The 114628-nt window shown below is 52.6% G+C and carries 107 protein-coding genes (2 of these 107 cut by a window edge); 43 read left to right on the top strand and 64 right to left on the bottom strand.

Translation table 11 applies throughout. The annotated features are described in order from the left end of the window. The 3 genes from wrbA to ACQ0MK_RS12175 all read left to right on the top strand — a co-directional run. Window positions 1–242 carry the 3' end of an NAD(P)H:quinone oxidoreductase gene (gene wrbA, locus ACQ0MK_RS12185; protein ID WP_430472837.1) on the top strand. 361 nt of this gene lie to the left of the window's left edge, so 242 of the gene's 603 nt are visible here — the last part of the coding sequence; the start codon falls outside the window, past its left edge; it ends in the stop codon at window positions 240–242. Window positions 243–428: 186 nt separating this feature from the next. Continuing rightward, window positions 429–1292: a pirin family protein gene (locus tag ACQ0MK_RS12180; RefSeq protein ID WP_430472836.1), complete on the top strand. Its 864-nt coding sequence runs from the start codon at window positions 429–431 to the stop codon at window positions 1290–1292. A 246-nt stretch (window positions 1293–1538) separates the two neighbouring features. Beyond that, window positions 1539–2237 carry a substrate-binding periplasmic protein gene (locus ACQ0MK_RS12175; RefSeq protein ID WP_430472835.1) on the top strand — a complete coding sequence of 233 codons (699 nt, stop codon included), beginning with the start codon at window positions 1539–1541 and terminating at the stop codon, window positions 2235–2237. 114 nt (window positions 2238–2351) lie between these two features. On the opposite strand, the gene ACQ0MK_RS12170 is transcribed toward ACQ0MK_RS12175, so the two are convergent. From ACQ0MK_RS12170 to ACQ0MK_RS12160, 3 genes are all read right to left on the bottom strand, one after another. Further along, window positions 2352–3338, bottom strand: a complete 987-nt coding sequence (locus ACQ0MK_RS12170; protein WP_430472834.1) for a hypothetical protein — start codon at window positions 3336–3338, stop codon at window positions 2352–2354. A 106-nt stretch (window positions 3339–3444) separates the two neighbouring features. Then, entirely contained in the window at window positions 3445–4230 is a 786-nt protein-coding gene (locus ACQ0MK_RS12165) for a hypothetical protein (RefSeq protein WP_430472833.1), read from the bottom strand. Next, complete coding sequence (locus ACQ0MK_RS12160; protein ID WP_430472832.1) at window positions 4227–4766, bottom strand: sigma-70 family RNA polymerase sigma factor; 540 nt, start codon at window positions 4764–4766, stop codon at window positions 4227–4229. Before ACQ0MK_RS12160 ends, ACQ0MK_RS12165 begins: the two co-directional genes overlap by 4 nt. A gap of 170 nt (window positions 4767–4936) precedes the next feature. Here ACQ0MK_RS12160 and ACQ0MK_RS12155 point away from each other — a divergent pair, with 170 nt between their 5' ends. After that, the gene (locus ACQ0MK_RS12155; RefSeq protein WP_430472831.1) at window positions 4937–5728 is read left to right on the top strand and encodes a hypothetical protein; all 792 of its coding nucleotides are present in this window, start codon (window positions 4937–4939) and stop codon (window positions 5726–5728) included. Window positions 5729–5932: 204 nt separating this feature from the next. On the opposite strand, the gene ACQ0MK_RS12150 is transcribed toward ACQ0MK_RS12155, so the two are convergent. Next, window positions 5933–7147 carry an NADP-dependent isocitrate dehydrogenase gene (locus tag ACQ0MK_RS12150; protein WP_430472830.1) on the bottom strand — a complete coding sequence of 405 codons (1215 nt, stop codon included), beginning with the start codon at window positions 7145–7147 and terminating at the stop codon, window positions 5933–5935. Window positions 7148–7572: 425 nt separating this feature from the next. Here ACQ0MK_RS12150 and ACQ0MK_RS12145 point away from each other — a divergent pair, with 425 nt between their 5' ends. Beyond that, on the top strand, window positions 7573–7737 hold the full coding sequence (locus ACQ0MK_RS12145; protein ID WP_430472829.1) for a hypothetical protein: 165 nt from the start codon (window positions 7573–7575) through the stop codon (window positions 7735–7737). Window positions 7738–7816: 79 nt separating this feature from the next. On the opposite strand, the gene ACQ0MK_RS12140 is transcribed toward ACQ0MK_RS12145, so the two are convergent. Beyond that, entirely contained in the window at window positions 7817–8458 is a 642-nt protein-coding gene (locus ACQ0MK_RS12140; protein ID WP_430472828.1) for a TetR/AcrR family transcriptional regulator, read from the bottom strand. Window positions 8459–8554: 96 nt separating this feature from the next. Between ACQ0MK_RS12140 and ACQ0MK_RS12135 the strand changes: the two genes are divergently transcribed. The 3 genes from ACQ0MK_RS12135 to ACQ0MK_RS12125 all read left to right on the top strand — a co-directional run bounded on the left by ACQ0MK_RS12135 (window position 8555) and on the right by ACQ0MK_RS12125 (window position 11776). Further along, a complete protein-coding gene (locus ACQ0MK_RS12135; protein WP_430472827.1) occupies window positions 8555–9658 on the top strand; it encodes an HlyD family secretion protein in 1104 nt (367 codons plus the stop codon). Continuing rightward, on the top strand, window positions 9658–11259 hold the full coding sequence (locus ACQ0MK_RS12130; protein ID WP_430472826.1) for a DHA2 family efflux MFS transporter permease subunit: 1602 nt from the start codon (window positions 9658–9660) through the stop codon (window positions 11257–11259). The genes ACQ0MK_RS12135 and ACQ0MK_RS12130 overlap by 1 nt, the downstream gene beginning before the upstream one ends. 235 nt (window positions 11260–11494) lie before the next feature. Continuing rightward, window positions 11495–11776, top strand: a complete 282-nt coding sequence (locus ACQ0MK_RS12125) for a hypothetical protein (protein ID WP_430472825.1) — start codon at window positions 11495–11497, stop codon at window positions 11774–11776. 90 nt (window positions 11777–11866) lie between these two features. On the opposite strand, the gene ACQ0MK_RS12120 is transcribed toward ACQ0MK_RS12125, so the two are convergent. From ACQ0MK_RS12120 to ACQ0MK_RS12110, 3 genes are all read right to left on the bottom strand, one after another. After that, a complete protein-coding gene (locus ACQ0MK_RS12120; protein WP_430472824.1) occupies window positions 11867–12826 on the bottom strand; it encodes an EamA family transporter in 960 nt (319 codons plus the stop codon). 208 nt (window positions 12827–13034) lie between these two features. Continuing rightward, complete coding sequence (locus tag ACQ0MK_RS12115; protein WP_430472823.1) at window positions 13035–15560, bottom strand: CoA transferase; 2526 nt, start codon at window positions 15558–15560, stop codon at window positions 13035–13037. Window positions 15561–15592: 32 nt separating this feature from the next. Then, window positions 15593–17260, bottom strand: a complete 1668-nt coding sequence (locus ACQ0MK_RS12110; RefSeq protein ID WP_430472822.1) for a GMC family oxidoreductase — start codon at window positions 17258–17260, stop codon at window positions 15593–15595. A 209-nt stretch (window positions 17261–17469) separates the two neighbouring features. On the opposite strand from ACQ0MK_RS12110, the gene ACQ0MK_RS12105 reads away from it, so the two are divergent. Then, entirely contained in the window at window positions 17470–18381 is a 912-nt protein-coding gene (locus ACQ0MK_RS12105; RefSeq protein WP_430472821.1) for a LysR family transcriptional regulator, read from the top strand. Between the two features lie 71 nt (window positions 18382–18452). Here ACQ0MK_RS12105 and ACQ0MK_RS12100 read toward each other — a convergent pair whose 3' ends face one another. The 7 genes from ACQ0MK_RS12100 to ACQ0MK_RS12070 all read right to left on the bottom strand — a co-directional run bounded on the left by ACQ0MK_RS12100 (window position 18453) and on the right by ACQ0MK_RS12070 (window position 25631). Beyond that, window positions 18453–19301 carry a carbohydrate ABC transporter permease gene (locus ACQ0MK_RS12100; RefSeq protein WP_430472820.1) on the bottom strand — a complete coding sequence of 283 codons (849 nt, stop codon included), beginning with the start codon at window positions 19299–19301 and terminating at the stop codon, window positions 18453–18455. Next, the gene (locus ACQ0MK_RS12095; RefSeq protein WP_430472819.1) at window positions 19298–20191 is read right to left on the bottom strand and encodes a carbohydrate ABC transporter permease; all 894 of its coding nucleotides are present in this window, start codon (window positions 20189–20191) and stop codon (window positions 19298–19300) included. Before ACQ0MK_RS12095 ends, ACQ0MK_RS12100 begins: the two co-directional genes overlap by 4 nt. 102 nt (window positions 20192–20293) lie before the next feature. Further along, window positions 20294–21559 carry an ABC transporter substrate-binding protein gene (locus ACQ0MK_RS12090; protein ID WP_430472818.1) on the bottom strand — a complete coding sequence of 422 codons (1266 nt, stop codon included), beginning with the start codon at window positions 21557–21559 and terminating at the stop codon, window positions 20294–20296. A 16-nt stretch (window positions 21560–21575) separates the two neighbouring features. Next, on the bottom strand, window positions 21576–22700 hold the full coding sequence (locus tag ACQ0MK_RS12085; RefSeq protein WP_430472817.1) for an ABC transporter ATP-binding protein: 1125 nt from the start codon (window positions 22698–22700) through the stop codon (window positions 21576–21578). Then, the gene (locus ACQ0MK_RS12080; RefSeq protein ID WP_430472816.1) at window positions 22697–23482 is read right to left on the bottom strand and encodes a DeoR/GlpR family DNA-binding transcription regulator; all 786 of its coding nucleotides are present in this window, start codon (window positions 23480–23482) and stop codon (window positions 22697–22699) included. The genes ACQ0MK_RS12085 and ACQ0MK_RS12080 overlap by 4 nt, the downstream gene beginning before the upstream one ends. 248 nt (window positions 23483–23730) lie before the next feature. Next, entirely contained in the window at window positions 23731–24684 is a 954-nt protein-coding gene (locus ACQ0MK_RS12075) for an NAD(P)/FAD-dependent oxidoreductase (protein WP_430472815.1), read from the bottom strand. Window positions 24685–25046: 362 nt separating this feature from the next. Further along, a complete protein-coding gene (locus tag ACQ0MK_RS12070; protein WP_350042083.1) occupies window positions 25047–25631 on the bottom strand; it encodes a TIGR00730 family Rossman fold protein in 585 nt (194 codons plus the stop codon). A 340-nt stretch (window positions 25632–25971) separates the two neighbouring features. Here ACQ0MK_RS12070 and ACQ0MK_RS12065 point away from each other — a divergent pair, with 340 nt between their 5' ends. The 4 genes from ACQ0MK_RS12065 to pssA all read left to right on the top strand — a co-directional run bounded on the left by ACQ0MK_RS12065 (window position 25972) and on the right by pssA (window position 30052). Then, window positions 25972–26961, top strand: a complete 990-nt coding sequence (locus ACQ0MK_RS12065; RefSeq protein WP_430472814.1) for a hypothetical protein — start codon at window positions 25972–25974, stop codon at window positions 26959–26961. Between the two features lie 234 nt (window positions 26962–27195). Continuing rightward, a complete protein-coding gene (locus ACQ0MK_RS12060; protein WP_430472813.1) occupies window positions 27196–28314 on the top strand; it encodes an Ig-like domain-containing protein in 1119 nt (372 codons plus the stop codon). Between the two features lie 179 nt (window positions 28315–28493). Next, the gene (locus tag ACQ0MK_RS12055) at window positions 28494–29192 is read left to right on the top strand and encodes a phosphatidylserine decarboxylase (protein ID WP_430476026.1); all 699 of its coding nucleotides are present in this window, start codon (window positions 28494–28496) and stop codon (window positions 29190–29192) included. Next, window positions 29192–30052: a CDP-diacylglycerol--serine O-phosphatidyltransferase gene (pssA, locus tag ACQ0MK_RS12050; RefSeq protein WP_430472812.1), complete on the top strand. Its 861-nt coding sequence runs from the start codon at window positions 29192–29194 to the stop codon at window positions 30050–30052. Before ACQ0MK_RS12055 ends, pssA begins: the two co-directional genes overlap by 1 nt. A gap of 98 nt (window positions 30053–30150) precedes the next feature. On the opposite strand, the gene ACQ0MK_RS12045 is transcribed toward pssA, so the two are convergent. Together ACQ0MK_RS12045 and ACQ0MK_RS12040 are read right to left on the bottom strand one after the other, a co-directional pair. Beyond that, entirely contained in the window at window positions 30151–31080 is a 930-nt protein-coding gene (locus tag ACQ0MK_RS12045) for a hypothetical protein (protein WP_430472811.1), read from the bottom strand. Window positions 31081–31164: 84 nt separating this feature from the next. Continuing rightward, entirely contained in the window at window positions 31165–32082 is a 918-nt protein-coding gene (locus ACQ0MK_RS12040; protein WP_430472810.1) for a TIGR02285 family protein, read from the bottom strand. Window positions 32083–32395: 313 nt separating this feature from the next. Between ACQ0MK_RS12040 and ACQ0MK_RS12035 the strand changes: the two genes are divergently transcribed. Beyond that, a complete protein-coding gene (locus ACQ0MK_RS12035; RefSeq protein WP_430472809.1) occupies window positions 32396–33067 on the top strand; it encodes a substrate-binding periplasmic protein in 672 nt (223 codons plus the stop codon). A 99-nt stretch (window positions 33068–33166) separates the two neighbouring features. Here ACQ0MK_RS12035 and ACQ0MK_RS12030 read toward each other — a convergent pair whose 3' ends face one another. The 3 genes from ACQ0MK_RS12030 to ACQ0MK_RS12020 form a co-directional block, all read right to left on the bottom strand. Next, window positions 33167–36361 carry an efflux RND transporter permease subunit gene (locus tag ACQ0MK_RS12030; RefSeq protein ID WP_430472808.1) on the bottom strand — a complete coding sequence of 1065 codons (3195 nt, stop codon included), beginning with the start codon at window positions 36359–36361 and terminating at the stop codon, window positions 33167–33169. Between the two features lie 26 nt (window positions 36362–36387). Then, window positions 36388–37551 carry an efflux RND transporter periplasmic adaptor subunit gene (locus ACQ0MK_RS12025; protein WP_430472807.1) on the bottom strand — a complete coding sequence of 388 codons (1164 nt, stop codon included), beginning with the start codon at window positions 37549–37551 and terminating at the stop codon, window positions 36388–36390. A gap of 104 nt (window positions 37552–37655) precedes the next feature. Further along, complete coding sequence (locus tag ACQ0MK_RS12020; RefSeq protein WP_430472806.1) at window positions 37656–38240, bottom strand: PadR family transcriptional regulator; 585 nt, start codon at window positions 38238–38240, stop codon at window positions 37656–37658. A 338-nt stretch (window positions 38241–38578) separates the two neighbouring features. On the opposite strand from ACQ0MK_RS12020, the gene ACQ0MK_RS12015 reads away from it, so the two are divergent. Both ACQ0MK_RS12015 and ACQ0MK_RS12010 read left to right on the top strand, forming a co-directional pair. Next, window positions 38579–39895, top strand: a complete 1317-nt coding sequence (locus ACQ0MK_RS12015) for a helix-turn-helix domain-containing protein (protein ID WP_430472805.1) — start codon at window positions 38579–38581, stop codon at window positions 39893–39895. A 42-nt stretch (window positions 39896–39937) separates the two neighbouring features. After that, on the top strand, window positions 39938–40621 hold the full coding sequence (locus ACQ0MK_RS12010) for a methyltransferase family protein (protein WP_430472804.1): 684 nt from the start codon (window positions 39938–39940) through the stop codon (window positions 40619–40621). Window positions 40622–40750: 129 nt separating this feature from the next. On the opposite strand, the gene ACQ0MK_RS12005 is transcribed toward ACQ0MK_RS12010, so the two are convergent. The 6 genes from ACQ0MK_RS12005 to queC form a co-directional block, all read right to left on the bottom strand. Then, window positions 40751–41080: a hypothetical protein gene (locus ACQ0MK_RS12005; protein ID WP_430472803.1), complete on the bottom strand. Its 330-nt coding sequence runs from the start codon at window positions 41078–41080 to the stop codon at window positions 40751–40753. A gap of 292 nt (window positions 41081–41372) precedes the next feature. Further along, complete coding sequence (locus ACQ0MK_RS12000; protein WP_430472802.1) at window positions 41373–41657, bottom strand: hypothetical protein; 285 nt, start codon at window positions 41655–41657, stop codon at window positions 41373–41375. Window positions 41658–41772: 115 nt separating this feature from the next. Then, the gene (locus ACQ0MK_RS11995; RefSeq protein ID WP_430472801.1) at window positions 41773–41928 is read right to left on the bottom strand and encodes a hypothetical protein; all 156 of its coding nucleotides are present in this window, start codon (window positions 41926–41928) and stop codon (window positions 41773–41775) included. Between the two features lie 225 nt (window positions 41929–42153). Continuing rightward, a complete protein-coding gene (queE, locus tag ACQ0MK_RS11990) occupies window positions 42154–42945 on the bottom strand; it encodes a 7-carboxy-7-deazaguanine synthase QueE (protein WP_430472800.1) in 792 nt (263 codons plus the stop codon). Beyond that, a complete protein-coding gene (queD, locus tag ACQ0MK_RS11985) occupies window positions 42942–43298 on the bottom strand; it encodes a 6-carboxytetrahydropterin synthase QueD (protein WP_350042068.1) in 357 nt (118 codons plus the stop codon). Before queD ends, queE begins: the two co-directional genes overlap by 4 nt. Window positions 43299–43468: 170 nt before the next feature. After that, complete coding sequence (queC, locus tag ACQ0MK_RS11980; protein ID WP_430472799.1) at window positions 43469–44221, bottom strand: 7-cyano-7-deazaguanine synthase QueC; 753 nt, start codon at window positions 44219–44221, stop codon at window positions 43469–43471. 408 nt (window positions 44222–44629) lie between these two features. Between queC and ACQ0MK_RS11975 the strand changes: the two genes are divergently transcribed. Then, a complete protein-coding gene (locus ACQ0MK_RS11975) occupies window positions 44630–45010 on the top strand; it encodes a hypothetical protein (protein ID WP_430472798.1) in 381 nt (126 codons plus the stop codon). A 45-nt stretch (window positions 45011–45055) separates the two neighbouring features. Here ACQ0MK_RS11975 and ACQ0MK_RS11970 read toward each other — a convergent pair whose 3' ends face one another. From ACQ0MK_RS11970 to ACQ0MK_RS11955, 4 genes are all read right to left on the bottom strand, one after another. After that, the gene (locus ACQ0MK_RS11970) at window positions 45056–45934 is read right to left on the bottom strand and encodes a class I SAM-dependent methyltransferase (protein WP_430472797.1); all 879 of its coding nucleotides are present in this window, start codon (window positions 45932–45934) and stop codon (window positions 45056–45058) included. A 123-nt stretch (window positions 45935–46057) separates the two neighbouring features. Continuing rightward, window positions 46058–46429: a response regulator gene (locus ACQ0MK_RS11965; RefSeq protein ID WP_430472796.1), complete on the bottom strand. Its 372-nt coding sequence runs from the start codon at window positions 46427–46429 to the stop codon at window positions 46058–46060. 81 nt (window positions 46430–46510) lie between these two features. After that, the gene (locus tag ACQ0MK_RS11960; RefSeq protein ID WP_430472795.1) at window positions 46511–47416 is read right to left on the bottom strand and encodes a GGDEF domain-containing response regulator; all 906 of its coding nucleotides are present in this window, start codon (window positions 47414–47416) and stop codon (window positions 46511–46513) included. A gap of 9 nt (window positions 47417–47425) precedes the next feature. After that, a complete protein-coding gene (locus ACQ0MK_RS11955) occupies window positions 47426–50677 on the bottom strand; it encodes a response regulator (protein WP_430472794.1) in 3252 nt (1083 codons plus the stop codon). A 486-nt stretch (window positions 50678–51163) separates the two neighbouring features. Here ACQ0MK_RS11955 and ACQ0MK_RS11950 point away from each other — a divergent pair, with 486 nt between their 5' ends. The 4 genes from ACQ0MK_RS11950 (at window position 51164) to ACQ0MK_RS11935 (ending at window position 56595) form a co-directional block, all read left to right on the top strand. Further along, complete coding sequence (locus ACQ0MK_RS11950; RefSeq protein WP_430472793.1) at window positions 51164–52675, top strand: hypothetical protein; 1512 nt, start codon at window positions 51164–51166, stop codon at window positions 52673–52675. Window positions 52676–52997: 322 nt separating this feature from the next. Continuing rightward, window positions 52998–54191, top strand: coding sequence for an ABC-three component system protein (locus tag ACQ0MK_RS11945; protein ID WP_430472792.1), 1194 nt, complete (start codon window positions 52998–53000; stop codon window positions 54189–54191). Next, the gene (locus ACQ0MK_RS11940) at window positions 54191–54697 is read left to right on the top strand and encodes an ABC-three component system middle component 5 (RefSeq protein ID WP_430472791.1); all 507 of its coding nucleotides are present in this window, start codon (window positions 54191–54193) and stop codon (window positions 54695–54697) included. Before ACQ0MK_RS11945 ends, ACQ0MK_RS11940 begins: the two co-directional genes overlap by 1 nt. Continuing rightward, window positions 54694–56595 carry an AAA family ATPase gene (locus ACQ0MK_RS11935; protein ID WP_430472790.1) on the top strand — a complete coding sequence of 634 codons (1902 nt, stop codon included), beginning with the start codon at window positions 54694–54696 and terminating at the stop codon, window positions 56593–56595. The genes ACQ0MK_RS11940 and ACQ0MK_RS11935 overlap by 4 nt, the downstream gene beginning before the upstream one ends. Before the next feature lie 88 nt (window positions 56596–56683). On the opposite strand, the gene ACQ0MK_RS11930 is transcribed toward ACQ0MK_RS11935, so the two are convergent. After that, entirely contained in the window at window positions 56684–57355 is a 672-nt protein-coding gene (locus tag ACQ0MK_RS11930) for a DUF5610 domain-containing protein (protein ID WP_430472789.1), read from the bottom strand. Between the two features lie 552 nt (window positions 57356–57907). Between ACQ0MK_RS11930 and ACQ0MK_RS11925 the strand changes: the two genes are divergently transcribed. Continuing rightward, entirely contained in the window at window positions 57908–60910 is a 3003-nt protein-coding gene (locus tag ACQ0MK_RS11925) for a leucine--tRNA ligase (RefSeq protein ID WP_430472788.1), read from the top strand. 136 nt (window positions 60911–61046) lie between these two features. Beyond that, entirely contained in the window at window positions 61047–62336 is a 1290-nt protein-coding gene (locus tag ACQ0MK_RS11920; RefSeq protein ID WP_430472787.1) for a nucleotide sugar dehydrogenase, read from the top strand. A gap of 23 nt (window positions 62337–62359) precedes the next feature. On the opposite strand, the gene ACQ0MK_RS11915 is transcribed toward ACQ0MK_RS11920, so the two are convergent. The 6 genes from ACQ0MK_RS11915 to ACQ0MK_RS11890 are packed head-to-tail and all read right to left on the bottom strand — an operon-like array spanning window position 62360 to window position 67615. Further along, window positions 62360–62725 carry an MmcQ/YjbR family DNA-binding protein gene (locus ACQ0MK_RS11915; RefSeq protein ID WP_430472786.1) on the bottom strand — a complete coding sequence of 122 codons (366 nt, stop codon included), beginning with the start codon at window positions 62723–62725 and terminating at the stop codon, window positions 62360–62362. Then, window positions 62715–63908, bottom strand: coding sequence for a glycosyltransferase family 4 protein (locus ACQ0MK_RS11910; RefSeq protein WP_430472785.1), 1194 nt, complete (start codon window positions 63906–63908; stop codon window positions 62715–62717). Before ACQ0MK_RS11910 ends, ACQ0MK_RS11915 begins: the two co-directional genes overlap by 11 nt. Then, window positions 63905–64657: a glycosyltransferase family A protein gene (locus ACQ0MK_RS11905; RefSeq protein ID WP_430472784.1), complete on the bottom strand. Its 753-nt coding sequence runs from the start codon at window positions 64655–64657 to the stop codon at window positions 63905–63907. Before ACQ0MK_RS11905 ends, ACQ0MK_RS11910 begins: the two co-directional genes overlap by 4 nt. Continuing rightward, the gene (locus tag ACQ0MK_RS11900) at window positions 64654–66162 is read right to left on the bottom strand and encodes a hypothetical protein (RefSeq protein ID WP_430472783.1); all 1509 of its coding nucleotides are present in this window, start codon (window positions 66160–66162) and stop codon (window positions 64654–64656) included. The genes ACQ0MK_RS11905 and ACQ0MK_RS11900 overlap by 4 nt, the downstream gene beginning before the upstream one ends. Then, on the bottom strand, window positions 66147–66890 hold the full coding sequence (locus ACQ0MK_RS11895; protein WP_430472782.1) for a hypothetical protein: 744 nt from the start codon (window positions 66888–66890) through the stop codon (window positions 66147–66149). Before ACQ0MK_RS11895 ends, ACQ0MK_RS11900 begins: the two co-directional genes overlap by 16 nt. Continuing rightward, window positions 66887–67615, bottom strand: coding sequence for a hypothetical protein (locus tag ACQ0MK_RS11890; protein ID WP_430472781.1), 729 nt, complete (start codon window positions 67613–67615; stop codon window positions 66887–66889). The genes ACQ0MK_RS11895 and ACQ0MK_RS11890 overlap by 4 nt, the downstream gene beginning before the upstream one ends. A 124-nt stretch (window positions 67616–67739) precedes the next feature. Here ACQ0MK_RS11890 and ACQ0MK_RS11885 point away from each other — a divergent pair, with 124 nt between their 5' ends. Further along, window positions 67740–68003 (top strand): hypothetical protein, encoded by a 264-nt coding sequence (locus ACQ0MK_RS11885; RefSeq protein ID WP_430472780.1) that lies wholly within the window; start codon window positions 67740–67742, stop codon window positions 68001–68003. Window positions 68004–68030: 27 nt separating this feature from the next. On the opposite strand, the gene ACQ0MK_RS11880 is transcribed toward ACQ0MK_RS11885, so the two are convergent. Both ACQ0MK_RS11880 and ACQ0MK_RS11875 read right to left on the bottom strand, forming a co-directional pair. Then, window positions 68031–69242: a glycosyltransferase family 4 protein gene (locus tag ACQ0MK_RS11880; protein ID WP_430472779.1), complete on the bottom strand. Its 1212-nt coding sequence runs from the start codon at window positions 69240–69242 to the stop codon at window positions 68031–68033. Beyond that, on the bottom strand, window positions 69233–70252 hold the full coding sequence (locus tag ACQ0MK_RS11875; RefSeq protein ID WP_430472778.1) for a glycosyltransferase family 4 protein: 1020 nt from the start codon (window positions 70250–70252) through the stop codon (window positions 69233–69235). The genes ACQ0MK_RS11880 and ACQ0MK_RS11875 overlap by 10 nt, the downstream gene beginning before the upstream one ends. Window positions 70253–70522: 270 nt before the next feature. Here ACQ0MK_RS11875 and ACQ0MK_RS11870 point away from each other — a divergent pair, with 270 nt between their 5' ends. Further along, window positions 70523–71995 carry a WecB/TagA/CpsF family glycosyltransferase gene (locus ACQ0MK_RS11870; protein ID WP_430472777.1) on the top strand — a complete coding sequence of 491 codons (1473 nt, stop codon included), beginning with the start codon at window positions 70523–70525 and terminating at the stop codon, window positions 71993–71995. Continuing rightward, on the top strand, window positions 71992–74127 hold the full coding sequence (locus tag ACQ0MK_RS11865) for a GumC family protein (protein ID WP_430472776.1): 2136 nt from the start codon (window positions 71992–71994) through the stop codon (window positions 74125–74127). The genes ACQ0MK_RS11870 and ACQ0MK_RS11865 overlap by 4 nt, the downstream gene beginning before the upstream one ends. Window positions 74128–74418: 291 nt before the next feature. On the opposite strand, the gene ACQ0MK_RS11860 is transcribed toward ACQ0MK_RS11865, so the two are convergent. Next, window positions 74419–75714, bottom strand: a complete 1296-nt coding sequence (locus ACQ0MK_RS11860; RefSeq protein ID WP_430472775.1) for an O-antigen ligase family protein — start codon at window positions 75712–75714, stop codon at window positions 74419–74421. Window positions 75715–75848: 134 nt separating this feature from the next. Here ACQ0MK_RS11860 and ACQ0MK_RS11855 point away from each other — a divergent pair, with 134 nt between their 5' ends. The 6 genes from ACQ0MK_RS11855 (at window position 75849) to ACQ0MK_RS11830 (ending at window position 82237) form a co-directional block, all read left to right on the top strand. After that, complete coding sequence (locus ACQ0MK_RS11855; RefSeq protein WP_430472774.1) at window positions 75849–76940, top strand: O-antigen ligase family protein; 1092 nt, start codon at window positions 75849–75851, stop codon at window positions 76938–76940. Continuing rightward, on the top strand, window positions 76933–78255 hold the full coding sequence (locus tag ACQ0MK_RS11850) for a prenyltransferase/squalene oxidase repeat-containing protein (RefSeq protein ID WP_430472773.1): 1323 nt from the start codon (window positions 76933–76935) through the stop codon (window positions 78253–78255). Before ACQ0MK_RS11855 ends, ACQ0MK_RS11850 begins: the two co-directional genes overlap by 8 nt. A gap of 86 nt (window positions 78256–78341) precedes the next feature. Then, complete coding sequence (locus ACQ0MK_RS11845; RefSeq protein WP_430472772.1) at window positions 78342–78584, top strand: type II toxin-antitoxin system Phd/YefM family antitoxin; 243 nt, start codon at window positions 78342–78344, stop codon at window positions 78582–78584. Next, the gene (locus tag ACQ0MK_RS11840; protein ID WP_430472771.1) at window positions 78584–78970 is read left to right on the top strand and encodes a type II toxin-antitoxin system VapC family toxin; all 387 of its coding nucleotides are present in this window, start codon (window positions 78584–78586) and stop codon (window positions 78968–78970) included. The genes ACQ0MK_RS11845 and ACQ0MK_RS11840 overlap by 1 nt, the downstream gene beginning before the upstream one ends. A 14-nt stretch (window positions 78971–78984) precedes the next feature. Then, on the top strand, window positions 78985–81498 hold the full coding sequence (hrpB, locus tag ACQ0MK_RS11835; RefSeq protein WP_430472770.1) for an ATP-dependent helicase HrpB: 2514 nt from the start codon (window positions 78985–78987) through the stop codon (window positions 81496–81498). A gap of 43 nt (window positions 81499–81541) precedes the next feature. Continuing rightward, the gene (locus ACQ0MK_RS11830) at window positions 81542–82237 is read left to right on the top strand and encodes a VIT1/CCC1 transporter family protein (RefSeq protein WP_430472769.1); all 696 of its coding nucleotides are present in this window, start codon (window positions 81542–81544) and stop codon (window positions 82235–82237) included. Window positions 82238–82254: 17 nt separating this feature from the next. Here ACQ0MK_RS11830 and ACQ0MK_RS11825 read toward each other — a convergent pair whose 3' ends face one another. The 7 genes from ACQ0MK_RS11825 to ACQ0MK_RS11795 form a co-directional block, all read right to left on the bottom strand. After that, entirely contained in the window at window positions 82255–82878 is a 624-nt protein-coding gene (locus ACQ0MK_RS11825) for a class I SAM-dependent DNA methyltransferase (protein WP_430472768.1), read from the bottom strand. 57 nt (window positions 82879–82935) lie between these two features. Beyond that, complete coding sequence (gene greB, locus ACQ0MK_RS11820; RefSeq protein ID WP_430472767.1) at window positions 82936–83430, bottom strand: transcription elongation factor GreB; 495 nt, start codon at window positions 83428–83430, stop codon at window positions 82936–82938. Window positions 83431–83525: 95 nt separating this feature from the next. After that, a complete protein-coding gene (locus ACQ0MK_RS11815; RefSeq protein ID WP_430472766.1) occupies window positions 83526–84140 on the bottom strand; it encodes a pyridoxamine 5'-phosphate oxidase family protein in 615 nt (204 codons plus the stop codon). A 244-nt stretch (window positions 84141–84384) separates the two neighbouring features. Then, the gene (locus ACQ0MK_RS11810; protein ID WP_430472765.1) at window positions 84385–85674 is read right to left on the bottom strand and encodes an MFS transporter; all 1290 of its coding nucleotides are present in this window, start codon (window positions 85672–85674) and stop codon (window positions 84385–84387) included. Between the two features lie 78 nt (window positions 85675–85752). Further along, window positions 85753–86700 (bottom strand): LysR family transcriptional regulator, encoded by a 948-nt coding sequence (locus ACQ0MK_RS11805; protein ID WP_430472764.1) that lies wholly within the window; start codon window positions 86698–86700, stop codon window positions 85753–85755. A 120-nt stretch (window positions 86701–86820) separates the two neighbouring features. Continuing rightward, entirely contained in the window at window positions 86821–87978 is a 1158-nt protein-coding gene (locus ACQ0MK_RS11800) for a DUF3095 domain-containing protein (protein WP_430472763.1), read from the bottom strand. Window positions 87979–88034: 56 nt separating this feature from the next. Continuing rightward, a complete protein-coding gene (locus tag ACQ0MK_RS11795; protein ID WP_430472762.1) occupies window positions 88035–88253 on the bottom strand; it encodes a SlyX family protein in 219 nt (72 codons plus the stop codon). 98 nt (window positions 88254–88351) lie between these two features. Here ACQ0MK_RS11795 and ACQ0MK_RS11790 point away from each other — a divergent pair, with 98 nt between their 5' ends. After that, complete coding sequence (locus ACQ0MK_RS11790; protein WP_430472761.1) at window positions 88352–88888, top strand: class I SAM-dependent methyltransferase; 537 nt, start codon at window positions 88352–88354, stop codon at window positions 88886–88888. Here the strand turns inward: ACQ0MK_RS11790 and ACQ0MK_RS11785 are convergent. The 3 genes from ACQ0MK_RS11785 to ACQ0MK_RS11775 all read right to left on the bottom strand — a co-directional run bounded on the left by ACQ0MK_RS11785 (window position 88885) and on the right by ACQ0MK_RS11775 (window position 90722). After that, window positions 88885–89124 carry a GDCCVxC domain-containing (seleno)protein gene (locus tag ACQ0MK_RS11785; protein ID WP_430472760.1) on the bottom strand — a complete coding sequence of 80 codons (240 nt, stop codon included), beginning with the start codon at window positions 89122–89124 and terminating at the stop codon, window positions 88885–88887. The two genes, ACQ0MK_RS11790 and ACQ0MK_RS11785, sit on opposite strands and share 4 nt — an antisense overlap. Further along, window positions 89111–90025 (bottom strand): NAD(P)-dependent oxidoreductase, encoded by a 915-nt coding sequence (locus ACQ0MK_RS11780; RefSeq protein ID WP_430476025.1) that lies wholly within the window; start codon window positions 90023–90025, stop codon window positions 89111–89113. Before ACQ0MK_RS11780 ends, ACQ0MK_RS11785 begins: the two co-directional genes overlap by 14 nt. A gap of 283 nt (window positions 90026–90308) precedes the next feature. Then, window positions 90309–90722, bottom strand: coding sequence for a tellurite resistance TerB family protein (locus ACQ0MK_RS11775; RefSeq protein ID WP_430472759.1), 414 nt, complete (start codon window positions 90720–90722; stop codon window positions 90309–90311). Window positions 90723–91086: 364 nt separating this feature from the next. Between ACQ0MK_RS11775 and ACQ0MK_RS11770 the strand changes: the two genes are divergently transcribed. Further along, window positions 91087–94221, top strand: a complete 3135-nt coding sequence (locus ACQ0MK_RS11770; protein WP_430472758.1) for a sensor domain-containing protein — start codon at window positions 91087–91089, stop codon at window positions 94219–94221. A 91-nt stretch (window positions 94222–94312) separates the two neighbouring features. On the opposite strand, the gene ACQ0MK_RS11765 is transcribed toward ACQ0MK_RS11770, so the two are convergent. The 3 genes from ACQ0MK_RS11765 to ACQ0MK_RS11755 form a co-directional block, all read right to left on the bottom strand. Beyond that, window positions 94313–94957 (bottom strand): Crp/Fnr family transcriptional regulator, encoded by a 645-nt coding sequence (locus tag ACQ0MK_RS11765; protein ID WP_430472757.1) that lies wholly within the window; start codon window positions 94955–94957, stop codon window positions 94313–94315. 191 nt (window positions 94958–95148) lie between these two features. Next, window positions 95149–95595 (bottom strand): DUF2946 family protein, encoded by a 447-nt coding sequence (locus ACQ0MK_RS11760; protein ID WP_430472756.1) that lies wholly within the window; start codon window positions 95593–95595, stop codon window positions 95149–95151. 150 nt (window positions 95596–95745) lie between these two features. Continuing rightward, a complete protein-coding gene (locus ACQ0MK_RS11755) occupies window positions 95746–96636 on the bottom strand; it encodes a DMT family transporter (protein WP_430472755.1) in 891 nt (296 codons plus the stop codon). A gap of 77 nt (window positions 96637–96713) precedes the next feature. Between ACQ0MK_RS11755 and ACQ0MK_RS11750 the strand changes: the two genes are divergently transcribed. From ACQ0MK_RS11750 to ACQ0MK_RS11740, 3 genes are all read left to right on the top strand, one after another. Further along, window positions 96714–97637, top strand: coding sequence for a LysR substrate-binding domain-containing protein (locus ACQ0MK_RS11750; RefSeq protein WP_430472754.1), 924 nt, complete (start codon window positions 96714–96716; stop codon window positions 97635–97637). A gap of 91 nt (window positions 97638–97728) precedes the next feature. Continuing rightward, a complete protein-coding gene (locus ACQ0MK_RS11745; protein WP_430472753.1) occupies window positions 97729–98298 on the top strand; it encodes an HdeD family acid-resistance protein in 570 nt (189 codons plus the stop codon). A 115-nt stretch (window positions 98299–98413) separates the two neighbouring features. Then, entirely contained in the window at window positions 98414–98686 is a 273-nt protein-coding gene (locus ACQ0MK_RS11740; RefSeq protein WP_430472752.1) for a hypothetical protein, read from the top strand. Window positions 98687–98846: 160 nt separating this feature from the next. On the opposite strand, the gene ACQ0MK_RS11735 is transcribed toward ACQ0MK_RS11740, so the two are convergent. Together ACQ0MK_RS11735 and ACQ0MK_RS11730 are read right to left on the bottom strand one after the other, a co-directional pair. Continuing rightward, on the bottom strand, window positions 98847–99755 hold the full coding sequence (locus ACQ0MK_RS11735) for an MBL fold metallo-hydrolase (RefSeq protein WP_430472751.1): 909 nt from the start codon (window positions 99753–99755) through the stop codon (window positions 98847–98849). 56 nt (window positions 99756–99811) lie between these two features. Beyond that, window positions 99812–100450 (bottom strand): DsbA family protein, encoded by a 639-nt coding sequence (locus ACQ0MK_RS11730; protein WP_430472750.1) that lies wholly within the window; start codon window positions 100448–100450, stop codon window positions 99812–99814. Window position 100451: 1 nt separating this feature from the next. Here ACQ0MK_RS11730 and ACQ0MK_RS11725 point away from each other — a divergent pair, with 1 nt between their 5' ends. Continuing rightward, window positions 100452–101462 (top strand): LysR family transcriptional regulator, encoded by a 1011-nt coding sequence (locus tag ACQ0MK_RS11725; protein WP_430472749.1) that lies wholly within the window; start codon window positions 100452–100454, stop codon window positions 101460–101462. 42 nt (window positions 101463–101504) lie between these two features. Here the strand turns inward: ACQ0MK_RS11725 and ACQ0MK_RS11720 are convergent, their stop codons facing one another. After that, window positions 101505–104291 (bottom strand): ATP-dependent DNA helicase, encoded by a 2787-nt coding sequence (locus tag ACQ0MK_RS11720; RefSeq protein WP_430476024.1) that lies wholly within the window; start codon window positions 104289–104291, stop codon window positions 101505–101507. Between the two features lie 315 nt (window positions 104292–104606). Between ACQ0MK_RS11720 and ACQ0MK_RS11715 the strand changes: the two genes are divergently transcribed. Beyond that, entirely contained in the window at window positions 104607–105968 is a 1362-nt protein-coding gene (locus ACQ0MK_RS11715) for an MATE family efflux transporter (RefSeq protein WP_430472748.1), read from the top strand. Between the two features lie 93 nt (window positions 105969–106061). Then, window positions 106062–106907: an AraC family transcriptional regulator gene (locus ACQ0MK_RS11710; RefSeq protein ID WP_430472747.1), complete on the top strand. Its 846-nt coding sequence runs from the start codon at window positions 106062–106064 to the stop codon at window positions 106905–106907. Window positions 106908–106997: 90 nt separating this feature from the next. On the opposite strand, the gene ACQ0MK_RS11705 is transcribed toward ACQ0MK_RS11710, so the two are convergent. The 3 genes from ACQ0MK_RS11705 to ACQ0MK_RS11695 all read right to left on the bottom strand — a co-directional run bounded on the left by ACQ0MK_RS11705 (window position 106998) and on the right by ACQ0MK_RS11695 (window position 108799). Beyond that, on the bottom strand, window positions 106998–107606 hold the full coding sequence (locus ACQ0MK_RS11705) for a LysE family translocator (protein WP_430472746.1): 609 nt from the start codon (window positions 107604–107606) through the stop codon (window positions 106998–107000). A 177-nt stretch (window positions 107607–107783) separates the two neighbouring features. Next, window positions 107784–108152: a hypothetical protein gene (locus ACQ0MK_RS11700; protein ID WP_430472745.1), complete on the bottom strand. Its 369-nt coding sequence runs from the start codon at window positions 108150–108152 to the stop codon at window positions 107784–107786. A 191-nt stretch (window positions 108153–108343) separates the two neighbouring features. After that, window positions 108344–108799: a YqaA family protein gene (locus ACQ0MK_RS11695; protein WP_430472744.1), complete on the bottom strand. Its 456-nt coding sequence runs from the start codon at window positions 108797–108799 to the stop codon at window positions 108344–108346. 111 nt (window positions 108800–108910) lie between these two features. Between ACQ0MK_RS11695 and ACQ0MK_RS11690 the strand changes: the two genes are divergently transcribed. Then, window positions 108911–110521, top strand: a complete 1611-nt coding sequence (locus ACQ0MK_RS11690; RefSeq protein WP_430472743.1) for a phospholipase D-like domain-containing protein — start codon at window positions 108911–108913, stop codon at window positions 110519–110521. A gap of 42 nt (window positions 110522–110563) precedes the next feature. Beyond that, entirely contained in the window at window positions 110564–110986 is a 423-nt protein-coding gene (locus ACQ0MK_RS11685) for a hypothetical protein (protein WP_350160007.1), read from the top strand. Window positions 110987–111031: 45 nt separating this feature from the next. On the opposite strand, the gene ACQ0MK_RS11680 is transcribed toward ACQ0MK_RS11685, so the two are convergent. The 3 genes from ACQ0MK_RS11680 to ACQ0MK_RS11670 all read right to left on the bottom strand — a co-directional run bounded on the left by ACQ0MK_RS11680 (window position 111032) and on the right by ACQ0MK_RS11670 (window position 113411). Continuing rightward, on the bottom strand, window positions 111032–111328 hold the full coding sequence (locus tag ACQ0MK_RS11680; protein ID WP_350160009.1) for a putative quinol monooxygenase: 297 nt from the start codon (window positions 111326–111328) through the stop codon (window positions 111032–111034). 229 nt (window positions 111329–111557) lie between these two features. Continuing rightward, complete coding sequence (locus tag ACQ0MK_RS11675; protein ID WP_350046497.1) at window positions 111558–111983, bottom strand: organic hydroperoxide resistance protein; 426 nt, start codon at window positions 111981–111983, stop codon at window positions 111558–111560. 396 nt (window positions 111984–112379) lie between these two features. After that, entirely contained in the window at window positions 112380–113411 is a 1032-nt protein-coding gene (locus tag ACQ0MK_RS11670; RefSeq protein WP_430472742.1) for an alpha/beta hydrolase, read from the bottom strand. A 289-nt stretch (window positions 113412–113700) separates the two neighbouring features. On the opposite strand from ACQ0MK_RS11670, the gene ACQ0MK_RS11665 reads away from it, so the two are divergent. Continuing rightward, window positions 113701–114159 (top strand): MarR family winged helix-turn-helix transcriptional regulator, encoded by a 459-nt coding sequence (locus tag ACQ0MK_RS11665; RefSeq protein WP_430472741.1) that lies wholly within the window; start codon window positions 113701–113703, stop codon window positions 114157–114159. Between the two features lie 10 nt (window positions 114160–114169). Here ACQ0MK_RS11665 and ACQ0MK_RS11660 read toward each other — a convergent pair whose 3' ends face one another. Continuing rightward, entirely contained in the window at window positions 114170–114523 is a 354-nt protein-coding gene (locus ACQ0MK_RS11660; RefSeq protein WP_430472740.1) for a DUF1801 domain-containing protein, read from the bottom strand. 68 nt (window positions 114524–114591) lie between these two features. Beyond that, window positions 114592–114628, bottom strand: the end of a protein-coding gene (locus ACQ0MK_RS11655; RefSeq protein WP_430472739.1) for an MAPEG family protein. 377 nt of this gene lie beyond the right edge of the window; only the last 37 of its 414 coding nucleotides appear in the window; its start codon lies beyond the right edge, outside the window; it ends in the stop codon at window positions 114592–114594.

Here is a 114628-nt window from a genome sequence, read left to right as displayed (position 1 = left end):
GTCAGGAAACCACGATTACCTCAACTCATACCACCTTGCTTCATCATGGCATGGTGATTGTTGGCGTACCTTATAGCTGTGCCGGCCTGACCAATATGGATGAAATCACGGGCGGGTCGCCTTATGGCGCCTCAACCCTTGCTGGGGCTGATGGTTCGCGCCAGCCGTCCGAGAACGAACTTGATATCGCCAAGTTCCAAGGCAAGCATGTTGCTGAACTTGCAGCAAAGCTGGCTGGATAAACGTTCAAATATCATTCTGAAAAAGAAGGGCAGTTCCGCAAACGGGACTGCCTTTTTTGTATATTTCCGTACATATGGAAACAATCCGATGCCTGACTGCGTCTTGTTTGGCGACAGTTTTGTGCGAAATTGGGGCAATGAAATTGTATCTGGTGCGCAGCACCGGTGAGCTCAGGAGATTTTAAAATGTCGGATGCCGATACAAAAGCACGCGGTGTGAAACGGGTTTTGCGGGCCATGGATACCTCGGACGGGGCAGGCGTATCGCTGAAACGGTCTATTGGCTCGCCTCAGCTTGATATGCTTGATCCGTTCCTGATGCTTGATTCAATCTCGACCGACAACGCCGATGATTACATTGCCGGTTTCCCGGAACATCCCCATCGTGGCTTTGAAACCGTGACCTATATGGTCGAAGGCGCAATGGGCCATAAAGACAGCATTGGCTCAGAAGGTGTTTTGCGATCAGGTGGTGTGCAATGGATGACAGCCGGAAGCGGCATCATTCATTCAGAAACACCAAAGCAGGAAAACGGCCTTTTGCAGGGGTTCCAACTGTGGATCAACTTGCCTGCAAAGGATAAGATGATCGATCCGCGCTATCAGAATATCGAAGCACCGGATGTGCCTGAAATTGCTGTAAGCGACGGGGTTGATCTGCGCCTTGTCGCGGGCGAGATGTTTGGCAAAACCGGCCCGATCAACGGGATTTCGACTGATCCGGTATTTGTTGATGTCAAACTTGATGCCGGTGCAGAAATTTCCATCCCGATTCCAGAAGGCCATGCCGGGGTTGTCTATGTTTTCATTGGCGATGCGGTGATTGCCGGTAAAGACGTTCCGACGCACCATTTGGCGGTTCTGCGCAACGGGAACAGTGTGACGCTCAAAGGGGGCGAAGACGGCGGACGGATGTTGGTGATTGCAGCCCGTCCGTTACATGAACAGGTCGTACGCTATGGCCCGTTCGTCATGAGCAGCAAACAGGAACTCATGCAGGCCTTTGACGATTTCCAGAATGGCAGGTTTGTGCGCAAGGCTGTATCGTAAAACGCTAAACATCCTGCGCGCAGTATGCGTTTGACACGAAAGTCCCGGTCATTTTTGATCGGGGCTTTTTTGTTGTGCAGATTTAAAGTTGCTTCTGGGACCGTTCCGGGCTTGAAAGAAGCGCAATATTTTCTAACCTATAGAAAGCATAAAACAAAAGGCGATTACAGCGCGATGGTTACAATAGCGCGGCGCATTTTTTATACGGTCTTGATCTTGGCGGGCTTTGTAACCGCATCGCCTGTAATGGCAGATGAACTTCGCCAAGAAATCAGATTGGTCACCGGTGATGCCTTTCCCCCCTTCGCAGATCGAAAGTTTGATGGCGGCGGCATCATTACCCAAGTTGTTCGCCGAAGTTTTGACATTGCCGGTTATCCCCAGGTGACCGTGATCTGGCGTTCCTGGCTTAAAGGGTATGAAATGACGCTTGAAGGGAAAGTGGATGGTACTTACCCTTATGCCCAAACGCCTGAACGGACGCGATCAATGCTGTTTTCTGAGCCGATAGCAAATCTGTCTGCCTATGGCTGGTTTTCCACAAAACGCGCACCTTACAACGATAATATTGATCTGGTCGGCAAAACGATTTGTCTGCCATTGGGGCATGGGGAACTTGGCCAGACCGGACAGTTGCTTGGATCAGGACAGGCAAATCGCGTTTCGCCACCTGATATGAAAACCTGTTTCAAATTGCTTGCTGCCGGGCGGGTCGATAGCGTTGTCTCCCCCGTGCCAGAAGCTCTTGCCGCAATAACCGATGGTGGGTTTTCCGAAGATGATTTTGGCCATATCGATGAAAGCCTTTCGGATATGCCCTTACATTTCATTATCGGCCCAAAACACCCCAGAGCCCAGACAATCATGAATGATTTCAATCAGGGCCTGAAGAAATTGCGTGATAGTGGCGAACTTGACCAGATCCTTGGGCAGGCGCAGTACTAGATCCCTTGTGACCAACCATGGTTGGTCACGTCCATGGAAGTTAGGACACTCTTCCATCGGGATATGGGCCGTTCCAAAAGGGGTGATGCGACAATGATCCGACTGATGGCTTGACTAACTCGCCTTGTCGGCAACCTCGTCTTCGATAACCCACCCGTCATCGGTGCGACAGGCGGTTTTGATCTGTTCGCTGGTTCGGCTGCGCGCACTGAGTTCTTGGCGATATGTGCGACACCAAACCCCCTTGTCCGTTTGTACTGTCTTAAGGGGGGTAATTGCGATGGTCAGGGAAGACTGGGTTGCGCGTTTGGTATCACCGGAATTGATATTCTCGAGTGCGACTTGAACGGTTTTTGACACGCGTTCGCGCTGTTTTGGTGGGATTTTGGCCGGTGCGGGACCGTAGGTCAGAAGGCTTTCTTCATCTTCCTCATCTGAATTCCATTTGCGATACCGCTTTACGTAAAAGCCGACGTCGGGCGCGTACCACCATTTGGTCGTTTGCATCCACCATTGTTTGTAATACCGCGCACATTCAATGACGAAACTGTCAAAGGTGCCGGCTGGAACTTCGACCGTTTCGGTGGTCGGAACTTTGCAGGTCAGCCATTGGTCGAAACTGTTGGTGTCGCCGGTATCGGGATCAATATTTTCCGATTTCGTCGATACCCGGACAAACTTCGCAACCGAAAGTGGCCAGATGCTTTCTGAGCCTTCCTTGATCGTCGCACTGCCGGTCCTTTTGCGGTCTTCCTGATCTGTATAGGACCAATCAAGATTGGGACCGGTGAAATCCGCCGTGGTTTCAAACCGGTAATCGCCGCCGCCATTCCATTCAACGCGATCGCCATTCAGGCTGCTAACGTAGATGGCCCGCCCACTGTCAAAGACAAATGCGTCGCCAACACCAAAGCTTGGCAAGGATGCAGGGGCAAGTTCCGGTCCGGAATTCGGGGTTTCTTTTGCGTAGGCTCCAAGCCCGTCATTGAGATCGTTCAGGGATTGGGAAAAGTCATCCATCGTTTGACAACTGCCAAGTACGACAAGGGCGAAAACGCAAAAAAGCGCCGTTACCGGGCTCGTAAGACTGCGGGGGGGCATTGGTTCGATCCTGCTCATTCTTTTTATTTGGGGCTTTTCATCTTGGTCGTCAAGTCACACTCATCAGGCAGCAACCGGTGGACACCCGATTGCTGCCTGAGTGTGTTTAGAGTTTCTGTTTCGGTGCCATGGGATCTTCGATCTCGGGCAGGTCAGCGCCCGGGATCAAGCGATAAACCGTTTCCCATTGACCATCGCCAGTACGGCATGCGCGGCCATAAAAACTGTCAGGACCATTGGCAAAGGTACTGGTCGGGAACGTTACCTGATATTCACGGCAAAAACGCCCGGACTGACGGAAGGTGCGCAGCGGTTCGATCAAGGTTTCCGCATTATCAGAATTCCCTTGATCAAGGGCAACATGGCGGATCGCACCGCTTAGCGTCTTTTCCAGTGTCAGACTGATTTCCTGATCAAGTACCGGATTGCTAACCGGCGAATAGGTCACAAGTTGCGCATTACCGTCCGATAGGCTTGCAACGTCGGTTGCCGTTATATTCTGACTAAACCAATTGCCACCGACAAAGGCGATCAGAACGGCGGCTGCCGCGCCAATGCCGGTCCAGATCGCAGTGTTGCCATTTGCCGCGTGCGGTGGTGTGACTGATGTCTTGCCACTGTCTGTATAGGTCCGGACACGCGACGGGATTGGCTTGCTATCGAGAATATCTTCGATGTTTTTCGAAAGTTTCGGATAAAGCGCATCAGGCAGAAGCCGTTCGGACTGGTTGCGCAGGACGATGGATTGACCAGCCATAATGTTGAATTGGCGGGTCAATACCGGGCAATTGGCAATCCGGTCTTCAAGCTTGCGGCTTTCAGTCGGTGCGAGTTCGCCGTCGATATAAGCCGACAGCAAAATAAAGTCCTGATCCGTTAATGCTGTGGTCATGGCGATCCTCGTTGAATATCGGTGTTATCTGTTGTCTGGCTGTCATCGTCATAAAGGGCCGCAAGGGCCTTTCGGGCACGGGCGACGCGGCTCATGACGGTGCCATCGGGCACTTGAAGAATATCGCCGGCCTCGCGGTAACTATATCCTTCAATCAAAACCAATGTGATGGCAGAACGTTGTTCTTCCCCCAGTGCGGCCAAGGCAGATTGCAGGAACATTCTGTCTACGCCGCCATGGTTTTGGCCCGGTGCGCTGTTGTCGCGTGCATCTTCGAACGAAATAACATTGCCGCGGCGCTGGTCCCGACGTTTTTCGTCAATCCAGCTGGTCTGAATAATCCGGTACATCCAGCTATCAAGCCGGGTCCCGGTTTCGTATTGATGGATCCGCTCGACGGCTTTGGCATAGGCGGTTTGCACCAAGTCCTCAGCCGCGATTGGATCACGTGTCAACGACCGCGCAAACCGTAAAGCGCGCGGTAACAGATCTGTTAGTTCTGTTTTAAGTGCGGTGTCCAAACCGGGGTGTCCCATACTGGTTTTGTGGATCCTATTGTGTAGATAACGTCTACGTTGGTCTGTTTCTTCCGTCACATTTAAAAAAAATCCAGAAAAATTTACGACGGCTGGGAAGAAAGCTACAAGCCGGGGCGTTGTCCTTGCAAATCAACACGAAATTCCCAGCACTGGATTGGAGAAGACCAATGACACGCTACGAAACAAAAAGTCTGCGCACAAAGATTGCGACGGCAAGCATTCTGGGCTTTGGTGCCTTTGCATTGATTGCAACACCAGTGTCGTTCGATATCAGCCACTATAAAGTGACCGACAATGCTGCATTTGCCCAAGGCAATGGAAACGGCAATGGCGGTGGCAATGGTAACGGTGGCGGCAACGGCAATAGCGGTGGTAACGGCAATAGCGGCGGTAACGGAAACGGCAATAGCGGCGGTAACGGAAACGGCAATGGTGCCGATGGTCCGGGCAATAGCGGCGGTTCCGGTAACAGCAATGCTGGTGGCAACGGAAATGCCGGTGGCAATGGTGGCGGCAATGGGAATAGTGCAGATGGTGCCAAAGGGCAGGGCAACAGTGCTGCTGCACGTTCCAGCGCGCAGGGGCTTGGTCTTCAGTCGAAATCTGCATCGGCAGAAGAAGGTGAAGAAGAAGGCGTTGCAGATCGCAGCATGCCGCCCGGCATTGCAAACGCGCCGGGGCTTGCCGGTGCATTGCCACCGGGTATCCAGCGGGTATTTGGCGCACCAGCCGGGCCTGACGTTGACCCGGATGTCGAGCAGGACATCATTACCAAAGGCTGGAAAGAGCTGACCCGTCCAGACGCAGATGATGGCGAAACCCCTGATGATGGCGAGCCGGACGTCGGTGACACGGGGGATGCCGGTGATACGGGTGACACAGGCGATACAGATGACACTGACGATACCGCTGATACCGGCGTCACAGGTGAAACTGACGATACAGGCGATAACGCTTAAGGACGAACCACAAAGCAGTTGATTCTGCTTCAAACATCGTGGTCGTACCCAAGTCCACGGTGATACTCAAGGCCCCGTCTGGTCCCCCCCCCGACGGGGCTTTTTTTTGACAAAAAATTGGGGGCGAGCACGAAAAAGCCCCCGCCGAATAATTGGCGGGGGCTTCTGAATTTGGCGAAACTGCCAGCGTGATCAGATCACTGATCAGGCCATTGCAGCTTTCAGGCCTTCGTCGAGTTTGTCGAGGAACTGGGTGGTGGTCAGCCATTTTTGGTTCGGGCCGACCAAGAGTGCCAGATCCTTGGTCATAAAGCCGGCTTCGACGACATCAACGCAGACTTTTTCAAGGGTTTCGGCAAATTTGACGACTTCCGGGGTACCATCGAATTCACCACGGTATTTAAGGCCCTGCGACCAAGCAAAGATCGACGCAATCGGGTTGGTCGAGGTTTCTTTGCCCTGCTGGTGCTGACGGTAGTGGCGGGTCACGGTGCCGTGGGCCGCTTCTGCTTCGACGGTCTGCCCATCCGGGGTCATCAGAACAGAGGTCATCAAACCGAGCGAGCCAAAGCCCTGTGCCACGGTGTCAGACTGAACGTCGCCGTCATAGTTCTTACAAGCCCAAACAAAACCACCGTTCCATTTCATGGCACAAGCAACCATGTCATCGATCAGACGGTGTTCATAGGTGATGCCCGCTGCTTTAAACTTGTCAGCGAATTCTTCCTGATAGACTTCTTCGAACAGATCCTTGAAGCGGCCGTCATAGGCTTTCATGATCGTGTTCTTCGTCGATAGGTAAACCGGCCAGCCAAGATTGAGGCCATAGTTCAGGCTGGCACGTGCAAAGCCCTTGATGCTGTCATCAAGGTTGTACATCGACATGGCAACGCCCGAAGACGGGAAGTCAAAGACTTCGTGTTCGATGGGCTCGCCACCGTCTGCCGGCTGGAATTTGATCGTCAGTTTACCTGCGCCCGGAACTTTGAAGTCGGTCGCACGGTACTGGTCACCAAATGCGTGACGGCCAATAACGATCGGCTGGGTCCAGCTCGGCACAAGACGCGGAATGTTCGAGCAAATGATCGGCTGACGGAAAACAGTCCCGCCGATGATGTTACGGATGGTGCCGTTCGGCGACTTCCACATTTTTTTCAGGCCGAATTCCTTTACACGGTCTTCGTCCGGGGTAATGGTCGCACATTTAACACCAACGCGGTGTTCCTTGATGGCGTTTGCCGCATCAATGGTGATCTGATCGTCAGTTTCGTCACGTTTCTCAACCGAAAGATCATAGTATTTCAGGTCAACGTCGAGATACGGCAGGATCAGTTTGTTTTTAATGAAATCCCAGATGATCCGGGTCATTTCATCGCCATCAAGCTCGACGATTGGATTCTTAACTTGAATCTTGCTCATAGAATACTCCCTTGCTGACCGCGGCCGGAATACAGCGCGGCTGCCATTCAAGATGGTTAAATCTCTGTCTTCCGGCGCGCGAGGGAGCGCCCTGGCCACGTCGGGAGAGCGCAACATACAGGAAGCCATCAGAAAATCAAAGAGGGCGACGCAACAACAACAACATCATCGGGGAATTCGATAGGTTCGGCCTTGTTTGACAGGGGCTTCGACGAGGTTTTTCTACCCAAAAAGGGTAATTCTACCCGTGATTTACCTCGATTTATCGAAAAGCGGGGCCTGGCTTGGCGTAGCGGTAAAATTGCGAAGTGATGTGACACGGATCAAAGAAACCCGGGTCAGAAAAACAGTAAAATGATGATGTTGAGCGAAACAGACGAAGACTCCGAAAGGCGTTTCTCGTCAAAATGGGGAATACCAAGAACATGACGACCGAGAACACCGTGATCCTTGTCGTATGCGTGATCGGATTTTGTCTTTTGGGGTTTGGGTTTAACAACCGGGATCGCAATTGGGGTGTTGCATTGATGTGGGTTGGCGTCATCACCATGATGGGGCCGATTGCCTATCGATTGCTGACCTTGTTTTAGATCAGCCGCCGAAATCACATCAAAACGGGGTCGGGGGACCATAGTTTGGTGTGATGGCGTAAGCGCCAGTCGGACAGGCCTATTCTGGCGCGGTTTCGGGACCAATCCCGTAACCGCGCAGGAACATATCAACTGCGGCCGTTACGTGACCGTGCAGGTCTTTTGCCTGGGGTTCCCAATCGATATAGGACATCTGGCGGATGTCATAGTCGGCTTTGACCAGGCTGGCAAAAAACACAGCAGCTTGTTGGGCATCGCCCTTGGGGAAGGTGCCCTCGGCCATCTGGCGCTCGAAATAGGCGGCGATGAACCGGCGGCCCGTCATTAATCCACTTTCATAAAAGACTTTTCCAAGTTTCGGGAAACGGGGCACCTCGGCCAGAAACAGCCGCATATAGCGAATGGTATCTGGCATGGTCAAAAGCGTCATCAGCGTTTCGCCATAATGAATAAGGGCTTCGCGTAACGGCAAATCGGTCATTTCAAGACCGCTCATGGCCGATGTGACGCGACCGGTGCAATCGCGAATCACCGCTTCAAACACACCATCCTTATTGCCAAACAGTTCATAGATCGTGCGGCGTGATCCGCCGGCCTCGGCCGTGATCATTTCCAAAGTCGTGCCCGCAAGGCCGTGTTGGCAGAACAATTCACGCGCGGCCTCAACCATGGCTTCGCGGCGTTTGAGCGTTCTGGGATCGATCTTTTTAGTCTCTGACAAAGGATTTGTTCCAATTCGGCACTTGACGTTTGGTACTGATTGGTACCATAAAGGTGCAAATGGTACTAATCAATACCAAAAGGAATTTGCAAAGCCATGAGTGTGAAGAAAGTCATTCTGCCCCTGATCGCAGTGGCGATTATCGGTGGCGGTGGATATTTCGGGTTTCATTGGATGACCGAGGGTCAGTACTTTGAAGAGACTGACAATGCCTATCTACAGGCAGACGAGGTCGCCATTTCTCCCAAGGTATCGGGGTATGTCGGTGATCTGGCGGTTGCCGAAAACCAGTCGGTGCGCAAAGGCGATCTTTTGCTGTCGATCAAGGACGAGGATTACCGTCTTGAAGTCGCCCAGACCGATGCGACGCTTGCAGCACGCCGTTCTGCTGTGACCACCATGGATCAGCAGATCACGTTGCAAGAAGCCGCCATCAAACAGGCCGAGGCAAATGTCCGCATCGCCAAGGTCGAGCTTGATCGTACCAGCGAAGATTTCCAGCGCTATGACGACTTGGTCAAAAAGGGCGCTGCAAGCCGTCAGAAATTTGACTATGCCAAGGCCGACCGCCAGAAAGCACAGGCAGAGGTGGCTGCCGCCAACGCCACCCTTGGTGTTGAACAGGGTCGTCTTGGTGTCTTGCGCGCACAGAAAATCGAGGCCGAACGTGCTGTTGCACAGGCCCAGGCCGCACGTGATCTTGCGCTGCAGGCCCTTTCTGATACCAAAATTTATGCACCATTTGACGGTGTGATTGGTAATCGATCGGTTCAGACAGGGGCGCTGGTGCAGCCGGGCGAGCAGCTTTTGGTTCTCGTACCATTGCCCGGTGTTTATGTGGTCGCCAATTTCAAGGAAACCCAGATCGAACATATGGCCCACGGCCAGAAAGTCCGGGTTGAAATTGATGCCTTCCCCAATGCCGATATTACCGGCCATGTCGAAAGCTTTGCCCCGGCAACCGGTGCGCAGTTCAGCTTGCTTCCGCCGGAAAATGCGACCGGCAACTTTACCAAAATCACCCAGCGCGTTCCAATCCGCATTTCGCTTGATAACAGCAAATGGGTGGCGGCATTGCGTCCGGGCCTGTCGGTTGTTGTCGATGTCGATACCCGCGATGCCGATGGCACACGCCATGTTGCCGGTTCAGGTTTGGCGCAAAGCGTCCTTCCGGCCACGGAAGTCTCGGAGCTTAACTGATGAGCAGCACGGCTGACAGTTCATCCGCACCAACTCCTGCCATAAGTCCCGCACAAGGCGCGCCGGTTGATCGCGTCCAGTTTATTGGCTGGATCGCGATGGTTGTCGGTATGTTTCTGGCGATCCTTGATATTCAGATCGTCGCAAGCTCGCTTGAAAATATTCAGGCAGGCCTGTCGGCAAGTCCCGATGAAATTGGCTGGGTGCAAACCAGTTATCTGATTGCCGAAGTGGTGATGATCCCGCTTTCGGGGTTCTTATCGCGCCTGATATCAACCCGCTGGCTGTTTGTGATTTCGGCCATCGGTTTCACCATCATGTCGATTGCCTGTGCGTTTGCCTGGTCAATTGAAAGCATGATCTGGTTCCGGGCCATGCAGGGTTTCCTGGGTGGTGCGATGATCCCGACGGTGTTTGCCACCACCTACATCATTTTCCCGCCGGAAAAACGCAATACTGCGACGGTCATGATTGGTCTGATCGCCACCATGGCACCAACAGTCGGGCCAACATTAGGCGGGTTCCTGACCCAGTCGTTGTCCTGGCATTGGTTGTTTTTGGTGAATGTGCTGCCAGGTTTTTTGATTGCACTTGTGGTGGGGATGACGCTTCGTATCGACAAAGGTGATCGTTCGCTGTTGAAGGGGTTTGATCTAAAAGGTTTGGTCGCGATGGCTGTGTTTCTTGGCAGTCTGGAATATGTGCTTGATGAAGGCCCGAAAGATGACTGGTTTGATGAACGGGCGATTGTTTATGGCGCGATTGTTTGCGTGCTGGCGGGCATCTATTTCTTCTGGCGGATGTTTAGCTATGACAAACCGATTGTTGATCTGAAATCGTTTGCTGATCGTAACTTTACCATGGGGTGCGTGTTTAGCTTTACCCTTGGCATCGGCCTGTATGGCAGTGTCTATATCATGCCGCTGATGCTGAGCCGTATTCGGGGCTATGACAGTCTTGAAATCGGCATTGTCATGGCGGTCACCGGGGTTGCACAATTCCTGTCCGCCCCGATTGCCGGGAAGATGGCGGCCAAATATCCACCGCGTGTTGTTCTTGGCTTTGGGCTTTTGCTGTTTGCTGTCGGGCTTGCGATGCATGGTTTTAACACCAGCGAAGTGTCGTTTGACGAGCTGATCTTGCCGCAGATCGTCCGTGGTGCCGCCCTAATGTTTTGCATGTTGCCCATCACCAATCTCGCCCTTGGCACCTTGCCACCAGAAAAGATCAAAAATGCCAGCGGTCTTTATAACCTGATGCGCAACCTTGGCGGGGCGATTGGCATGGCGGGGATCAATACGTTGCTTGATAAACGCATTGATTATCATTTCTCGCTGTTATCGGACCATATCAATCCGGCAAGTACGGCGTTTAAGAACTATCTGGCGACGATCATGGCGCGCTATTCGGAAATGGGCATTCCTGATCCACATGCGGCGGCAATGAAATTCATCGTCAATCTGGTAACACGCGAAGCATCGATGATTTCGTTTAACGATGTCTATCTTGCTTTGGCGGCGACCTTCTTTATCGCCTTTTTGCTGCTACCTCTGGCCAAGCCGCCGCGTGCCAATGCCGGTGGTGGAGGCGGCGGGCACTAACGCCCCAAAATGCAACATGCTTTAGCGTCGAAAATTGCGAATGGGTTCGTCGCAAATCAAACAGGCCGCACACAGTTCCCCCGACCCCGCGAGCTTTTTTGCTCGAGTGCGGCTTGGCCGGTCCCCGTTCCCCCGGGGACCGGCATTTTTGTTCACGACAGAAATATGATCAGGGGGTGGTGTTATCCCAAGTTGAGTTCGAAATGATTGCAGTGTGTCATTTAGGCAGCCTGACGTGGCGCTGAGTGTTGCACAACCGGAATTCAACGAAGTCATGCTCGGTCAGACCAGACTTAAAAATCAGATCGATGCCGCCATGTTTGGTGAATGTAGAGCAACGCTTGATACGTTCGAGTTCTGGTGGCCAATCGTGACTCCTAAAGAAGCGATAGAATCTTTTCGACCACTCGGTCGTCGGATAAACGAAACGCCCGGGGATGAAGTCCCGGGCGTTTCTGTCTTCCGGCAGGGGGGCGCCGAAAGGAAGGCAAAGCACGATCTCATCACACCAACATAATCGGGGGGCGTTGGTGGGGTGGATGTTCCCTTCGGGGAAAAGGGAGCCGTGCCTTGCCGCTCGCGTGGATGGGTAATTATTCCACGCGGATCAGGGTGATATCGGTTTTGCCGCAAGCATCCGCTGTTTTGAAGCATGCCGTTGTTTGGAAACAGTAATCTGGATTATCCCGATCATGATCAGCAGGGAAGAGATCCAGAACACACTGTCATGTGTCGGGGTTGGGGTCAGACCAAACCGGGCGGCAATCATTTCAAGTGCCAACAGGATGAAGGGCAGAATGCTGGTTGAAAGAATATACTTTTCAATTCCCGCTGTTTTGATTGATCGCAGGGATAGAACCATTGCAGGACCGCGAAACAAAACCCCGATCACAAGCCCGGAAATCAGCGTTTCCGTGCCAAACAGACCGGCGGTCGAGATATAGGGAATGGGCACCGGACTGATCAGGTTAACCAGTGGCGGAACCGCCAAAAAGATCGATGCGGTGATCAGCAACAACACCCCGGTAAAGCGCAAATGCGCCCATGCATCCTTGATCTGGTTATCCGGGTGTTTTTCGGCCAGAACCGATGATGAAATTGCCGTGACCTCGGATGCCAGCATCAATAAAACGGCCGGATTGGCAAACCCGCCGGGCAGATGCCATGCCAGCCAGACCGCCCCTGCAATCAAAGTTACATGGCCCAGCCATTCAGACCGTCCAGGGGCTCTGCCCAGAATAAAGGTCGCGGCAATGGCGGCCAGCGGCATGCCGGTTTGCGACAAAATACCGCTTTCCGGTGCGCTGATATATAAAAGCGATGCGGTCCATGTCACCCCGGTCATGACGCGCAAAAAACCATAGGCCCAATTGATCGGCAGGGTGAATTGCCGCCATGGAATACGACGACCCGGCGCCATCAGAACAAGGGCAATCCCACCAAACACCAATTGCCAGCACGTCATGGCATATGGATTAATGTCAAAACTGGTCAGGGCAATGCGGTTGCACACCAACAACATGGCCCAGATCAGGGTGGTGCTGAGCAGCAGGATCAATACGGACATATGATGAATTCGTAAAAGTTATGATTCGATTCTGTATAGTGCACCGAATAGAGAAAATAGGCGACGGGATTTTACGGCCAAACATCTGAAATTAATTCATGAAAACAAAATCCCGCCACAGAGGAATTCTGTGACGGGATACAAGGATCAGGGGTTATCTCGGGGCAATTTATGTCGCACCACTGGCGGCATTTGCGTCATTTCCCCCTTAGCTTGGGATATACTCGTCGCTCCATGAAACACTTAAATCACCAGATTTGAGCATGGTCTCGATCGCTTGATCGGCATATCCAAGTTCCTTGAGGATACTGCGCGTTGACGCGCCGAATTTTTCGGATGGCGACAGGGCAAGGACCTTGGACCGGACCGTGCGAACCGCATAAGGGTCAAGCTGGATAACTTCGTGGCCACTGGGGTGGTCAGGATAGAGCGAGAAGGAATAACTTCCGTTTTCCGTTCCGGCCGTTCCGTCTGCATCTCGGGTGTTTTCGGCGCGCAAGGCATCGATATTATCGCAAATGGCAACACCGATATCCGCCGTGCGAAGACGTTCAACCCATTCAATGGCGGGCATGGTTTGAAACGCGGTTGCAAGATAAGTTGCGCGTTCGTCGACCGGAACGTCTGGCAGATCTTCAAGACCTTCGACATTACGAAATCTTGGCAGGTCGCTTTCATAGGCGCTGAGCAGCAGATAGACACCCGACGCCGTGCTGTAAAATCGGTTCAGTTCATCATTGCCGTTCATTTCCGGACCTGATGGTTCGTCAAACAGCCCACGTCCCCTAAAATCATAGGCAAACGGGATTTGCAAAAGACCGCTATTGGCTGTCAGCGACGTACGACCGCGCCCGATGCGGCCAAAGCGGTATTTCTGATAAAGTGCTGTGGCAACTGCAAGCGCACCGCCAAAGCCGCACATTACATCAATGGTGCCGACATGGGCGTGTTCTTCGGGGCGATCCATCGCACCACCGAACCGCAACATGATACCGGTGGCGGCCTGCACCAGATCGTCATAGCCGATATAGTCGGTGCGAACACCGCGATTTACGCCACTGAAACAGTCAAGTTTACAGAAAATGGCGTTGGGGTTGAGTTTGCGCAGGTTTTCGGCATCAAGGCCCATACGCTTGATCTGGCTGTCCGGGGCGTTCCAGATAATTACATCAACTGATTTGACCAGATCTTCGAACACCTTGCGTCCGTGTTCTGCCTTGATGTCGGCCAGAATGGATCGTTTTCCGCGCATTTGCGACAGGCCGTAAATAACCGTGTTCCAGCTGTCATAAAGCGGCACAGATGGATCAAGCTTGATGACGTCTGCACCAAACCGCGCAAGATAACTTGCCGAATGCGGGCCCGCGATCACATTGCAAAGGTCAAGGATTTTAACCCCCGAAAGCCAACCTTCCTGCTCAGTGGTGTCCTCTGGGTCGGGGATTTCGGTGCGGTGCTTTTTCAGGATTTTAAGGGCTTCGTCGAACTCAACCCAGCGCCGTGGTTCGGGTTTAAGGGCCTCTTCACCACTTTCTTCCATCCAGACAACCGGGCCGGGCGTTGTCATTTCGCCATATTCCGGGTCCCAGGTATCAATCATCAGGCCGGATCCTTCTGCGTATTCGTCGTGGATCCATTCCTGCAGCCAGCGTTGAGGCGCACCGGGAATGCCGCCACGGCCAAACATCTTTTTCCATTCATGCGATGTTCGGGTCATGAAGACTTCCTTCATGCGTGCGGCAATCTTGTCCGCCCAGTCTTTTGGCATCGGATAGACGCCAAGAGATGTTTCAGACTCCCATTCCGATTGGGGTTTGTAGGTGTTGTCTTCCGATGTCAGACCATCAGCGACGAGTTCGTCATACAGACCAAGAACTTCAAGGCACCGTTTGGCGTGGAATTTGTGGCTTGGGCAAACCACGTAAAACATCCGCCCATCCTTGCACATATAGCTTCTGAAAAACGGATCGAGAAGCTCCTGCAATTCCTCGTAGCTAACATTCATCGGTAGGCCTTCGACACGGCGTCGCTCGATCTCCAGCTCGCGCTGGGTGAGATAGCGTTTGGGCATGTCGGAAACCTTGATCGAGTTGTAGCAAAGCCCTTCCATCACCGCTGCGGCAAGGGGGACTTCGATTTGATCACCAAGGCCGGTAACCTGTCGGGACTGCAAAGCCAGAACAACAGCCGATGCCGCGATTTGAGAAGCATAGGCAGAAGACAAAGGTAGTGGTGAAAACGACGGGTTCAGCCCCATCAGAACGCGGTTCAAACCCATATCGGTAAAAACACCCGAACTTGCCGCAACGATGCTTTCAAAAGCGCGTAATTCGCGGCGTTCTTCATCGTTTGATGCAAATCCCGGTACGGACAAGGTGATTAATTCCGGGCGTTCCTTGCGCATTTTTGCAAAGTCAAAGCCAAGCTTGGCAAATTTTCCCGGTCGGAAATTTTCAATGATGATATCGGCCTCGGCACATAATGTATGCGCCTTTTCCCGGCCGTCATCCGATTTCAGATCCAGATTTAGGATCACCTTATTGCGGTTAAGTGTCGCATTGGCCGGGCTATCCCACATCGGACCGTCTGGAGGATCAATATGAACCACTGTTGCACCAAGATCGCCGAGCAACATCGCAACGGCAGGACCCGCAATATATTGCCCAAAATCAATGACTTTGACGCCGGTAAGCGGGAGCTGGGAAAACGAGGTGTACATTTTTCCTCCAAACATGAATTTGGTTTTCTTTTGGATTGTCGTGCCGTCTATTGGCCTGACAAAATCCAGCCAGCAGCTTTTTCTGCGATCATAATTGTGGGTGAATTGGTGTTGCCGCTGGTAATTTCGGGCATCACGGATGCATCGACAACGCGCAAACCAGAAACGCCCTTCAGGCGAAGATGCGGGTCAAGCACGGCAGATGTGTCGTCCTTGTGGCCCATCTTGACGGTGCCAACCGGGTGGAAAATTGTCGTGGCGATGTCACCGGCCAGCTTGGCCAATTCTTCGTCACTTTGATATTGCACGCCGGGTTTGAATTCTTCGGGTTGATAGCGTGCCATGGCAGGCTTGGCCATAATGTCACGGACCTGACGCAGGCTGTCAGCGGCAACTTTGCGATCCTTATCGGTATCAAGATATCTTGGGGCAATTTTCGGTGCATCACGAAAATCACCAGACTTGATTTGAATGTTGCCACGGCTGGTCGGGTTCAGATTACAGACCGAAACCGTGATGGCCGGAAAATCATGCAAATCCCCACCGAAGGCCTCAAGGCTAAGGGGTTGAACATGATATTCCAGATTTGAATATTGCTGTTCAGGGTCAGAGCGCGTGAAGGCGCCCAACTGGCTTGGCGCCATGCTCATGGGGCCGGATCGGTTCAGCAAATATTCCAAACCGATCTTGGCCTTGCCGACAAGGCTGTTGGCCAGTGTGTTGAGCGTGCGCGCACCGCGCACCTTATAGACCGCGCGAATTTGCAAATGATCCTGAAGGTTCTCGCCGACATTTGGCGCATCAAGCACAACATCAATGCCATGCCGTTTCAAAAGATCCGCCGGGCCGATCCCGGACATTTGTAAAATCTGTGGCGAATTGACAGCCCCGGCGGACAGAACGACTTCTTTTTTTGCCAAGACTTCCTGCGATGTTCCTGTCCGGTTCACGATGGCACCGTTACAAACCAACTGGCCATCCGCCTTTTTAGCAAAGGTCAGTTTTTCGACCTGTGCTTCGGTCCAGACAGTCAGATTAGGGCGTTCTTTTACCGGCCGGATAAATGCCTTTGATGTGTTCCAGCGCCATCCGGCGCGCTGATTGACTTCAAAATACCCAATGCCGGTATTATCGCCGGTATTGAAGTCATCGGTTGGCTCGATCCCGTTTTCACCGGCAGCTGTGATAAAGCTATCAAGCACGTCCCAGCGCAGCCGCTGCTTTTCAATGCGCCATTCACCGCCATGACCATGGGTCTCGGAAAACGGTTTGCCCGTGGCCGATTTGGGGGCAGCACCCTTATCCAGCTTGTAGTGGTTTTCGTGACGTTTGAAGTCTTCAAGTGACTGTGTCCAGCCCCATGCATCTTCACCGGTCAGCTTGGCCCAATTGTCGTAGTCACGCGCCTGACCACGCATATAGATCATGCCATTGATCGACGAACACCCACCAAGCGTTTTGCCGCGTGGATAGCGCAAGACACGACCATTCAGCCCCTTGTCAGCTTCTGTTTCATACATCCAGTCGGTGCGTGGATTGCCAATGCAATACAGGTATCCGACGGGGATATGGATCCACGGATAGCGATCGGGTTTTCCGGCTTCGAGCAGAAGGACAGTGTTTGATGGATCAGCACTCAGTCGGTTGGCAACCAGACTGCCAGCAGACCCCGCGCCAATAACGATATAGTCAAACGTCGGGTTGGTTTGGCTCATTGTGGCGCGTTCCCTTTGCTTCTTTTTTAGCTGTTTTTCGCAAAGGATACTGCCTGAAACTAACGTGTGCATGACGGGCCATGCAAGATCGTTCAAGCCGTCAGTAACAAGCAGTTGTAACCCATCGCGAATATTGGTTGTTCATTTAGAGCCGAAGGGACGCACAAATCTAATGACAAAACTCGAAGAGCAATATTAAAGTTATTTATATGACCCGGTTTTCCAGCATCAATATGTTGCTTGCCTTTGTCACGGTGGCCCGTGAAGGCAGTGTTTCGCGTGCGGCAAACGTTCTTAATTTAACGCAACCCGCGATTAGCCATCAGATCAAACGACTTGGCGAAGAAACCGGCATTACCCTGTTTAAACGGACATCAACGGGGCTTCAGATCACCCTTGATGGTCAGGCGATGCTCAAAAAGGCCGAACAAGTTCTTGATGCCATGGACGAGTTTCGCCGCAGTGCCCGCAAGCGGGCGGGCAGCATCAGTGGAAAACTTCGCATTGGCACGATTGTCGACCCGGAATTTATCCGTCTTGGCCGTCTGTTAAGTCAGTTGCGCATTGATTTTCCGGACGTAGAGACCGAGCTTATGCATGGTGTCAGTGGTGACATCCTGACCGGTGTAAAACGCAATCAGATTGATGCGGGCTTTTACCTAAGCGGCCCGGATGTCGATGACGAGCTTGGCGGGGATACGGCGGAACCTGTATATGCGGTGAAGCTTGCCGATTTCAGTTATCGGGTGATTGCGCCGGTCGGTTGGGATAGCAGGATGGAAAATGCCGATTGGAAAGCACTTGCTGCCTTGCCTTGGATTGGAACAACGCCAGCATCTGTGCATTCCCGCCTTCTCAAACGCATTTTTAGTGAGTTTGACTGCGCACAAAACTCGGTCGCCCTTGTTGATCAGGAAGCATCCATGCTTGAAATGGTCCGGTCCGGTGTCGGGCTTAGTCTGTGTCGGGATTCAATTGCCCTGCATGAAAAGCAGACTTATGGCCTCGCAGTTTGCAAAGCCGTTTCAATTCCCGCATCGCTCAGTCTGATCACGATGGAACGCCGCAAGGACAATCCAACCATATCAGCCTTGCTGGATGTCCTGAAGGCGACTTGGTAATGGTCCGTTTTAATGCACCGAACCACAAAAGAAACCGAACAGGTTCATAGACCTGCCCGGGTGCGATTGCCCTAACGAATGCCCGCACGCAAGAACGCCTGAATAAACTGACGCTGGAAAATCAGGAACGCGACCAGCAAGGGCAATATGGTCATGATGGTCGCGGCACTGATCACGGAAATATCAACCCCGGTTTCAGGTGCACCAAACAGGGATAAACCAACCGTCAGTGGTCTGGTTTCGGGTGAGTTGGTGACAATCAAAGGCCACAGGAAATTGTTCCAATGCGTTGCGATGGAAACCAGCGCATAGGCCAGATAAACCGGCTTGGCCGCAGGCACATAAACCTTCCACAAAACCCCCATCCAGCTACATCCTTCGATCCGGGCGGCTTCTTCAAGTTCGACCGGTACGGGTTTGAAGGCCTGACGCAAAAGGAAAATACCAAACGCACTGGCCATATAGGGCAGACCAATGCCAAGGGCGGTGTCAAACAGACCAAGCTTGGAAACGATGGCGTAGTTTTCGACAATCAGCACTTCAGGCAGGATGAAAAGCTGCAGCAGAACAAGGATAAAGACCGTGTCGCGGCCTTTGAATTCGAACCGGGCAAAGGCAAACCCGGCCAGTGTGCACAGAACAAGCTGCCCGGCCAGAATGAGTGTGACGAGAATGACCGTATTTGCGAAATACCCGCCCCACGGCACGGCATTCCAGACATAGGTAAAGTTTTCAAACGTCAGCGGGTTTGAAAAATCAAGACCAAGGGCTGTGCCAGATGGTTGCAATGCCGCCCATGTGGCAAACAGCAACGGCGAAATCCACACAATGGCCAGAACCCAGGCGCCAATGGCATCCAATACCTTGTCATAACTTGGCAGGATCGATTTGGCTGTGCTGGCAGAGACAAGCGTATTCATCGGTAATGGGTCCGTTTTTCAACCAGTCGGAACTGAATGACGGCAACAATGCCAAGGGTCAGTAAAACAAGGATGGTCATGGCCGCAGCATGGGGACTGTCGAAATAGGAAAAGGCCATTTCCCAAATCCAATACAGGATCAGTTTCGATGCGTTGTTTGGCCCGCCTTTGGTCAGGATGAACAAATGATCGATCAGCTTGACCGAATTGATCATGGCATTGACAAACACAAAGATCGTGGTCGGCATCAAAAGCGGCAGGAGTACACGTCGCGTATAGGTCCAGCGACCTGCCCCCTCGATCCTTGCCGCTTCGCGTAAATCCGGCGGGATGGTCTGAAGGGCGGCCAGATAAAAGATCATGAAAAACCCGGATTCTTTCCAGATCGTCACGATAATCACCGATGCCAGTGCGGTTTCAGGTTGGCCCAACCAGTTGGTGGGGGCTGCCCCGAAAAACCCGGTGATCTGATCAATGACACCCAAATCAGGGGTATAAAAAAACAGCCATAAATTGGCCGCAGCAATCATAGGCAAAATGGTCGGCGTGAAATAGGCACTGCGCACGAATGATCTGGCCGGGATATGGGCATTGGCCCAAAGCGCCATGATCAAGGCAAAAATGATCGAAACCGGGATGGTCACACCAGCATAAATCAGATTGTTGGCAGCAACCGTCCAGAAGGTCGGATCAGCAAACAGATCACCATAATTATCAAGCCCGGCAAACACCGACGGACGGCGCGTGGTGCCACGGGTAAACAGGCTGTGCCACAGGGTCGCAATGGCCGGGTAAAAGGCAAACAAGCTCATGAGGGCCAAGGCCGGTGCGGCAAGCATCCAGCCATAAAGTGCCAGTCTGCGGTGTTGAAGTCGGGCCATTTCGTTCATGGTCAGAACGTCCGTAAAAAACGATGGAATGCATCAAATCGATAAATGAAAAGTGCCGAAGCGGGCATTGGGGGCCCGCTTCGGCGTGCAGATCGGCATTCCTTACTGGAATGCGCGCAGAAGACGAACTGCTTCGGCCTGGGCACCTTCAAGGGCTTCTTTCGGTGACTTTTCACCGGTCAAGGCCGCCTGAATGGCGTTGTTCAGACCGTCACGAACGCGTGCGGTGTCATAGGTGGAAAACTCGGCAACCGAAACTTCAAGCTGATCGCGGGCAACAAGGGCCTGCGGGAAGTCAGCAGCATAAGATTTCAGTGCTTCGGTTTCGTATGCATCTGGGGTGACACCAACATAACCGGTCGCAATCGACCATTCCGCGGCACGTTCCGGAGCGGTCATGTATTTGATCAACTCGATCGATGCTTCTTTCTGCTCGTCCGTTGAATCTTTGAACAGATAGAAGTTACCGCCACCGGTTGGTGAACCGGGCTTTTTATGTTTCGGCAGCATGGCAACACCAAAGTCAAACTTGGCTTCGCGTTTAACCGCCGACAGATTGCCGGTCGAATGCCACATCATTGCGGTCTGGCCCTGAACAAAGGCCTGACGCAGGGTTCCCCATTCAATCGTGCCTTCAGGCATGATTTTCTCATCGGTGGCAAGGCCGCGCCAGAATTCAAGGGCTTCAACAACGGCCGGATCATCGAAATAGGTTTCGGTGCCATCGTTGCTCATAAGCTCTTTACCGTTCTGAATGGCAAAGCATTGGAACATCCAGTACGGATATCCGGTCGATGGCACCATCAGGCCCCATTTACCGTCTTTGGAAAGAGCTTTACCGGTCGAAACCAGTTCTTCCCAAGTTTGCGGCGGCATTTCCGGATCAAGACCGGCTTCGCGGAACATGTCTTTGTTGTAGTACATGACAATGGTCGAGCGCTGGAACGGGATGCCCCATGTTTTGTCATCAACCGTGCCATTGGCCATCAGGGCCGGATAGAATGATTTCAGCCATTCTTTGTCTTCGGCGGTTTTGACAACATCATCAAACGCAACAATCAGGTCTTGCTCGATCAGGTCATAGACGTCGATTGAGAACATGACTGAAAGCTGTGCCGGATCGCCGCTTTTGATCGCCGATACAGCGCGCAAACGGGTGTCGTCATAGTTGCCGGCATAGATGGCGTTGACTTTGACGTCCGGATGTTCGGATTCAAACCCTTCGATCATGCCGTCAATCACGTTGGTCAGCGGACCACCAACAGCGATTGGGTAATACATGGTCAGTTCGGTCGCAGCAAAGGCAGGTGTAGCCGCCGTTGCCATCAATCCAGCCGCAAATGCGGCACTGGTTACGATCTTACGCATGGACATAGTTTCCCTGTTACAATGTCGGAATTGCAGTGTCAGTTTCGGTGTTCAAAGGTGAAACTTGCGCTGTCTGGCTGGTCTTCATCAGTGAAAGACGATGACCGGTTTCGCCATCAAACCAGTGGGCTGCAGCGCCAGCCCAACTGAGCGAGACTTCTGTCCCGGGCGAAATATGGACGCGTCCGGGCAGTCGGGCAGTTGCCCCATCTGTTCCGGGGATCGCGACAAAGACATATGTTTCTGCACCCAAAAATTCGCTGCCCGTCACAGTGGCGGCAATGCCCCAAGGCGCTTTATCCGGTTCGGTCGAAAGAGCTAAATCTTCGGGCCGGATGCCAAAGGTCAGGGTGTTGGCAGTCTGGCCTTCGGGGATGACATCTTCTGGCAGGGCGGAGGCGGGCAAAAGCGCCATTGGTGGACTGCCAACAAAACCGGCGGCAAAGGCACTGGCCGGTTGCAGATAAAGATCCGCCGGATTGCCAGATTGCTCGATCTTGCCATCCTTCATCAGGATAACAATGTCGGCCATGCTCATGGCTTCGGTCTGATCATGGGTGACATAGACAACTGTGATGCCAAGACGCTGCTGCAAATCACGAATGTCCTTGCGCACGGAATGGCGCAACTTGGCATCAAGGTTTGATAGCGGTTCATCCATCAGACACAGCGGATGACCAGCCACAATCGCACGCGCCAATGCCACGCGCTGGCGCTGCCCACCGGAAAGCTCGGACGGTTTGCGGTCTTCATATCCTTCAAGGCCGGTGACATTAAGTGCCTGGGCAAGGCGGGTTTTAATCTCGTCCTTTTGGGTCTTGCGGACCTTCAGCCCAAAGATGATGTTTTCCGCCACATTCAGATGCGGGAACAGGGCATAGGATTGAAACACCATCGAAAGGCCGCGCTTGGAAGGCGGGCTGTTGGTGACATCTGTGCCATCAATCAAAATGCGACCCTGATCGGCCGTTTCCAGACCGGCGATAAGACGAAGGGTTGTCGATTTGCCACAGCCCGACGGGCCAAGCAGAACAACAAAGCTGCCGCGCGGGATATCAATCGAAAGATCATGCACCCCGTTGCCGCCGTTAAACACGCGCGAGACGGAATGGATCTGGATAAAGGGTGTTTCGGCCGTCATTTAAGAACTTCGCTTTTTACAATGTGAAGGCGGGAACGGACGTCTTGTCGATCAAACAGCGGCGCAAACGGCCCATCGGGGATGCTGTCGACAACGACAATGTCCGGGTCGGTGATATGCCCGCCCTTGGCCGGGGCGGGGCGGCCAAATTTCGATCTGTCGGCGACCAGAATGGAATTGCGGCAATTCCCGGCAATCGCCTGACGCAAAGACACTTCGCGGTGGTCAAAATCGGTCAGCGTTCCATCGGGTTCGATCCCGCCAACCCCGAACAGGCCGTAATCGACCTTGTAATTGTTAAACATCGCTTCGGCGTCCGGGCTGATGACGTCGCGATCTGGTAAACGCAAAGTCCCGCCAGGAATAACAATCCGGTTGCCGGGATTGTTGCCAAGCGCCATGGCGGCATTCAGATTGTTGGTAATCACGGTCAGGTGGCGATGATCCACCAGATTAAGCGCGACCAGCTCCAACGTGCTGCCAATCCCGATCAGGATCGATGCCCCGTCGGGGATCAGATTGGCAACATGCAGCGAGATGGCATGTTTGGCGGCGATATTGGTGACTTGCCGACTGTCATAAGACAGGTTCATCCCCGGTTCACCGGCATATTCAACGCCACCATGGCGACGGCGCACCAGATTGGCATCGCTGAGCATATTGACATCGCGGCGCACGGTTTGCGGGGTGACGTCAAAGTGATCGGCCAGTGCATCGATCGAGGCAAAGCTGTCTCGGCGGAGAATGTCGATGATGTCGCGTTGTCGTGTTGAAATATTCATTTGATCGTTCAATTTGTTGCTTTGAACATGAAAGCGATCATACGCGGCTTCGTTGTCACTAAGATTTCAGAAGCATGACATTCAGATGAATGTTGGGCGGGAGGGTGAAAGCCGCAGAAAGGCTTGTGTTAGCGCAAGATGTTCACCTGAATGTCAGTTCAAACACCCTGTTGAACGGCGATTTGTGACAGAAATGCCGCCCGGATATCGGGCGGCATTGTACCGGTGTGGAGTTTGCTCGACCGGGATCAAGCAAAGATCAAAGATTGATGGGCACCAAATCCGGCCATGATCCCCGCGGCTGAGGCAAGGGTTGCATTATGACGGGCGGCCGCAGCATCACCGGCGGCAAAAATGCCGGGTACAGTGGTTTCCTGTGATGCATCGACTTTGATGAACGGGCCTTGTGGTCCGTCATCAAAGGCACAGCCAAGCAATTCGGCAACAGGAGACGGCATAGCGACTTTCGGTCCGGTAAAGACGGCTGTGATCGGCAAGGTACGCCCATCTGCCAGACGCACCGCTTCAAGTGTCGGGGCGGTTCCAAGAAGTGCGACCACAGGACTGTTTTCAATCGTGATGCCACGTTGCGCCATTTTTGCGCTCGTCTCGTCATCGGGCAGATAGACGCCTTGCGTGAAATAGGTTGTCGGCCCCCAATCGGGCAGCATCATTGCCTGATGGCTTGATTGGGGCATGGTGGCGATGACGCCGATCTGCTCGTCGCGGACTTCATATCCGTGGCAATAAGGACAATGCAGAACCGTCACACCCCAACGTTCTGTCATGCCGGAAATATCGGGCAGGATATCACGCACACCGGTTGCCAGAATGATGCGCCGTGCGGTGATGCATTCGCTGCCCTCGATCGTAATGTCAAAGCGCATGTCGCTGTCATGTGGACCTGCATGGGGTTCGGCATGGCTGACCAACCCGTCGCGCATGGTAACCGTAGGATAGGCCATAAGTTGTGATATCGCCGTTTTGCGAATTTCCGTCGGGCTTTTGCCATCCAGCCCCAGAAAGCCATGAGAGGTCAGTGCAAATCGATTACGCGGTTTGCCCGCATCCATCACACAGATATTGCGTCGGGCGCGGGCAAGCTGCATCGCGGCGGTCAGTCCGGCAAAACTGCCACCGATAATGGCGACATCAAATATCGGGCGGAGGGACGTTTCGTTGGAGATCGTTTTGGGGATCATGATCTTGGTCCTGTTTGTCTGGTCGGAATGCGATTTTGGCTATTCATGTAACTTTATAAGTAACGTAATTTGCGAGAGTCAATTATCTTGTAACTTTAAATGTATCGTGATTATGGAAAGTGACCGATTTCGCCAAAAAATAGGCGGGTGCAGCAGAGGATGAATGATGGATCACTCAACTCGTTATGCGCTGGCTGTCCGATAGCTGCATGGGAGACGATGATCAAAGACCGTCTTTGTTGTTTCGTTAAATCCGAATGGACAAAAGAAAACCGCCCTTGCGAAAAGGGCGGTTTGATCGGCTTTACGATGGTTGTTCAAGGCCGGGTTCTGTCGGTGTCTCCGCCAGATCAGGCGCAAATTCAGAACAGTTTCTCGCGCGGGTCGAATTTCGGGGCCGGTTCTGCGGCAAGTTGTTCAAAAATTTCTTCCAGCGTATTGGCAACCGTGAACAGGTTTTTATGGCTTTCACGTGCAAAGCCATCGGCAATGATGCCATCGATCATATCAAGGCATTTATCCCAATAGCCAAGGGCGTTGAAAAACACCATCGGGGTATCATGGATGCCAAGTTGACGCAGGGTCATGGCTTCAAATGCTTCATCCAGACTGCCAAGCCCCCCGGCAAGGGTGACAAAGGCGTCGGATCGCTTGAACATTTCGACTTTGCGTTCATGCATGGATTTGCACACGATCAATTCGGAAAGGCCGGTATGGCCGACTTCGATATCGTCGAGATGTGCGGGGATAATGCCGACCACTTCGCCGCCATTCTTCATGACAGCATCGGCAACAGCCCCCATTAGGCCAATGCGGCCTCCGCCATAGACCAGCTTGATGCCGCGTTCGGCCATCATTTTGCCAAAGGCGATGGCATTTTCCATGTGACGGGGATCTTTGCCGTCTGATGCGCCACAGAATACACAGATTGATTTTACATTTGTCATGGCAACCTGCCTTTTGCTTTTTGTTTCGCAGGTAGCGGAGCGCAGCATCAAGGCCGCGCACCCGTCCTCACATTGACCATAGCCGATCAAACCGGCCTTGGGGCAGGAATTTCCGCATGGCAGCATTTAAATTTTAATGACGTGATCGCGCCGCATTTTCGTTGCTTTTACCTGCAAAAAGGCCAATCAGGTCTGACAGCTTGATTAATCGCGCATGTTTCGCCTGAGGGTTAACAAGTTATGAACCTGATTGTGGGAAGGCTAGTGCAGCCGGACCAGCGCAGCAGGAAAACGTCTTGCTGCGCATTCATGAAACAAAAAGAAGGCAGGATCGCCCAACGTGTTTGTCGACAACCCCTTTATTCTCGCCATTCTGGTATCGGGTATTATTGCCGCCGTTCTGATGCTTGCCCTGTGGCTTGGTCTGGATCGCGCGGTGGCGCGGCGTCTGGTACTTGGGGCGATTATTCCGGCAGTGACTGTTGCCGTACCTGCGGCCATCGGCTTGCCTGAAACCGCGCGTGATGGTATCGGCGCGGCGTTGTTGATGTTGGTCCTTGGTGGTGTGTGTGGTGCGATCCTTGATTTTGCCAAACTATCAGAACGCACCAGTCTGATTGTTGCGATCCTTCTTGTTGTTCTTGGTGCCTGGCTGGTTCTTGCCGCCCCGGTAAGTGGTCTTTCCTATCATCCGTTTGCGGTTAAAGTGCTGGCTTGGCTGGCATTCCTGATTGTTGGCGCGACTTTCCTGTGGGTCACACGTCCCGACTTTTCCGAAGATGAAGACCCGTCTGCCGCATCCGGGAAAGCCAAGAAAACCAAAGCAACCCGCGCAACCAAGGCCAAAACGGCCAAGACAACCTCAACAGACGGATCACTTGATTTGGCAAGCATCGCCAAACCCGGACCGGTGGCCGTCTTGATGACGCTGGCTTTGGGGCAGGGGATCATTGCCGATCAATTCGGATTGTGGGATCACGTGGTGTTTCAGGCCGCCCTTTGGATCGCTCTGGTTGTTGCCTTGGTGTCTGAAAAGGCCGCCCCACAATATCGGGTTGCTGTTTGGCTTGGCGTTGTCAGTGCGTTGATGGCTAGTGCCGCAGCGGTCATGATCAGCATGCCTGCATCGTGTGTTTCCTTTGCCGTGCTGCTTTTGGTGGTCTCGGCGGGCCGGGCCGGACCACGGCTTGCAGCCCACATTCCGGCGGGAAACCCGGCACAGGCGGTGATACTGGGCAGCGTGATCCGGTTCGGGGTTTTGGCCCTGCCACTGATCATGGCAGCATTGGTTGCCTATGTCGGTGCGCAGATGGCGGGAACCATTTCCTAGTGACCGTCCCTAATGTTTATGCAAACAGACTGATTCTATTCATCTTTACCTAACGGTTGCACGATATCGTTTGTTCGTTACGTTATGGAAACTGTGGGCTGAAAGTAGTACAAGTTTCTAATTAACGCGTCGAAGCGGGTTGTTTGAGGGGAAGATGGCAAGCAATACCAAGGCTTTCGATGCGACCATGGGGCTTGGCCCCGATAACATAAACATCGTTCAAGGATATTTCCGGTGAAACGACCCTATATCCTCGTCATTGTCGGCGTTGTACTGATCATTGCAGCGATTGCGCTAAATTACATGCTGACCAAGAGTGCGGATGAAGAAACTGCACCGGAAGCAATGCAACCGCCTGCGGTTTCGACCACTGAAATGTCAGAGGTCCCGACCACGGAACCGGACTCGACGTCGGAAACGACGGCGCCGGCGATTACCAATCCAAGCTTTGATGTTGTGCGCATCGGCCCGGATGGAAATGCTGTGATTGCCGGTCGTGCGGAACCCAACAGCAAAGTGGTTATTCGCGAAGGTGACGAAGTCATCGGCGAAGCAACTGCGGATGAACGCGGCGAATGGGTTGTCCTTCCGGGCAAACCACTGACAAGTGGGGATCGTGAACTGTCGCTTGAGTCCGAAGACGAAACTGGAAAAATCAGCAAAGCTGATGACAAGGTTGTCGTCCTGATCCCGGATGCCAAACCAGCACCCGCACCAAGCGATACCGGAAGTTCTGAGACGAAGCCTGTCGAAGAACAGCCAATCATTGCTCTTAAAGTCCCATCAAACGGCGACGGTGCGGCCACTGTGTTGCAGGGCCCGACAGCGACGCCCGAACCGGCAATCGAAACGGCTGAAGCAACGCCGAAGGATGGTGATGAGCCAGCCGCAAAAATGCCGCGCCTATCGATTGATATTATCGATTACGACACAGAAGGTCGCGTTGCGATGTCGGGTAAAGCCGATTTGGATCATACCGTTCGGATTTACCTTGATAACAAGCATGTTGGAACGGCGCCATCTGATGAAAACGGGAATTGGGCGCTGACCATTGGCGAGCCGATTGAACCGGGCAATTACACGATGCGTGCCGATCAGATTGATGCATCCGATAAAGTCACCGCACGTGTGGAAATTCCGTTCGAACGGGCCAAGCCGGAAGAAATTCTTGAGCCGGGGTCACGTTACGTCGTTCAGCCGGGCAACAGCCTATGGCGGATTGCGCGCCGGACTTACGGCGATGGCCTGAAATATTGGGTCATTTACAATCAGAACAGCAAAAAAATTCGCGACCCTGATCTGATTTATCCTGGGCAGATATTTGCACTGCCGAGCGAAGAAAAAGCTCAGTAAGTATCGCTTTTCTTTTCGAAGGGCAGAACACATGATAAGTGTGTTCTGCCCTTTGTTTTTATGAGGGCGATACAGTTCTGCAGGGTTGCGTTGCCCTTTGTCATCACTAGATGCTAAGAACGCCCCCGCATGGTACCAATGGTGCCGAATTGATATGCCCAATCCATGGCAACCAGGGAATTAAGACTTTGAAATCCGTTCTTGTGCCGATTAATCCTGAAGGCTGGAAATTCGTAGCAATTTTCGCGGCGATCACTTTGGGCCTGTTCCTGATTGCGGAACCGCTGGGCTGGATCGGTGTGATCCTGACATTGTGGTGTGCTTATTTCTTCCGTGATCCAGACCGCATCACCCCGACCGATGAAAATCTGGTGATCTCGCCGGCAGATGGCCGCGTATGCATGATTTCGCAGGCGCCGTTGCCCAAAGAACTGGAACTTGAAGACAAGACCCCGCGTACGCGCGTGTCGATCTTCATGAATGTGTTCAACGTCCATGTGAACCGTTGCCCGGTCAATGGCGAAATCATCGGCGAAGCCTATGTTCCGGGCAAGTTCGTCAATGCAGAGCTTGATAAAGCATCTGACAATAACGAACGCCAGATCCTTCTGGTCCGTGACAAAGAAGGCCGTGAGTTCGGTGTGGTTCAGATTGCAGGCCTTGTTGCCCGTCGAATCCTGTGCGATGTCGGAACCGGATCACAACTTAAGGCCGGTGAGCGTTTTGGCCTGATCCGGTTTGGTTCACGTGTTGATGTGTATTTGCCTGAAGGTGTTTCGCCGAACGTGATTGTCGGTCAAACCACGATTGCGGGTGAAACTGTTCTTGCCGATGTTTCGGTCAAGGGCAAAGAAGCCGCAGTCGGGGAGATCCGCTAATGGCTGGCGGCATCGAACCTACCCGTCGTCCGCGCCGCTTTAAGGCCATGTCGTTAACGCGGCTGGTGCCCAATGTTGCGACGATGATGGGCATGTGTGCCGGTCTGACCTCGATCCGCTTTGCGATGCAGGATCGATGGGAGGCCGCCGTTGCCGCCATTCTGATTGCCGGGATCATTGACGGTCTTGATGGCCGTCTGGCCCGCATGCTGAACGCGTCAAGCCGCTTTGGTGCTGAACTTGACAGCCTGTCGGACTTTGTCTGTTTTGGCGTTGCACCGGCGATGATGCTGTATTTCTGGTCGCTCCATGAATTTGGATCAATCGGTTGGGCATTGTCGTTGCTGTTTGCGGTTTGCATGATGCTTCGTCTTGCACGGTTTAACACTCAGATGCTTGGTGAACCGGAATTACCAACATGGGCCTATCGTTTCTTCACCGGGGTTCCGGCCCCGGCGGCCGCGGCCCTTGCCATGTGGCCAATTGTTCTGACGTTCCAGTTTGGTGAAGGCATCTTTGACAGCCCGTATATCGTCGCACCTTATGGTGTTTTGATTGCGTGTCTGATGGTGTCGCGTCTGCCGACCTTTAGTTTTAAAAAGGTCAAAGTCCCGCGTGCGTGGGTCTTGCCCTTGATGTTGGCATTTGGCGCGTCGGTTGCGTTTCTGGTGTCTTCGCCGTGGCTGACTTTGTCTGCCATCGCCGCGATCTATTTCATCACCATGCCGCTATCTTATCGTTCCTACCGCCGTATGGGGGTTGAGAACCAGCAGCATATCGATAAGGTCGATGAAGAAGATGATGACGGCGAACCTGATGATGACCCTGATGAGGGCCTTAATCGCGTTCATCAGAACTGATTTGATTTTCGACAATCTGAATTTGAAAGCCGGCAGAAATGTCGGCTTTTCTATTGATGCAAGTGGCAGCGCGAACAGCTTGTTTCAGGGACGGGGTCCTATTGATCAACCTGCTGGGATTGCGGATCATTTATGCCTGCCACGTAGCGTTTAAGGGCCTGCTGATAACGGACTTGATCGGCGTTCGAAAGTGATGATGAATAGAACTTCGTCCATGGCATGTCAGGATGTTGTGCGACCATCGCGTTGATGGCAGTGACAATTTCGTTGCCAGTTGCGGTTTTGCTACACGCAATTGATGCTGGCAACAGTTGGTTATTACCCGCGATTTGCCAGCTCGAAAATACCGTGTCGGGCAGTTTGGTACGGCGGTAATATTCCGCTTCAGCCGGAAGGTACAAAGTCCAATCCATACGGCCAAGTGCGATAAGTTGCAGGAAATTGGCATCATTGCCGATCTGACTAATGCGTGGATTGTCTTTATGATCATGCACGATGCGGTCAATAACCGGGCCATAGGATCGTTTTGAACGTAAGCCACCATTGAGCTTACCTTCCGTGATCATAAGGTCGAGATCGACTTGCCCATTTTCGACCAGAAAGGGTTTCAGTTTATGATCGCGTGAGGCATCAACAATCAAGCTAACCGGCAAGTGAGGCAGAATCGTGTGAGTGAAATGCAATATTTTCTGACGTTCAGGGGTTGGGTTCAGGCCGATATTGCAAAAGGTTCCGGCCCCTGTAATCGTTTTCAGCAGTCGGGCCAAAGGAACGATTTCTTTGTGATGGGTGTAGTCGGGAAGCTGGTCGGCAAACCAGTCAAGGATATCAACCCCGTATCCTGTGATTTTGCCGTTGGTTTCTAACATTGCGGGTGGCAATGGCGTTAAGGCCCAAACGATATCGCCTTTTTCAGCACTGTGCGCAGCAGAACCAGCCCCGTTTATCACAAGACTGCAAAGGCAGATTATAGATGCCGACAATCCACGATGAAACGCACGTAAAAGGCCTTGGCCAGTGGGGCGCATTGCCGGTGTCTCCGTTCAATACTATGATATGAGTAATATGCTTATAAGGGTATTGGACGGAACAATTGCAAATACTTGTTAAGATTATTCTTGAGTGTTCGCGCGGCTGACTGCCGGTCGGTATTCAAGGCGGGCTTCGTACTGATTTGAACTGATATATTGCGATTTGGCAGCATTGAACCATTCCCTGTCTGGTGGACTTAACCATTCGGTATAGAATTTTGTCCAGGGCATGGCGGGGTTTTGGTCAATAATTGCGTTTATGTCCGCGATGGCCTTTCGCCCGGCGGGCGTATTGGCACAGCCAATGGTCGCCATCAACAATGTCGTATTCCCGGCAATCGGGAGCGCCTTGATTTCAAGGTTCGGGGTGCGTTGCCGACGGTAATACTCGGCCTCTGACGGAAAATAGAGTGTCCAGTCAATTCGATCCAGTGTCAGCATACGCATGAACTTGGTGTCGTCAGCGGCTTTCATGATCTGTGGCGCGTTCTGATGAAGGGCAAGTGTAGCATCGACCTGTCTGCCGTAAGCCCGCCCGATACGAATTGCGCTATTGAGGTTTCTGTTGGCCAGCAGGCGATCAAGTTCGATATGACCTTGTGTGCTCAGGAAGGGATCAAATATTGGTTCATCTTTGGCCCTGATTACGACAGAAACGGGCAGATGAAGCAGAATGGTTTTGGCAAAGACGATATATTCGCGCCGTTCCGGGGTTGGGATCAGGGTTGTTGAACACCGTATCTGGGATGATCCACTTCGCATTTCTGCCAGAAGCCGAGCAAGCGGCACATGCAAGATGCTATGTTTATAGTTTGGTAGCTGGTTTACGAACCAGTTCTGGGTATCTGCCGCGTAGCCCCGAAGAGTGTCACCATCGTTTATAAAGGCGGGGGCAAAAGGTGGTACAGTCCAGGTAAATGTCGGCGTGCTGACGGGCGCCTCTGCAAGCGCGTCAGAGGCATTTGGGGCGCAGAAAACCGCCATCAATGACAAAATCAACTTTCTTGCTATCTTACTGGAACGCCAAGCCATACCAGATCCCCAATCTCAAGGTTTCGTTTCTTGTTACTCTTAAGGGTAGGATAGAAGAGTAAACCTTAGGAAAGTGTGTAGTTAAGTCGGCGGTAACCTTGATCTGCATAAAATGAATCACACTTATAAAAAGATAGTATCTTTGAGAGATGCAATTATGCGGGCAACTCAGCCTCAGGTAGTTTTTAAGCGCGCAACCTTGGTTTTGCTGGCTTTGCTGGCTGGCATGGGCCCCGATAGTGTGCACGCTTCTGACAACACTGTGGGCGAGGTTACCGTCATGACCACAGTCTTCCCGCCCTATGTGATGTATAGCGATCAAACCGGCGAGGCGTCCGGGCCAGCGGTCGATACCGTCAGAGGCGTTTGCTTGACGGCGGAGATCACCTGCAATGTCCGGGTCGAACCTTGGGCGCGGGCATATGCCACAGCATTGGAAACCCCCAACACATTGATTTTCAGCGTTGCCCGGCGTCCGGATCGTGAAGACAAGTTCCACTGGATCGGTACGGTATCTCCCTATCATGTCAGGCTTTTTTCTCTTCGGGAGTCTTCGGTTCCCGAGGTTGCGGACTGGCATGCATTAAGTTCATTTCCAGTTGCAGGGCAGCTCGGTGATGTAAAAGCCCAGTACCTTCAAAATGCCGGGTTCGATGTCGAGTTCGTTCCTTCTGCCGAAACGACAATCCGGATGTTGTATGCCGGACGGGCGATGCTGGTCGCTGGCGACTCATTATCCTTGCCCTATCGGGTTCGCGCGCTGGATATTGCCGATGAAGACCTGCACATTGTTGCCCAGATACCAGAACTCTCGACCGAGCTTTATCTCGCAGCCAGTTTATCAACCGATGCCTTGCTGGTTGAAAACCTGCGTCAAGCACTGGACGAATTAAAGCGTAATGGAAGTTACGAGCGTATCTGGTCGCTCAGCGGTGTTGCGCCGACCAACTAAAATTCCGTTTTATTGGTTTCCAAAAGATCACCGGCCCCCGGGGAGGGGGCCGGTGTAACCGCGCGGCGGGGTCGGGGGAATAGTCGCGCGGCTATGGGGTCAATTGGTTGTTTGCGGTCTGATCTTGGTCATGAGTGCGGACACATGTTTTCTAACCCACGGTCGGAGTTTCCGAAGACCGCCACCAAGCTTGTGACGCATCATCAACGCACAGGGCGTAAAGATCAGTGTTAAGACCGTGGCAAAGGCCAGACCAAACGCAATCGATGTTGAAAGCTGTACCCACCACTGGGTGGAAGGGGCGCCAACCGATACCGCACGTTCCGCAAAATCGATATTGATCTGAAGTACCATCGGCACCAGACCAAGAATGGTCGTCACCGAGGTCAGCATCACCGGGCGCAAACGCTGCGCACCGGTTTGCAGGATCGCATCTTCGATGCTGCCTGCGGTATGTTTTAACCGATCAAATGTATCGATCAGAACGATGTTGTTGTTCACAACAATCCCGGCCAGTGCGACAACACCAATCCCGTTCATCACAATCGAGAACGCCTGGTTCGTGATCATAAGGCCCAAGAACACACCCGCTGTCGACATGATGATGGCGATCATGATCAGAAGCGAACTTGAGATGCTGTTGAACTGGGTCACCAGAATGATGAACATGATGAAAAGGGCGACGGTAAAGGCATTCACAAGGAAGTCTGCCGACCTTTGTTGTTCTTCATCCTGTCCTTTGAATTCGACCGAAACACGCGGATCGATTTCAAGACCGGCCATCCATTCTTTGACTTCACCCAGTTTGGTATCAACCAGAACGCCATCAAGAACATCGGCCTTGACCGTCAGGGAGCGGCGGCTGTCAACACGCGACAGGGTGCCGGTTTTAAGTGTTGGCGTGCGGGTGATGAAATTGGAAAGCGGTACCAATCCTTTTTCCGTCACGATCTGAAGGTTTTCCAACTCGTCAAGGGATCGATATTGGGCCGGATAGCGCCCGACAATATCAATTTCCTCGGTTGAATCATCCGGGCGGTAGGTCGAAAAATTGATCCCGTTGGTCACCAGTTTGACGACATTGCCAATCTGGTTGATATCGGCACCAAACTTCAAGGCCTGTGCGCGATCAACGGTGTATTCCCAATCAATGCCGGGAGGCGATTTACCGTCTTCGAAATTATACAGCCCGCCCATATCTTGCAAACCTGTGACAAGTTTGGTCGCGGTTTCATCAAGAAGTTCAGGGTAGAATGACCGCAGCTGGATCTGGATATCCTTGCCTTGCGGGGGGCCTGCTTCCTGTTCGCTGACTTCGATCTGAATACCGGCAAGATCGGCCGTTTCGGTCAGAATGTGTTTTTCAATTTCGGTTGCCTTGGGGCGTGCTTGCCAATCAGCATATTCAAGCTGAATGACACCAATCACGTCCTCGGAGGCTTCGTTGCCACCCGCACCATTGCCCGAACGGGCATAGACCGTATCAAACCAGTTCTGGCCTTCATGATGGGTATCAAGGGCCAGAATGCGGTTTTCAACTTCTTTGAGCAACGCATCCTGTTCGAAATAGGACATATTGCCACGCGCACGAACCTGAACAATGGCGACTTCCGGCTCGACCGATGGGAAAAACTCCACCCCTTTGCCAAGAACGCCAAAGGACGCCCAAACCGAAATCAGAATGCCAAAGGCCGCAGGCACAACGATCCAGTAAAAGCGAAGCGATCCTTTAAGCATGCGGATATATAAACCGGTGCCGCCTTTAACCTTATGGATTTCTTCGGCATGATCGGCGGCAATTGCCTCAAGGCTTTCATTACTGTCACTGCCCGGTTTACCAAACCACGCACCCACCGTTGGCACAAAGATCAGTGCCATGGCAAGCGATGCGGTCAGGGTAAACAGAACCGTAATCGGCAGGAACTTCATGAACTCGCCGACCACATCCGGCCAAAAGGCCAAGGGCAGAAATGCGGCAAGCGTTGTTGCGGTTGATGCGATAATTGGCATGGCCATACGTTTGGCCGCCAGTGGATAGGCTTCGCGACGGTGCAGGCCATCAATCATTTTGCGATCGGCATACTCAGTCACAACAATCGCGCCATCCACCAGCATCCCGACAGCAAGGATCAGGCTGAACAGCACAACGATATTGACCGTCATGCCCAATCCCCACAGAACAAGGATTGCAGTCAGGAACGATCCGGGAATGGCAAGGCCAACCAAAAGCCCCGAACGCCAGCCCAGCGACCAGATGACAACAACCATCACCAGCAAGACCGCAAGGATCACACTGTTCTGCAGGTCGGTCAGCATGGTGCGGATGTCAGATGATTTATCCTGCGAATAGCTGACCGTCAGATTGGGCGGGAAGGCTTGTTGGGCTTCGGCGGTGGTGGCTTTGATCGCATCAATGACTTCGATGATGTTTTCGCCAACGCGTTTGGACACTTCAATCGCAATCGCGGGTTCACCATTTAGTCGGGCAAAGCTTTCGGCATCCTTGAATGTGCGTCGAACATCACCGATATCGCGGAACCGGATGACGGAATCGCCATCAACAATCAGCGGCATATCAAGAATGTCATTCACACTTTCAAACAGGCCGGGAACCTTGATGTTAAAGCGGCCCGTGCCGGTATCAACCGAACCGGCAGCAACCAGCGCGTTTGAGCTTTGAACAAGTGAAACAATATCAATGCCGTTCAGGCGATAGGCCTCGATTTTCATCGGGTCGATGATGAATTCGACCAGTTCTTCACGGTTACCGGCCAGATTGGCTTCAAGCACAGCCGGAAGACCTTCGATGGAATCTTTAAGGTCACGGGCCACGCGCAGCAAAGCACGTTCTGGAACATCCCCCGAAAGTGTCACCACCAAAACCGGGAACAGCGACAGGTTCACTTCGTGAACTTTGGGCTCGTCGGTATCTGCGGGTAATTCGGATTTGGCGATATCAACCCGCTCGCGCACGTCGGCCAAGGCTTCGTCGATATTAACATCGGAATAAAATTCAAGCGTCACCGATGCCCCGTCCTGATAGGACTGGGACGTCATTTCCTTCACACCTTCGATGGATCGTAATTCCTGTTCCATCGGGCGCAATAGAAGGCGTTCGGCATCTTCGGGCGAAACGCCTTCATGATGCATGGTGACATAAAGAACCGGAATTTGAACGTCCGGGTCGGCTTCCTTCGGGATGGTGTTATAGCCAACCCAACCAGCAGCAAGCAGCAGGACCAAAACCAGAATGACGGTACGTGATCGATGTAACGCATGATCAATCAGGGACATTTTCGTAATCTCCTCATGTCACGCGTTTAATGCGCGGATTTTTCTGACAGGGTGGTGGTGCTATCAGGATCCGTTTTTTCAGGCTCTGCCAGAATGGGCAGGCCGGTGCCATCGGTTTCAAGATGGACAACATCAACAACCGCCCCTTCCTTGACCCAATCATGACCAACGACAATCAGTTCGATTTCCTGGGGAAGGCCACCGATCCAAACCCGCTCACGGCTGCCGCCCTGAAGATCAATCGGCAGGAATTCAACTTTGGTGTCGTCAACAACTGTCCGCACGCCAAGCTGACCTTCATCGTTCAGGGTCAAAACGGATGGCAGAACCTGATGGGCGCGTTTGGTGCCAACCGGAATTTGCAGTTCTGCGGTCATGCCATCGGGAATGCGCAAATCCGCATTGTCGATTTCGACCTCGACCCGGAATGTGCGGGTATTGTTATCGGAAACACGTGCGGTATAGCGGACAATACCGTCATGTTGCGTTCCATCATACAGCGTGACATTGGCCAATTGTCCGAGGTCAATTGCGCCAATCGAATGTTCGGGAACATGGGCCACCACAAGCATCGGGTCGGCTTGGATCATGGTCGCAACCGGATCGCCAATTGATAAAAGGTCGCCAATGTCAGCCGGGCGGTTTTCAACAATACCGTCAAACGGGGCACGGATTTCGGTGTTGTTTAATTCTGTCCGGGCAATCGACAGGTCTGCACGAGCTTCTTCCAGCAGGGCCAGGCTTTGTGCGACGCCGGTTTTGGACCGGTAGTCTTTTTCCGCCAAGCTTTTTGACGCGGAATTTTCAAGTTCACGCTGGGCGACAAGGGCGCGTGCCTTGGCAACGCGTGCCTGACGGTCATCAACCGACAATTTGGCAATTACGTCGCCTTTTTTGACGGTCTGGCCCTTGGTCGCGCCAATTTCGGTGACCCGTGCTTCGGTTTCGGCACGGATTTCGACCGAAATGACGGCTTCGGTTCGGCCAGAAATTCTAAGATAGTCAACATGATCGACTGCCGTACTGGTAATGGTGCGCACACTCGCATGGGGCTTGGTGTGTGCGGCACTGGTTTCCTCAGTGGATTGGGCTGCTGCCTGTTCTTCGACGTCATCGTCGAGATAGGCGCTGCCGATCCAGATAATGGTTCCCAATACCAGCAAAATGGCAATCAGGCGTGAAGCATTCATGTTTTTGTTCCCTCAAATATTCCAGTGGCGGAATGCGTCTTAGGCACTTCGTCGGCACGTCTTAGGCGTGTTTTAATTCAAGGCTTGTCGGACTTATGGTCCGATCAGGATTTGTTGGCCTTGAAGTTTCGCAATTCTTCAAGCAGTCCCTGTTTGTTTGCCTTGATGAATTTCAAGGTCGCATCGCACATGGCCTGCCCCAAACCCGCAACAAAACAACAGCCCGGATTGGGTTTCCCGTCTTCATCACGGCCATATGTCGACGTGCTGGCATGTTTGTCGGTATTCTCAGGATCGATTTGCTGGCTCATCATTTCATGACGGGCGGCAAACTCGTCAATCAGGGCTTCGGTCAGTTCAATCGGCATTTCTTCGGCAAAGGTCAGCATGAACAGAATGTCGGATCGATAACGGTCTTCGGCCGGGCGTGTTTGCAAAAGGGTGCGCAGGAACGTGCGTTTTCCGTCCGGGGTCAGATGATAAATCTTCTTGTCCGGCCGGTTTTCCTGTTCATGCTCGACAAACGTGACCAACCCGTCCTGGGTCAGTTTGGTCAATGCCGGATAGATGGAGCCAAGCGACGCGATCTGAAAATGGCTGAACGTGCCATCTTCAAACATCTTGCGGATTTCATATCCGGTCGCTTCACCCCCCATCAGGGCGCCGAGGCAAAGTGTGCGTACGTCCATATTCTGTTCTGTATCCTTACAAGCTTTGCGAACCAATCGCCGTCCAGCGGGGAAAGATGCCAGAACAGGTGTATCAGTTCGATATATGTCGAATTATTATATATCGAACTGATATAGTCAATCAAAGATGGTCGAAATTTTTATGACAATCTTTCTATCAGGACGATCTATGGCGGTGTCGTGTTACAAGATGCATGGAAATGCTGTGGCCTTGCGTCCGTTTGTGCATAGTCGGACGCCAATTGTGTCCGGTTGTGCGTATTGAAACGATATAGCCGGTTTGAACACTTAAATCGGCATCTTCACTGACGTAGAAAAAAGATCAGGAGCAGGCCGGGATGGCTGGTTGGACAGAATATGTAAATGTCACGGTTGCGGTCATCGGATTGGTGCAGGCGGTGTTTCTGTGCTTGCTGTTACGCTCAGAAGGTGTGCGGGCCTTTGGTGCTAATCGCTGGATGATGCTGTTCATTGCCGCGATTGCGTTCAACCTGATCGAAGACGTTACCGAACAATTCGTGACCGAAGATCTGGGACGGATATTCGATCTGTTCTTTGATCCGATCAATTTTATGATCGCACCGGCGATCTACCTTTATTTCCGTGAAATCTCAGGGCGACCGTCGAGTCAGCCATGGGTTCACTTTATTCTGCCATTGCTGGTGATGAACCTGATTGGATGGGCGATCACGCATGATGGTGGCAGTCCTGTCGTCTGGTCGGGTGGATACAGAACAGGCGATGTCGTGGGGGCGTTTAGCTGGACGGCGATCTTTATTCAGATCACGCTTTATATTGCGTTGATCTGGCGGGTGACTTGTCATTATTTTCGCCAGACGCAGGAACAGCTCGGGGCGGATCGCAAGATTATGCGCCGCTGGCTGAGTGTCATTCTGGGGGGCTTGACGCTTGTTTTTGTCACCGTTGCGGTTGGTCGGATCGCTAGCTTTTATTTCCCCCAAGATACCGAGATGTTTGGCACCGAAATCGCGTTTGTCTTGGTTTTGTTTGCCATGAGCTATGAAATCGCGACCAAACCGGCCTTGTTCGTTATGGATGATTGGTTATCTGATCACGATATCCAAACTCGGTCGGGCATTCAACGCGCCACTTCGAATGCGCAATCCTCTCCGACGGAACACACCGAGACATCGGAGACCAATACGGTCCCGATAAGTTCTGTATTAGATACGGCAGTCCGGCCTTTGCTGGATGAAGACGGGGTGAGCCGTGCGCTTGCGCAGCTCAAAGACATCCAGAAGCGCGGTGATATCTTGCTTGATCCGCTTGTTTCCCTGCCCAAACTTGCCCGTGCGGTTGGTCTGACCCCCAATCAGCTTTCCTATGTCCTGAACCATCAGGTCGGGCAGAGCTTCTTTGATTTCGTCAATCGGGCGCGTATTGCCGAAGCCCGCGCGGTTTTGCTGTTAGAACCGGACCGGACGATTTTGGATATTGCGCTGAGTGTCGGGTTCAATTCGAAATCCACCTTTAATCTGGCATTCAAGAAAATGACCGGGGAAACGCCAAGTGCAGTGCGTGAAGCCGCACGGTTATCCGAAGAACTGGGCGATTGCGGCAAAGCGGACACCCCGTCCGACATCACATCCGAACGACCGGATGCGCAGCAACGGACGCCAAAAGCAGCCGTATAACGATAGGGCTTCTGCAGTTTTATTCTTGCAGGAGCCCGCTTCATGTCCCGTCCATCTTCAACCTGTTCAATCGATGACCCAATCACAATCCGTTCGCCTGACCCTGCTCCTGATGTTGCGGCGTTACAGGTCCTGCAGCGTCGCCGCAAACGCGTTCTTCGGTTGGGCGTCTTGATCCTGCTGGTGGGGGTTGCGGGCAGTCAATCACTGGCACATCCCGAAAGTCAGCTCCACGATATGATCGAGGCGATCGGGCTTTGCGCGATTGGGCTGTGCATTTTTGGACGTGGATGGTGTTCGCTGTATATCGGTGGGCGCAAGACGGCCGAGTTGGTGACCACCGGACCTTATTCAAGCTGCCGCAACCCGCTTTATGTTTTCAGCATGATCGGGGCTTTTGGTGCCGGGGTGCAGACCGGCAGTGTGATGATTGGTCTGGTGTTTGCAGTTGCCTGCTGGTGGGTGTTTCGCGAGGTTGTCCTGCGCGAAGAAGCCGTCCTGACAGAGCGGTTCGGCGCGGCCTTTACAACGTACCGAAATACGGTGCCGCGTTTTCGACCGACCTGGTTTCGCTGGGATGCCCCGGAAGTATTACAGTGCAAACCGGCCCTGTTTTTAACCACCACGCGCGATGCCCTGTGGTTTCTGGCCGCCATACCGGTGTTTGAAGGCATTAAAGTGATGCAGGAACAGGGATGGATAATACCATTGATCCAGTTGCCGTGATCGGCATAAGTCCGTTTAAGCCCAAGAATAGGGGGCAGAGACGCTGGGACGCGATCTAAGTCTTGTACCTGTAATATGCCCGGTTTCTTTTGGAAGTCCCCCGGCCGGTATTGGCACGCACGGATCAACCTATGCTGCGTTATCCGCCGGCACGCCGCCAAACGATTTGATCATCTGGTTGCGCTCATCCTCGCGCAGTGGGTCGGAATCAAGTGCCAGTGCTGATTCAAGTACTTTTGGATCGACCAACAAGGTTGCCTTTCCTTCTGCTGTGTCTTTTTCAGACCAAAGATAAACGTGACATTCCAGCTTGATATAGCTTCGCGTTGCCGCATTCGGATCAAGCTTTTCAAGGGTGTCTACTTCATATTCGCCAGCCGGAAGCAAGCCGGCATGGTTGGGCAGATGGAACGGATGAAAGAACGTCACCGTGCGATGTGTTGTACGGGTAATGCTCATGATCATAGCTCCTTCGAGCATCCGAAAATGACGCTCAGTGGTGCGGATCTGGTTTTTATTTTGAATATGCACCTACCGGGCGATTTGTCTGGATCACGTGATCAGACATCATTCGGCAGTTACGGGGGCGCCTTTTCCCGTCGGACGTGCTCAAGACCGTTGGGGTAATGACTTCAAAGCGCCGTTCAACCATTTTTGCTATTCATGGTAGAAATGATGAACATCTTATATATGGTGTGGTTTTCGCAAAAACGCAAATCACTTCCCTTTGTAGGAGGCTGTAATGCGCAGTTCACTTAAGATTCTGGGGGTGTTTGGGATCGGCATCCTGTGCCAAGGCAAAATCAAGATCAATCGGCACGATGTTTAAAATCCGATCGACCATCATGCCGTTCAATTTGGCCTTAAGGTGCAAATCGGTTGCGACCCGGCGATAGGCGGTAAAGGACAGGCTTTCAATCATTTTTTCGGTGGTTTCAACCATATAGCTGCCCGCCGGAAAGAGGTCTTTGAACCCTTTCAGATGAAATGGGTGCGCGAAGGTCACGGTTTTCTGCGTCGTGCGGGCATCAGACATGAGGGTAAGTCTTTCAAATGCCGGGATGAATTGTCTTCGGTGCTGCTGGGTGTTTCTCGGCATGTTGCAATGGTCGGGCGGAGGGGCATGCCCCTCCGTTCGCCGTTCCAGAAGATCAGTCGTTCGCCCCTTGATGCGGGGCCGGTTTGACGGCAGCAGCAGATGCATCAGGGGTCGGTTCGGCAGATTTGCCCGGCCCAACCGCAGCGGGATTGGCTTCTGGCTTCTTGACCGAATTCGCATGGCTCGTCGAGAAATTGCGAAATGACATGATATGTAACTTTCCAATGGGCGGCGAACATACGCCTGCTGTTGGATAAGTGGTTGTTTTCGGGGCAATAGCAACAGCCCGGCGGCAGGCGTTTGCGGCCCAAAACCCTGATCCCCATGAAAAGGATCAGCTATTTGGTATAAAATATATTTTTTGGCTGTCTAAGAGAGTTCAGTTACTTGAAGGCTGAGGCTTGACCCTAAGTCCTAACTTTAAGTCCTGATCTTAAACCCCGCGCAGATTGCCCCAGACATGGACATGCCATTGCGGCAACACCCGGACATCAAACCATTTGTGCTTTGTGACTTCATCCACCAGCCAGCGATAGCGACGGGTCAGGCCATCAAGATCAACCCCGTCCATGCCATCAGGATGCGGTTCGGCCGGGGTGGTATTGACCGGTTGCAGACAGACCGGAATGCCGGGATGAAGTTTGCGGACGTGATCGGCAAAACTAAGGTCGGCTTCATCGCGCACCGGGAATTTTAGCGTGATTTCCGGGCCGCTCAGCACACCGTCGGGCTGTGCGGCACGGATGCAGGCAGCAAGATCATCGGCATTGAAATCGGTTGATGAGCTGGGCGGCTTTGGGCTGATGGTCAGAAAATCCAGATCGGCAAACCAGTCTTTGGCGATGCTGCCCTGGGTTTCAATTGCGAAACGAAACCCATCTTTCTTGCCAAGTTCAATCAGCTTGCCAAGCGGCTGGATCGCGGGGTTCCCGCCCGAAAGCGTGATCAGGATCGGCGCACCATCAGAAAGCTTTTTGACCGCATCTAAAACATCCGCTGTGCTCATGGGGTTCCAATCGGCGCGAAAGGCCGAATCAACCGCATAAAGGGTGTCACACCACGAACAACGGAAATCACATCCGCCCGTGCGCACAAACACGGTCGGCACCCCAATCAGTGCCCCTTCGCCCTGAACGGTGGGGCCGAAAATCTCGGAAATGCGGATTTTATCACCGGATGCGGCGTTGTCAGAAGATGCCGCCAATTTCGCGTTTTCGCGCGTCATGGACGATATTCCGCCCATGTTTTCGGGGTTTCTGAAACACGCACAGCTGATACTTCCGGCCAGCGTTCATGGGCCCATTCAAAGAAAAACAACGCAAGTTGCTCGGCGGTCGGGTGATCATGGGCCAGAACGTCATTCAAATGGCGATGATCAAATTCATCATCAATCATGCGTTTCAGCGGTCCAAGTTCGCGGTAATCGCGGACAAAACCACGGGCATCAAGGGTGGCACCTTTAAGCTCCACCTCGACGATATAATTATGTCCATGCAGGCGCGAACAGGGGTGATCGGCATCAAGCCCGGCCAACTGATGGCTGGCGGAAAAGGCGAATTGTTTGGTGATGGTAAACATCAGATGTTCTTTCGGTCAATTTGTAGTCCCTTGCCGCCAGCGACACACGCAGCGCAAAGTCCCCAAGGTTCCCGCCTGTGCGGGGATGACGGTGCTACTCACATCGTTTCACAGCCATGCCATGTCCGCGCAGGCGGACCTCCATGGTGCGATCATGAATTGTATGAGGATTATTTCGCCGCGTTATCGGACGCGTCTACGCTTATGCTGCTGGCGAATTTACGGGCGACATGCTCGGCATGGGCCTGTTTCCAGTAATCGCGGTCCTCATACACCGTCGGGTCTTTGACCCGGGCGAGTTCAAGGGCTTCGCGCCGCTCAACACAGGTGCCACAGCGGCCGCAATGGGTTTCATGACCCTTATAGCATGACCATGTCCGGGCAACAGGCACGCCAAGACGGCCTGCCTCGGCGGCAATGTCGGCCTTGGATGCATTGACGAACGGGGTATAAAGCGAAACGTCCTTTACCCCGTCAAGCGCGTGGTTTTGCATCGCGCCAAACGCCTTGATGAAATCCGGACGGCAGTCGGGATAGATGAAATGATCGCCGCCATGAACGGCGGCGGCAACTGCATCGACACCGGCACTGGCCGCCGCGCCAAAGGCAACGGCAAGCATGATGGCATTGCGGTTTGGCACCACGGTGATGCGCATGGTTTCCTGCGCATAATGGCCATCGGGCACATCGATCTCATCGCTGGTCAGTGACGACCCGCCCAGCAATGCGCCAACAGATGTCAGATCAACAATGTGATGTTTGACACCAAGATCATCCGCAGCCTGTGCGGCGAAATCAAGTTCCTTTTTATGGCGCTGGCCATAATCGAACGAAATCAGGGAGTGTAATTTATGCTCATGCGCGACCTTATAGGCCAGCGTGACAGAATCCAGTCCGCCAGAGCAGACGACAATCGTCTTCATAACTCAGTATCTTTCGTGTTTTTAACCTGGTGCTACGACAGGGGAAGGAACATCCTTCCAAGGCGGGCGGTTTGCCACGGGCTTTGGCAAAAGACAAGGAAAATTAAAGCAACCCCACCATGCATCGGGCGGCAGGTTTCCTTGGATTTCGATGAAATCAATTGTCAGATGCCAGGCTGTTTAACCGCGTGTTCCGCTAAGTACGTGAAAACAAATCGGAACCTGAAAATGGCCGTCTTCGATATAGGGTGAAAGTGTTTCAAACATCGCAGCGTTAATCTCGTCGTGCCCATTACTGATAAGTGAGGTTTACAGTGAATGGGCAGTGCCTTTGAAAAAGGTACTGTATGTTTGCGGTGCCCTGCTTTAATTTTCTTTTGGGTCTGATGTCGTGCTGAAAGAGATAAAATGTCAGAAAAAAATGAATTCGTAGAAGCTATTACTGATCCAAAAGAAGGAGGTAAGAATATCAAATTGATATTCGATCATATTAGGAACTATGCAATCGCAAGTTCTGTAATGTTGGCAGGTGCATATACGCTGAAAAATGGCTCAGCATCGATAGGTCTTCCATATATAGGCTGGATTACCGGCAGCATGTTGGTTCTCTCCGGATTTTTACTATACGCATTTAATTTTATAGTTGTTGTAAGATTGCTTGCAGGAAAAAAATTCTCTGGAAATCGGTTTATATCTTTCAGCATTTACTTATTGTTCGCGCTGTGCCTGTGCTTTGCAGCAGGAGATTTTACATTTGCAATTTTGTTACAGGCGCTAAAAAATATTTAGTTTCTGTGTTTCGTTGAAGATGAAACGTTGAGAGAGTTTTTAGCGCTACTTAATTCCGCTAAGTACGTGAAAACAAATCGGAACCTGAAAATGGCCGTCTTCGACATAGGGGGAAAGTGTTTCAAACATCGCGGCATTAATCGATCCCATCGCCATATCCGATGCATTGCGCAGGACATTGCCAAACAGCATATCCATTTGCGGCTTCCAGAACGCCGCGGTTTCGGGGATACGCCCGGCGGGGCTGTGGGTTGTGGCGGCGATGCCGGTAAATCCGGCTGTTTCCATTCGGTCAATCGATTGATCGATATTGCCAAAGCAAAACGGATCAAGCCCGGCCTTATCAAACCCGATGCCAAGGATATTGCCCAATACCGCATCCATGGCGGCAAATAACGGGTTATCGACCAGCGGTGCCCAGACCATAAAGGCCGCGCGACCGCCCGACCGCAAGACCCGGTGGCTCTCAACCAGGGCGCGGTCAGGATCATGGCAAAACATCACGCCAAACCGGCAAGACACGACATCAAAGGACTGATCGTCAAACGGAAGCTTTTCCATGTCTGCGGGAATGACCGAGACATTGGGAATGCCTTCTTCCTCGGCGCGTTCGGCCAATCCTTCGCACATTTCCGGGACAATGTCCGATGCTGTCACATGCCCGACAATGCCGGGTGTGTTAGCGCTAACATCGCGGTCGCCTGACAGCGCGCGGGCGAATGAAAAGGCCGGTTCACCGACCCCGGATGCCAGATCAAGCACAGCAAGTGGCGCATTGTTCCGTGCAATCGACAGGGCGTTAAGGTCAACCGCTTCAATCATATGACGATTGATTTTTTCCGCTGCCGGGGCAAGCCGGTCCGCCCAATTAATCCAGTCCGAAGAAAGGTTGTGCCAGGTCGTAATTGTTTTATTCCAGTGCAAACAAGATCGTTCTGAACAGTTTCAAATTTACTGTTTGGGGAGCGGAACACCCCGCGATCAATTTGAGAAATCAGGGCGATGGGATATGCTGTCGCGCCATTGAACAATGGTGCCTTGATTAAATCAGGTTGCAAGCAATTTGGTCAAGGCCGTGGAAAAAACCCGAACATCAACCGGCTTTTTCAGATAAAAATCAAAACCAGCCTTGTTGATCAGATCAATAGTTTCAGAGTTCTCGGCATAGCTTAAGGCAATCGCAGGCACGGAAGAACTTTCCGAGCGGATATCTTGCAAGAAGTCGACGCCGGTTTTGCTGCCTTCGAGAAAATAATCCGAAACAATCAGGTCAAAGGATATGTTGCGCCAGGCCTTAAAAGCGTCATCATAGTTGCTTGCAATTGAAACGTTGTAGCCGTTGTTGCGGATAACTGTTCCAAGCAGAGTCTGAGTTAGAACCTCATCCTCAATCAGCAAAACATTCAATTTTTCCAACATGGTTCTCGCCATACCTGTTTGTGTGACAACTCGGTAACCATTGCGGTTTTCAGAGAATGTTTCAATCGCATTCGACAGTTTTCAGAGAACATATCTGACCACGTTATTGCGCCCTTTGAGTTTCGCTTGATACAGGGCCTGATCTGCTTGCTCAATCAAAGTTTCGTAATTGTCGTCTTCGGGGATGGAACCTGCGACACCAGCGCTTAATGTAATGCGTCCAAACGGGCTGTCAGGGTGTGGAAGATTTTCTTTATAAAGCTTGGAAATCAAGGTTTCAGTCATTGATTGCGCCCATTCAAGCGGTGCGCCGGGCAATAGTATGACAAATTCTTCGCCGCCATAACGGGCAACAAGATCATTTCCCCGATTGATCGAGGATGACAGCAATTGCGCAACAGACCGCAAGCGATCGTCTCCGGCCTGATGGCCCAGTGAATCGTTGAGTTTTTTAAAGTGGTCAATATCGAAAAAGACTAACGAAAGAATGGATTTTTGCCGACGGGCTGTTGCCCATTCCCGGCGTAATACCGATTCAAATTCTGTGCGATTATTGATGCCTGTGAGACCGTCAATACGTGACAGTAATTTAAGCTGGTCGGTTCGCTGTTTTAAAGCTAAATGCGTTTTAACCCGTGCCTGGACCACCGGAACACTGACAGGTTTGCGAATGAAATCAACCGCGCCATAGCTAAGTGCGCGGGTTTCGGCATCTATTTCTGTGCGTCCGGTTACAAAAATGACCTGAACACCGTCATGTTCAACCTGAGAGCTGATTTTCTTGCAGACATCGTACCCACTTTGATCTGGCAAAGTGGCATCAAGCAAAATGACGTCAAAGTCATGTTGACTGATCATGGCCAATGCGTCACTGCCCGATGTTGCAAACATCAATGTTGAATAATGCGCAAGAGCAGACGCCAACACCCTAATCACAATAGGGTCGTCATCAACAATCAAGATACGACCGGTTTCAGGGGCCTTCATGGTTTTGGGTTACTCCGGTTTCTCGGACAGGGCGTTTAAACCATCGGCGAAATCAAGTTTTCCGACATGGGCTTTGACCTCTTCGAACCGAACGGAACCAAGTCTGTTGCCAAGTGTTTCGGCATGTTCTTCAATCAAACGCAATGCGACAAGGTTGTTTGTTTCAAGGGCTGATCGAAGTTCTTCAAGTGCATCGTCTGGTGTCGCATCATCCTCAGCCTCAGCCCGATTTGCATTCTTGGCATTGATATCTTCGCCACCAAGTTCGAGCAATGCTGCCCGAATTTCGGCCTTCAGTTCCAGCATAAGGTCCGTGATCTGGTCTTCATTTTTGAGCTGGGAATGTTTTTCAAGAGTCCCACAAACAGATTGAAGCGCATTTGCCCCAATGGATGCGCTGGCACCTTTCAGGCTGTGGGCGCGCTTTTCAAGTTCTTCCCAGTCCTGCTTTTGATAATCATCAGAAAAGTCTTCGAAGATGTTTTGATACAAGGCAATAAAATGCTTGGAAAGCGTTTCAAAGAGTTCTTCATTGCCGCCGAGCATTTCCAAGGCATGTGCGCGATTGATGACCAGCCCTCTGCTTGTTTGCGGAATGTCTGTGGCATCGGATGCATTCGGGATTTGGTCCGCCGTTTCGGTGGCAGATGTAAGCGTCGGAGCCGTGCGGGTTGGTTTCACTGCGGGGGTTATGGCATCTATATTTCGAGCACGCGCCGTTGCGTCAATCTTTGACAAGACAAGGCGCACCATATCATCCGGGCGGAATGGCTTGCTGAGGAAACCATTCATACCCGCTGTGAAGCATTTCTCGCGATCGGTATCAAATACTCCGGCGGTCAGGGCAATGATCGGAAGCTTTTTGTTGCCCAAGGTGTTGCGGATTTCGGTTGTTGCTGTGATGCCGTCCATGACGGGCATCTGCAAATCCATCAGCACGACGTCAAAATTGTTGGCATCGTCTTGGACCTTGTTGACAGCAACCTGGCCATTCTCGGCGAGGGTGACGGATGCGCCTTCCATTTCCAAAATGTGGATCGCAACATCCTGATTGATATAGTTATCTTCAACCAACAGAATGTTAAGGCCACTAAGCTGGCATGGTTCGCCATCCGGTTTCATATTTTCCGGGACCAGTGAATGTTCTGCATTTTTGCTGGTTGGCGTTGCCTGTGCTGAAATCACGGCATTGAACAGCGATGATTCGGTGACCGGTTTAAGAACAATGCCATCAACATTTTCAATGGATGAATGGCGCAACAATTGGTCTTTGTCAGCAGCCGTGACCATGACAACGATGGGCATTTCTTTTGACGGAAGGCGGTTACGCATCTGTTCGCTGGTGGCGACACCATCCAGACCCGGCATTTTCCAATCCATAAGAATAAGATCGAAGATCAGGCCTTCTTTGTAACTTTCTTCAACAATGCGCAAAGCTTCTTCACCGGACTCAGCAACAGTTGTGTCCCAGCCAAGGTTTCTTGCGGTGTTGTTAATAACTTCGCGGGCGAGCGTATTATCATCCACAACAAGAACGCGCATTGTCTGCTTGGTGATGGATGCAGAAACCTGGCCTTTCTGAGGTAACTCGAATGGCAGGGTGAAGGTAAATGTTGTGCCTTCGCCTATGGCGCTTTTGACAGAGATTTCTCCGCCCATGATGTCAATCAGGCGTTTGCAAATCGAAAGGCCAAGCCCGGTGCCGCCGAACTTGCGGGTTATGGATGTATCGGCCTGCAAGAACGGTTTGAACAGATTGTCGACCTGTTCCGGGGACATGCCGATGCCGCTGTCACGGGTCTGAAATTCCAGTTCGATCTTGTTGTCGTTTTTGCGCGTCATATCGACAGAAACAAGAACTTCGCCGCGTTCGGTAAACTTGATGGCATTCCCGGTGATATTGATCAAAAGCTGTTGTAGGCGGAACGGATCACCAATCAGGTGCTTGGGAACGCTTTCGCCAACCGAAATCAGAACTTCGATGTCTTTACCTGTCGAATTGACGGACAGGATGGTCGACAGGGAGTCCATAATTTCGTGGGTTGAGAAGATGGTATTCTCGATATTGACTTTACCAGCTTCGATCTTGGAATAGGTCAGAATATCGTCGATGATACCAAGCAGAAACTTGCCGGAATCAGAAATTTTACGGACATATTCTTTTTGCTCTGGCGTGAGCTTGGTATAGCCCAAAAGATGCAACAGGCCAATAATTGCATTCATCGGCGTTCTGATTTCGTGGCTCATATTGGCCAGAAAATCAGTTTTCACCTTGGCAAGTTCGTTGACCTTGATCGACTCTTCTTTGATCTTTTCGTTCAGGTGGGAAAGCTGCTGAATGTATTTCCGCTGGGCTGCATCATACCGATAGAAAATCAGACAGCAGATAGAGGCCAGACCAAACAGGCCAATCGATGCAAAAAGTGCCGCTGCTTCAAACAGCTTCCAGCCCTGCAGCGCGACATTTTCCGGGCGGGTTAAAATGATCCCCAATGTCTTGTCAGCAATGGTTCGGGCCGATGCAATGACAGTGCCTTGTTGGCTGGATTCTATGTTCCGTGTGACGGTTTTTTCGATGTTCAGGGCGTTGGTCAGAAGGGAATGATACGCGCCATCTGTACCGATTTCATCGGCATTGAACGGAATTTCACCAACCGTTTTATTTTCGGCGTTCACCAACACCAACCGGTCATCCGGAAGCATGATGCGGCCAAGCGGTTCCATTACCGCCGAAGGTGTGATGACAGCGCCAATCACACCGGTTAATTCACCGTTCGCGTCATGAATTGGGACGGAAAACAGGATTTGCCACTGATTATCAATTCTGTTGAGGACCGGACCACCAAAATACCATGCGCGATTACCCCCATCGAGGAAATAGGCGACATTTTCGCTGTCTTTGAGATTGATTTCCGGTGGCGTTGGGCCACGTGAAGAGATCACCAGTTTCCCGGTACGGTCGACAACGCCAGTAACACGCGCCATTTCAAGGCTTTCGGTAGCCTGTTTTAGCAGGATGTATCCTTCGCGGGCGGAATATTCCCCCGTGCCAATTTTATCGGCCAGACCTTGTAGGACTGTGATCGACAACAGTATCCGTTGTTCCAACTGGTCGGCATAGCCCAGCAACGTGGCATTTACTTGTGACGAGGCTTGCTGTGACGCTGTGTCATGAAGTGTGCTTCTGACATAGACGTTAAACGCCGTCAGGATCGCAGCGACAGATACCAGTATGACAAAGATTAGCTTTAGTCTGCGCATTTTACGGGGCTCGTTTCGACTGGGCGTGTGTGGTTTGATAGCGATGAACGAGTGGACGACCATATACTTTTGATCAGGATAATATACCAAAGGATAGGTATCGCAAAGGCGTTTTTACACTTTTAACCTGTGGCAGGAAAAGTCGTTCAGCAGAATATCAGCTTTCTACCCTAATATTATGGGGAAACAGTAAAGCTTTACGTTGGCAGCATCAAGGTATGATGGGGCGATATGACGAAGTTTACAGACTTGCAGTCCTGTCGGGATTGGTGGGTAATCTTTGTGGTTGCGCAAATGGCTGTTATGGCGATTTACACAACCGGAAGTATAGGATGGTTGAGGCGTTTGGTTTAACAGAATGCTGATATTCTACTTTTGACAATTTTGTGTCACACCATCATGGCCCAGCAGGCTTGGAAACTTCATGCACTCACACGCATTGATGCTGCCCGTCGATAGAATATGGATCGATAAGGCAGGTGTGTGATGGCCTATGAAAGTGAACAACGCTTCAGGATTGAAAATGTTTTGGGCAATGCTGTTTTAGTTGGCTTGGCCTGTGCGCTTTATCTTGGCTTTGTCGTCACCCTGTTTGCCGGATTTACCGCCGATATTCAGCGCGATCTCCTTAGCCGGGAACTTGGTGCATCCTCACCGGGAAGTCTGGAACGGATGGTTTTAGAAGGCCACCATGAAGCCGAATTGCGCCAAGACCTGCGTGATTTACGCTTTCGCATTCGAGAGATCGATACCCACGCCCTTGATGCCGCCCGGCGGGGATTTACGCTTCGCAAGGACGCGATTGCCGCATGGTGGGCGGCGTTCGACAGCTATTCCAGATTTGGCCGCACGGTTGTCGATAACAAGGCCGCGTTTGAGGCCGGTTTTACCAAGGATTTCTTACAGGCCCTAAATGCCGCCTATCTGTTTGTATCAAGCATGGAAATGCCCGTTTCGGTTGGCGATGATATGGAGCTTCCCTTTGGCAACGGGGCATCTGATGGTGCCGAGAACCCGGGTGTTGGTGGCAATACTGCGCCAAAGCAGGGCACCAAACCAATCGTCAGGCTCGATGTGCCGGTCAGCGAAGGTGATGTCGATGAACAAACCCGAACCGAAGGCATCCGGATCATGGCGCGGTTACATGGCTTGATGGAAAACCCGGAATTTGCCCCGACGGTCGCGCCGGATTTCACACAAACGGTCGAAGCCCAGCTTGATGATATTCGCGCAACCATGATGAATTTTGACGAGAAAAGCACACGCGCACAAATCGAATGGGCCAATATCCGCACCGAACAAAAACAGGCCACCCAGTTGCGCAGCAGCCTTCAGGCGGAACTGAATGACATTAATAATGACATCGAACGGCTTGTCGGTGATGGCGAACGGGATTCTTTGTCGCTGGTGTCGATGTTTGAACACCCCGTAGGGCGGGTGATGTCTTATCTGATCCAGTTGCCAACCATCATGCTGACCTTGCTGGTCACGGTCGCGGCCGGGGGGCTTGGCGCGGTGGTGGCCTTTACCCGACAGAATTTCAAAACCCCATCCGGTCTCCCCGTACCTCAAGAACGCATATCGGGTGACGGGAATGACCCGCCGGGCCATCAGGCCGCCGATCAGACGGGGCAGGCAGATCAGGCGGATCAGACAAACCGGCAAAAAGACCGCAAAGACAACAACGCAAACGATGGGGCGAGAGGGCGCGCCGATGCCAGTTGGCTATCCGCCGCACGGCTGTTGATCATGACCGGCGAGGGGATCGCGGCCGCCATGGCCATATTCCTGTTTTCCGAAGCCGGGATGTTGATGCTGACCCAAGGCGGGGCGGATGGCTCCGGCCAGGTCGATATCAGCCCGTATCTGGTGACCTTCATGGCGTTTGTGTCGGGCTTCATGGCCGAAGACGCCTTTAACCGCATCCAGCTTGCGGGGAAGAAGCTGTTTCGGGTTACTGATGATCATGATCCCGGTGGGGGGCTTGGGCGTGGGTGACCGCGTTTTAGGAAAATTAATTTAGCGATTCTCTGAGTAAGAGGAAACAGGACCGACTACGATTCTGTTCATCCCAAATAGGTCAACTGTCTTCAATTAATGACGCTTGATCACGTCGGTCACAGGGTGCGGGCAGCCAACGCGTTCAATTGATCAGGTAGAAAGGGTTGAACATCTGTTTTTGAATGCACACCAATGCGCCATAGTGGAGTATTTAAGATGGCAATATTGATTTGTTTATCAATTTTCAGTTATTTCTTAAGCGCGTGGTGTATTAGGGAAATAGGTTGTAGTGCAAGAGCACTGCATTTGGAGCGGGACCGTGGCATCTTTAGAACTGTATTTTGAATGTGTCTTTAAAGTAACAAATCCCTTGATTGATGTTGTTTTTGTGCATGGTTTGACTGGAGACCCACATTCCACTTGGACTTGGGACGGTGGCAATGAGAGTTGGTTTCCAGCCTTGGGGCATGATTTGAACTGGGCCAACATTTGGTCTGTTGGCTATCCGGTAAGTCTATTCGAGAAAATTGCAAAGAAGGAGATGAACATCTATGACCGCTCCGGGAATGTGCTTGAGCAAATGGCCGCGAAAGGGATTGGCGCAAGGCCAATTGTATTTGTAGCTCACAGTTTAGGTGGTCTCTTAGTAAAGCAAATCATTCTCCGCTCGAAGGATGCGGAAGATAATGCGCGGCGGAGTGTTTCTGAAGCAGTTCGCAAAGTTGTTTTCTTAGCTACGCCGCATTCTGGAGCGGTTCTTGCCAGTGTCTTGAAGTTTGCATTTCCTCGCCTGAAGTCACAGCATATCGAACTTTTGTCAGGTGACAGCGGTGAACTTTCAAGTTTGGCGGATAGGTATAGAAGCTTTGCAAACACCTCTGAAATCAAGACTATCGCTTATTTTGAGAATTTCAAAACTAAAGGCATGAGTCTTGTGGTGTCAAAGTCTTCTGCTGATCCCGGGGTGGCTGGTTGTGAAGTGGTCGGGTTGGATAAGGACCACATTAACATCTCGAAACCACGTAACCGGAACGATCAACTTTACGAAGCGGTTCGTTTTCGTATTCAGCAGGAGGTTGATCTTATCGGTGGCGGTACCGCTATGAATGGTACCGGCGCTTTTCTGGAAGACTATCAAAAGAGATGTGAGCTGGATCGCAGGACTTTGCTTGAAAAGCTAATTGATGCAGGCATGGAGAGTGATTACGAGCATGCAAATGATAGTCAATTAAAGTTTTCAATGCTTTATAAGAAGTTTGGTTTGTTTGACCCAGCAAGAAGTAATTTTGATGAAATACTTTCCGAGGTTGAGACAAGGTTTTTGAATAAAATTTACCGTCCATTAATTCAGTGTGATGTCGATAAGTCTCAAGTTTATAGTGCAGTTCAAGACGAAGTTATTGAGTATGTGAAAGAAAAACTATCAACGAAAAGAATGGTTGATACTAAATTGGTATACAGTGCGATGTATTATCTTACGGAGCAGTGTTACATCAAGTGGGATAAAAGTTAATGGAAACTCGGATTTGGTATCCTCAGTTTGACATATACGACTCTATTCGACGCCAGGGTGTAGTTTTGTATAATTACCATTCTATTGAAATTTCTCTAGAGTTTCTTTTTATGTGTGATTTCTACGTGTGTAACCCAAGTTTGATGGCTAGAGCCTCGATGGCAAGGGATGAGCGCAACGCATTCAATAGTTCAGGAATACCGAAGCCATCAGCACAATTTATCGCTTTTCCAAATGAACGCGTTTTGTACGCAAAGATGGCCGGAATTCAGAGACAGGCCACCAAAGAGTTGGCTGCGAGGTCGTTAATTGATGTTGGCCGATACAGAGATGGTTGGGCTACGCCTACATCTAGTGGAACAGCACTGTTTGAGGCTTGGTGGGTAAAAAATACAGATCATCTAGAGCAGAAAACTGTTGGCTTTCTGCGACGGTATTTTGCGCCAGACCATGAAGGTAGTGCGAACATCGTGAAAAAGAAGACTGGCTTAACGAGGGCGCTATGAACATTGGTGAAGCGAGTTTACAACTGAGGCGTCTTCGAGTGATGTCGGAAGGTCGAGCTGTTTATGATCAGCCCTTTCATAGTGGCGTCAATATTATTAGAGGCAAGAACGGTTCGGGAAAATCGACAATTGCTGACTTCATCTTCTTTTCACTTGGAGGAGAATTTGACTCTTGGAAAGAGTACGCAGCGAAGTGTGATGAAGTCCAAGTTGAGTTAAAGCTTACCGGTGGTTACTTGACCGTACGCAGAGAAACCTCAAAAAAGTCGTCCGATGCCAAAGTGTTTTTCGGGCGGATGGACGAGGCTGCGAAACAACCCTTCGATAACTGGCATATCTTCCCGTTGCATCGGAGATCGGGAAATCAAAGTTTTTCTCAAACGCTTTTCAGAATGATGGGTATACCCGATGCTCCAAGCGAAGGATCGTCAAACGTAACAATTCATCAATTGCTGCGGTTGATGTACTCGGACCAACGCACTCCACCCGGTCGATTGTTTCGTTTTGAGCAATTTGACACTCAAAACATGCGAATGGCTGTCGGAGACTTAATGTGCGGAGTGGTGGGTTATGAGGCCTACGATGTTGCTATTGCGTTAAGAGAGACAGAGAAGCGTCTTGAGAAGGTCTCAGTGGAATTGAAAGGGCTTTTCGATGCCTTCCCTGCTGAAACCTCGTTGGGCAACGTGGATACGGTGATACATGAAATCGAAAAGTTAGCCGAACGAAGAGATGAATTAGATCATCAACTGCAAAATGTAGATGAGCTTGTTCAAGGAAGGGATGTGGATAAATACGAGCAAGACCGCCGGAGTGCCAAAAAGGAACTGACGAATCTGAAGAAGGAAGTGTCCAAGCTTGAAGATAGTATTCGTGAGGCTGAATTAAACTTAGAAGAATTAGGTTTGTACTTGGAGCACTTAACTGACTCTCTTGGCAAGGTTGTCAACGCTGAGGAAACGTCATCGTCGATTGGCGAACTTGATTTGACCTATTGTCCTTCTTGCTTGGTAAAGCTGAGGCATGACAAGCCAGAGGGCTGCTGTCAGTTATGTGGCGAAAAAATTGATGAAGATCGTGCCGAAAAATACAGCTTAGTGAAAATCGATCTGACCATTCAGATTCGAGAAACTAATCAGCTCATTGACGTAAAAGCGGACTACGTAAAACGTAGCAAGAAGGAGCTGAGTCTAAAACGTTCAGATCTGAAAGCAAGTTCAGCTCAGTATTCTGCCAGTTTCGGTGAGGCAGCTGGACCAAGAGATGCATTCATTGCTGAAAAAGCGAATGAGATTGGCGAAATAACGCAAAAAATTAAATACTTATCGTCTAATTTGAATGTCGCGGAGCGAATTTCTGAGCTGGTTCAAGCAAAGGCTGATTTGTCAGATCAAAAAGACCGCCTTGCTGCGCAGCAAGGCGCATTGGAGAGGTCAGCTGCTATCCGCAGAAAGGTTGCGCTTGGCAGGGCTTCTCAAATTGCAGTAGGGCTCCTTAAAAACGACTTGCAACGACAAGAGGAGTTTTCTCAAGCAAAGAGCGTGGGTATCAACTTCTTAGATGATGCAGTCGATGTGGATGGTAAATTTAATTTCGCAGAAAGTAGCAACGTTTTTCTAAAGAACTCGGCAATTCTCTCTCTGCTATTAGCTGCAGGCGAGGACAAGAAATTTTTCCATCCGAGATTTCTTTTGATGGACAACATCGAAGATAAAGGGATGGAGGTAGAGAGGAGTCATAAGTTCCAAGAGCTTATCGTGAAATACGTTACAGAATGTCCTCTCGCGCATCAGGTTATTTTCACGACCTCAATGATGAACCCTGAGCTTGAGCTCAACGACTATGTTGTTGGGCCAGCATATACAACGAATAAGCGTACCTTGGACTTCAGTTTTTAAGGTTGGCAGTTTAGCAATCAGTTGGAAAACAAAAAAACCGGCTCCAAGGGAGCCAGTTTTAATCTGCGCGAACGAGATGTTTGGAGCGTTACCCGTTGGTCCCATACCGTGGCGCATTGCGCTGAGCGGCGGTTCCGGCCTCAGCGTAAGCTTGGCTGGCCTGTGCGGTCTGGGTGACCTGCGATTGCAGGACCTGCTCGTCACGGGCCGGGGTTGCTGCTTCGGCGGCTTCTTCTGATGCGGAGCTGTTATAGAGTTCCGTCAGGCGCTGCTCGATCGATTTAAGGCCTTCGTTCAGGCGTTCTTCGGTTTCGGTGATGTTGCCGTTGATCTGTTCGTTCAACGCACCGAGGCCTTCAAGGAATTCACGCGCATCTTCAAGGCCGCGCTGAATGCCTTCGCTGGCTTTATCAAAGATTTCCTGCGCTTCGGATTCTGAATCTGCGTTTGCGGCAATCAAATCGCCAACGCGGGCCAGAATACGGTCTGCAACCGCTTCGGGGGTGTATTCACCGGGATCGACATTGCCCAAGGAAAGACCGGTCGAAGACAGGCTTTCATTAATGGCAGAAACGATCTGATCGGTTGAAAGACGGTTGGCCGATTCTGAAGACAGGGTAACAGACGTCGCCGCCGCAAAGGCAGAGGTGCCATTATTGCCCGTTTTTTCAGTGTCACTTTGTCCCGGCAGATATGATTGCGCCGAGCGCGAAGAGGCGCCGGATTGCTGGGATGACAGACCACCAATGGTGATATCCATATACGTCCTCCCTGGACGAGAGCTTTTGAGAGCTGTGCCCGCGTTGATCTCGGTTAACGGGCACTTTCGCCAAGCAGATAAATCGCACAAATTCCAGTGCGATCAATTACTTGGTAAATTTCACTGTTTAATATGGCATCTTTATTGTGAAAAATCCAGTCTTGTTGCGAAATTTCAGGTTGATGGGGCTGCAATGCCGCCCTGCGTTTAAGGTAGGGGATCGCCCAAGAATTATGCGGGGATGGGGCGGAGATGGGGCGTGACGTTGTGTTAAAAATCGTCATGCCCGCGCGCAGGCGGGAATCTGTGGTTTGGGGAACATGCCGCGTTGAGATTTTGACCTTTGCGGGAAGGGCGATGTTGGATGGGCCAAGGTTGGAAAATCGTTCGTATTTGCGCCAGTTTCCTGCGATCTGATGTTGCACAGCGCGCAAAGCCCGCTTATGAACACAGGTTCAGTATTATATGTAACCCGATTTGGTTTGGCAGGCGCGCCTTATGGGCAGCACCCGAGGCCACCAAACGGGCCCGATAGGCAGGAGTTGATTGAGCGTGGCGAACTATCAGGACAGTGCGCGGGAATTTGAAAAGCGTTGGCAGGATTACTGGCGGGAAAACGATACCTATCGTACCCCCAATCCGGGCGATGCGGATTTCGACGCCGCCAAAAAGAAAAGCGTCATTCTGGATATGTTCCCGTACCCAAGCGGGGTTGGCCTGCATATCGGTCATCCGCTGGGCTATATCGGGACGGATGTCAAAGCCCGGTTCGAGCGGATGCGCGGCTATAACGTTCTGCATTCCATGGGCTTTGATGCCTTTGGCCTGCCGGCCGAACAGTTCGCCATTCAAACCGGTCAGCATCCGCGCATCACCACCGAAGCCAACATCGAAAATATGTTGCGTCAGTTGCAAGTGATCGGCCTTGGCCATGATCCGCATCGCCGTTTCGCCACCACCGATGTTGATTATTATAAATGGACGCAGTGGATTTTCCTGCAGCTGTTTAACAGTTTCTATGACCCGACCGTTGAATGGAAAGGCCCGCAAGGCCAGACCATCAATGGCCGTGCCCGCCCGATTGCCGAGCTGCGCCCGCTTCTTGAATCCGGTGAATGGGTGCTGGACGAAGATGGCGTGCCGCAGCCCAAAGCCGTGATTGGCGATGGCACAAAGGCAGAAGGCAAAGAGATTGACCGTGCGATTGATCGCGGGCGTCTGGCCTATGTCGATGAGGTGCCGGTCAACTGGTGCCCGATGCTGGGCACGGTTCTGTCGAATGAAGAAGTCACCAACGAAGGCAAGTCCGAACGCGGGGATTACCCGGTTTACAAGCGCCCGCTGAAACAGTGGATGTTGCGCATTACCGATTATGCCGATCGTCTGGTTGCCGATCTTGAAGGTCTTGATTGGCCGAACGGCGTTGTTGAAATGCAGAAGGGCTGGATCGGTCGTTCGGTTGGCGCGCGGATGAATTTCCCGGTCAAGCTTGCAAACGGTTCTGACGACAAGATTGCAGTTTATACCACCCGACCCGATACGATTTTTGGTGCGACCTATATGGTTCTCGCCCCGGAACATCCGTTGGTCGATAAGCTGGCATCCGATGACAAAAAGGCCGATATCGCAGCCTACCGCGCGCAGGCATCGGAACTTAAGGCCGTATCGGCCAAGGATGATGCCGAACGCGAAAAGACCGGCGTGTTTATTGGTGCGCATGCCACCAACCCGGTGACGGGTGAAGACATCCCGGTCTGGATTGCGGACTATGTCCTGATGGGCTATGGCACCGGTGCGATCATGGCGGTTCCGGCCGGGGACCAGCGCGATTTTGAATTCGCCCATAAATTTGATCTGCCAATCCGTGCGACCACCAAGCCATCTGATGGCTGGTTGAAAGATAACGCACCGGCAGATGCGGCGGACCTTGATCTTGCGGCCCTTCATGCGCGCTATATCGAAGCACCGGGAAGCTTTAAGCTTGCCCAGACCGACATTGGCGAGACGATTAATTCCGCCACGGGTGAAGTGTCGCTTGACGGGCTTTCGACCCCGGATGCCAAAGCCAAGATCATTGAATGGATGGAAGGCAAGGGCATTGGCCGCGGTCGTGTGCAGTATAAATTGCGCGATTGGCTGTTCTCGCGTCAGCGTTATTGGGGCGAGCCGTTCCCGGTTCTGTTTGATCAGGAAACCGGTCAGGTGCATGGTATCGCACAAGCAGCCCTCCCGGTTGTCTTGCCGGAAATGACCGATTTCAAACCGGTATCGAACGAAGACCCCAATTCCGAACCGCAGCCGCCCTTGGCGCGCGCCAAGGAATGGATGGCGGTGGCCGGGATCGTTTTGGAAGATGGTTCGGTCTTGCCGGTTACGGCAGAGATTGGATCAACCCATTCGCATGGCGGTGTTGATTACGAAGTTCGTGCCTTTAAGCGCGATGCCAATTCCATGCCGAACTGGGCGGGGTCGTGCTGGTATTATCTGCGCTATTTCGATGCCAAGAATAATGCCAATTTCGCATCCGAAGCAGCCGCAGATTATTGGGCGAAAAGCACCGATGCCAACGGCAAAGCATTGCCGGGTGCGGTTGATCTTTATGTCGGTGGTGCGGAACACGCAGTGCTTCATTTGCTGTATTCGCGTTTCTGGCACAAGGTCCTGTTTGATCTTGGCCATGTCGGAACGCCTGAACCGTTCCAGAAACTGTTTAATCAGGGCATGATTACGGCGGATGCCTATTCAGATTCTCGTGGTGTCTATGTTGACATCCATGATGTTGAAATGCGCGATGTTGAAGGCAAAAAGCAGCCTTTCAACGCCAAAACCAACGAAGCCCTGATCACGGTTCCGGGCAAGATGGGCAAGCGGTATAAAAACGGTATCCCGCCAGAAGAAATTTGCGATCAATACACCATCGATACGTTCAGAACCTACGAGATGTATATGGGGCCGCTTGACAGCTCCAAACCCTGGCAGTCCGATGCGATTGTCGGCATGATGCGGTTCCTGTCCAACGTCTGGAAAGTCACGACCCAGATGGAACGCACCGATCATGTTGATGGCAAGATCGAAACGCAGCTGCATAAAACCATTGCCAAAGTGACCGGCGATATCGCCGATCTTCGTTTGAACACGGCAATTGCCGCCTTGATCGAGTTGACCAATGCGCTGACCAAACAGAACGCGGTTCATGACGATCACGCCAGGGCATTGGCCTTGATGGTCGCCCCGTTTGCTCCGCATCTTGGTGAAGAGCTTATGAGCCGCATGGCGTCTGATGAGTTCGGTGTGAAAAAATCCGTGATCAAGTTTGACTGGCCGGAATTTGATGCCGAAAAAGCCAAGGATGACGAATTTGAAGTGCCGGTTCAGATCAATGGCAAAAAACGCGCATCGGTAATGGTGGCAGCCGGTGCCGATCAGGCGACGGTTGAAACTCTTGCCAAGGCGGATGAAAATATCGCCCGCCATCTTGAGGGCAAAGAGATTGTCAAGGTGATCTATATCGCCAAACCGACGCCGAAATTGCTGAATATCGTGGTGAAGGGCTAAGCCCCTACACCACGTTGATTTTGCAGGCAGGGCATCGCAAGTTTGGGATGCCCTGTTTGCATTTGGTTTGGATTATTGACGGTTGGCTGTCGGCTGGCTAGAAGTCAGACAAGAGTTTCTTTTCAAGGGTTGAGCAATGAGCCACGGGCGCAAGATTTCTGTTATCGGGTTGGGGTATGTTGGATTGCCGGTTGCGGTTGCATTCGGAACATCCATCGGGCGCACCGTTGCCTTTGACATCAATGCGTCGCGTATTGCGCAGCTTAATGCCGGTCATGATGCAACCGGTGAAGTTGATGCGCATGAACTGGCCGCAGCGGATCTTTTGATCAGTGATGATCCAAAGGATCTGGCCAAGGCCGATTTCCATATCGTGACCGTGCCAACCCCGATTGACAGTTCAAACCGCCCGGATCTTTCACCGCTTCGTTCGGCATCAAAAACCGTTGGCGCCATCCTTAAAAAAGGCGACATCGTTGTTTATGAAAGCACGGTTTATCCCGGTGCGACCGAAGAGGTCTGCGTTCCGATCCTTGAAGATGTTTCAGGCCTGAAAGCCGGGACCGATTTCACGGTTGGATATTCGCCGGAGCGTATCAATCCCGGCGACCGCGAACATCGCTTTACCACGATCACGAAGGTGGTTTCCGGTCAGGATCAGGCGACCCTTGATATCGTCGCCGATGTCTATGGCAGCGTTGTTGTTGCAGGTATTCACAAGGCACCGACGATCAAGGCGGCTGAAGCTGCCAAGGTGATTGAAAACACCCAGCGTGATCTCAACATTGCGCTGATGAATGAATTGTCGCTGATTTTTGATCGTGCAGGCATTGATACCCGTGATGTGCTTGAAGCCGCCGGGACCAAGTGGAATTTCCTTAAATTCACGCCGGGTCTGGTGGGCGGGCACTGCATTGGTGTTGATCCTTATTACCTGACCCATAAATCTGAAGAGCTTGGCTATTACCCGCAGGTGGTTTTGGCCGGTCGTCGGGTCAATGATGGCATGGGTACAGTGGTTGCCAACAAGGTTATCCGGGCTTTGCTGCGCGAAGGTGCGACCAAAAACCCGACTGTGACGGTCCTTGGCCTGACGTTTAAGGAAGATGTTCCAGACATCCGCAACACGCGCGTGATTGATATTGTTCGTGAACTTGAAGACGCGGGGATTACGGTTCAGGTGCATGACCTGCATGCAGATGCCGCCGAAGTCGCCCATGAGTTTGATGGCTTGAAACTGTTTGGCGATGATGACCTGAAACCGGCTGATGCGCTGGTTCTGGCTGTGTCGCACAAGGAATATGTCACAAAGGGGTGGCCGCTGGTCGAAAGCCTGCTGAAAGACGGCAAGGGCTTTGTTGCTGATGTGCGTGCGGTTTTGCCGCGCGATGCGGTTCCGGCGGATATCGATCTTTGGCGCCTGTAGACCGATATAATCGGGCTGATTATTCAATTTTGGTGAATATTAAGTTCACGCTGCAATTTCTTGGTCAGGCCCGAGGCCACCAAATTGTATGAGTATTCGATGTGGCCTTGCAGGTCATCATCGGCAAGGCCCGGTTTGTCGTAATGCTGGATCCATTTCATGCCGCGTGAGGCAAGATAGGGTGCTGGACGCAAGCCGGGCTGTTCTTTTAGAACTTCATAGCCGATTTCGGATGTTTTAAACGTGATGCCAAGCGTATCGTTTTTGGTCCATCCGCCAATGGCAAACACCTTGCCGCCAATCTTCCAGACATCGGCACCACCCCATTGCACCACATGGGTGGTGTGCGGCAGTGATTTGCAAAAATCATTAAACTCGTCACGGGTCATCTGGTTTCGGTCCTGAGGTCGTGGGACTGGCGTTTGCAGAACGGCATTCTGCGACCTCATGATTTGAATGTGAAGTGTTTTGACGGTTATGACCAATCACATCACAGACAAGATCACGGAGTGATCGGGCGAACTGATCGCGGCGAAACTGGTCCTGACACAGGCGATATGCAGCCTTGCGCATTCTTGTTGTCTGTGTTGGAGAACCGACCGCATCCCTGATCGCGTTCGCCAGCGCCGCAGGATTTTTGGGCGGGCATAATCGCCCGGTTTTTCCATCTCGTACGAATTCCGGCAGGGTCGCGATATTGCTTGTGATGACGGGAACGCCTGCTGCCATGGCTTCAAGCACGACAAGCGGTTGGGCTTCATTGGCATAATGGCTGGGAAAAACGAACAGATCAGTCTGGTTAAACGCTGCTTTGCGCTGTGCATGAGAAACCGGGCCGATATAGCGGGCGGTGTTGGTCAAAGCAAAGTCTGCCAGAAGTTTTTCGATGTCCTCGGCGTTCATATCACCGGCCGCGCCAGCAATCGTGAGTTCACATGGAGTACCCTGATCGCGCAGCAGCGCACAGGCAGCAATCAGGGTTTCAATGCCCTTGGCGCGAAACAGGTTGGAAAGCCACAGGATTTGAACAGGTTTCTGTGGGTGCCAGTCATCTGTTGGGGCGTTTGAAAAGGCCGTGTAGTCAAGGCAGTTGGGAATGACCGCGATATCGCATGTAAGGTTGCTTACCTCGGGTCGCAAAGTCTCGCCCAGTAAGATGACGGTTTGTTTGGCAAAGACGCGGTTTTGAAACCAATGTCCCCAACGCGATTGCCGCATTGTTGGCAGGCCGCGCCCATGGATATGGAGGATTGCGGGAACGCGAAACATCTTGGCGATTAGCACATAAAGACAATCGCGGTAATAGGCCCCGCCGGTTGGCGCAAAGCAGATATAAAATGCGCGACTGCCGGGCAAGGCCCAGATCAGACGCAGCAACAGCCAAATGGCGATGGCACATTTGCGAAGCGAAACCCGCGCGATATCAGAAAGGTCGCGGGCAAAGCGCATTTCGATCAGGTGAAGGTCGAAATCTTGTGACAGGGCTTCAATCGCGTGCTGGTTCATTTTTGCCGCACCATGCATCGGTGGCGGCAGTTGCACCATGGCAATGATTTTTGCGCGTTTGGTCATGGTGCTGTGTCCTTCGGCCGCGTCAGTCGGTTCCTAATTTGTGCAAGAGCCAGCCAGAAAGACGGTGAAACCTGTGCGTGATAGCGATCAAGGACCTGTTGGCGCGTGGTCTGATATGTCTTGGCGGGAATACCGGCAAAATAACGTGTTTGCGGATCAAGGTTGCGTTCAACCAATACCTCATTCAGTCGCCAGATAGTCGCCTCGGCAACCAAACAGGCACGAAGATAAAATTCCAGATCAATGCAACAGGGAATATCGGTTGAATAGCCACCGGCGCGTTTCCAAACATCGCGATGCAGGGCAAGCGATGAATGGTGCAGCGGATTTCCAAGATATAGGCGGGCTTCCGGGATTTTATGGGCACGGCCAAAACATGGTCGCCATGGGTCAGTTATCGCACGGGTGAAAATCAGCGCATCCTGATTGTGGCTCAGGAATTCAGATTGGTGTTCAAGACGGCCGGGCAGCGAAAGGTCATCAATATCCTGAATGGCGATCAGATCGGTTGGAGCGTTTTCGATCGCAAGGTTCAGGGCAGCCCCACGTCCGATAGGACCGGGGCTTAGCAATGTAATACGATCATTATCTTGCAAGGGTATAGGCAGTGATATTGGCACCTTGGACCCATCATCAACAATGATGATGTGGTCTTGCGGGCGCAAGCTTGCCATGATGTTTTGCGCAAAACGTTCAAGGAAAATATCGCCATTGCGTACTGTTGTAATCAGGGTGATGGGATTACTCATCCTTGATCCTCCCACCGGAGTTTAAGAGTGGCGCAGTTTGCCCCGTGGGCGGTGATCCGCGTTGCGGCACCGGCCGCACTAAAGGCATCTTTCTTATCAAGGGTAAGTGGATGATCTGATGTGATCGTGACACCGATCTTGGGTACTGCGAACTCTGTGTCGGACTTCTGTGAGAGTTCCAGATTTTCATCAATTAGAATACGAAACAGATTTGCTTTTTCGGACTGGGTATTGCCAAGTTGGTCTTTGATAGTGACGTCATTTTCACTAAAAATGATGTCTCTTTGACCTTTAATGCCAGCCAGTTCAAAGGCGATTTCAACATGGTTTGAAGATCGCCGTTTGGCACGTGCAAAGCGGGCTATTTCACCATCGTTTAAAGCAGGAAGCGGGACAGTCGCCGGACCATACAGGCTTGGACTGTCTTGTTCGCCACCCGTGGGCGGCAGCAATAGACAAGCTTTTTCTCTAGGGCCTGATACGATGACGGGAACAGGTGTGTAATCAAAACACTGTTCGCCGCACAGAGCCATTTGCGCGTGGTAATGGCTCGATGAAAATAGAAAAACCTGTGATGCTTGGTCAGGCTGTGGTTGCGGCGTGATCGCGGTTTTTACTGGCGCTAGATTGGCGGTTTTAAACAACCAATATCCGGCAAAGGCCAGATAATCATCATGGCGGTTATAGCTATACCAGCCGGGTGTTTTCGGGTTTTCCGAACCGGGGTTTGGCGGCAACGGTACGGGGGAAAGCAGATTTAGCGGCAATGAGCCGCATTTATCAAAAGCAATTTCAAGATGGCGCAGGATTACAGAAGCCTGATCCGTCGCGCCGTATTTCAAAAGCGTGAAAAGTGCGCATACTGCGCCAAAGCTTTGCCCTGCACCCCGGCCAATCAAGTTGGCATATCCGTGTGACCCGGTCATATCGGCAATCAATCGGGTTGCGGTTTTTGCCATTTGTTGCTGAGGCCGGTTTTGGCTATCGGCCAAAAGGGCTGTGCAAAAGGCATGATACTGAGCAGAAAAACTTGGTGGACGATCCAAAAATGCCGGAGAACGCCAATAGCGCGAACGGATGAAGTGGTGATGGGCGATGCTAATGGCTTTGTCGCAAATTCCGTTTGCACGCGATCGGCGATTTATCAGGCCAAGGATTTGCCAATTGGCAACATCCGGGCATTGGTTTGGTGATGAACGTAATATTTCCAAACGTCTTTGTTGGGATAAGCCCGGCATATCAAGCAGTGCATATTCAATGAATTCGCGGTGGTAGCTTCTATCTTGTGGCTGATGCGTTAGGGCATGAAGCGCGCGATCAATATTGATGCGATATTTATCACGATCAATGTGGTCCCAAAGGTTGGCGGCAAAGGCCTTGGCGTAGAAGTCGGGTAAGGGAAAACTGCCATTGCTTTGTTGTCGTGTGGCAAGATCATCGGCAATTAGGTGTGCCAGTTGAAGACAACGTTGAGTGATCTCCGTATGGCTTACTGAAAATGACATGTCACCTCCAGCGATAAGACTTGCCCTTTGCGAAGGGTATTCAGCGGGACTGCCTGTATTTCAGGACACCTACGGCCCAACCGTTCGCGCATGCGCCAAAGCAGATTTTTAAGCGGGGAAATTTGCCATACCCACCGGGCAACAGGGTTGGGGGCCGATAGGGTAAAGAACCGATTGGCCCACCGTAACCATATTTGATCGACCGGATCACGCGGCAGGAGCCGGGCGTGAATGACCCAAAGATCATCGCGATCACGCAGATAGAGATATGGATCAAACCGGGCGGCTCCATTGGTTGCATCAAGTGTTACCGTGATGCAATGCCCGGAAACGCCAACAAGCTGTGCCTGTTTGGTAGGATAAAGTCGGTATTTGTCGCTGTTGGTATGAACAAAGACCTGATCATTAATGATGCCCGATTTGATCGCATCCTTGTCAAAGACCAACCGAATGACGGCATCTTGCAAGGCCATATCATCAAGTGCCGTAAAAGTTGCCGCAATCGCGATCTTGTTTGTATCAATCTGCTTGGTGTGAAGCTCGATTTTCAGACGTCCGGTTGGCAGGTGCCAAATGCCGTCCTGATAACGGGCGTTTCGGGTCGTGTCTGTCAAGGTGATGAAGCCATCTTGATCAGAACATTCAATTCCCCACGGTCCAAATTCGATATCACCAAATTGGCCCGAAATCAGTTGAGCATTGTCTATTGAGGTTTGCAGTTTTGTCATGCTGAAACCCGCCATCTTGATGTGATTGTCGCCCAAATCATTAGAATAAGGATGAGAAAACCCAGCCGGTATTGCGCAACCAAAATAACGTCAGTTGCACTAAGAATGGGGGATATCAAAAAGGTGGTTGCGATCAGAACAATTAGGCAAACCCACCCCAGCCAAGCGGCATGTGGTGTTTCCTGCAATGCAAGAATTTGACGGGTAAGCAGGGCCAGGAATATGGGCCACAAGGCGCCGTGTTGAAGAACTTCAATCAGCTCAGGGCTTGGGGTGGCGTAAATAAGCATCGCAATTTGATGGGGAGATACCATCAGAATAAGCGATATCGCGGCCATCGGTAAAAGCAGCCAAACATCGCGAAGGGCGCCAGATTGGCGTTTGGCAAACAATGTTGATGCGATGGCGGTAAGCAACCCGGCACAGAACAGAAAAACCCGCTGAGCCATGAATAAGGCGTGATTGTCTTGCCCCAATAAAACGAAATCCAGATTTGGCAAACAGCCCGCTAATAAGGTGAAGCCAATCAGCCCAAAGGTTGTTGCCCGACTTGGCGAATGGCCGACAGGAGAGGTGGGGTTAGATTTGCCTGGATTAACCGCAAAGACGGAAGAAGCAATTAAGCCTGCAATCGAAATGCTGGGCGCAATAGCAAAGAGCGCGATGGCGTGATCAAACATAACCGCCCAAATTGCCATTGAAATCCCGGCCAGTTGCGCGATCATGGCAATAGCCCCCAGCCGGGAAAATTCGGTTCGCGCAGCAATCATCCAGTCCGGGGATAAGGCAGCCGCCATTGGCATCAGTATAAGAGGCCAATAAATCGCAAGTGGTTCAGGGGTGGTGATCATGACAATGATAGTTGCGATCATGGCAATGAGGAGCCGGATTGCGACACCGCCCCATGCAAATCGATGGCGATTTGATTGGGCAAAACGGATCAGAAGCGGGCCGCTTCCGGCCTGTGTCGCGGTAACGGCAAGCCCGATCAGTGCCAACATCGAAAAATATGACCCAAGCATATCTGATGAAAATGCATGCCCGATCAAAACAAGAATGATCATGCCGCCCAGACGGGCAATCAGATTGGCGCTGACCAGCCAAAGCGGATAAAGGCAATGCGATAAAGCGTGGCGCGGTTTATCCATGGCGCGACAAAACCGCTTCGTAAGCCGCATCCACCCGGTTGCCATATCCGATTTGCAAATCCCGTGCGATTTGGGCACGTCCGGCCTGTGCGATGTTTCGGCGCATGGTTGGATTGTTGATCAGCGCGGTCACAGCGGTTGAGATCGCGGATGGATCGCGCGGTGGGATGATCAACCCGCTGATCTGATTAATCACCGGGCTTCCGGCGTCAAAGGTTGTGATGACTGCGCAGCCTGCCGCCATGGCCTCCATCGTTGCCAAGCTGCTGCCTTCTGACAGGCTGGGAAATACAAAAATGTCAGAACCCAGCATAAGATCGGCGACCGCAGCCTGTGGCAATGGACCAAGCCATTCACAGCCATCAGGCAGATTTTTCAGAAGGTCCATCGCACAGGGTTTTGCCGTGCCAACAAGGGTTAGTTTGATGCGCATTCGGAACTGGTCGCGTAATGATTTCCACGCCGCCAAAAGTGTCGCCGTTCCTTTGGCCAGTGACAGATTGCCAACATAAAGAAGGCGCATGACAGTATCGGTTTGCGCCGCGCGTTGCCGGTGCAACAGCGATTGGCACAAGGGTGAAACAAACGGCACGAGAAAAATCTTACCTGGTGCGATACCACAGCGTTGAAGACCATCAGCGACAGCATCAGATGGGGCAAAAACCGCGTCGGAAAACCGGGCTTCTTCGGTTCGGCGCCGGGCAAGAAATGACGATATCTCGCGGTAGGTTTTCTGGTGGGCGGCATATTCATCCGCCACCTGTTGTTGACGAATTTCCCCAAGTTGGCCGGTGACGTCTGAAATCGTAATCATACCCCGCGCCTTGGCACGGCGCATGGCAGGCAGGCTGTAATTTCCCTGCCCATGTAGGATATCGGCTTTTGGCATTTGTAATGCCGCCATCAGAGACAGGGGAATATCGGAATAAAGATTATGGGCGGGGAGGCGAAGTTTTTGTGCGGTCTTTGCCAAAAGATCGGGGATCAAATGACGGCCGGGAATTGTTGCCAAAATCGGATCAACCTGCCGCGATGGCGGGGTGACTGGCCCGCTTCCATTATGACGCCAGAAACTGTCCCAGCGGACCAGCCGGTTTTGCCGGGCAAGGTGGCTTGCCAGAATAGCGGCCTGATCAATCCGGCTGATCATCCAGATTGACGGTGATGATTTGGGCAGCACACCATCTGAATTGATCAGTTCCATTTGTGGGTCGCCTTTGATGTGTTTGATGCCTGCGTGGCGGCCTGCCACATCACATCTGCATGGTGGTGTGCGGTATTAAACCTGATCTTGGATGCTTGGGTTTGACGGACATGGTCCCAATGATCGGGGCTTTGCAACAACCTGGTGCAAGCAGAAACCCAGTCCCCGGTGTTTTCAGCCCGAAGGGTTTCGGTGCGTTCGAGCATATCAGGGGCACAGCCAACAAGGTCGCTTGCCACGGCGAGGGCACCACATGCAATTGCCTCGATCACGCCAACGCCATAGGCGTCATTGCGAGTGGGAAAAAGACACAGCTTGCTGTCGCCAAGTAATGCAGGAAGGTGATTTGGGGGGATTTGCCCATGAATGTCGGTGATGTTTGAAAGGCCGTATGTCGCAACCAATTGGGTTGTTTCATCACTATTCGTGCTGCCAATAATGCCGACTTTTTTGATGGCGCCAGCCTTGGCCAGCAGTGCCGCGATTTTTAAAAAATGATCAAACCCCTTGGTCCATGTCGTGCGCCCACACCAAAGTAGATCAAAGTGACGTTCGGCAAATGGGCGATTTGACTGGGATGGTTCAAAAGAGATTGGGATTGGGGCGACCAAGATTTTTTGCGTATCTATGCGGTAGTGTTCAAACCACTTTTTACCGTGCGATCCCGCTGCAATAAAGCGATCTGCCTTTGCCACCATGCGCTGGCGGATATGGCGGCGCGCCGGATTAAGGTAACGATCATCTGATCCAGACCAACCGTCGAATTGCAAGATGGTGGGAATGGCACGCTTGATTGCCCAATTTTGCGCCTGCCATTGCGCAATGCCAAACCCGGCCAGGATCAAGGTAGCGGGATTAATCTGGTTTAAGGTGCGTAACGTTCCGATTGGCATTGACAATAAACGGTTTTCACCAAGACGAAGATGAATGCCGCGCAAGGTTTGTTGATCAAATTGCGCGGTGCGATCCAACCAATTGCGCTGCGGTTCGGTGCGGCTAGTGCAGATCACATTCAAACCACCACCAGCCGCCATAGCGTGCCTGTGCAAAGCTTCATAGGCGTTGAAACGGTAGGGCGGAACAATGTTTGTTAGTAATGCTACCTTCACCGTTTTGCGCGCCTTTAGATGCTGTTGTTGTCGGCAACTCAATCATAAGTTACCATTGGCATCAACGAATTAAACGATACCTGCCCATTGGCATAAGTATCGACGGGACCAAACAAAAACGCGATTTGACTGGGGGGCTCGGCGGTCGAAACCGGGCAAACAGGGCGGTGAATGAAACAGGGGAAAACAACGTTTTTCGGTTTGCAAATTGATGTTCGGCGACAGGAAAAACTGTGTGCCGACATTTGCGATTGGCTTGATCGTTCGGCCACAGCAAAGGCCGTTTCGTGTTTCCGCCAGCAATCTCTGAATGCTGTGAAACTGCCGCAGGCGATTGGCAATCCTGATCTGTTTTACGCTCTTGAAAATGCCACATGCCTGTCGGCAGATGGTATGGGGGTTGTTTGGGCGGCCCGGCTCATGGGGATCAAGCTGCCCCAGCGGGTAACGGGCATTGATCTGATGAAGGCCCTTTTGCCCCGCTTTGCCAAGCAGGGGCTAAGCGTGTTCTTACTCGGTGCACGGGCCGATGTACTTGAAAAACTTTCAGACAAACTAAGGGACACGTACCCCGATCTTGTGATTGCCGGGATGCATCATGGCTATGAACCAGATGATGCAAAGCTTGCTGAAATCGTTCGGAAAAGTGGTGCGGATGCATTGTTTGTTGCCTTGCCATCACCGCGCAAGGAGCTGTTCGTTGAACATTTTTCTGTTCAAACCGGGTGCCGGTTTGCCATGGGAGTTGGCGGCGCGTTTGACGTGCTGGCCGGGAAGGTCACCCGTGCGCCATTGATCTGGCAAAAGGCCGGACTGGAATTCTTATGGCGCATCATGTGCCAGCCAAAATACATGATCCCGCGCTATGCAAGCGGGCTTGTCGGTTTTGCCAAACTGGTTGCGCCAGGCATTGTTGCCCATCACGCCAAAAGGCTCCGTCACTGGGCTAAACAGGCAGCGTTCATTGGTACTGTCGTCCCGATGATACTTTGCGCGGGAGAGCCCCATGCGCAAGTGGTTTGGGCCGATGGTTTTGCCCAAGGTGACCCACAGGTAACCGCAGACTGGATGAACGCCAAATTGGCAGGGATTTCTGATCCAGATGATGTTCAGGATGTCATTGATGAAATTGTGAATAGGGTTCTTGCCCCGGCAGATGAGGCACTTTCAGTCGATATCAAAGATAGCGAAATTGACTGGCAAGCTGCGGATACATCTATCCGTGCATTGCTGGGCTTGTTTGATGTGGTTTTGGCCGGTATGGGGGCGAATAGTTTTTTGCTTGAGGCCGTCTTGGGTGGGGTGGTGAAGCAGATTTTAAACATCCACCCTGAACCAGAACGGCTTGCCGGTCTTGTGCAAACAACCGCACCTGATTTGGCCGCACGGGTATTTGGCGTTGGGGGACGAAATCGCGATGGGTTTAGTGCCCCGATTTTGGTAGTGCAAAGTGGTGCTCCAAAGCCATCTCCTACTGTGATCCAACAACCGGCAAAAGCACCACGCGTTATTCAAATCCCGTCTTACCAAGCATTCAATACCGGCACTTTTGCGATGTTTGCAGATGGTGCAGGGTGGGGAGTTTCTGATGAGGAAAAAGATACTGTCCGCATTCCCGAGCTTGAGAATGTAAGCCCAAGATGACGGACGCACAAACAGACCGTTTTGATCCATCGTTGCGCGATCTGATTGCTATCTTGTGGCAGCGCCGTGGGGTTGTGGCCTTGGCTTTTGTTTTGGTGCTTGTCGGGGTGCTAATTTTGATTAGCAATTGGCAATCAGATTATCGGGCGGTTGCCGAAATTGGATTGTCTGATGCTTCGGCGATGCCGGTTGATGGTGCGAACAGCAGCACGGCCCTTCGCCAGAACACGTTAACTGCGCAGATGATCGAAACGGTCATTGCCGAGATCAAGGGGGAGGAAACCCTTGCAACGGCACTTGCCGTTCTGCGCGGAGAAGGTGTCTTGCTTACACCCAAGCCGTCTGATGGTGGATTGACGCAATTGGTGCGGTCTGTGTTGGGCGCAGCCAACGTACCGATTGCAGAACCGGCAGAGCAACGCGGGGTCAATCAGTTGCGTGGCGGTCTGGATGCAAGCCGCATTGGCAATGCAGCGGTGATTGAAATCGGATTTACCGCCTATGATCCGGATGTCAGTCAGGCGGTGTTGCGCGCAGTGGTCGAAAGTTATGTCTGGCAACGTGAAGATCGGCAAAAGCGCGTTATGCGGGGGCAACTTGCCGAGGCAGTTTTGCAGTTTGAAACCGCCCAAAATGAGCTGAATACTCATGAAGCAGATTTAGCACAGTGGCAATTGCAAGCTGGTGTGTTGGATGCCGATGAAAGCAAAATGATGCTTGATCGCATCTATGCACTTGATGAACAGGCGGAAAAACTCAGTCAGGAACTGACAAGCATTCGAATGGCGGCACGAAGCCGTAATCAAGCATCTGGCCTGCAAGACCTTTTGACCATACCGGACGTCGCAAACCATCCGGTGGTTGCGCAACTGATCACGCAGTTTGATGCGAAAAAGCAGGAATTTGCCACCCTTGATCAACGCTATGGACCCAAGCACCCGGTCATGCAGGGCAAAAGCCGCGAGTTGGATGAATTGCGCGGGGCTTTAGCCAAGCTGGCAAATGATGTTGCAGATCAGCTCAATCTCAACCTTGCCGGTGCGCAAGAACAATTGCGGTTGGTCACACAGCAACGCGATGACTGGCAAAGCCGGATGGCGGACCGCCATGCCCGATTACAAGGACAGGCGGCATTGTTGCGATCTGTTGCGATGACGCGTCAGAATGTTCAGGAACTGGGCCTGCATGTTCAAACCATCCGCCGTGAACTGGCGTCATTTAGAGGTGATGTGGAAATATTGCGGAGCCCGACGGCCCCAGCGCAATCCGAATTTCCCGCTAAGCGTGATTTGATTTTGATGACCGTGATGGTGGCAATTTTTGCGGCTGTCGGGGCGGGGGTGTTGCGCCATTATTTCGATCAGACCATTGGCAATGATTTTGAACCGGAAAGCCGGTTGGGAATACCGCTTTATGCCCGCATCCCCGATCTGGGTGGCGGTGGAATGGCGGGGGATGAAGCGGTTGGGCATTTGGCGGTTTTGATGCGGATTTTGGATCAAAACGCCATCAAGCAAACAAAAGAAGCAGGTGCCTCCAACAATACATCTCAAGTGATCGCCATCGGATCAGCTGCACCGGGGGATGGCAAAAGTCACCTTGCGCGGGCACTGGCCGATAAACTCTCGGCAATGGGGGGATCGGTTGTGTTGCTTGATGCGGATTTGCATGATCCGGGCCCGGTTTCGGTGTTTGAAAATCAGCAAGGTATTGTCGATCTGACCGCCGTTTTATCGGGCGATGGCAAGATTGAAGATGCCCTTTGGCCTCAAAGCACCGGGGTGCATTACTTGGGCGCACGCATGGCGGTGCCCGGCACAATTGCCACCAGCCTGATTGAAACGAAACTGGGTGGTGTGATTGCCGATTTACGTGGCCGGTTTTCGCACATCATCATTGATACGCCGCCGATCCTGTCGATTGCCGATGGCGTGGTGGCCTTGCGGGGCTCTGACGTTAAATTGCTGGCTGTGCGCTGCGGGCATAGCAAGCGCGATGACATCAGCCATGCTTTGGATCAATTGCGCACCGCCGGGATTACCCCCGATGGCATCATTCTAAACAGCGCACGTCCGCGTGTGGCCTATGGCAAAGCGGGATCAGAACGACAAGTAGCAGGGCAGGTGTCATGAGGGTTGCTTTGATTTTGGTGGCGGTTGTTTTGATCGGTTTGGGCGGGCTGCGTCTTGGCACTGAAATCACCGCATTGATGATGCTGCCGGATGTGCGGACGGGATTTGCCAATGGTGACGGGTTTGAAGATGAAGCGCGCAAAAACCAATTGGCGCAATCCATCGCAAACGGGGATGCTGATCTGGTTTTGCGGGTTGCCAAGGATCATTTGCAATCTGCACCATTCGATCCGGTTTTACTGTCCCTGATCGCCGCGGCAGAAATGGAAGGCGCAACTGGAAATTTGCAGATCAGCGCAAGCTTGTTTGATCAGGCAATCGCGATTGCGCCATTTGATCAACGCGTTCGAGACCTTCGCCGCGCTGTGCAAGCCCGGCTTCAGACACGCCAACCCATAATACCGCAATCGGCAGAATAAGGGCGGGTAAGGACATGACCCAACCGACCAAACAGCCCAACAGGACAAAGCCGATCAAGGAGACAGTTAAGGCACGATCTGATGGGGTGATGGCGTTATTCAAGATGGATTTCAGCGCGAGTAAGCCTGCGACAAGTAACGCTATGACAGCGGGAAGGCCAAACATCATCGCACCGTCTAGCCACAAATTATGGCTGCTAAACCAATGGGCGTTGGTGTTAAGCCCCGGGGTGGCGAAATGACCCATGACAAGGGCGATGCTTCCTGCACCAAATCCCGTAATGGGGCGATCGGCAATGGCATGAAGGGCGGTCTGCCAAGCATCATCGCGTTGGATCAAATCAAAGCGCGTCAATTCGGCAAAGCGGCCTGCAAGATCTTGATCCGCCAAACCGAAAACAAGCAGCATGGCAACGCCGGTTCCCCCCGCCCAAAACAGGCGTTTCATCACATTGTTTCTAGACGTGTTAAGGGCCACGTAAACCAGACTGGCAAGAATGCCAAGGACAATACCACTGCGCGAATGGCTTTGGATCAGGCTTGCGGCGAATATGAGTGCCAATGCCAACATACCACCCAATTGATCAAGACGTTTGCCTGTGGTTCGGGCTGTGTTTTGGGTGAAAAGGTACAGCGATGCCACAATGCCAATTCCCATAAAACCGGCAAAGGCATTGCGATTGGCAAAGCTTCCGGTCCAATCGGACAAATGGGCGTGTTTGGCAAACCAAAAGGTGGTTTCCAACCCCAAGATCACGGCCAGAACTGCCAAGAAAACCTGCAGCGCGCAGGATGCGATAATGACCTTGGCAATATCGCGGGCAAACCGATATGGCCGGGACTGTGCGACCATGGATGCCAAGGTGATACTGCCCGCAAGCCAGATCAAGTTGCCAGTCATGGTTATCCAAGCATTGGGATAAAGCGCAATGCGCGGGGCGTTAAACGGGGCATCTTGCATCGGCCAAACCGGCAGCGATTGCAGCAGGCTCCAAGCTGCCAATGCCGCGACGACCAACCAAATGCGACCAAGATAGCGGCGCGGTTTGACGGGGTTTGCAGTCAGGCAGATGGCAAGAATGCCAATGCCTGTCAAAATCGACAGGAGTGCTGCCGCCCATGGCCGTGCCCCGCCCAAAAGAACCGGGGCCAGAACAATCTGGGTCATCAGGCAATATCGTGCCAGCCGATGCATCAAACCACGCCAATCTGCTTTGAAAACAATGTCTTCAGCCTAACGGAAAAAGCACGGTCTGTCTTATGGCTTTGTTCTGCGTACAGGTTTAATGCGCGAGGTTGGGCATGATGGATCAGGTTGTTGCCAGTACTCAAACCAACGTTTCTACTCCGGATCAAACTGCGACTTATGGTGTCAATCCTCTGCCGGTTTGGTTGGTGCTGGTCGGCAATGTTGTGATGGTTTGTTCGCTTTGGCTACTGGGTGCTGGGGGGATGGCGGCCAAACTGATCTTGTTGGTGTTTTGGCTTTTGATGATTGTCGGTTTTGGCGGGCGGCTACGGTTTTCTGGTGGGGCGGTTGTTGGGGGTTTGTTGCTTGGCGGATTGATGGCACTGCTGACCACCGGCAATGGGGTTGGGCATGAAAAAATTCGACTGATCGGCAATTTAGTGATGCTGCCGGTGGGGCTTGCGGGGGGCATGTTGATCGGGCGGGATTGCTTACGTGTCATGATGCCGGCACTGGTTGTGTATCTGCCTTTATCAAGCTCATTTTACCTCACCCATGAGGGCATGCGGCTTAATCATCCGTTCTTGTTTCTTGGGCTTTTCGCGTTGTGTTCTGTGACGGTGTGGCGCGGCGGCAAGGTGGTGGCAGGTATTGCCGCACTTGCCGTGTTGCTTAGTCAAACCCGGATTGCGGTTCTGGCAATGATGATCAATCTTGCCGGACGTGTTCGGTTTTCAAGCATATGGACATGGATGGTTGGTTTCTGCGTAATCGCAGCGACGGCGTGGATGGTTGCCGATCATTTGCCACGGTTGTTGATGACCCATGGCAGCGGTCGTTTATCCTTCTGGCGTGACTTTGCCGATATGTGGATTGCCGCACCAACTACCCATAAATGGTTGGGTTTTGGTGCCGGGTCGGTGGAGGATATTTTATCAGGATATGCGTCCTTTGCATCCTTTGGCGCGTTGCATAACGATCATTTCAGGATGCTGTTTGAAACCGGGATCATTGGGGCAGTGCTTTGGGGCGCGGGCTGGTTGGTTATGATCGCGGTGGTGCGCCCATCGCGGTTGTCTATGTGTATATTGCTTTCCGTGATGGTAACCATGGTCACAGATAACAGTTTGAATTATGGGCATTATTTGATGTGTTGTGGCATTGCCGCCGGGATTGCCGCGCAAACGGATGCGCCGCATGGATAAAGATCAGTTGATCAATATCCGGGATCGGGTTTTGGCCCGCATGAAGCAGGAGGGCTATGCCGGGGCTGATCCGTTTGACGGCTTGGAAAGTCGCCTGTTTCATGCGTCGGGCTTGGGGCGGTTTCGGCTTGCCCGCTTGATCTGGTTACAGGCGATTAAGCGCGGTCCGCGTGCCTTGCGATCCATTGCGATGATCCCACCGTCGGTAAACCCGAAAACGCTGGCCTTATTACAGGGGGCTGGCGGTGGTGTGGTTCTTGGTGATTTCAGCGCGACTTTATGTGACGTGCAAAATGCTGATGGTGGCTGGGGATATCCGTTTGAATGGCAGGCACGGGCATTTCATGCCAAACGTGGCCAAAGCAACGCCATTGTGACGAGCTTTGTCATTGATGGGTTGATCCGGGGTGGTGCGCCCGTTGAACAACATGTTCTGACGCGGGCCGCGGATTTTATCGAAGGCAGTCTTTGGCGGGATGGGCATTTCGCCTATCTGGGCCATGATGATTGCGAAATTCACAATGCCAGTCTGTGGGCCGCATTTGCCCTGAACTGTGTTCGAGCGGGAAACGACAAAACAGCCAAGGCAGTGCGCCGCATAGTGGATGCGCAGCAGGTTGACGGCAATTGGGCTTATGGCACGCGTCGGCATCATCGCTTTGTTGATGGATTCCATACCGGCTACATTCTTGATCTTCTGGATCGGTTGCGAATTTCGGGTATGGGCGGGCTTGAAAGTGCAATCGAGCGGGGTTGGGTGTTTTACCGCAGCAACTGTTTCGATGATGAAGGAATTCCGCGCAATTTCGCGGGTAGAGACGGCTATCTTGACGCCCATGCGGTGGCCCAATCTATGGCAAGCCTGTGCCGGTTTGGCGATGTGGCAAGAGCCATCAAGGTTGCCAATTGGGCAGCAGCACATCTGTTTGATGCCAAGCGCGATGTGTTTTACGCCGGGATCGGGCGGTTTGGCGTAGATCAACAGAACTATGTGCGCTGGACGCAAAGCTGGATGGTGTGGGCGCTTTCAATAGTGATAGAAAAGAGGACGATGAATGAAGCATTTGATCCTGAAAAACCGCTTTCCTTTTGCCATCCAGACCCGGATCGGGCGACAAAGGAAGATGCCCTGCGCGGATTGTCTGAAGACGCCTTGCGCAACCTCTATGCTATCACGCGCAAGCAAGCATCGATGATGCGGGAAACTGGCGATATGGAAGTCCTTTATGGCCTGACCCGCGGGATGAAAACCATTCAGCGGATTAGCGGGGAGCGCGGGATTATTTTGGGCGCACGCGTGATTACAGAACCATAAGCGTTGGAATCTTCGGAATACTTTTGGCGCGCATTGCAATGCGATTTGGGGTAGACTAAGTTAACTTAGTCTAATTGGAGATGGTCATGGGTATCGTCAATATTCACGAAGCCAAAACACATTTATCGCGCTTGATTGCACGCGTCATGAATGGTGAGGAGCTTGTCATTGCAAAGGCGGGCAAACCTGTCGTGCAAATGTCGGCTTATCATCCAGAGAAAGCCATCCCGAAACGCATTGGCTTTTTAAAGGAAGAGGAAATTTTGGTTCCTGACGATTTTGATCGAATGGCTCAGGATGAAATCGAAAAAATGTTTGGCGTACGCTGATGAAACTTCTTCTTGATACGCAACTGATCCTATGGGCCGCAAAAGAGGATAAAAAGCTTTCTACTGCTGCGCGCAAGCTGATGTCGAATATGGAAAATGAACTTCTTTTCAGTCCGATCAGCATTTGGGAAATTACGATCAAGAACGGCCTTCAGCGCCCAGATTTTAAAGCGAATGCGCGCCTGATTCGTCGCGGAATGCTTGATAACGGTTACACCGAACTTCCGATGCTAAGTGAGCATGCCCTTGCGGTTGATACCCTGCCGCCGGTCCATAAAGACCCTTTTGACCGGATTTTGATTGCACAGGCAAAGGCCGAGGGCATATTGCTGCTCACCGCTGACACTATGCTTGATCAGTATGGTGAGCCCGTTCGCCTCGTTTAAGACTGAAATATCAAATGGTTCGCAATTTCCCGTTTCTTCCGATTGATGCCGTCTTGCCAGAACTCTGTTCTGCGCTGGAAACGGGGACCAATGCGGTTTTGCAAGCCCCACCGGGCGCGGGGAAGACGACCAAGGTGCCCTTGGCCTTGTTGGACGCGGCATGGCGGGGGGATCAGAAGATCATTATGCTTGAACCGCGTCGATTGGCGGCACGGGCTGCCGCACGGCGCATGGCCCAGATTTTGGGCGAGGCGGTCGGGGATCGGGTTGGTTATCGCGTGCGGTTTGACGCCAAGGTATCGGCCAAAACCCGGATCGAGGTCGTGACCGAGGGCATTTTGGTCCGCATGATCCAGGATGACCCGGAACTTGCCGGCATTGGCGCAGTGATCTTTGATGAATTTCACGAACGATCGCTTGATGCTGATCTTGGCTTGGCGCTTGCCCTTGAAACCCAAGGCGCGCTTCGCGATGATTTGCGCATTCTGGTCATGTCCGCCACCCTTGATGGCGATCCGATTGCGGCCCTGATGGGTGATTGCCCGGTCATCACAAGTGACGGGCGGGCTTATCCGGTTGAGACGACATATATCGTTCCGAAACCCGATAATTGGGGCAATATCCGCATCGATGCTGAAATGACAGCCGCAATCAAAACCGCCCTTCACGATCAAAGTGGATCGATCTTGGCGTTCCTGCCGGGGCAGGGCGAAATCACCCGTGTCGAAGGGGCATTAAAACAATCGGTCACGCGGGATGTGATTATCGCCCCGCTTTATGGCGCGATGGATGCCCGCGCACAGGATGTTGCGATCCAACCGGCACCGGATGGCAAACGCAAGGTGGTTTTGGCAACCGCGATTGCCGAAACCTCATTAACCATCGATGGTATTCGGGTGGTGGTTGATTGCGGTTTGCAACGTTTGCCAAGGTTCGATCCGGCATCGGGCATGACCCGGTTGATAACCGTGAAATCATCCCAAGCCAGCGCCGAACAGCGCCGTGGCCGTGCCGGGCGGTTGGAGCCGGGTGTGTGTTATCGCCTATGGGCGGAAAACGAACACCGTGCCCGCCCGGCCTTTACCGCACCGGAAATAAGCGAGGCTGATTTGGCCCCGCTGACCCTTGAACTTGCCCGGTGGGGGGTAAGCGATCCGAAGTCGCTTCCGTGGCTTGATGTCCCCGATACCGCCAAAATTGATCAGGCACGTGATGTTTTACGCGGGCTTGAGGCGATTGATACTGAAAACCGCATCACCGCCATGGGAACGGCAATGGCGGGGTTGCCGGTCCATCCGCGCTTGGCGCATATGATGGTGCGTGGGGCGCAACTTGGACTGGACCCGGTGGCGTGTGCCTTGGCGGCCTTACTGTCGGATCGCGATTTTATGCGCGGGCGGGGGGCTGATTTACGGTTGCGGATAGAGGCAATCGGGAAGGGTCAAGCGCCGAAAATGATCAATGAAGCCGCCAAACAGCTTGCCCGGCGTTTGTCCATGGTGATGAAACAAAGCCAGCTTGGATCATCGGCGGGCGTTGATCGCAAAGTTGATCGCGCCGATGAAGTGGGGTTGCTTCTGGCCTTTGCCTATCCCGACCGGATTGGCGAGCGACGCAAAGGACAAGATGCCCGTTATCGCCTATCGGGTGGACGCGGCGGTGTTTTGCCTAATCATGATGGTTTGGCGTCCGAGCCCTATATCGCGGTGGCCGAATTGGATGGGCAGGCGCGTGAAGCCAAGATTTATCTCGCCGCCCCCTTGGCGCGTGCAACGCTTGAAACCCATTTTGCCACCCAGATTACCGAAGGCACCGAAGTTTTCTGGGACAGCCAATCAAATGCGGTGCAGGCACGTTGGCAGCGCAAAATTGCTGCGTTGGTGTTAGATGAAAAAGCCACCCATGACGAAGCCGATCCCGATGCAATTGCGTCAGCAATGATCGAAGGCATTCGCAAATCGGGGCTTCATTGTCTGGGCTGGGATAAGGCATCTGATGGGCTTCGCGAACGGCTTGGTTTCTTGCATCGTGTAATTGGCGATCCATGGCCCGATGTTTCTGATGCCGGGTTGTTGACATCGCTTGAAAACTGGTTAGCACCGTATTTGACCGGGATGACCAAGCGCACACAGCTTAAACAGATTAACCTGTCCGAGGCACTTTTGTCTGGGATTGATTGGAACCAGCGACAGGAACTCGATCGACTGGCACCGACCCATTTGCAGGTACCCACCGGATCAAATATCCGCATTGATTATAGCGGTGAAAATCCAGCTTTGCCGGTGCGGATGCAGGAAATGTTTGGCGCGACCGAGACGCCCAAAATTGCCGGCGGAAAGGTCGCCGTGACTTTGCATTTATTGTCGCCCGGCCAACGCCCGATCCAGATCACCAGCGATCTTATCGGGTTCTGGAACGGATCATATGCACAGGTGAAATCCGAAATGAAGGGACGCTATCCCAAACATTACTGGCCCGATGATCCCTTGCAGGCCGAACCAACGCGCCGGGTTAAAAGCCGGATGTGAGTCCATATATCTTATGAGATGTAAACTTAAGAGGGGAGGCGGCATGGAGCATCATCGCAAGGTTAAACACCATGTGAACCGGGTTGGTTGGTTGCGGGCCGCAATCATGGGAGCCAATGACGGGATTGTATCAACCGCCAGTCTTTTGGTTGGTGTGACGGCGGCAAGTGTCGGGCGTGATGATATCCTGTTGGCCGGAATTGCCGGGCTTGTTGCCGGTGCGATGTCGATGGCTGCGGGTGAATATGTTTCGGTCAGTTCACAATCTGATACCGAAAAAGCCGATTTGGCCGCCGAGAAACGAGAACAGGCCGAAGACCCGATAGGGGAGCGTGCCGAATTGGCGGAGATTTATCGCGACAGGGGACTGGAACCTGTTCTTGCCGACGAGGTTGCTGCCCAGTTAATGGAGCGCGATGCATTGGGGGCCCATGCCCGCGACGAGCTTGGCATTTCAGAGGTTATGGTCGCACGCCCGATACAGGCGGCCTTTACATCGGCGGCGACTTTTTCTCTTGGTGCGTTCCTGCCACTGATCATGGTGTTATTGGCCCCGGACAACCTGATCATTCCTGCGGTGTCAGTGGCCGCCCTGATCGCCCTTGCGATCCTTGGCGCATTTGGGGCCAAGGCCGGTGGTGCAGATATGTTGCGGGCGTCCCTTCGTGTGACATTCTGGGGGGCGCTTGCGATGGTTTTAACCGCAATGATCGGTAAATTGTTTGGCACTGTCGTCTAAAGACAAAAGGCGTTAGATCAAGCTGCTTGCAGAATGCAAAGTTTGCAGTGATAGCCTTCATTTTGATGGTACGGGGTTTCACGAATGGTGCAGATTTTTGCCAGATCATCTTTTTCCATCTGATCAAGATGATCCCGGTAACCGTCCTTATGCCAGACTTGTTCATGGACTGTGATGATGGCAGGTGCTCCGGGCTTAATCACACGGATCAGTTCGTTCATTGCCGTTGGCCCGACATGACCGCTTGTGAAAACGCCAACACTGATCACACCGTCATAACGGGCATCCCCGATATCAAGGGATGCTGTCAGGTCGGCTTTGTTAAGCGTGCGATAGACATCTTTCTTGCGAGCTTGATCGAGCATATCAGGACTAAGATCAATGCCGTCGATCACGGCATCAGATAGGGATCTTAGTTCTTTTCCAACCAATCCGGTGCCGCAGCCTGCATCAAGGATCACATCGTTTTGGCCGATTTCTTGCGCCATGGTCTCAGCCGCAATTGCCGGGGCGACATATCCCATGCCGATCAGGGTATCTGCCTCATAGGTTTTAGCCCAGTTCGCGTAAACCGCGCGGATTTGGTTTTGATCGCCGTTGAGGGCATAGGCACGTTTCAAAAGCGGATTTTCCGAAGCCATCGGTATCTGATCCCCTGCTTGATTGATGATCAAACGTACAGGAAATCAATGTCTTAATCAAATTGCAGCAGATTTCTTCGGATAACTGATTTCCAAAACTTCCAGCTCATCCTCGCCCGCCGGGGTGCGGAAAGTGACAACATCGCCGACACCCGATTTCATCAATGCGCGGGCAACCGGTGATACCCAGCTGATGAAACCATTCAGGCTATCGGCTTCGTCTTCGCCAACGATGCGGATGGTTTTTTCTTCGTCGCGGGCGTTGATGTATTTGACCGTCGCACCGAAAAAGATACGGGAATGATCAGGCTGTTCTTCCGGGCGGACAACAACTGCGTCTTCAATCCGTTTGCGGAGGTATCGAACGCGCCGGTCGATTTCACGCAGGCGTTTTTTGCCATAGATGTAATCACCATTTTCCGAACGATCGCCATTGCCTGCGGCCCAATGGACAACGGCAACGACTTCGGGCCGGTCCTTTTTCCAAAGGTGGTCGAGTTCGGCGCGGAGGGCATCAAGGCCTTCGGGGGTGATGTAAATCGGTTTGTCCATGGCCTGCGTTTTAGCCCAATTCACGATCTTCGCAAAGACGTAATCGGGGGAAAGTCCGCGCAAGGTTCTGGTGGCGTTATGACCCTGAAAACAGATCACAAGCTTTGAAGATACCGGGCTTCCATTTCGGACTGGGTTTCATGCGGGGCGTCTGATTGCATCTGATCTTTCAGCATCTTTCCCATCGATGGCAATTCTGCGCGGTCAATGATCGCATCCGGGGACCAGAGGTTGGAGCGCATAAATGCCTTGGCACAATGAAGAAAAGCACAGGTCACCGTGATTTTAAGAACCGAACGGGGAGCCGCGTTGTTTTCCGTGAATTTTGCACACAGATCAGCATCGGTCATGATCGATCCCGTGCCGCGCACACGTAAGGTTTCATTGACCCCGGGGATCATAAAAAGCAGGGCGACATTGGGATTTTTTGCCAGATTACCAAGATTATCCAGCCGGTTATTCCCCGGACGATCCGGGATCATTAGCGTGTTGTCATCTTCGATGAAGACAAATCCTGGCAAACCACCCCGTGGGGTTAAATCTGGGGCTGCATCCGATGTTGCTGTCGAAAGAATACAAAATGGCGACAGGGATATGAATTTCTTGCAATGGACATCAAGGGACTGGATTTCCTTGGCGCTGGCCCGGACACTGACATCAGGATAGTGCGACAAAGCAGATGCACGCGGCGGCACAGTTGTAGACATCATGCGGTCCTTTTAGCGTAAGAAAAAAACAGAAAAATCAATAGCCACAATGCCTTGTCGTGATCAGTCTGACAACAGACCAACCCGACATTCATCCGTGGAAACGATCAAAATTTTGCATTTTAGATGAGGCAAAGGCACGGCAAGTTGTGACGTGTTTTGCGTATCCTGTGCACCGCCGGACAAATAAAAACCGCGACAAGACTGGTTTGCCGCGGTTTTTTTGAGATGGGTTTTATGTCGGGGGTCAGGCGGGCTTGGCCGCCCCGCGCAGTTCCCTGTCATCAATCGGCAAATGAACCAGTGCGGCAAAGACGCCAAGGGCGACAGACGCCCACCAGACCGCATCGAAATTGCCGGTCAGATCATAGACAAGACCGCCCATCCATGCGCCAAAGAACGCACCGATCTGATGGGAAAACATCACAATGCCAAAAAGCGTTGCCATGTAACGCGGGCCGAAGACTTGTGCGATCAATCCGCTGGTCAGCGGGACAGTCGATAGCCAAAGTGCGCCCATTGATGCCGAAAACAGCAAGATGGTTTCCGATGTTTTGGGCGCAAAGATAAAGATGACAATGACCACGGCGCGCATGCCGTAAATGAACGACAGGCCATATTTCTTGCGCCATTTGCCACCGGCCCAACCCGCCGTCAGCGTACCAATGATGTTAAACAGGCCAATCAATGCCAGTCCCTCCGCCGCGACAGAACGCGGCAGGCCGCAAAGCTCGGTAAAGGTCGGCAGGTGGGTTGCGATCACGGCGATATGAAAACCGCAGACAAAGAACCCGGCATTCAAAAGGGCAAAGCCGCGATGCTTGCGGGCCTCGTGGAAGGCGGCGATCAGGCCTTGCGGTCCCAAATCCGGTGTTGCCGTCGGGCTGTTGCCTTCTGCCTTGCCGGTGAGCGCAAAGGCCGCCGGAATGATCAGCATTGAAATGCCTGCCAGAATCACAAGGGCGGCGACGTAGCCAAAGGAGCTGTTAAGCGCCTGCGTGGTTGGCGCCATGACCAACTGGCCGACAGAACCACCAGCGGACGCCAAACCAAGAGCGAGGCTTCGTTTTTCAGCCGTGAAAACGCGGCTGATGGCGGCAAGAACAACAGGGAAACTTGTAATGCCCACACCGGTTCCGACCAGGAAACCTGCGGTCAGATGAAGTTCGCCGGGTGAAGCGGACGTCCCCATCAGATAAAGACCAAGCGCATAAACAAGGCCCCCCCCAATCAGGGTGCGGGTCGTGCCAAACCGGTCGGCAATGGCACCGGCAATCGGGGCTGAAATCCCCCACATCAGGTTTTGAATGGCAAAGGCCAGACCAAAGGTCGTGGCACTCCATCCCGTATCATTCAGCATATCGGGAATGAACAGGCCAAGCGACTGACGCACACCAAGATTAAGCGATAAAACCAGACAGCCACACAGCAAAACCAGCCATGGGAACCATTTGGTCGCACGCGCAAGTGTCAGACGTGTCGGGCTGACAGCAGCAGATGTGCCGGGTGAACTACCGGCATTTTCGGTGGGGCGCATAGAATTGTCTCCGTGGGGCGAATATGTATTTGGCGGCGATTTTGAACGCTGTTGGCTTATGCGTCCAATTCATTCGGATTATGAAGCTGATAATCTTTGCGCATCATCGATATTTGATATTGCCCCGGCCTGAATGACAATCTCGCCAACCTTATCAATGATGACATTAAGGTCGCCACTGGATGCCCGGCGGATCAGCGTGATCGCCATGCCCCAATTCATGCCGGGAATATCAAGAATGCGGATGCGATCACGTGCCGGACTGTGCATGCAGAACCGCCGCGCCATGATGCCATATCCGGCCCCTGCGGCGACCATTTCGATCTGCAATTCAAGGGCGGATACTTCAAGCACGGATTTGAATTCCACGCCATTTTTGCGCGCCCAGGCATTGCCAAGGGCGCGAAAGGCGCAGCCTTCCGGCATCAGGATCATCGGGTGTTTGGCCAGTTCGGCAATCGTGGATGGATGATCGCGTGCTGATGTCGGGCCAATGGCAACGATATGATCATCAAGCAGTGTTTCCGGCAGCAGACTGGCCGGAAGATCACGGCTTTGAACCCCGCCAACAATACCGTTCGGTCCATCAAGCGAGAGCATGGCATCAATTTCGCCACGCCGTAAAAGTGGCAGCAGCTCGCTTGACCAGCCGCTTTTGATCGTAAGGGACATATCGGGAAAAGTCTGATGGAGTTCACGCAATTCGGATGCCGCCATAAGCGGTGCGGCCCCGTGGCTAAGGCCCAGACGAAACGGACCATGTCGGGTGGTTTTGCCGGAAATTGAATCGCTAAACCCGTCCAGACGGCGCAAAAGATCACGGGCCTCGCTGAGCGCGCGGTGGCCAGCCGGGGTGGGGTGCAAAGGTTTGGTGGAGCGATCAAAAAGCGATGCGCCAATGCGTTCTTCAAGCCGCTGTATCCGCCGTGTAACAGCCGGTTGGGTCAAGCCAAGCCGGGTAGCCGCGCCATGAAAGGATTGCGCATCAGAAACGGCAATCAAGGCTTCGAGTTCGCGGGTGTCCATGATCAACGCTGTCCTGATCAGTCAAGGATCCGGGCAGTTTTCAGCATATCTACCCATCATGCAAGAAATCTATCAAGGGTTCTGCATTGATGCATTTTGGACATTGACGGTATGAGGCGTTCAGGACGCTACCTGTGTGCGGGCCATTTTGGCCTTATAGACGGATGAAGCTGCGGTATAGCCACCTTCGCCACCATCAAGGAAATGGAAATGGGCATCATTGGTGATGGATGGCACGATGCAGGTCATGATCGCGGTGCGTTGATGATGGGTGCCAAAATGAATGTCGCCACGTTCCTCGGCAGCTTTCAGATATTCATCAATCTTGGCCCCGCGGGCGGCGGTGCAATTCACCGTCATCCACAGGCCATCGCCGAATTTGCGAAAATCGGTATTATAGCCGGTATAGTCGCGATAGCGTTTTGGATCAAATTCGCCAAGTTTCCAGCCGGTTTTGATCAAAATCAAGGCGATAAAGGCAATGTAAAATGCCTTGAACCACGCTTTGAAATAGCCGCCTTCTTTATGTTGGGTCGCCCGGGCTTCAAGTTTCAATCCCGGTGGCGGAAAGGCAAAGTCCAGGCCGTCTTCCGGAACGGGGCTGCTTTTGCGCGGGCTGTCATCAAGGATTTCAAACAGGCCCGATACCACGGCGTTAAATTTGTCACGGTCTTCATCGGGCTGAACAATGATCGACAGAATCTGATCGGTTCCTTCGGCCTTGATCGGCGACCAACGGCACGAAAGCCCGGTCAGGTCAGGGCGCGTTCCGGGGGCAGCCGGGGGAATGACGTTATGGCCTGCACGCATTTGATCTTCGGCCCAGCGCATGCCACGGCCATTAAACATGGCATAGGACACCGGATGGGAAACGGCATAGCGGGCAACGCGCACACTGCGCCCGCTTGCGCAAATTTCAGAAATCCGGGTCAGGCCAACGCGCAGATCAAGCTGGAGTGTTTCGACTGCCCATATGGCGGTCGCCGCCATGGCATCGCGCACGGCATCAATGTGATCGGGCGGGCAGGCAAAGCTTGCCCCGTCGCCACCAAACATGAACGGATAATCTGAATGACCAAGGGCGTTGCTGACCGCGCATATGACCGATGCGCCAACCATATTGACATCCTTGAACCGGCCCGCGGCAACCGCCTTGGTTGAGCCGACAATATCGGATGTGCCGACCCACCAGTCATCTGGAAGTTCATGGTAAATCGACGCGTCGAGAACATCGGCGAAGTCGTCAAATACAGGGATATCCAGATACAGATTGGTCACATCAGTCTCGCTTGATTATGGCGGCCTAGCGGTCGTCAGACGGATGAACCAAGGGATCAATAATGTGGCGGTGGTGCATCGTCTTCTGGTGATGTACGCATATAATCGCCCATCCGTTTAACATCTTCCGACATTAATTTATTGCGGCGTTCAAGAACATCAATGCGATCCCATTGGGATTTGATCATATCGGACAGGTCGTTCACCACGGTTTCCATGTGTGCGATCTTTGTTTCAAGCTCGGTAACGCGGTTTTCCGTATCTTGCTGGCTCATGCTGGTATCTTCTGGAAGTGGGGATCAATGTATGTTGCAGCACATACCACGCTGTGGCACGACTGTCTTTGGCGGAACTTAACACAGATTGCAGGCCTATGACCGATTTATCCGCACTTGTTTTCGTGATGATTATTCTGGCACTGATTGCGGTTTACGCCATCAGGTTGCGATCCGTTCCGATGCCGACATTGCGTGCCGCATGTGATGAAATCATTGCCTATATCCCGTCCGACACAAAGAGTGTGACCGACTTTGGATCAGGGTGGGGGGATCTTGCGATTGCGATTGCACGGGCACGGCCGGATGTGCGCGTCACGGGGATTGAACTATCGCCCATTCCATTTGCCATCAGCCGGATGCGGGCGGTTGTGGCGGCCTTTCCTAATCTTGAGCTGATCCGTGGCGATTTTCGCAAGATCGACCGTGATCCGGGCGAGGTTGTTGTATGTTTTCTCGATCCACGGGTGATGGGGGATGTCGGTGATGTTTTATCCGTCCGTATGGACAAAGGGGCGATTGTGATTTCGCGGGCCTTTGCCATTCCCGGCTGGCAGGCATTTGGGGAAGTGCCGATGACATCCGGATCAGACCGGCTTTATCTATATCGGTTCGGCAGTCACAAGCCGGGTTAGGTGCCACAACACCCGGCATTCTTGCCGTCGATCTGCACGGGTGGGCAGGGCACTGTGCCGTATGAGCAAAATACACAACAGTCACCGGCAAGCGGACGTAGCACAGCACCGCATCCCTTGCAGTCATAGAAATACTGGCAGGCATCTGTTGGCATGGTTTCACTTTCCTGATGACCGCATTCCGGGCAGGTCAGGACAGAAACAAGTTCAATCTTTTGTGGATCAATCTTCTTCATAGACTTTGATCAAAGCTGAATGGTCAAGATCGCCATCGCCCATGCCAATCACTTCGTCATAAAGTTCCATCGCAAGGCGCGAGAACGGCAGTTCAACGCCCAGTTCGCCTTCGGAAAACTCAAGGGCCTGGAAAAGATCCTTGCGCTGGGTGACGACCTTGCCGCCCGGTTCAAAGTTGCGTTCGATCATGCGTTCGCCGTGTTTTTGCAAGATTGCAGAATCGGCAAAGCCACCTGTCAGGGCAGACCGCAGCTTTGAAAGATCAACACCGGCTTCATCGGCCATGGAAAAGGCTTCGGCAACCGCACCGATTGTGATGCCAACGATCATTTGGTTGGCGGCCTTGGCAATCTGACCGGAGCTGACATCACCAACATGGGTGACGCGCGATCCCAGAACTTCAAACACGCGACGAACGCGGTTGAAATCGTCTTCATCCGCACCGACCATGATCGAAAGTGTGCCGCTTTCCGCACCATGGGTGCCACCTGATACCGGGGCATCAATCCACGTGCCGCCAGCTTCTTCGACCACATCGGCGAAACGGCGTGTGGCGTCAACGGCTGTTGTGCCCATGTCGATGACGATGGTGTCTTCTTCCATGCCGTCAATGATGCCGTCTTCGCCCAGAAGAACGTTCTCAAGCGCGACGGTATTGGCAACGCAGATGATGACAATATCGGCATCGGCCACAGCATCGGCAGGGGTGCCCGCCGTTGCGATGCCAAGGTCTTCAAAGGCGTTCAGCGTTTCGGGATTACGGGTGTTTACGGTCAGGACTGCACCGGCCTTCTCAAGGTTCAGCGCCATTGGGCGCCCCATCAGTCCAAGTCCGATAAAGGCGATTTTTTCCCCGGCAAGAGCGGTCATGGCTGTAGTCCCTTTTTGGCGGTGGGCAATATCAGGTTGGTCGATACAGAACCACCCTGTGCCCGGATCGGTACAGGTGTGGCAAGAAATGTCGGCTAGGCCATATCACATTGTTGCGTCAAGGAAAGCTGCGATTTCAAGGAATGGAATTCCGAAATGCGCTTTGTGAGACACGAATTTGATCAGATGGCTTTGCTATTTCCTGATGCTTGGGTTCAGAGTTTATCTAAATTTGCCGTCTTTTGGCACGTTGGCCAAACGGGTTAGGTGAACGGCCTTGCCGTTTGGAAAGGCACATTCCCGGAACCCGGAATTAAAAATCGCCGGGCCGAACATAGCGTGCAGCCATGGCCCGTTCGATGGCCGCGCCAACAAGGCGGTCAATATCAAGCCGGTGGCGCAGGAGTTCAAGAATACGGAGTTCTTCCTGACTGATTTCACTGTCTGACAGAACAATCTCGCAGGCAAAGACATAAGCCGTCTCGCGTAATTTACGCGGCAGCGCATCGCGAATCAGGCCTAAGGCGCGGTCCATACCGTCTTCTTCACCCAGCAAACTGGCACAATCACGGGCGACACTGGTGACACCGTCATTGTCAAAACCGGCAAAGATCGGAAGGTAACGCACCCGGCGACCCATTGCGGAAAGTTCGGCATCGGTAATGTCATTATCGGCAGCCGAAACCATAACCATTGTGTAGATCAAGGCATCTTGATGCGAAATCACGTTGGTTGATCCTTCCCGAAAAAGTTGCCAGAAACGCAGTCTATCTCGACCTTTGACGTTCCCAACGACATGCTGTGACAACCATTGGACAGCTAAAGGGTAAGCCGATAACAATCCGTGGGCAACAGTTAAGCGATTAAATTTTCGGGATTTTAATGATTGCGTAGTGAAATGGCGCTCATTCTGTTTGCACCGATGATATGGGGTGATATGCGCATCAAAAGATGCGCATATAGGGGGCGAATAGAAAAATGAAGCCGTTACAAAACAATAGCGGAAATAAAGTGGGTGCTTGACATTGTAAGGCAAGATTTGCCTTTGCACGGTATGGGGTAGCAGTTATGGTCGCGCAGCGATAACGATAATGACGATCAAAGCGGTTATGGGAGACATCAACGCAATCAATTCTGTCGGGACACTGACAGCGTTGATCAGCCATTTACGCATGCCTTCAGGAGTCTATGACCCTGTCGGGAAGCGTCTGCTTGTCAATTCGGTATGGACCCCATGGTTCGAACCGGTTCTTGATGAATCACATTGGTATGAAACCGATGGGTTGGGCCGTCTGTCAGAACTGCTTGCCGAACTTTCCAACGAAATTCTTGAGGCGGGCGGTTATCATAGCCGGACCTGCGACATTGACGGTATCGAACGCGTTCTGTTTGGTTGGAAACTATCCCTTGGCGGGCAGGATTATATCCGTCTGGTGGTGATGGATAATGATATCTCATCAGGTATCGGTAGTCTGATTTCCCCGCAGCCTGTTTTGATCTTTGAACGCAACGGCGAATTGCGATGCGCCAACAGTGCTGCCGAACAGGTCGTGCTGGAAATGGGGTTGTCAACACCGCTTGCTCTGGCCCATCCCAGTGATCAGCGCGATCTTATCAATGAAGATGGCCCGCAGTTCGAGGCCGAAAATTCGCGCACAGTCCATTACGGTCAGCGGTTCTTTCAGTGGCAATGCATGCCGCTTTTTGGCGCTGACTATATCGTGTTTTTCGGTCAGGAACGCACGCGCGAGGAAAGCTATCGCCGGGCACTTGAACATGCGGTTCACGGGATTATCGACCTGAATGCCGAAGGCACGATTACCAGTGTCAATGACGAGACGGCCGCATTGTTCAGCTATGATTCTGTGCGCAGCGTCATTCAGGCTTATTTGCGCCGTCCGGAAACCTTTTATGCCCAAGACAGTGACCGGCTGCAATTGCGCCGCGATTTGGCATCCGGGAAAGGCATCCATGCCCGCGATATTGAAATGCGCCGCTCCGACGGCAGTCAAATCTGGGTGCGGTTCAACGCAACGGAAATTCGCGGCGAAGGTGGCGGGCTGCTTGGGTACAGCGTAACCATTACCGACATCACCAAAAACCGGCAGGCGGAATATGATTTGCGCCGTCGTCAGGAACGCTACCGCGCACTGGTGCAGACCGCAGGCAGCGTGATTATGTTCCTTGATTCCGATGGCCGCATTTTAGAATATAACCGCGAATGTGAATGGACGTTTGGCTATTCCTGGATGGAAGCTGCCGGTCAGAACTTCTTTGATTTCCTGTTGATTGAAAGCGATCGGGCGCGGGTCCGCATGGCGGTACGCCGATTGATGTCGGGCGAAATCATCAAGGACGAAGTCTTTTCATTCAAACGCCGCGATGGCGAGGTCCGGCTTTTGCAGTGGAATGCGCGGGCGCATTTCGGCGAAGATGGTGACATTGCCGGTGTGATCTGCATCGGACAGGACGTGACCGAAAAGCTTTCGGTGGAACGCGCGCTTCGCTATGCCGAAGAAAAATTCCGTGGCATTTTTGAAAATTCTGCCGAGGGACTTTATCAAAGTTTACCGCTGGGTCAGGTTCTGTCGGCCAACCCGGCATTCGTTTCAATTTTGGGGTATGATTCAGTTGATGAATTGATGGCCCAGAAAGAAGAACTTCAAAACCATTATTTAAACCCGGTAAGCCGGTTGCGCCTGACAGGGCGTTTGCTGCGCGACGGTTTGATTCAAGGGTATGAAACCGAACTGCGCCGAACCGATGGCAAGATCATCTGGGTCGAGGAAAATGCCCGATTGGTGCGCGATGAGCATGGTAGCCCGCACCTGATCGAAGGATCGATCACGGATATTACCGATCGCAAACGTAGCGAAGCCCGCATTCAGTTCCTTGCCCATCATGATGGATTGACCGGCCTTCCCAACCGGACCCTGTTTCAGGAACGCCTTGGCGCTGCGGTCGAGCGCAGCAAACGTGAAAAACGCAACTTCGTTCTGATGATGTTTGATCTTGATAACTTCAAGGACATTAACGATACGCTTGGCCATCCGATTGGTGACCTACTCTTACAGGGGGTGGGTGAACGCATGCGGGTGTGTCTGCGCAATGAAGATGTCGTGGCGCGTTTGGGCGGGGATGAATTTGCCGTTCTGATCCATGAACCCGGATCGATCGAAGAAGTCACCTTTGTCGCGCAGCGCCTGATAGAACGCGTTTCCGAACGCTTCATGCTTGAAGGCAACGAAGTTCAGGCATCGACCTCGGTCGGGATATGCATGTATCCCCAGGACGGGCGCGATGAAAAAGACCTTTTGCGTAATGCCGACCTTGCGCTTTATTGCTCCAAGGCCGAAGGCCGCAATCGTTATCACTTCTTTGAACCCAAGCTTCAGGTCGAAGTTCAGGAACGTAAGGCGATGGAACGCGACCTGAGCCACGCGATTGAAAATGACGAACTTGAACTGTTCTATCAGCCGATCATTGATATGGGCGGGCATCGCATCATCGGGATGGAAGCTTTGGTGCGTTGGTTCAGTCCGTCACGCGGTTTGGTAAGCCCGGTTGATTTTATCCCGGTTGCCGAACGGATGGGGATCATTGCCGATATCGGGAAATGGGTGCTGAACCGGGCCTGTGATCAAACCCGTGCGTGGTATGATGACGGATATGGTGATCTGACGATTTCGGTCAATTTATCGCCGCTTGAACTTGCCCGGCATGAAGACCTGATTGAAAGTGTTGGCGAAGTTCTGTCCCGATCCGGGCTTAATCCGCGCCAATTGCAGTTTGAAGTGACCGAAGGTGCGGTGATGGATAACCCGCGCGAAGCGGCCATTACACTTGGCATCTTGCGAAATCAGGGTATCCGGATTGCGATAGACGATTTCGGAACGGGCTATTCGTCGCTTGCGTATCTGAAACGGTTCCCGGTTGATAAGATCAAGATCGACCGATCTTTTATCATTGATATTGATAGTTCCGACGGCAATGCCGCGATTGTTCGCGCAGTTGTCTTCCTTGCCAGATCGTTTGGCATGGCGGTCAATGTCGAAGGGATCGAAACCGAAACCCAGCTTGAACATATTGCATCCGAAGGGGTCGATGAAGTTCAGGGTTTCTATTTCAGCAAGCCAATTTCAGCAGGCGATATGGAAAGCCTTCTGAAATCGAACAAGGTCACGCCAACGCATTTCCCGCTTGATCAGGGGATGGGCCCGCATTAGGCCGTGCTGTTTCGGGCATTGGGTAAAATTATAAAAGGCGCACCGGATTTGTCCCGTGCGCCTTTGGTTTGTTCGCGATCCGTAAGTGATCCTAAGCGGCTGTCTGCTGTTGGGCATCACCGGCCCCTTTGCACAGTTTTGCCCGGTTGATCTGCATGATCGCGGGCATGACCGGGTTTTTTGAAATGGCCCCGTCGCGCCGCAGATTGGCGATCATGCGACTGGCCGTTTCGGTGGTTGTCGCGATGATATTGCCAAGCTTTTCCCGGTTGGGAAGTGCCACCTGATCCTTGTGCGATGCCCATAGCAGGAACCGGCAAATGCGGCGCATGGCCGATCCGGTGCCAAAACTGATCTTCAACTGCTGGGCATCCATCACTTCGCTTGCCAGAAGCGACATGACGGCGGCCTGTATCTGTTGATCGGTTTTTTGGGCGGTGCGTACCCGGCTGATCGGGATACGTTTGATTATGGACGGCGAAATGGTTTCGATGACAAGCGACGGATCGGTCACAGCAAGCATTTCCAGACCAATCAAATCCCCCGGTCGATAGACCCGGCAGACCTGTCTTTCGCCGTCTTCGGTATATTTACACCGAAGTGCCAGACCGGTTGCCAGCAAATAGACATAGGACTGATCATCGGCATGATGACCGATGCTGGCATCAGCGGGCAGGTTCAGGGCAGAAGGTTCAGCAAGTTTTTCCAGAACGGTTAGGGCGTCTTCTTTGTTCATGGGTTTTCCCCCATTGGCAAAATAAAGATACGCGGCAAATGCGGGGTCGCGTATCGACACCAGTCTGTGGACCCGGAAAGGCATCCGGGATAGGTGCCCGTTTGGATGGGCAAAAAGGATGGGTTCTGATCACGTTTCGCGGCATTCGGACGCATCTGTGGCGTCAGCAGCCCAATGGAGCCAAAACAAGATCAGATGGCAGCAGGCGGTGCGCGCGGTGAGGCTGCAATCGGGCAGAAGTCATGCAGCCGTGCGGTGATGTGAAGGGCTGTGACCTGATTGGATAGCTTCAACCGATGCAAAACGGGCAATTCCGGTTCAACCGGCAAACCAACCACATGGTTGCCAAGGCCACAACTGGCACATTGGAACCCTTCATAGGCGTCTGAGCTGTGGGGGGATGTGCCGCCATTTTTGACCATGTCGGCCGGGACCGAAATGGTTTTGATCCCGTTGGCCGTACAAATGATCAGCGGAACATAGACCATCTCGGATGCTTCCGTGCCGCTTGGCACTGATGCCAAGGCAACCGGTGCATGCATGAACCCGAACATCAAGGCGTTGACCAACAACAGCCACCCGACAAAGAGTGACAGCGTGCGTCGAACGACCGGATTGTTGTTGCGGGTGACGGACACGGCTTTCTATCCAGATTGGAAAGATACGAGATTTCAATAGACCTTTGAAACCCGCCTGTCAAAGCCTCGTAATGTGAACCAGTTATCAGTATTTCTTTATAATCGTTCAAGAAAGCCGGGCGGTGCCCGGCGTTCCCGTGGTTTGCTGTTCTATGCGGTGGCCTTGCGCGGCACTTTGCCGGTCCAGAAACGGAACATGATCACCCCGCCAATCGCAACACCCCCTCCGGCGATGGTCAGGACATCGGGCGTAATCCCGCTGAGACTCCAGGCAAGTCCGATGGCAAGTGGCGGCACGAGATACAGGAAATTGGCCGCAAGTGCCGGGCCAAAATGCCCGATGGCGAAGCTCCATGTCGCATAACCAAGCGATGCCGAGATCAGCCCTAGGAACAGAACCGCCGAAATCACCGAAACGGGTGCCGTGCCAAGTTGCGCCAGCCCGTCGGGCAGCCATGGCGATAGCCACAATGCCCCGGTAATCAGGGTCCAGCAGGTGCAAGTACCTGCCCCGTAGCGCGCAATGACATCACGCACCAGTACAAAGTAACTGGCCGACAGGATCGATGCCAGAAGGATAAGCGAACTGCCATTGCCAAAGCGCATCTCGCCGGGTTGTCCTTGGGCAATCAGAAAGACCCCCGAAAAACTGACCGCGGTGGCAATCCATGCACGGAATCCAAACCGTTCACGCAGGAATATGGTTGCCAAAAGGGCGGTCCAGATCGGCAGGGTATTAATGATGAAGCTGGCCGCGCCGGGCGATACGGTTTGCTGTCCGGTATTCAGAAGCCAGTTATAGAGACTGATGCCAATGGCACCGCCAAGTGCAAGGCGACCAAGATCGCGCAAACGCGGCAGGGGCGGGCGCACAATCAAAAGCCACACCACCGCCGGGCAGGCGGCAATGGCAAAACGGACTGCGGCAAGGGGGATGGGATCAAATGTGCCAAGTGCCACCCCGATCAGGGGAAAGGATGCGGCCCATGAAACGACCGTGACCAATGCGGCACAAAGTCCAAGAGTGGATCGGGAAAACATCTTATAACCTTTCCAAATGCTGTGTTTTATCGTCGTTGGCGACAGTGATAACGCGATGAAGGATGTTGACATACAGCATGGCTAAGGGGTCTGATGTGCGCATGGCACACAGCAATGATTTAACACTTCCACCTCTTTCTCTGTTGCCCGCAGTCCTTGCTGCGGCACGCAGCGGATCGTTTTCGGCTGCAGCAAATGAAATGGATGTGACCCACAGCGTGATCAGCCGCCATGTGTCGCAAGTCGAACAATGGCTGGGCTATGATCTGTTTGAACGCTATGGCCGCGGGGTGCGGCCAACCCCGGACGGGCAGCGGTTTTTGCGTGATGCGCAATGCGCGATTGATATGCTGTCACAAGGTGCGCAGCCATGGCGCAAACGCCGTGGGCCCGATGTCATCAAGGTCAGCCTTTTGCCGTCCTATGCCCGGATATGGTTTCTGGCACTGGTGCCCGATATTGAACGCGATCTTGATGTGCGACTGGAACTTGAAATTTCTGAACGGCTGGCCGATTTCAACGATGGTCAAACCGATATTGCCATCCGGTGCGGCAAGGGGCAGTGGCCGGGCACCAAATCAAGCATATTGTTTTCCGATCAGTTGATCCCGTTGGTGTCGCGCCGATTATTGAAGGGTCGCGATCCGGGGGAAATGGATGCGTCGGATGTCGCTTCCATGCCGCTTTTACACGATAGCGACACCACCGGATGGCGGCATTGGCTTGATATGCAGGGCATCAAATTCCGGCAAAAGCCATCGGATCGCCGATTTGAAGATTACAGCGTTGTGCTCTCAGCCGCAGAATCCGGGATTGGTGTTGCGCTTACACGGTTGCCGTTTGCGCGCGCAACAATTGCCAAACATGATCTGGTCACCTTACCGTTCGCACCGGTTCAAAGCCCGCTTGCGACATATCTGGTGCAACCGGCTTATGAGCAACGCCCGGCGGTCAGGGCCGTGGCTGAACGGCTTACGCGGGCGGCAAGCGCCTGCAAGTAGTGAGTTTTTTTCTATCGAACAGTGGTTGTTTGAACTACTTTGAGTTGATGGTTGTCGATATCGACACACAGCAGGTTAGGAGAATCTGATCATGACGCAGGTGGTAAATGACGGTACCCCGGAAATGAAGGGGTTGCTCGAAAAGGGGCGCAAGCGGTTGCGCAATGTTGGCGTGATCATGCTGGTGCTTGGCATTCTTGCGGTGGCCTTTCCCTTTGCCACGACAATTGCCTTTAAAACCGTGATTGGCTGGTTGTTTCTGATCGGGGCGATTGGTCATTTTTACGGCGCATGGAATGCCGATACGCCCACCCGGCGCAGTGTCGATATTGTCCAAGGGGTTATTTTCGGATTGATCGGTGTGTGGCTGGCCTTCTTCCCGTTGGGTGGGATTGTGACCCTAACGGTGTTGCTGGCGATTGCCTTTATCCTGCAAGGCTTGCTCGAAATCCTGATGGCATCGCGGCTGAGCCAGTTTCCCGGCTGGAAATGGATGCTGTTTTCCGGCGGGGTGGCGATTTTGGCCGGTGTTTTGATCTTTGCCGAACTGCCAAGTTCCGCGACATGGGCGATTGGATTGCTTTTGGGCGTCAATCTTTTGTCATCGGGCTTTAGCTACCTGATGGTGTCCATGGCGATGGGGAAGGTTTCCCAAGGCTAGATCGCAAAGTTTCCGACAAATTATAACATCGCATGCCGTTGGCGTCTTTGACACAGCTAATGGCGCGGGGGATGAAACTGCGCCATGATCAACTGACCACTTTCGGGAGATGATCATGGCGAAACATGCAGCTGACACAGTTCTTGAACGCCTCGACAGCACCTTGTCCGCGCCGGGCCTTAATCGTGCAATCCTGATTGTTACCCTTGGTGCTCTGATCGCCCATTTCGCCGTTCTGTGGCTCGGGCCTCAGATGATTGGCAGCGTTCATGCGCCAGATTTTCCGTTGTTTGTACTGTTTGTCTTTGGTGGGGTGCCGATCCTCGCCCAGCTTGCCCTAAAATTACTTCGTCATGATATTGATGCGGATATCATTGCAGACGAATAAGGGTCCAGTGAAGCAGGTGATAGCGACGTTCTACAAAAGGCTTATATTGATCTTGGGCGCGGCGGGTAGATGGTTCATACGCCCGACATCAAACGCAATACGTACCAGCAAGGGAGACCGCGACGGTCTCCCTTGTGTCGTCAGAATATGACTTAACGTCTTATCCCCATTTCATCTCGCCGGTGGCTACTTTTGAACCGATGTCGAGTGCAACGCCCATCCCGAGGTCGGGGAAGCGTGCTTCCATGGTAGCTTTAAGCTCTGCCGCGGTTGGTGACTTGGCCAATTCTTCGTCAAAAGCTATCAGGTAGTTTTTGGTGTGCATCAGGCCGGAACTATCGGTTGCGCGATCAGCGGTCATGTGACCGGCTACAACAATTTTGGGGTTGCGGCTTGCGATTTTATCGAGGTTCTCAATCCATTTCTGACGGATTTCCGTGGTTTGGGTATCGGCCGTCCAGACGTGAACACCTGAGAATACCAAAACACCACCAAACACGGCTTCAAGTGATGGCACCCAAAGATATCGGCGATTTTTCATGCCGTCGGCCGGAATGATTTCGACTGTTTCACCATCAACCGTAAGGGTATCACCATCAAATGCCTCAGGCAGGATGATGTCATCCATGGTCTGTGGGCCATTTTCGCCAAGCTTCGGGCCCCAAACGGCAAGTTTTTTCTCGACATTGCCTTTGATGGCCTCAACCGTTTCGGAGGCTGCGATAACTTTGGCATCGGGAAATGCTTCGTGGATCGGTTTAAGACTGAAATAATAATCGGGGTCGGACTGACTGATATAGATGGTGGTCAGTTTTTTGCCGCTTTTACGGATGGCGTCGACAATGGCAAGCCCATCAGGATAGGAAAAACCGCCATCAAGCAGCAAAACCTCTGTTGCGCCGGTCAACAGAACCGGGGCGCGATAAAAGCCGTTTGGACCAGCCGGGAAATGTTGCCAGTTCAGACCACTGCCCGTTGCGGCGACTGCGCGCCCAAGCGGAACCTGTGTAACGGCGGCAAAAGTCGCAGCGGCGAAAGTCGATTTGAGGAATTCTCTTCTGGTTGTCATGGGTGATTTCCTTGGAATGCAGAGCATTGATGTGTCGCTTTTGAACGGTGGCGCCGTTAGGCGGAAAGTGTTTTGAGTTCTTGGGGCAGTTTGTCGACATCGCCATACAGTAAATTGCTGGAAACCGGCTTAGGCCCGCTTGCGGTTTCGATCAGCAGCGATGGCACACCGTTTAATCCCAAACGCTGCATAAAACGTTGCGCTTGTTCGGTGGTGTCTTGATAGGTCGAACGTAGTTCGTTGGTTGGATGCGCAAACAGTTCTGCGGCCTCGCCAAGGCCAAGATCACGTAGGATTTTGATGAGTATGTCGTTGTTTGCATTGTCCAAACCATCGACATACCGCGCGTTCTGAAATGCTTTTAGCGCCTTGAATGTCTGTTTGGGCGTGGTCATCTGGACGGCTGTCAGCGCAAATCCAGCGGGACCGGAATCAAACGATCCACCCGGCTTTTCTAGAACGTTATTTCGATATGCCGTGCTGAAGACCTGACCGGTTAACTTGGCGATACGTTGATCATTTTGCCACGCAAAGGATGCGAAACTTTCATCCATCTTGCGTGCGCCAGATCCAGCAAAAAGACCGGTTGGCATAAGCGTAACCGATATATCAGACAGTTCATTCAGGCGTGTCATTGCGGGCTGTGCGCCATAACACCAGCCACATAGCGGATCGTAAAGATAGGTTAACTGCATCGTGAAACTCCTGTTTCTCGAACAATATCCCCTTTCTTATTGGGAAAAAATATGGATTAATAAAACAGACTGTTTGGTTTTAGCTTACAAAAGGTGTGCAGTGACAAAGGCGGGAAAGCAGTTCAATCTTAATCGGCTGGTGTATTTTTCTGCCGTTGTTGATACGGGGTCATTCACCCGTGCATCAGATCGTCTGGGCGTATCCAAAACGGTTGTCAGCCAACAGATAGCCCGTCTTGAAGAAGAAATAGGGGCAAGCCTGCTGATCCGTACAACCAGACGTGTCGAGCCGACTGAGGCAGGGGTGTCGCTTCATGAAAGATGCTTGCGCATTCTGCGTGAGGCAGATGATGCTTATAGCGAATTGGCTCAAAACAATGCTGAACCGCGCGGCATGTTGCGGATCACCGCACCGAACGATTACGGGCATTCGGTTATTGCACCATTGACGGCGACCTTTTGCGCCAAATACCCGTCATGCAAAGTTGATCTTGTTTTGACCGATAGTCGCATTGACCCGGTTCTCAATCAAATTGATCTGGCTATTCGGGTTGGCTGGCTTGAAAGCTCGGGCTTGCGTGCGCGCAGGGTTGGCGAATTCGCGCAGTTTTTAGTCGCATCACCACATTTGGCAGAACTAGGCAAGGTGAGGCAGCCAGAAGATATTGAAAGCCTGCCTTACGTCGCCAACACTGCGCTGAAAAATCCGCTGATGTGGGATTTTGAGCATGATATCGACGGCAAGCAATCTGTGCAGGTACAGGCAAGATTAAGTGTGAATACAACACCCGCGGCGATGAGTGTCGCCTGCGAGGGGGGCGGGGTATCTGTGTTACCAGATTTTCTGGTGGAAAAAGGGCTCGCTTCTGGTGAGCTTGTGCATGTTCTGCCCGAGTGGCGTTTGCCTTCAGGCGGGATTTACGTCGTCTATCCCGCTATGCGGTTTCGGCCACCAAAAGTGACAGCTTTTGTTGAGATGCTGACGAAAAAGATCAGGCAGAAGAAAATGTAAATTGTGTTTGGCGCGTTTATTGCGATCCACAGTGTTGCGCGCTTAAGACGATTCTTCATCCGATGTCTTACTTGCCAAAAAAATCCGCGTCTGCTCAATCGCTTCCCGCAATCCGACACGCTGGACTTCAACGTCCTCGGGGAAGGCGCCGAGCAACCGTGATGGCATGCGGTTATCAAGCAGGACAAACACTCCGCGATCTTCGGCACGGCGGACCAGTCGGCCAAAGGCCTGTTTCATCCGTAAACGTGTCAGCATGTCGTCATAGCGTGCGCCGTGGAACGCTGATTTGCGGGCACGGTGCAGGATATCCGGGCGCGGCCATGGGACGCGGTCAAAGACGATCAGGCGTAAGGAATCACCGGGCACATCGACCCCGTCACGCACGGCATCGGTGCCAAGCAGGCAGGCATCGCGTTCAACCCGGAAAATATCAATCAGGGTCGAGACATCCATGCCGTCAATATGCTGGGCGAGCAATTGCAATCCGGCATCATCCATCGGTCCGGTCAGGCGTTCGTAAATTGCGCGCAGGCGCGTGATGGCGGTAAACAGGCCCAATGCGCCGCCGCCCGATGCCAAAAACAGTTCGCGATAAGCTGCGGCGATATGGTCTGGGTTATCACGGCCCAGATCATTGACGATGAAAACGCGCGTTTGTTCGCGGTAATTATAGGGGCTTTTCATCGCCGCCCGGATGGCAGGAAGCGGCATATGTGCCGCCCCCGTTCGATCCTCGGCCACGGCCCAGTCGAAATCATCATCGCCTGTGCCATCGCGCAAGGTCGCGGATGTAACCACCATACCATGGGCGGTCGGGGCCAGTGCCAAGGTCAGGGGCAGGGTCGGGTCAAGGTGATGGCGGTGCATACCGACATCAAAATCCCGGCCAAACTGGCGTTCAATCGCAAACCAGTCGACAAAGGTTTTTGGCGTTTCATCGACCAAGGATGACAGCATTTCACGCCATGCGGCGACCTGCATGATCGCGCGGCGTTCAAGGGATCTGATCGCGGCATCAAGGCGTTGGCGTTCGGCCGATTCAAGTTCATCGGCCTTTTCATCTAACATATAGGCAATGATTTTAATCAGTGCTTTGGCCGGTTTTTCCATGGCCTCTAACGCGCGATCAAGATCAGCCGCACTGGCCAGCACATCATCAAGGGCGGGCTTGCAATCGGTTTCAATCGAATAACCCCGATCGCCATCAGCAGATCGTGCCATGACCTGTGCGCGAACATGGGCAAGGAACAATTCCGCCGGGCCCTTGGCATATTGCGATCCATCATGAATGCGCGATAACCATCCCTGTTCCGGCAGGCATTGGGCCGCAACAATCACGGCATTGACCGCATCGCGCAGCTCGTCCCGATCAAGGATCAGGGTTTCAAGCCGCTGCTTAAGACCGCGTGCGCGCGATGATCCTTTTTGCTCAGCCCCCAAAAGCCAACGGCGCAATTCCTGGCCTTCCATCCCGGTTAGGTGCGATGAAAAGGCCTTGTCGGCGGCATCAAATAAATGATGGCCTTCATCAAACACATAACGTGTCGGCATAGAGGCATCATCAAGCCCGCCAAGCGCGGCCTGAACCATCACCAGCGCATGATTGGCAACCACGATTTCGGCCGAACGTGCGCGGCGCACGGTCTTTTCGATAAAGCAGCGTGAATAATGCGGGCAGGCGGCATAAATGCATTCGCCGCGCTGATCGGCCAGCGCACCGGTAAAGCGGTTGCCCAAAAGTTCGGTCAGCCAGGCGGGGAAGTCACCGCCCACCATATCGCCATCGCGGGTATGCAATGCCCAACGCGCAATCAGACCCAGCGGGGTGGCTTGGTGCGGTTGCTGGTTTAGCGGCCTTTGGGCTTCTTCGAAATTCAAAAGACAGAAATAGTTTTCCCGGCCTTTGCGGACAACGGCCTTAAGGCGCTTATCCTTGGGATCATCATACAGGCGATCCAGTTCCTGATCGATCTGACGTTGCAGATTGCGGGTATAGGTCGAAATCCACACCGCCCCGTCATTCTTTTGCGCCCAAAGGGACGCCGGTGCGACATAGCCCAATGTTTTGCCGGTCCCTGTCCCGGCCTCGGCCAGAACGATATTAGGCGCGCCATCATGAAGGCGCGGGCCAAAGGCCGAACAGACCGATGATGCATAATCGGCCTGTTGCGGGCGTTCTTCGGCCCCGTCGCCTAGCAATTCTTTCAGGCGTTTACGGGCATCCTTGGGATCCACCGGATAATTGGCCGGTGGTGGCGGCGGGGCATGTTCGGCCCATTCGCCAAGCTTTTTCCAGACTTTAAGGCCTTCATACACCGCATAACGATGTGGCCCGTCACCATCCGCACCAAGGGCAGCCAGAACCGGCATGCCCCACGGCCAATGCCCACGCGCCATCGGCCATGCGATCGATGTTGCGGGTGCGCGTTTATTGCGATGAAGGGTGGCAAGCTCCTGAAGCAATCGCTTCATCGCCTCGGCCAATGCTTCGGCCTGTCCGATTAAATCATCGGATGGCTTTTGCCCGGTGGCCAGCGCAATGCCGCGTGGGGTAGGTACACAAAACTGTGCCGGGCGGACAAAGGCAAAAAGTTCCAACAAATCATGGGCCGGAAACGGATCGGATTTCAAACGCCGGGCGCAGGCCGGGGTATGAACCAGAATAGGTCGGGTTGATCGCGCCTTTTTGGCCGCTGCCCCGTGCGGGAGTTCTTCGATCTCGCCATCCGGGGACAAAAACACGGCATGCCGCAATCCAACGACCATCACGGGCGCATTGGGCGGCATAAATCGCGGTTGGGACTCTTCGGAACGATCATCGAACATTTGGGGCACTATAAGCATCACCTTGCGCCGACGCTACTGGGGAAAGCAGATTTTTGTTTGCGAATTCAGGTCAGGGTTTCCGGCACTGTCGCATTTTCCAATCAAGGCATGTCAGACGGCGCAATTGATGCGGGAATTGACCTTGGCGGTCTTGGGGATTATAGGATTTAACAGGTGCCCGATACCTGCCGTTCGCATGGTGATATTCCATTGGTTAAATCGGGGCAGACATCCTGTCTTCGTTCCTTCATTCCGTGCAGCTGGTAATGCGAACATCCATCTTTCATTGCGGAATGCCAGTTACAGGAGACTGGAATGTTCAAACAGGACACATCCATCCGCCCGTTCAAAGACCTTCCGCTGATTGTTCTTTTTGCCAAAATTGCCCTGCCGGTTGTGTTGGTGATGGGCATGAACGGCATGCTTTCGGTGGTTGATGCGATCTTTCTTGGCATGTTTGTCGGTGCCGATGCGGTTGGCGCGGTCACACTGATTTTTCCGTTCATGATGCTGATAACGGCCCTTGCCGCGCTTGTTGGTAGTGGCATGTCGAGCCTGCTTGCCCGTTATCTTGGCGCGGGCAAGCGTGATCAGGCGCGCACGGTCTTTGCCGGGGCGCATGGCTTGTCGCTTTTGATCGGTGCAATGGTCATCATTGCCTTTGTGCTTTTCGGGCAATCGGTCATGGCAATTGCTGCTGGTGATAACCCTGCATTGAAGGTGATGGCTTATGACTATCTGACCGTGATGGCTTATGGCGCGCCGCTTATGCTTTTGCTTGCGGTTAATTCGGATACCTTGCGCAATGAAGGCCGGGCCGGACTGATGGCGGTGATGAGCTTGTTTGTCACGCTGGCAAACATTGCACTGAACTGGGTTTTGATCGCCAAGCTGGGTCTTGGGGTAAGTGGATCAGCGCTGGGAACCGTGGGGGCGCAAGTCTTGGCGCTTCTGATCGTAACGACCTTTCGCCTTTGGGGGAAAACGCAGTTTCGCCCGGGCTGCCTTTTAAAGTGCGGCATAACGGGTGGGTGGCGCGATATTATCGTGCTTGGTGTGCCGACCAGTTTAAGTATGCTGGGCATCGCGATGGGGGCCGGTGCTGTGATTGCGGTTCTGCAAATTGTTGATGTTGCGCAATATGCCAGCACCGTTGCGGCCTATGGCATCATTACTCGCATTATGACATTTGCCTTTTTGCCGGTTTTGGCACTGGCGCAGGCATTGCAGTCAATTACCGGGCATAATTACGGCGCGGGCGACTGGCAGCGCGCAAATGACAGCCTTAAACTTGGGATCGGAATTGCGTTTGGCTACTGTTTGCTGAGCGAACTGGTTCTTGTCTTTGGTGCCCGGCCGCTTGGCTTGATGTTTGTTGATGATCCGCTTGTAATCGCCGAGGTCGAGCGGATTTTGCCCGTGGTGACAATTGCGTTCTTTCTTGTTGGTCCGTTGATGATGGTTGCAAGCTATTTTCAGGCGATTGGCGATGCCGGGCGTGCAGCCCTTCTAAACCTTGCCAAACCTTATGCCTTTGCATTGCCCCTGACTTTTGTGCTGCCGCAACTGATGGGGGAGCCGGGCATCTGGCTGGCACGGCCTGCCGCGGAAGTGATGTTGCTGGTGTTAACCGGGCTGGTTTTGCTTATGCGATATCGGGTACGTCGCCCGGTATAAGCGCGTAAAAGTGTCTTGTGGTGTGGCGCGGTGGGATGATTTGACCTATCTTGAAAGTCACAAATCAACCCGCCCACGACAAGACAGCGACTGATGGCAGCACCCGACACCCGTAATCAGCATTTCTGGCGCGACGCGGCTTTGCCGTTTGTCGAGTTGCGGCGTGTGGCCGACGGGCATGCGGTTTGTTATGAACGCCACAGCCACGATACCTTTTCCATCGGCACGGTGAATGCGGGCTTTAGCACCTATTGGAACCGTGGCAAAACCCATGAAACGCAGGCAGGATCGGTCGTGATCCTGAACCCGGAAGATGTCCATGGCTGCAATCCGGTGCCGGGGGCGGATTGGTGTTATGATATGCTTTTTGTCGATCCGGTCTGGCTGTTGGATGTGCAGATTGAAAGCGATGCCGATGCAGCCGGAAAATTTGCGATGTTTTCCGATACGCTCAGCCACAATCCCCAGATTTATGGCGGATTGCTTGATCTGGCCGACACGCTCGTTGATGCCGATATTGATCTCCTTGGCAAGGAAACCGCACTGGTGTCGTTCTTTGGCGATCTGCATGTAAAGCTTAACCAGCGGGGCGTGCTTGATGCCGGGATCGGTGCGATCGCTGATCGGAAAATGAACATGGTGGGCGACTATATCCGCACCCATTATGCCGAAACGATAAGTCTTGATGCGCTTGCCGGGCTGGTGGGCTATTCCCGGTCTTATCTGGTCCGCGCGTTTAAAAAGACGTTTGGCATGACGCCTTATGCCTATCTGATCAATTGCAGGGTGCAACGTGCGCGCCATGCTTTGCGCCGCGGTGAAAAGATCGTCGATGTTGCGCTTGAAACCGGCTTTGCCGATCAGGCCCATTTTCAGCGCATCTTCAAACGCCTGATGGCGGCAACCCCACGGCAATATGCCCGCGCGCAGGCGGCATGATTTAACCAAAAAAGAAGGCGGGTACGATGACCCGCCGTTAAGTGCGCAGTTTGCATTTTGGGGTTTGCAAAAATGACAAGGTGCGGAAGGTTATCCCAAAATCAGATACAGCGCGCTCGCCACCAGCAATGCCGCCATCACGCGGTTGAAGATGCGAATGCGCGATGGGTCGCCCAGAAAGCGTGATAAAAACGCCCCGGCATAGGCCCAGCACGCGACCGAGGCAAAACAGACCACAAAATAGATCGCGGTAAATTCCCAGATCAATGTATCGGCACCGGATGCGGCATAGGCGCCCATCCCGGCGATGGAGGCCAGCCAAGCCTTGGGATTAACCCATTGCATGATTGCGCCCGTTATCGCCTTGGGACCGCGTTGGGCATCACCCTTGCCAAGTTGTCCGTCTGATGACGCAAGTTTCCATGCCATGAACAGCAAAAACGCCACGCCTGCCCATTGAATGACGGTGGTTAGCTGCGGAAAGGTTTCCAGCATTTCATGCAGACCCAGCCCGATCAGAAGCAATAGCAGGCAGAAACCCGCCGTTGCCCCGAAAACAAGGCGGAGCGAGGGGCGAAAGCCGTATTGCACACCGGAACTCAGAACAAGGATATTGACCGGCCCAGGCGTGATCGAAGCGGCAAGGGCGAAGGCCGCCATTGAAAGATACAAGCTCATGGTGGCGCTAAAACTGAGCATTCAGGGCGTTTCCTTGGGTGGTTTTTATATGTTCAAAGTCTGCCCTGATGTGGGGCGCGTTTATTGAACAAAATTGCCCTTTGCAGGAATTAGTGCAAAAAAAATCGCAACCGAATAGGGATCCGGTTGCGATGATAATATCGTGGGCAAGGATTGCTTGCCGATGGGGCGGCGCTTTTAGCTTGCCGTTAGATCCATCAGAAGCGATGCACATCGTTCTGCGATGTCGTTGCTTGGTGTTTCGCTGCCCGGCATTGTGGCCCAACCCTTGGCAATGACGAAATCGTCGCGCTTGTAAGAAGCTTCTTCTTTCAAGGCAGCAAGCTGTTCGGTCTGATTGTTTGGGGTCAGCATTTGAAACTGGGCGACGCAAACCGGCGCCATTGCCGCAATAACGGATTCCTTGCCGCTGGTGTCGGCCATTTTTTCGGCCGTGCTGCCCGATACGACAGATCCGGTGCTGAAACCGATAATCGTAATAAGCGCAGCACCGACAATGCCGCCCCAAATTCCGGGTTTTACCCATGTGGCGATTGTCATTGGCATAATAAAATTCCTTTTAACCAGATTATGGAAAGTATTTTCCACGGGTCTGTTATGTAAAAGGGAAACATTGACTGTGATGAATTACAATTGATTTATATTATTATATTTAAATTTAAAGTGATTTTTATCTTAATATTTCAAACGAAAATTTGGTTTTATTTCGACATATGGGCGAAATATTTCAGCATTTTTTAGCTGCCAAAGGCAGAGATCAGGAAGGTCGCACCACCGGCAATCATCGCATATCGTGCGGCCTTGCCGATGGTGACAAGGATCAAGAACGGGATAAACCGAACCCGCATCACCCCGGCAAACAGGGTCAGCGGATCACCAATAATCGGCAACCACGCGAGTAAAAGCGACCAAAGACCATAGCGCGCAAACCAGCGCGATGCCCGGTCAAGCTGATCGGGTGATATCGGGAACCAGCGACGGGTTTTAAAGTGATCAACATAAAGCCCAAGCGCCCAGTTGACCACGGACCCCAAAACATTCCCGGCCGTCGCAACAATCACCAATAGCCATATTGCATGATCGTTTGACGCGACCAGTGCCGCCAAGGCGGCCTCAGACGTGCCGGGCAGGAGGGTGGCGGATGTCAGGCCTGAGAAAAACAGGCCGACAAGAAGGGTGAATGTCGTGGTCATGATGCTTCGATAGACCGGAATGCATGAACCGTCCAGTGATTAGAATTTCACGGACACCGGTTTCCCACGTCAATCAATCAATCAGGATTTATATCGTGTGAGGATTAAAACATGCAGGTCACGCGGGCCAATAGTAATGCGCAGTTCCTGTTGGACGGGAATGCCTATTTTGCGCGTCTTCATCAAAGCCTTGATGGCGTCATCGCCGCAGGTGCGGGCGCAAACAGGTTTGTCCGGATGGCATTTTGGCAGATCGCACCCGATGCGTTTCTTCCGGGGTATGGCGGAGGTGCCGGGGCGCTTTTGGTCGACAAGCTTGAAGCGATTGCGCGGTTGAGTATCCGGGTTGAAATCATTGCCTGGGCGGGTGCACAGGTCCTCAATAACTTTGTCCCTGAAATGAAGTCGGGCTGGCAAACACGCGCATGGGTGCAAGAGGTTAACAGGCGCAACAATGCTCTTGGCGGCTATCGCCCGATTGAAATCTATATGGAGTCATATGGTCGGCGGACCTTTGGCATGAGCACACATCAGAAAATTGTTGTGCTGTCGACCGGGCCGTTAAAGGAGGCCTATGTCGGTGGCATGAACATGGCGCACAAGTACTTGTCGTCAGATATTCATGATCCGGAGAACTGGTGGCACGATGCGGCGGTTCGCGTAACCGGGCAGATTGTCGATGACATTGAAGGTGAATGGGTGCGCCGTTGGAACAAGCAGACAACGCTGCCTGCACCGGCAGCAACAATTGGTGTTGCCGCGCCAGACCCGGCCAATCTGACGATCACGATGATGACAACCAACTCGGAAGCCATTCCGGCAGAACGTGACATTCGTGCAGGTTTACAAGCAAGGATCGGTGCGGCTGCGAACTATGTCTATCTTGAAAATTACGCCCTGACCGATCCTTCAATTGTCGAAGACCTTGCCGCCTTTAAACAAGGCGGGGGGACTGTGATCCCGGTTGTGAACCATCCGGCAAATAAGACGATGGATGGTTTTGAGGGGTTCTCGTATTTGATGTATTACACCTATGTTGAATTGGCCTTGGCCGATTTAAACGCGTTTGATGCAGCGGACAGTTGGCGCGGTCGCGCAGGGCCGCTCACCAACTATCCTGCCGCCAATGTTGTCGGCGCGCATGTCGACAAGGCGGGCTATAACCCGGCAAACATGGCGACCCTTAACCCTGCGACGGCCTATCGCGTGACATTTAATACCGCAGCAGGTGTGCCAACGCAGATTGGTCTTCGTTATATCTGGGATATTGCGGCGAACAATGACGTGATGTTTGCGCCCAAGACATATCGCCATAACGAACCGACGAAATGGACATATCCGCATTCAAAACTTGCGATCATTGATGATCAATATGTGATGGTCGGGACCAGTAACTGGACCTATCGATCCATGCAGTATGATGGCGAAATCACCCTTGAAATTGATGACGCTGCCTTCGCGCAAGGTGTGCGGGCGCAATTGTTCACCCATTGGCATATGCCCACTGCCGCTGCCGCCGGCGGGGCGGCGGGGGTGGGGGCTGCTTGGTTACTTGATGCTACGGCAAATCAGGTTGCTTGGGCGGGCGGTAATTTTGCCTTGAGCGAAACGCGCCTTGTTCCCTGTGCGTTTGACGACTTCATGCATCCGATTTCGATAGAGGCTTGGAAAAACAGCCTTTCTTCAGCCAGCTTGGCATCAATCGGTTCGTCTTTTTTCTGAATTTTACCTGAACATATCTGACAGATTCAAAAGGAGAAAATCATGGCCGATGGTCTTTTTGTGCAGCTGAGCAGCCAGGCATGGTCGCAATACAAATCGGTAACGTCGCGCGACGACAGTTACCTTAAACTTCTGGACCCGAAATATCAGACATTTTTGTCGGTTGCGGGCAAGGTGGATGCAACGATGGCAAAGCTGACGACACCACCGAAAAGCGATCAGATCAGCCCGGTTGCAGATGCCGTCACCCTTCTGGAATCCGCCCAATCAGGCATCACCCAGATGATCGAGAAATTTGTGCAAATGGATGCAGATGCCGTGAAAAGTGCGGGTACGATCAATCAGAAGTCGATCTCGGACAAAAACGCGCAGGAACAAAGCACGGATCAGGACTTTCAGATTGCGATAGATGGCGTGGTCTATCAGGCGCAGGTGCGTCTTTCGGCAGCAAGTGCGGAAGTTTGAGCAGGGGGCTCGACCTTCTCGGGCCAAAATCCCCTGTTCAAAGGATCAAGATTTCAGCGAAAATTTGCGCACATCAAGGGGTTCGGCAAGGATTTCGTCTTTGCTATCGGCGAATGCGCGCAAATAGGGTTTCTGGAAATGAAGTTCCAGATCTTCTTCGGAGCGCCAGTTTTCATAGGCCATCCAGACGGCCGGATCGTCTTTTGACTGGTGCATGTCATAGCTGATGCAGCCTTCTTCGGCGCGGGACGGGGCGACAAGGGCCAAAAGGCGTTTGCCCAGTTCTTCTTCCATGCCCGGTTTGGCGCGGGAATAGACAACAAGGGTAAGCTGGTCTGACATGGCTGTTTCCTGAGATTGGATGGTTTTTTATGATCGGCAGATCATCCCCACCCGGGGCCGGTCGGGCAACAGTTAATTGCCTGATGGTGGGCGATTTTTTGCACGGGCGTGTCTGTTGCGGGCACAAAGACCGGGATAAAGAAAAGGCCCGGTGCGGGGTAACACCGGGCCTGTATTTGCCAGTCGGCCATTTTTGGGGGGAGCCGACCAGCAGGGGGGAGCGTGTATTCTAGACGATTACGGTCGTGACTTCGACATTGCCGCGAACCGAATTGGAATAAGGGCAAATCTTGTGGGCTTCTTCGACCAGCTTTTCACCCTCGGCCTTATCCAGACCCGGAAGCGAAACATTCAGCGTGACCGCAAGGCCAAAGCCACCTGCACTGCGTGGGCCGATACCGACATCGGCGGCAACAGAAACATCAGACGGGACTTTCGGGCCTCCCTGGGATGACACAAATTTCATTGCGCCGATAAAGCAGGCCGAATAGCCCATGGCGAAAAGTTGTTCGGGATTGTTGCCATCACCGCCGGCACCGCCAAGTTCTTTTGGCGTGGTCAGTTTGACATCGATGCTGCCATCGTCGGTTTTGGCATGGCCATCACGGCCACCAGTGGCAGAAGCGTGTGCGGTATATTTTACATCTACAGACATGGTTTCATCCTTTGTTTGAACATTGGTTCGGACTTGGTGATTACCCGGCTGCTTTGGATATTGATCCTAGGGTCCAAACTCATTCACATAATCGTCCCGGTCACCCGTATTTGTGCGGATACGCGAAGCAAAACTGCAGGAAGATATATATCTTTCAAGGTTTTGCGACAAAGTAGCCCGTGCAAATACGGGTGATCCGAAGGACAACTAATATAAGAGAAAACTCTGCGTCAAATTCCTTGACCGGGGATCACCCCGCTCTGCGATCTTTTCCTAGTGTTTTCTCTTATATCAGTTGCCGGGACGGTCATGTGAATGAGTTTGGACCCTAAGATATGTCGCCGGGGGTGGGCAGGCGCAAGCGCACCTGCCCGAAATTATGTGACGGATTTGTGATTATTTGCCGTGAAGGGCGGTGTGAAGATACTGACCGGCCTGCGCAATCGCGCCTTTGGCAGCAGGTGTATCGGCAAGCACGTCAAGCATCACAAAGTCATGAATGGTTCCGTTGTAGCGGGTTACAGTGACATCAACGCCGGCTTCTGAGAGTTTGCGGGCATAGGCTTCGCCTTCGTCACGCAGGACGTCATTTTCTGCGGTGATGACAAGGGCAGGTGCCTGCCCGGCAAGCTGATCAACAGATGCATGGATCGGTGTGATTTTCGGATCCGTCCGATCAACGCCGTCAGGCAGATACTGGTTCCAGAACCAATCCATGGCGGGTTTGGTCAACCATGGGCCATTGGCGAACTCGGTATAGGATCCGTTGTCGAAATCGGCATCGGTTACCGGATAAAACAGAACCTGTGTCGTGATCGCAGGTCCGCCGCGTTCCTGTGCCAGAAGGGACACAACGGCTGTCATATTCCCGCCAACACTGTCACCGGCAATCGCCAGACGGGTCGGGTCTATATTAAGCTGTTCGCTATGTTCCGCGACATATTTGGTGACGGCGTAATCCTGTTCGATAGCGACCGGGTAACGCTGTTCGGGGGAGCGTTCATAATCGACAAAGACCAAGGCCGCATTGGCGCGCACCGAAAGTTCGCGGACCAACCGGTCATGCGTGCCGGTATCGCCCATCACCCAGCCGGCACCATGGAAGTAAACAACCACCGGCAGGCGATCCTGATTGCCCTGTGGGCGGATGATGCGCACTTTGGTTTGGCCGGTCGGGCCGACGGCAAAGACCGTATCGGTGATATCAACGGCAGGTTTGGCAACATTGCCTGACTGTGCGCCAGACAGAACGTCACGGGCCGCAGCCGGGGTCAGGGTGTAGATCGCCGGGCCACCGGATGCAGACAAGGCGTCGATAAATTTCTGGGTGGTTGGTTCCAGAACGGGGTCTGCAAGTGCGGTGGTGGCGGACAGGACCGTGGTCAATGCAACGGCGGCAGAAGCAAGTTTGGTTTTAAACGGTGTCATGATCTGTTCCTTTGAAAGGCCGTCCGGTCGGGCGGCGTGTCGTTTCGTTGGATTATTAATCGCACAATAATTAATCGCGCGCGATATAAAAATAAGAATGCCAACCATGCAATAAAGTCGCTTGTTATTAAATCGCGTGCGATGTAAATTAATTGGCTTTGATTTTAACCAGCCTGTTTCGGCGGCCCGTCAGGGATGACTGGCGTTTGATCGTCTGGGCTGATTTGATAGGGTCTGGCTTAATGGTAAGCAGACACGCCATTTCAGATATAGATATAGGATGAGACCGATGGATGAAGCGACAAAGGAAGACTTTCTAGAGCTTGAAAAGTTTCTGTGCTTTTCGGTCTATTCGGCAAGCCATGCCTTTAACCGCATCTATAAGCCGTTGCTAGATAAGCTGGGCCTGACCTATCCGCAATATCTGGTGATGGTGGCCTTGTGGCAGGAAGATGATCAGTCGGTCAGCAGCATCGGTGAAAAGATGTATCTGGAATCAAGCACCCTAACGCCGCTTCTCAAACGGCTTGAGGGTCATGGTCTTGTCGCGCGCAAGCGCGATCCAAAGGATGAACGATCCGTCCGTGTCAGTCTGACGGCAGATGGCAAAGCTTTGCGTCAAAAGGCCGAAGAAATCCCGGCCTGTATTCTTGATGCGACGGGACTTGATCTTGAAACGGCAAAACGGTTGAACCGTGATCTGCGTGATTTGCGTGCGCAACTTGAAGTCGGTGCCAAAAAGCTTTGATCTGGTAAGCCTAACCCGCGCTTACCTTACGATCATGATGATAGCTTAATGCCCAGCCAAGGGCGGTTTTAAGCGCGTCTTCGCTAAGCGGTTTCGTAAGCGGCAAGATGATGGCGCGGTTGCCTTCGCAGGTAAGCTCGTTTGACAGCAGGCTCCGCGTGCGATCAATCAGATCGGTCTTGCAATCAAAGAACACCATCACCTGATCGGGTGTTTTTTCTTTCCAGTCGGCCCGGATGGTAATGCCCGAACCCGATTTCGGCCGCCATGCCGGTTCCCCCCATTTCAGGCTTTCGACCAGGGTGCCGACCGCTTCCTTTTGCGCGGCCAAATCAAACAGCCAGCCCCGAATGGTCAATAGCATCTGTCGGGCTGGTTGGGGGTAGGATGCAAATTTTGCGGCGACATCATCGCTTTGAAAGGCAGGTGAGATCATAGTGACAAGCTGGCGACTACGTTTCCAAAGGTC

It is taken from the genome of Thalassospira lucentensis (assembly GCF_050516545.1).
In the GTDB taxonomy this organism is placed as follows: domain Bacteria; phylum Pseudomonadota; class Alphaproteobacteria; order Rhodospirillales; family Thalassospiraceae; genus Thalassospira; species Thalassospira lucentensis_C.
The sequence above is the reverse complement of the archived record's forward strand: the minus strand, read 5'-3'. Positions and strand labels throughout refer to the sequence as shown.

What these genes read in the sequence shown, in the direction of transcription:
- ACQ0MK_RS12180 (WP_430472836.1), top strand. Translation starts at nt 429, where the DNA reads ATGTCGGATGCCGATACAAAAGCACGCGGTGTGAAACGGGTTTTGCGG.
- ACQ0MK_RS12175 (WP_430472835.1), top strand. Translation starts at nt 1,539, where the DNA reads ATGGCAGATGAACTTCGCCAAGAAATCAGATTGGTCACCGGTGATGCC.
- ACQ0MK_RS12170 (WP_430472834.1), bottom strand. Translation starts at nt 3,338, where the DNA reads ATGCCCCCCCGCAGTCTTACGAGCCCGGTAACGGCGCTTTTTTGCGTT.
- ACQ0MK_RS12165 (WP_430472833.1), bottom strand. Translation starts at nt 4,230, where the DNA reads ATGACCACAGCATTAACGGATCAGGACTTTATTTTGCTGTCGGCTTAT.
- ACQ0MK_RS12160 (WP_430472832.1), bottom strand. Translation starts at nt 4,766, where the DNA reads ATGGGACACCCCGGTTTGGACACCGCACTTAAAACAGAACTAACAGAT.
- ACQ0MK_RS12155 (WP_430472831.1), top strand. Translation starts at nt 4,937, where the DNA reads ATGACACGCTACGAAACAAAAAGTCTGCGCACAAAGATTGCGACGGCA.
- ACQ0MK_RS12150 (WP_430472830.1), bottom strand. Translation starts at nt 7,147, where the DNA reads ATGAGCAAGATTCAAGTTAAGAATCCAATCGTCGAGCTTGATGGCGAT.
- ACQ0MK_RS12145 (WP_430472829.1), top strand. Translation starts at nt 7,573, where the DNA reads ATGACGACCGAGAACACCGTGATCCTTGTCGTATGCGTGATCGGATTT.
- ACQ0MK_RS12135 (WP_430472827.1), top strand. Translation starts at nt 8,555, where the DNA reads ATGAGTGTGAAGAAAGTCATTCTGCCCCTGATCGCAGTGGCGATTATC.
- ACQ0MK_RS12130 (WP_430472826.1), top strand. Translation starts at nt 9,658, where the DNA reads ATGAGCAGCACGGCTGACAGTTCATCCGCACCAACTCCTGCCATAAGT.
- ACQ0MK_RS12120 (WP_430472824.1), bottom strand. Translation starts at nt 12,826, where the DNA reads ATGTCCGTATTGATCCTGCTGCTCAGCACCACCCTGATCTGGGCCATG.
- ACQ0MK_RS12115 (WP_430472823.1), bottom strand. Translation starts at nt 15,560, where the DNA reads ATGTTTGGAGGAAAAATGTACACCTCGTTTTCCCAGCTCCCGCTTACC.
- ACQ0MK_RS12110 (WP_430472822.1), bottom strand. Translation starts at nt 17,260, where the DNA reads ATGAGCCAAACCAACCCGACGTTTGACTATATCGTTATTGGCGCGGGG.
- ACQ0MK_RS12105 (WP_430472821.1), top strand. Translation starts at nt 17,470, where the DNA reads ATGACCCGGTTTTCCAGCATCAATATGTTGCTTGCCTTTGTCACGGTG.
- ACQ0MK_RS12100 (WP_430472820.1), bottom strand. Translation starts at nt 19,301, where the DNA reads ATGAATACGCTTGTCTCTGCCAGCACAGCCAAATCGATCCTGCCAAGT.
- ACQ0MK_RS12095 (WP_430472819.1), bottom strand. Translation starts at nt 20,191, where the DNA reads ATGAACGAAATGGCCCGACTTCAACACCGCAGACTGGCACTTTATGGC.
- ACQ0MK_RS12090 (WP_430472818.1), bottom strand. Translation starts at nt 21,559, where the DNA reads ATGCGTAAGATCGTAACCAGTGCCGCATTTGCGGCTGGATTGATGGCA.
- ACQ0MK_RS12085 (WP_430472817.1), bottom strand. Translation starts at nt 22,700, where the DNA reads ATGACGGCCGAAACACCCTTTATCCAGATCCATTCCGTCTCGCGCGTG.
- ACQ0MK_RS12080 (WP_430472816.1), bottom strand. Translation starts at nt 23,482, where the DNA reads ATGAATATTTCAACACGACAACGCGACATCATCGACATTCTCCGCCGA.
- ACQ0MK_RS12075 (WP_430472815.1), bottom strand. Translation starts at nt 24,684, where the DNA reads ATGATCCCCAAAACGATCTCCAACGAAACGTCCCTCCGCCCGATATTT.
- ACQ0MK_RS12070 (WP_350042083.1), bottom strand. Translation starts at nt 25,631, where the DNA reads ATGACAAATGTAAAATCAATCTGTGTATTCTGTGGCGCATCAGACGGC.
- pssA (WP_430472812.1), top strand. Translation starts at nt 29,192, where the DNA reads ATGGCTGGCGGCATCGAACCTACCCGTCGTCCGCGCCGCTTTAAGGCC.
- ACQ0MK_RS12045 (WP_430472811.1), bottom strand. Translation starts at nt 31,080, where the DNA reads ATGCGCCCCACTGGCCAAGGCCTTTTACGTGCGTTTCATCGTGGATTG.
- ACQ0MK_RS12035 (WP_430472809.1), top strand. Translation starts at nt 32,396, where the DNA reads ATGACCACAGTCTTCCCGCCCTATGTGATGTATAGCGATCAAACCGGC.
- ACQ0MK_RS12030 (WP_430472808.1), bottom strand. Translation starts at nt 36,361, where the DNA reads ATGTCCCTGATTGATCATGCGTTACATCGATCACGTACCGTCATTCTG.
- ACQ0MK_RS12025 (WP_430472807.1), bottom strand. Translation starts at nt 37,551, where the DNA reads ATGAATGCTTCACGCCTGATTGCCATTTTGCTGGTATTGGGAACCATT.
- ACQ0MK_RS12020 (WP_430472806.1), bottom strand. Translation starts at nt 38,240, where the DNA reads ATGGACGTACGCACACTTTGCCTCGGCGCCCTGATGGGGGGTGAAGCG.
- ACQ0MK_RS12015 (WP_430472805.1), top strand. Translation starts at nt 38,579, where the DNA reads ATGGCTGGTTGGACAGAATATGTAAATGTCACGGTTGCGGTCATCGGA.
- ACQ0MK_RS12010 (WP_430472804.1), top strand. Translation starts at nt 39,938, where the DNA reads ATGTCCCGTCCATCTTCAACCTGTTCAATCGATGACCCAATCACAATC.
- ACQ0MK_RS12005 (WP_430472803.1), bottom strand. Translation starts at nt 41,080, where the DNA reads ATGAGCATTACCCGTACAACACATCGCACGGTGACGTTCTTTCATCCG.
- ACQ0MK_RS12000 (WP_430472802.1), bottom strand. Translation starts at nt 41,657, where the DNA reads ATGTCTGATGCCCGCACGACGCAGAAAACCGTGACCTTCGCGCACCCA.
- ACQ0MK_RS11995 (WP_430472801.1), bottom strand. Translation starts at nt 41,928, where the DNA reads ATGTCATTTCGCAATTTCTCGACGAGCCATGCGAATTCGGTCAAGAAG.
- queE (WP_430472800.1), bottom strand. Translation starts at nt 42,945, where the DNA reads ATGACGCGCGAAAACGCGAAATTGGCGGCATCTTCTGACAACGCCGCA.
- queD (WP_350042068.1), bottom strand. Translation starts at nt 43,298, where the DNA reads ATGTTTACCATCACCAAACAATTCGCCTTTTCCGCCAGCCATCAGTTG.
- queC (WP_430472799.1), bottom strand. Translation starts at nt 44,221, where the DNA reads ATGAAGACGATTGTCGTCTGCTCTGGCGGACTGGATTCTGTCACGCTG.
- ACQ0MK_RS11975 (WP_430472798.1), top strand. Translation starts at nt 44,630, where the DNA reads ATGTCAGAAAAAAATGAATTCGTAGAAGCTATTACTGATCCAAAAGAA.
- ACQ0MK_RS11965 (WP_430472796.1), bottom strand. Translation starts at nt 46,429, where the DNA reads ATGTTGGAAAAATTGAATGTTTTGCTGATTGAGGATGAGGTTCTAACT.
- ACQ0MK_RS11960 (WP_430472795.1), bottom strand. Translation starts at nt 47,416, where the DNA reads ATGAAGGCCCCTGAAACCGGTCGTATCTTGATTGTTGATGACGACCCT.
- ACQ0MK_RS11955 (WP_430472794.1), bottom strand. Translation starts at nt 50,677, where the DNA reads ATGCGCAGACTAAAGCTAATCTTTGTCATACTGGTATCTGTCGCTGCG.
- ACQ0MK_RS11950 (WP_430472793.1), top strand. Translation starts at nt 51,164, where the DNA reads ATGGCCTATGAAAGTGAACAACGCTTCAGGATTGAAAATGTTTTGGGC.
- ACQ0MK_RS11940 (WP_430472791.1), top strand. Translation starts at nt 54,191, where the DNA reads ATGGAAACTCGGATTTGGTATCCTCAGTTTGACATATACGACTCTATT.
- ACQ0MK_RS11935 (WP_430472790.1), top strand. Translation starts at nt 54,694, where the DNA reads ATGAACATTGGTGAAGCGAGTTTACAACTGAGGCGTCTTCGAGTGATG.
- ACQ0MK_RS11930 (WP_430472789.1), bottom strand. Translation starts at nt 57,355, where the DNA reads ATGGATATCACCATTGGTGGTCTGTCATCCCAGCAATCCGGCGCCTCT.
- ACQ0MK_RS11920 (WP_430472787.1), top strand. Translation starts at nt 61,047, where the DNA reads ATGAGCCACGGGCGCAAGATTTCTGTTATCGGGTTGGGGTATGTTGGA.
- ACQ0MK_RS11915 (WP_430472786.1), bottom strand. Translation starts at nt 62,725, where the DNA reads ATGACCCGTGACGAGTTTAATGATTTTTGCAAATCACTGCCGCACACC.
- ACQ0MK_RS11910 (WP_430472785.1), bottom strand. Translation starts at nt 63,908, where the DNA reads ATGACCAAACGCGCAAAAATCATTGCCATGGTGCAACTGCCGCCACCG.
- ACQ0MK_RS11905 (WP_430472784.1), bottom strand. Translation starts at nt 64,657, where the DNA reads ATGAGTAATCCCATCACCCTGATTACAACAGTACGCAATGGCGATATT.
- ACQ0MK_RS11900 (WP_430472783.1), bottom strand. Translation starts at nt 66,162, where the DNA reads ATGTCATTTTCAGTAAGCCATACGGAGATCACTCAACGTTGTCTTCAA.
- ACQ0MK_RS11895 (WP_430472782.1), bottom strand. Translation starts at nt 66,890, where the DNA reads ATGACAAAACTGCAAACCTCAATAGACAATGCTCAACTGATTTCGGGC.
- ACQ0MK_RS11890 (WP_430472781.1), bottom strand. Translation starts at nt 67,615, where the DNA reads ATGATCGCGCAACTGGCCGGGATTTCAATGGCAATTTGGGCGGTTATG.
- ACQ0MK_RS11885 (WP_430472780.1), top strand. Translation starts at nt 67,740, where the DNA reads ATGACAATGATAGTTGCGATCATGGCAATGAGGAGCCGGATTGCGACA.
- ACQ0MK_RS11880 (WP_430472779.1), bottom strand. Translation starts at nt 69,242, where the DNA reads ATGGAACTGATCAATTCAGATGGTGTGCTGCCCAAATCATCACCGTCA.
- ACQ0MK_RS11870 (WP_430472777.1), top strand. Translation starts at nt 70,523, where the DNA reads ATGAAACAGGGGAAAACAACGTTTTTCGGTTTGCAAATTGATGTTCGG.
- ACQ0MK_RS11865 (WP_430472776.1), top strand. Translation starts at nt 71,992, where the DNA reads ATGACGGACGCACAAACAGACCGTTTTGATCCATCGTTGCGCGATCTG.
- ACQ0MK_RS11860 (WP_430472775.1), bottom strand. Translation starts at nt 75,714, where the DNA reads ATGACCCAGATTGTTCTGGCCCCGGTTCTTTTGGGCGGGGCACGGCCA.
- ACQ0MK_RS11855 (WP_430472774.1), top strand. Translation starts at nt 75,849, where the DNA reads ATGATGGATCAGGTTGTTGCCAGTACTCAAACCAACGTTTCTACTCCG.
- ACQ0MK_RS11850 (WP_430472773.1), top strand. Translation starts at nt 76,933, where the DNA reads ATGGATAAAGATCAGTTGATCAATATCCGGGATCGGGTTTTGGCCCGC.
- ACQ0MK_RS11845 (WP_430472772.1), top strand. Translation starts at nt 78,342, where the DNA reads ATGGGTATCGTCAATATTCACGAAGCCAAAACACATTTATCGCGCTTG.
- ACQ0MK_RS11840 (WP_430472771.1), top strand. Translation starts at nt 78,584, where the DNA reads ATGAAACTTCTTCTTGATACGCAACTGATCCTATGGGCCGCAAAAGAG.
- hrpB (WP_430472770.1), top strand. Translation starts at nt 78,985, where the DNA reads ATGGTTCGCAATTTCCCGTTTCTTCCGATTGATGCCGTCTTGCCAGAA.
- ACQ0MK_RS11830 (WP_430472769.1), top strand. Translation starts at nt 81,542, where the DNA reads ATGGAGCATCATCGCAAGGTTAAACACCATGTGAACCGGGTTGGTTGG.
- ACQ0MK_RS11825 (WP_430472768.1), bottom strand. Translation starts at nt 82,878, where the DNA reads ATGGCTTCGGAAAATCCGCTTTTGAAACGTGCCTATGCCCTCAACGGC.
- greB (WP_430472767.1), bottom strand. Translation starts at nt 83,430, where the DNA reads ATGGACAAACCGATTTACATCACCCCCGAAGGCCTTGATGCCCTCCGC.
- ACQ0MK_RS11815 (WP_430472766.1), bottom strand. Translation starts at nt 84,140, where the DNA reads ATGATGTCTACAACTGTGCCGCCGCGTGCATCTGCTTTGTCGCACTAT.
- ACQ0MK_RS11810 (WP_430472765.1), bottom strand. Translation starts at nt 85,674, where the DNA reads ATGCGCCCCACCGAAAATGCCGGTAGTTCACCCGGCACATCTGCTGCT.
- ACQ0MK_RS11805 (WP_430472764.1), bottom strand. Translation starts at nt 86,700, where the DNA reads ATGGACACCCGCGAACTCGAAGCCTTGATTGCCGTTTCTGATGCGCAA.
- ACQ0MK_RS11795 (WP_430472762.1), bottom strand. Translation starts at nt 88,253, where the DNA reads ATGAGCCAGCAAGATACGGAAAACCGCGTTACCGAGCTTGAAACAAAG.
- ACQ0MK_RS11790 (WP_430472761.1), top strand. Translation starts at nt 88,352, where the DNA reads ATGACCGATTTATCCGCACTTGTTTTCGTGATGATTATTCTGGCACTG.
- ACQ0MK_RS11785 (WP_430472760.1), bottom strand. Translation starts at nt 89,124, where the DNA reads ATGAAGAAGATTGATCCACAAAAGATTGAACTTGTTTCTGTCCTGACC.
- ACQ0MK_RS11770 (WP_430472758.1), top strand. Translation starts at nt 91,087, where the DNA reads ATGACGATCAAAGCGGTTATGGGAGACATCAACGCAATCAATTCTGTC.
- ACQ0MK_RS11765 (WP_430472757.1), bottom strand. Translation starts at nt 94,957, where the DNA reads ATGAACAAAGAAGACGCCCTAACCGTTCTGGAAAAACTTGCTGAACCT.
- ACQ0MK_RS11755 (WP_430472755.1), bottom strand. Translation starts at nt 96,636, where the DNA reads ATGTTTTCCCGATCCACTCTTGGACTTTGTGCCGCATTGGTCACGGTC.
- ACQ0MK_RS11750 (WP_430472754.1), top strand. Translation starts at nt 96,714, where the DNA reads ATGGCTAAGGGGTCTGATGTGCGCATGGCACACAGCAATGATTTAACA.
- ACQ0MK_RS11745 (WP_430472753.1), top strand. Translation starts at nt 97,729, where the DNA reads ATGACGCAGGTGGTAAATGACGGTACCCCGGAAATGAAGGGGTTGCTC.
- ACQ0MK_RS11740 (WP_430472752.1), top strand. Translation starts at nt 98,414, where the DNA reads ATGGCGAAACATGCAGCTGACACAGTTCTTGAACGCCTCGACAGCACC.
- ACQ0MK_RS11735 (WP_430472751.1), bottom strand. Translation starts at nt 99,755, where the DNA reads ATGACAACCAGAAGAGAATTCCTCAAATCGACTTTCGCCGCTGCGACT.
- ACQ0MK_RS11730 (WP_430472750.1), bottom strand. Translation starts at nt 100,450, where the DNA reads ATGCAGTTAACCTATCTTTACGATCCGCTATGTGGCTGGTGTTATGGC.
- ACQ0MK_RS11720 (WP_430476024.1), bottom strand. Translation starts at nt 104,291, where the DNA reads ATGTTCGATGATCGTTCCGAAGAGTCCCAACCGCGATTTATGCCGCCC.
- ACQ0MK_RS11715 (WP_430472748.1), top strand. Translation starts at nt 104,607, where the DNA reads ATGTTCAAACAGGACACATCCATCCGCCCGTTCAAAGACCTTCCGCTG.
- ACQ0MK_RS11710 (WP_430472747.1), top strand. Translation starts at nt 106,062, where the DNA reads ATGGCAGCACCCGACACCCGTAATCAGCATTTCTGGCGCGACGCGGCT.
- ACQ0MK_RS11705 (WP_430472746.1), bottom strand. Translation starts at nt 107,606, where the DNA reads ATGCTCAGTTTTAGCGCCACCATGAGCTTGTATCTTTCAATGGCGGCC.
- ACQ0MK_RS11700 (WP_430472745.1), bottom strand. Translation starts at nt 108,152, where the DNA reads ATGCCAATGACAATCGCCACATGGGTAAAACCCGGAATTTGGGGCGGC.
- ACQ0MK_RS11695 (WP_430472744.1), bottom strand. Translation starts at nt 108,799, where the DNA reads ATGACCACGACATTCACCCTTCTTGTCGGCCTGTTTTTCTCAGGCCTG.
- ACQ0MK_RS11690 (WP_430472743.1), top strand. Translation starts at nt 108,911, where the DNA reads ATGCAGGTCACGCGGGCCAATAGTAATGCGCAGTTCCTGTTGGACGGG.
- ACQ0MK_RS11685 (WP_350160007.1), top strand. Translation starts at nt 110,564, where the DNA reads ATGGCCGATGGTCTTTTTGTGCAGCTGAGCAGCCAGGCATGGTCGCAA.
- ACQ0MK_RS11680 (WP_350160009.1), bottom strand. Translation starts at nt 111,328, where the DNA reads ATGTCAGACCAGCTTACCCTTGTTGTCTATTCCCGCGCCAAACCGGGC.
- ACQ0MK_RS11675 (WP_350046497.1), bottom strand. Translation starts at nt 111,983, where the DNA reads ATGTCTGTAGATGTAAAATATACCGCACACGCTTCTGCCACTGGTGGC.
- ACQ0MK_RS11670 (WP_430472742.1), bottom strand. Translation starts at nt 113,411, where the DNA reads ATGACACCGTTTAAAACCAAACTTGCTTCTGCCGCCGTTGCATTGACC.
- ACQ0MK_RS11665 (WP_430472741.1), top strand. Translation starts at nt 113,701, where the DNA reads ATGGATGAAGCGACAAAGGAAGACTTTCTAGAGCTTGAAAAGTTTCTG.
- ACQ0MK_RS11660 (WP_430472740.1), bottom strand. Translation starts at nt 114,523, where the DNA reads ATGCTATTGACCATTCGGGGCTGGCTGTTTGATTTGGCCGCGCAAAAG.